Annotated in this window: 100 protein-coding genes (2 of these 100 running past the window's edge); 31 read left to right on the top strand and 69 right to left on the bottom strand. The window is 50.7% G+C overall.

Annotated elements, in window-relative coordinates; all coding sequences use genetic code 11:
• A protein-coding gene (locus BM412_RS07090) for an S-layer homology domain-containing protein (RefSeq protein ID WP_091215655.1) crosses the window boundary here: on the bottom strand, positions 1 to 526 show its 5' end (the start). The gene continues 6,002 nt to the left of window position 1, outside the view; only the first 526 of its 6,528 coding nucleotides appear in the window; its start codon is at positions 524 to 526; the stop codon falls past the left edge of the window.
• A gap of 37 nt (positions 527 to 563) precedes the next feature.
• Complete coding sequence (locus BM412_RS07085; RefSeq protein ID WP_177245693.1) at positions 564 to 1,730, bottom strand: HupE/UreJ family protein; 1,167 nt, start codon at positions 1,728 to 1,730, stop codon at positions 564 to 566.
• A 283-nt stretch (positions 1,731 to 2,013) separates the two neighbouring features.
• On the opposite strand from BM412_RS07085, the gene BM412_RS07080 reads away from it, so the two are divergent.
• The 4 genes from BM412_RS07080 to BM412_RS07065 all read left to right on the top strand — a co-directional run bounded on the left by BM412_RS07080 (position 2,014) and on the right by BM412_RS07065 (position 5,290).
• The gene (locus tag BM412_RS07080; RefSeq protein WP_091215650.1) at positions 2,014 to 3,951 is read left to right on the top strand and encodes a glycosyl hydrolase family 18 protein; all 1,938 of its coding nucleotides are present in this window, start codon (positions 2,014 to 2,016) and stop codon (positions 3,949 to 3,951) included.
• Positions 3,952 to 4,047: 96 nt separating this feature from the next.
• On the top strand, positions 4,048 to 4,395 hold the full coding sequence (ytxJ, locus tag BM412_RS07075; protein ID WP_091215648.1) for a bacillithiol system redox-active protein YtxJ: 348 nt from the start codon (positions 4,048 to 4,050) through the stop codon (positions 4,393 to 4,395).
• A 169-nt stretch (positions 4,396 to 4,564) separates the two neighbouring features.
• Positions 4,565 to 4,933 (top strand): DUF3992 domain-containing protein, encoded by a 369-nt coding sequence (locus BM412_RS07070; protein WP_091215645.1) that lies wholly within the window; start codon positions 4,565 to 4,567, stop codon positions 4,931 to 4,933.
• 27 nt (positions 4,934 to 4,960) lie between these two features.
• Positions 4,961 to 5,290, top strand: a complete 330-nt coding sequence (locus BM412_RS07065; RefSeq protein WP_091215643.1) for a DUF3992 domain-containing protein — start codon at positions 4,961 to 4,963, stop codon at positions 5,288 to 5,290.
• Positions 5,291 to 5,358: 68 nt separating this feature from the next.
• On the opposite strand, the gene BM412_RS32050 is transcribed toward BM412_RS07065, so the two are convergent.
• The 7 genes from BM412_RS32050 to BM412_RS07030 all read right to left on the bottom strand — a co-directional run bounded on the left by BM412_RS32050 (position 5,359) and on the right by BM412_RS07030 (position 12,543).
• Positions 5,359 to 5,517 carry a hypothetical protein gene (locus tag BM412_RS32050; RefSeq protein ID WP_177245692.1) on the bottom strand — a complete coding sequence of 53 codons (159 nt, stop codon included), beginning with the start codon at positions 5,515 to 5,517 and terminating at the stop codon, positions 5,359 to 5,361.
• A 471-nt stretch (positions 5,518 to 5,988) separates the two neighbouring features.
• Positions 5,989 to 7,050, bottom strand: coding sequence for a hypothetical protein (locus BM412_RS07055; protein ID WP_091215637.1), 1,062 nt, complete (start codon positions 7,048 to 7,050; stop codon positions 5,989 to 5,991).
• A 187-nt stretch (positions 7,051 to 7,237) separates the two neighbouring features.
• A complete protein-coding gene (gene speD, locus BM412_RS07050) occupies positions 7,238 to 8,050 on the bottom strand; it encodes an adenosylmethionine decarboxylase (RefSeq protein ID WP_091215634.1) in 813 nt (270 codons plus the stop codon).
• A 78-nt stretch (positions 8,051 to 8,128) separates the two neighbouring features.
• Complete coding sequence (locus BM412_RS07045) at positions 8,129 to 9,181, bottom strand: CHAP domain-containing protein (protein ID WP_256256168.1); 1,053 nt, start codon at positions 9,179 to 9,181, stop codon at positions 8,129 to 8,131.
• 58 nt (positions 9,182 to 9,239) lie between these two features.
• Complete coding sequence (locus tag BM412_RS07040) at positions 9,240 to 10,496, bottom strand: cytochrome P450 (RefSeq protein ID WP_091215627.1); 1,257 nt, start codon at positions 10,494 to 10,496, stop codon at positions 9,240 to 9,242.
• Between the two features lie 334 nt (positions 10,497 to 10,830).
• On the bottom strand, positions 10,831 to 11,709 hold the full coding sequence (locus tag BM412_RS07035) for an AraC family transcriptional regulator (protein ID WP_091215625.1): 879 nt from the start codon (positions 11,707 to 11,709) through the stop codon (positions 10,831 to 10,833).
• Between the two features lie 96 nt (positions 11,710 to 11,805).
• Positions 11,806 to 12,543 (bottom strand): 2-phosphosulfolactate phosphatase, encoded by a 738-nt coding sequence (locus BM412_RS07030; RefSeq protein WP_091215622.1) that lies wholly within the window; start codon positions 12,541 to 12,543, stop codon positions 11,806 to 11,808.
• A 132-nt stretch (positions 12,544 to 12,675) separates the two neighbouring features.
• Here BM412_RS07030 and BM412_RS07025 point away from each other — a divergent pair, with 132 nt between their 5' ends.
• A complete protein-coding gene (locus BM412_RS07025) occupies positions 12,676 to 12,939 on the top strand; it encodes a metal-sensitive transcriptional regulator (protein ID WP_091215621.1) in 264 nt (87 codons plus the stop codon).
• Here BM412_RS07025 and BM412_RS07020 read toward each other — a convergent pair.
• The 8 genes from BM412_RS07020 to BM412_RS06980 form a co-directional block, all read right to left on the bottom strand.
• The gene (locus tag BM412_RS07020) at positions 12,916 to 13,326 is read right to left on the bottom strand and encodes a hypothetical protein (RefSeq protein ID WP_091215618.1); all 411 of its coding nucleotides are present in this window, start codon (positions 13,324 to 13,326) and stop codon (positions 12,916 to 12,918) included. The two genes, BM412_RS07025 and BM412_RS07020, sit on opposite strands and share 24 nt — an antisense overlap.
• A gap of 116 nt (positions 13,327 to 13,442) precedes the next feature.
• A complete protein-coding gene (locus tag BM412_RS07015) occupies positions 13,443 to 14,618 on the bottom strand; it encodes a sugar ABC transporter permease (RefSeq protein WP_091215616.1) in 1,176 nt (391 codons plus the stop codon).
• Positions 14,619 to 14,629: 11 nt separating this feature from the next.
• Positions 14,630 to 16,150, bottom strand: a complete 1,521-nt coding sequence (locus tag BM412_RS07010) for a sugar ABC transporter ATP-binding protein (RefSeq protein WP_091215613.1) — start codon at positions 16,148 to 16,150, stop codon at positions 14,630 to 14,632.
• A 96-nt stretch (positions 16,151 to 16,246) separates the two neighbouring features.
• On the bottom strand, positions 16,247 to 17,344 hold the full coding sequence (locus tag BM412_RS07005) for a sugar ABC transporter substrate-binding protein (protein ID WP_091215611.1): 1,098 nt from the start codon (positions 17,342 to 17,344) through the stop codon (positions 16,247 to 16,249).
• A 187-nt stretch (positions 17,345 to 17,531) separates the two neighbouring features.
• Entirely contained in the window at positions 17,532 to 18,635 is a 1,104-nt protein-coding gene (gene xylF / locus BM412_RS07000; RefSeq protein ID WP_091215608.1) for a D-xylose ABC transporter substrate-binding protein, read from the bottom strand.
• 55 nt (positions 18,636 to 18,690) lie between these two features.
• Positions 18,691 to 20,289 carry a response regulator gene (locus BM412_RS06995; RefSeq protein WP_177245691.1) on the bottom strand — a complete coding sequence of 533 codons (1,599 nt, stop codon included), beginning with the start codon at positions 20,287 to 20,289 and terminating at the stop codon, positions 18,691 to 18,693.
• Complete coding sequence (locus BM412_RS31785; RefSeq protein WP_143111572.1) at positions 20,286 to 21,725, bottom strand: sensor histidine kinase; 1,440 nt, start codon at positions 21,723 to 21,725, stop codon at positions 20,286 to 20,288. Before BM412_RS31785 ends, BM412_RS06995 begins: the two co-directional genes overlap by 4 nt.
• Positions 21,722 to 22,705 (bottom strand): substrate-binding domain-containing protein, encoded by a 984-nt coding sequence (locus BM412_RS06980; RefSeq protein ID WP_091215603.1) that lies wholly within the window; start codon positions 22,703 to 22,705, stop codon positions 21,722 to 21,724. The genes BM412_RS31785 and BM412_RS06980 overlap by 4 nt, the downstream gene beginning before the upstream one ends.
• A gap of 196 nt (positions 22,706 to 22,901) precedes the next feature.
• On the opposite strand from BM412_RS06980, the gene BM412_RS06975 reads away from it, so the two are divergent.
• The 6 genes from BM412_RS06975 to BM412_RS06950 all read left to right on the top strand — a co-directional run bounded on the left by BM412_RS06975 (position 22,902) and on the right by BM412_RS06950 (position 25,869).
• A complete protein-coding gene (locus BM412_RS06975; protein ID WP_091215602.1) occupies positions 22,902 to 23,315 on the top strand; it encodes a VOC family protein in 414 nt (137 codons plus the stop codon).
• Between the two features lie 144 nt (positions 23,316 to 23,459).
• Positions 23,460 to 23,714 carry a hypothetical protein gene (locus BM412_RS06970; protein WP_091215599.1) on the top strand — a complete coding sequence of 85 codons (255 nt, stop codon included), beginning with the start codon at positions 23,460 to 23,462 and terminating at the stop codon, positions 23,712 to 23,714.
• 180 nt (positions 23,715 to 23,894) lie between these two features.
• Positions 23,895 to 24,221 carry a PadR family transcriptional regulator gene (locus BM412_RS06965; protein WP_091215596.1) on the top strand — a complete coding sequence of 109 codons (327 nt, stop codon included), beginning with the start codon at positions 23,895 to 23,897 and terminating at the stop codon, positions 24,219 to 24,221.
• 1 nt (position 24,222) lies between these two features.
• A complete protein-coding gene (locus BM412_RS06960) occupies positions 24,223 to 24,630 on the top strand; it encodes a permease prefix domain 1-containing protein (protein ID WP_091215595.1) in 408 nt (135 codons plus the stop codon).
• A gap of 12 nt (positions 24,631 to 24,642) precedes the next feature.
• Positions 24,643 to 25,275 (top strand): hypothetical protein, encoded by a 633-nt coding sequence (locus BM412_RS06955; protein WP_091215592.1) that lies wholly within the window; start codon positions 24,643 to 24,645, stop codon positions 25,273 to 25,275.
• Positions 25,276 to 25,347: 72 nt separating this feature from the next.
• Positions 25,348 to 25,869, top strand: coding sequence for a GNAT family N-acetyltransferase (locus BM412_RS06950; protein ID WP_256256162.1), 522 nt, complete (start codon positions 25,348 to 25,350; stop codon positions 25,867 to 25,869).
• Between the two features lie 724 nt (positions 25,870 to 26,593).
• On the opposite strand, the gene BM412_RS06945 is transcribed toward BM412_RS06950, so the two are convergent.
• The 4 genes from BM412_RS06945 to BM412_RS06930 form a co-directional block, all read right to left on the bottom strand.
• On the bottom strand, positions 26,594 to 27,829 hold the full coding sequence (locus BM412_RS06945; protein ID WP_091215586.1) for an aminopeptidase: 1,236 nt from the start codon (positions 27,827 to 27,829) through the stop codon (positions 26,594 to 26,596).
• A 236-nt stretch (positions 27,830 to 28,065) separates the two neighbouring features.
• Positions 28,066 to 29,784 (bottom strand): ABC transporter ATP-binding protein, encoded by a 1,719-nt coding sequence (locus BM412_RS06940; RefSeq protein ID WP_091215584.1) that lies wholly within the window; start codon positions 29,782 to 29,784, stop codon positions 28,066 to 28,068.
• 45 nt (positions 29,785 to 29,829) lie between these two features.
• A complete protein-coding gene (locus BM412_RS06935) occupies positions 29,830 to 30,843 on the bottom strand; it encodes a FecCD family ABC transporter permease (RefSeq protein ID WP_091215581.1) in 1,014 nt (337 codons plus the stop codon).
• Positions 30,843 to 31,955 (bottom strand): FecCD family ABC transporter permease, encoded by a 1,113-nt coding sequence (locus BM412_RS06930; RefSeq protein WP_256256161.1) that lies wholly within the window; start codon positions 31,953 to 31,955, stop codon positions 30,843 to 30,845. Before BM412_RS06930 ends, BM412_RS06935 begins: the two co-directional genes overlap by 1 nt.
• A gap of 117 nt (positions 31,956 to 32,072) precedes the next feature.
• Between BM412_RS06930 and BM412_RS06925 the strand changes: the two genes are divergently transcribed.
• Positions 32,073 to 33,974 carry a terpene cyclase/mutase family protein gene (locus tag BM412_RS06925; RefSeq protein WP_091215579.1) on the top strand — a complete coding sequence of 634 codons (1,902 nt, stop codon included), beginning with the start codon at positions 32,073 to 32,075 and terminating at the stop codon, positions 33,972 to 33,974.
• A 90-nt stretch (positions 33,975 to 34,064) separates the two neighbouring features.
• On the opposite strand, the gene araA is transcribed toward BM412_RS06925, so the two are convergent.
• Entirely contained in the window at positions 34,065 to 35,576 is a 1,512-nt protein-coding gene (gene araA, locus BM412_RS06920) for an L-arabinose isomerase (RefSeq protein ID WP_371264726.1), read from the bottom strand.
• 309 nt (positions 35,577 to 35,885) lie between these two features.
• Here araA and BM412_RS06915 point away from each other — a divergent pair, with 309 nt between their 5' ends.
• The gene (locus BM412_RS06915; RefSeq protein WP_091215574.1) at positions 35,886 to 36,209 is read left to right on the top strand and encodes a helix-turn-helix domain-containing protein; all 324 of its coding nucleotides are present in this window, start codon (positions 35,886 to 35,888) and stop codon (positions 36,207 to 36,209) included.
• Here BM412_RS06915 and BM412_RS06910 read toward each other — a convergent pair.
• The gene (locus BM412_RS06910; RefSeq protein WP_091215571.1) at positions 36,193 to 38,307 is read right to left on the bottom strand and encodes a sensor histidine kinase; all 2,115 of its coding nucleotides are present in this window, start codon (positions 38,305 to 38,307) and stop codon (positions 36,193 to 36,195) included. The genes BM412_RS06915 and BM412_RS06910 overlap by 17 nt on opposite strands.
• 80 nt (positions 38,308 to 38,387) lie before the next feature.
• On the opposite strand from BM412_RS06910, the gene BM412_RS06905 reads away from it, so the two are divergent.
• From BM412_RS06905 to BM412_RS06890, 4 genes are read left to right on the top strand one after another with little or no spacing between them, the layout of a single operon-like run.
• Positions 38,388 to 39,116: a response regulator transcription factor gene (locus BM412_RS06905; protein WP_091220257.1), complete on the top strand. Its 729-nt coding sequence runs from the start codon at positions 38,388 to 38,390 to the stop codon at positions 39,114 to 39,116.
• Positions 39,103 to 39,969, top strand: coding sequence for a class I SAM-dependent methyltransferase (locus BM412_RS06900; RefSeq protein WP_091215567.1), 867 nt, complete (start codon positions 39,103 to 39,105; stop codon positions 39,967 to 39,969). The genes BM412_RS06905 and BM412_RS06900 overlap by 14 nt, the downstream gene beginning before the upstream one ends.
• A gap of 1 nt (position 39,970) precedes the next feature.
• Positions 39,971 to 40,720 carry an RluA family pseudouridine synthase gene (locus BM412_RS06895; protein WP_091215564.1) on the top strand — a complete coding sequence of 250 codons (750 nt, stop codon included), beginning with the start codon at positions 39,971 to 39,973 and terminating at the stop codon, positions 40,718 to 40,720.
• Positions 40,721 to 40,725: 5 nt separating this feature from the next.
• Positions 40,726 to 42,078, top strand: a complete 1,353-nt coding sequence (locus tag BM412_RS06890) for a CapA family protein (RefSeq protein WP_256256160.1) — start codon at positions 40,726 to 40,728, stop codon at positions 42,076 to 42,078.
• Positions 42,079 to 42,309: 231 nt separating this feature from the next.
• Here the strand turns inward: BM412_RS06890 and BM412_RS06885 are convergent, their stop codons facing one another.
• Entirely contained in the window at positions 42,310 to 42,717 is a 408-nt protein-coding gene (locus BM412_RS06885) for a MarR family winged helix-turn-helix transcriptional regulator (RefSeq protein ID WP_091220254.1), read from the bottom strand.
• Positions 42,718 to 42,914: 197 nt separating this feature from the next.
• Between BM412_RS06885 and BM412_RS32045 the strand changes: the two genes are divergently transcribed.
• The gene (locus BM412_RS32045) at positions 42,915 to 43,082 is read left to right on the top strand and encodes a hypothetical protein (protein ID WP_177245690.1); all 168 of its coding nucleotides are present in this window, start codon (positions 42,915 to 42,917) and stop codon (positions 43,080 to 43,082) included.
• A 3-nt stretch (positions 43,083 to 43,085) separates the two neighbouring features.
• Here the strand turns inward: BM412_RS32045 and gyrA are convergent, their stop codons facing one another.
• The 16 genes from gyrA to leuC form a co-directional block, all read right to left on the bottom strand.
• Positions 43,086 to 45,527 (bottom strand): DNA gyrase subunit A, encoded by a 2,442-nt coding sequence (gene gyrA / locus BM412_RS06880; protein ID WP_091215562.1) that lies wholly within the window; start codon positions 45,525 to 45,527, stop codon positions 43,086 to 43,088.
• Positions 45,528 to 45,547: 20 nt separating this feature from the next.
• Positions 45,548 to 47,518, bottom strand: coding sequence for a DNA topoisomerase IV subunit B (parE, locus tag BM412_RS06875; protein WP_091215559.1), 1,971 nt, complete (start codon positions 47,516 to 47,518; stop codon positions 45,548 to 45,550).
• 78 nt (positions 47,519 to 47,596) lie between these two features.
• Positions 47,597 to 48,583, bottom strand: coding sequence for an ABC transporter permease (locus BM412_RS06870; protein ID WP_091215556.1), 987 nt, complete (start codon positions 48,581 to 48,583; stop codon positions 47,597 to 47,599).
• A complete protein-coding gene (locus BM412_RS06865) occupies positions 48,576 to 49,550 on the bottom strand; it encodes an ABC transporter ATP-binding protein (RefSeq protein WP_091215553.1) in 975 nt (324 codons plus the stop codon). Before BM412_RS06865 ends, BM412_RS06870 begins: the two co-directional genes overlap by 8 nt.
• A gap of 12 nt (positions 49,551 to 49,562) precedes the next feature.
• Complete coding sequence (locus tag BM412_RS06860; RefSeq protein WP_091215551.1) at positions 49,563 to 50,390, bottom strand: GDSL-type esterase/lipase family protein; 828 nt, start codon at positions 50,388 to 50,390, stop codon at positions 49,563 to 49,565.
• 199 nt (positions 50,391 to 50,589) lie between these two features.
• A complete protein-coding gene (purT, locus tag BM412_RS06855; protein ID WP_091215548.1) occupies positions 50,590 to 51,768 on the bottom strand; it encodes a formate-dependent phosphoribosylglycinamide formyltransferase in 1,179 nt (392 codons plus the stop codon).
• Positions 51,769 to 51,837: 69 nt separating this feature from the next.
• Positions 51,838 to 53,685 carry an ABC transporter ATP-binding protein gene (locus BM412_RS06850; RefSeq protein WP_256256158.1) on the bottom strand — a complete coding sequence of 616 codons (1,848 nt, stop codon included), beginning with the start codon at positions 53,683 to 53,685 and terminating at the stop codon, positions 51,838 to 51,840.
• Positions 53,682 to 55,460, bottom strand: coding sequence for an ABC transporter ATP-binding protein (locus tag BM412_RS06845; RefSeq protein ID WP_091215545.1), 1,779 nt, complete (start codon positions 55,458 to 55,460; stop codon positions 53,682 to 53,684). The genes BM412_RS06850 and BM412_RS06845 overlap by 4 nt, the downstream gene beginning before the upstream one ends.
• A gap of 309 nt (positions 55,461 to 55,769) precedes the next feature.
• Positions 55,770 to 59,447 carry a dynamin family protein gene (locus BM412_RS06840; RefSeq protein ID WP_091215542.1) on the bottom strand — a complete coding sequence of 1,226 codons (3,678 nt, stop codon included), beginning with the start codon at positions 59,445 to 59,447 and terminating at the stop codon, positions 55,770 to 55,772.
• A 48-nt stretch (positions 59,448 to 59,495) separates the two neighbouring features.
• Entirely contained in the window at positions 59,496 to 59,762 is a 267-nt protein-coding gene (locus tag BM412_RS06835) for an NAD/NADP transhydrogenase alpha subunit (RefSeq protein ID WP_091215539.1), read from the bottom strand.
• 43 nt (positions 59,763 to 59,805) lie between these two features.
• The gene (nth, locus tag BM412_RS06830; protein WP_091220252.1) at positions 59,806 to 60,453 is read right to left on the bottom strand and encodes an endonuclease III; all 648 of its coding nucleotides are present in this window, start codon (positions 60,451 to 60,453) and stop codon (positions 59,806 to 59,808) included.
• 187 nt (positions 60,454 to 60,640) lie between these two features.
• On the bottom strand, positions 60,641 to 63,349 hold the full coding sequence (locus tag BM412_RS06825) for an S-layer homology domain-containing protein (RefSeq protein ID WP_091215537.1): 2,709 nt from the start codon (positions 63,347 to 63,349) through the stop codon (positions 60,641 to 60,643).
• A gap of 17 nt (positions 63,350 to 63,366) precedes the next feature.
• On the bottom strand, positions 63,367 to 63,990 hold the full coding sequence (locus tag BM412_RS06820) for a GerMN domain-containing protein (protein ID WP_177245689.1): 624 nt from the start codon (positions 63,988 to 63,990) through the stop codon (positions 63,367 to 63,369).
• Positions 63,991 to 64,000: 10 nt separating this feature from the next.
• A complete protein-coding gene (locus BM412_RS06815; RefSeq protein ID WP_091215531.1) occupies positions 64,001 to 65,458 on the bottom strand; it encodes an N-acetylmuramoyl-L-alanine amidase in 1,458 nt (485 codons plus the stop codon).
• A gap of 920 nt (positions 65,459 to 66,378) precedes the next feature.
• Positions 66,379 to 66,972 (bottom strand): 3-isopropylmalate dehydratase small subunit, encoded by a 594-nt coding sequence (gene leuD / locus BM412_RS06810; RefSeq protein ID WP_091215530.1) that lies wholly within the window; start codon positions 66,970 to 66,972, stop codon positions 66,379 to 66,381.
• A gap of 75 nt (positions 66,973 to 67,047) precedes the next feature.
• Positions 67,048 to 68,469: a 3-isopropylmalate dehydratase large subunit gene (gene leuC / locus BM412_RS06805; RefSeq protein ID WP_091215527.1), complete on the bottom strand. Its 1,422-nt coding sequence runs from the start codon at positions 68,467 to 68,469 to the stop codon at positions 67,048 to 67,050.
• A 158-nt stretch (positions 68,470 to 68,627) separates the two neighbouring features.
• On the opposite strand from leuC, the gene BM412_RS06800 reads away from it, so the two are divergent.
• Positions 68,628 to 69,518, top strand: coding sequence for a LysR family transcriptional regulator (locus BM412_RS06800; protein ID WP_091215525.1), 891 nt, complete (start codon positions 68,628 to 68,630; stop codon positions 69,516 to 69,518).
• Here BM412_RS06800 and BM412_RS06795 read toward each other — a convergent pair.
• Positions 69,507 to 70,304, bottom strand: coding sequence for a carbon-nitrogen family hydrolase (locus BM412_RS06795; protein WP_091215519.1), 798 nt, complete (start codon positions 70,302 to 70,304; stop codon positions 69,507 to 69,509). The two genes, BM412_RS06800 and BM412_RS06795, sit on opposite strands and share 12 nt — an antisense overlap.
• Before the next feature lie 114 nt (positions 70,305 to 70,418).
• On the opposite strand from BM412_RS06795, the gene BM412_RS06790 reads away from it, so the two are divergent.
• The 8 genes from BM412_RS06790 (at position 70,419) to mtnB (ending at position 78,420) form a co-directional block, all read left to right on the top strand.
• The gene (locus BM412_RS06790; protein ID WP_091215516.1) at positions 70,419 to 70,865 is read left to right on the top strand and encodes a hypothetical protein; all 447 of its coding nucleotides are present in this window, start codon (positions 70,419 to 70,421) and stop codon (positions 70,863 to 70,865) included.
• A 120-nt stretch (positions 70,866 to 70,985) separates the two neighbouring features.
• A complete protein-coding gene (locus BM412_RS06785; RefSeq protein ID WP_091215514.1) occupies positions 70,986 to 72,176 on the top strand; it encodes a pyridoxal phosphate-dependent aminotransferase in 1,191 nt (396 codons plus the stop codon).
• A 380-nt stretch (positions 72,177 to 72,556) separates the two neighbouring features.
• Complete coding sequence (gene proB, locus BM412_RS06780; protein ID WP_091215511.1) at positions 72,557 to 73,672, top strand: glutamate 5-kinase; 1,116 nt, start codon at positions 72,557 to 72,559, stop codon at positions 73,670 to 73,672.
• A gap of 31 nt (positions 73,673 to 73,703) precedes the next feature.
• Positions 73,704 to 74,951 (top strand): glutamate-5-semialdehyde dehydrogenase, encoded by a 1,248-nt coding sequence (locus tag BM412_RS06775; protein WP_091215509.1) that lies wholly within the window; start codon positions 73,704 to 73,706, stop codon positions 74,949 to 74,951.
• Between the two features lie 19 nt (positions 74,952 to 74,970).
• Positions 74,971 to 75,852, top strand: a complete 882-nt coding sequence (gene proC, locus BM412_RS06770; protein ID WP_091215506.1) for a pyrroline-5-carboxylate reductase — start codon at positions 74,971 to 74,973, stop codon at positions 75,850 to 75,852.
• Positions 75,849 to 77,078, top strand: a complete 1,230-nt coding sequence (locus BM412_RS06765; RefSeq protein WP_091215504.1) for a 2,3-diketo-5-methylthiopentyl-1-phosphate enolase — start codon at positions 75,849 to 75,851, stop codon at positions 77,076 to 77,078. Before proC ends, BM412_RS06765 begins: the two co-directional genes overlap by 4 nt.
• A 5-nt stretch (positions 77,079 to 77,083) precedes the next feature.
• The gene (locus BM412_RS06760) at positions 77,084 to 77,767 is read left to right on the top strand and encodes a 2-hydroxy-3-keto-5-methylthiopentenyl-1-phosphate phosphatase (protein WP_256256352.1); all 684 of its coding nucleotides are present in this window, start codon (positions 77,084 to 77,086) and stop codon (positions 77,765 to 77,767) included.
• 2 nt (positions 77,768 to 77,769) lie between these two features.
• On the top strand, positions 77,770 to 78,420 hold the full coding sequence (gene mtnB / locus BM412_RS06755) for a methylthioribulose 1-phosphate dehydratase (protein WP_091215501.1): 651 nt from the start codon (positions 77,770 to 77,772) through the stop codon (positions 78,418 to 78,420).
• 50 nt (positions 78,421 to 78,470) lie between these two features.
• On the opposite strand, the gene BM412_RS06750 is transcribed toward mtnB, so the two are convergent.
• On the bottom strand, positions 78,471 to 79,802 hold the full coding sequence (locus tag BM412_RS06750) for a DUF2515 family protein (RefSeq protein ID WP_256256155.1): 1,332 nt from the start codon (positions 79,800 to 79,802) through the stop codon (positions 78,471 to 78,473).
• Between the two features lie 127 nt (positions 79,803 to 79,929).
• On the opposite strand from BM412_RS06750, the gene BM412_RS06745 reads away from it, so the two are divergent.
• A complete protein-coding gene (locus tag BM412_RS06745) occupies positions 79,930 to 80,598 on the top strand; it encodes an SOS response-associated peptidase (protein WP_091215496.1) in 669 nt (222 codons plus the stop codon).
• Positions 80,599 to 80,635: 37 nt separating this feature from the next.
• On the opposite strand, the gene BM412_RS06740 is transcribed toward BM412_RS06745, so the two are convergent.
• The 5 genes from BM412_RS06740 to BM412_RS06720 form a co-directional block, all read right to left on the bottom strand.
• Complete coding sequence (locus tag BM412_RS06740; RefSeq protein ID WP_091220249.1) at positions 80,636 to 80,923, bottom strand: stage VI sporulation protein F; 288 nt, start codon at positions 80,921 to 80,923, stop codon at positions 80,636 to 80,638.
• A 74-nt stretch (positions 80,924 to 80,997) separates the two neighbouring features.
• The gene (gene recG, locus BM412_RS06735) at positions 80,998 to 83,046 is read right to left on the bottom strand and encodes an ATP-dependent DNA helicase RecG (protein WP_091215492.1); all 2,049 of its coding nucleotides are present in this window, start codon (positions 83,044 to 83,046) and stop codon (positions 80,998 to 81,000) included.
• Between the two features lie 10 nt (positions 83,047 to 83,056).
• A complete protein-coding gene (locus tag BM412_RS06730) occupies positions 83,057 to 83,911 on the bottom strand; it encodes a DegV family protein (RefSeq protein WP_091215489.1) in 855 nt (284 codons plus the stop codon).
• An 11-nt stretch (positions 83,912 to 83,922) separates the two neighbouring features.
• Entirely contained in the window at positions 83,923 to 85,728 is a 1,806-nt protein-coding gene (locus BM412_RS06725) for a DAK2 domain-containing protein (protein ID WP_091220247.1), read from the bottom strand.
• A gap of 54 nt (positions 85,729 to 85,782) precedes the next feature.
• On the bottom strand, positions 85,783 to 86,142 hold the full coding sequence (locus BM412_RS06720) for an Asp23/Gls24 family envelope stress response protein (protein WP_090978269.1): 360 nt from the start codon (positions 86,140 to 86,142) through the stop codon (positions 85,783 to 85,785).
• A 222-nt stretch (positions 86,143 to 86,364) separates the two neighbouring features.
• Here BM412_RS06720 and rpmB point away from each other — a divergent pair, with 222 nt between their 5' ends.
• Complete coding sequence (rpmB, locus tag BM412_RS06715; RefSeq protein ID WP_091215486.1) at positions 86,365 to 86,553, top strand: 50S ribosomal protein L28; 189 nt, start codon at positions 86,365 to 86,367, stop codon at positions 86,551 to 86,553.
• A gap of 148 nt (positions 86,554 to 86,701) precedes the next feature.
• On the opposite strand, the gene spoVM is transcribed toward rpmB, so the two are convergent.
• The 14 genes from spoVM to BM412_RS06645 form a co-directional block, all read right to left on the bottom strand.
• Positions 86,702 to 86,782: a stage V sporulation protein SpoVM gene (gene spoVM / locus BM412_RS06710; RefSeq protein ID WP_010345573.1), complete on the bottom strand. Its 81-nt coding sequence runs from the start codon at positions 86,780 to 86,782 to the stop codon at positions 86,702 to 86,704.
• 232 nt (positions 86,783 to 87,014) lie between these two features.
• Positions 87,015 to 87,284 carry a hypothetical protein gene (locus tag BM412_RS06705; RefSeq protein WP_091215484.1) on the bottom strand — a complete coding sequence of 90 codons (270 nt, stop codon included), beginning with the start codon at positions 87,282 to 87,284 and terminating at the stop codon, positions 87,015 to 87,017.
• Between the two features lie 14 nt (positions 87,285 to 87,298).
• Complete coding sequence (rpe, locus tag BM412_RS06700) at positions 87,299 to 87,943, bottom strand: ribulose-phosphate 3-epimerase (RefSeq protein ID WP_091215481.1); 645 nt, start codon at positions 87,941 to 87,943, stop codon at positions 87,299 to 87,301.
• A 1-nt stretch (position 87,944) separates the two neighbouring features.
• Positions 87,945 to 88,898 (bottom strand): ribosome small subunit-dependent GTPase A, encoded by a 954-nt coding sequence (rsgA, locus tag BM412_RS06695; RefSeq protein ID WP_091215479.1) that lies wholly within the window; start codon positions 88,896 to 88,898, stop codon positions 87,945 to 87,947.
• The gene (pknB, locus tag BM412_RS06690) at positions 88,864 to 90,996 is read right to left on the bottom strand and encodes a Stk1 family PASTA domain-containing Ser/Thr kinase (RefSeq protein ID WP_091215476.1); all 2,133 of its coding nucleotides are present in this window, start codon (positions 90,994 to 90,996) and stop codon (positions 88,864 to 88,866) included. The genes rsgA and pknB overlap by 35 nt, the downstream gene beginning before the upstream one ends.
• Positions 90,997 to 91,001: 5 nt before the next feature.
• A complete protein-coding gene (locus BM412_RS06685; RefSeq protein WP_091215474.1) occupies positions 91,002 to 91,757 on the bottom strand; it encodes a Stp1/IreP family PP2C-type Ser/Thr phosphatase in 756 nt (251 codons plus the stop codon).
• A 6-nt stretch (positions 91,758 to 91,763) separates the two neighbouring features.
• Positions 91,764 to 92,810: a dual-specificity RNA methyltransferase RlmN gene (gene rlmN, locus BM412_RS06680; protein WP_091215471.1), complete on the bottom strand. Its 1,047-nt coding sequence runs from the start codon at positions 92,808 to 92,810 to the stop codon at positions 91,764 to 91,766.
• A gap of 135 nt (positions 92,811 to 92,945) precedes the next feature.
• Positions 92,946 to 94,439: a 16S rRNA (cytosine(967)-C(5))-methyltransferase RsmB gene (rsmB, locus tag BM412_RS06675; RefSeq protein ID WP_091215468.1), complete on the bottom strand. Its 1,494-nt coding sequence runs from the start codon at positions 94,437 to 94,439 to the stop codon at positions 92,946 to 92,948.
• Positions 94,436 to 95,380 carry a methionyl-tRNA formyltransferase gene (gene fmt / locus BM412_RS06670; protein ID WP_091215465.1) on the bottom strand — a complete coding sequence of 315 codons (945 nt, stop codon included), beginning with the start codon at positions 95,378 to 95,380 and terminating at the stop codon, positions 94,436 to 94,438. Before fmt ends, rsmB begins: the two co-directional genes overlap by 4 nt.
• Positions 95,381 to 95,869, bottom strand: coding sequence for a peptide deformylase (gene def / locus BM412_RS06665; RefSeq protein ID WP_091215464.1), 489 nt, complete (start codon positions 95,867 to 95,869; stop codon positions 95,381 to 95,383).
• A 29-nt stretch (positions 95,870 to 95,898) separates the two neighbouring features.
• Positions 95,899 to 98,436 (bottom strand): primosomal protein N', encoded by a 2,538-nt coding sequence (priA, locus tag BM412_RS06660; protein WP_091215461.1) that lies wholly within the window; start codon positions 98,434 to 98,436, stop codon positions 95,899 to 95,901.
• Positions 98,433 to 99,659, bottom strand: a complete 1,227-nt coding sequence (gene coaBC / locus BM412_RS06655; RefSeq protein WP_091215459.1) for a bifunctional phosphopantothenoylcysteine decarboxylase/phosphopantothenate--cysteine ligase CoaBC — start codon at positions 99,657 to 99,659, stop codon at positions 98,433 to 98,435. Before coaBC ends, priA begins: the two co-directional genes overlap by 4 nt.
• Before the next feature lie 455 nt (positions 99,660 to 100,114).
• Entirely contained in the window at positions 100,115 to 101,866 is a 1,752-nt protein-coding gene (locus tag BM412_RS06650; RefSeq protein WP_091220245.1) for a SulP family inorganic anion transporter, read from the bottom strand.
• A 170-nt stretch (positions 101,867 to 102,036) separates the two neighbouring features.
• A complete protein-coding gene (locus BM412_RS06645; RefSeq protein WP_091215456.1) occupies positions 102,037 to 102,363 on the bottom strand; it encodes an ArsR/SmtB family transcription factor in 327 nt (108 codons plus the stop codon).
• 200 nt (positions 102,364 to 102,563) lie between these two features.
• Between BM412_RS06645 and BM412_RS06640 the strand changes: the two genes are divergently transcribed.
• Entirely contained in the window at positions 102,564 to 103,193 is a 630-nt protein-coding gene (locus BM412_RS06640) for a hypothetical protein (protein ID WP_091215453.1), read from the top strand.
• Between the two features lie 197 nt (positions 103,194 to 103,390).
• On the opposite strand, the gene rpoZ is transcribed toward BM412_RS06640, so the two are convergent.
• The 8 genes from rpoZ to BM412_RS06600 form a co-directional block, all read right to left on the bottom strand.
• Positions 103,391 to 103,600, bottom strand: a complete 210-nt coding sequence (gene rpoZ / locus BM412_RS06635) for a DNA-directed RNA polymerase subunit omega (RefSeq protein ID WP_090978245.1) — start codon at positions 103,598 to 103,600, stop codon at positions 103,391 to 103,393.
• Positions 103,601 to 103,621: 21 nt separating this feature from the next.
• Complete coding sequence (gene gmk / locus BM412_RS06630; RefSeq protein WP_091215451.1) at positions 103,622 to 104,239, bottom strand: guanylate kinase; 618 nt, start codon at positions 104,237 to 104,239, stop codon at positions 103,622 to 103,624.
• Between the two features lie 14 nt (positions 104,240 to 104,253).
• On the bottom strand, positions 104,254 to 104,514 hold the full coding sequence (gene remA / locus BM412_RS06625; protein ID WP_020615370.1) for an extracellular matrix/biofilm regulator RemA: 261 nt from the start codon (positions 104,512 to 104,514) through the stop codon (positions 104,254 to 104,256).
• Between the two features lie 410 nt (positions 104,515 to 104,924).
• The gene (locus BM412_RS06620) at positions 104,925 to 106,775 is read right to left on the bottom strand and encodes a bifunctional homocysteine S-methyltransferase/methylenetetrahydrofolate reductase (protein WP_091215448.1); all 1,851 of its coding nucleotides are present in this window, start codon (positions 106,773 to 106,775) and stop codon (positions 104,925 to 104,927) included.
• Between the two features lie 25 nt (positions 106,776 to 106,800).
• Positions 106,801 to 107,631, bottom strand: a complete 831-nt coding sequence (dapF, locus tag BM412_RS06615; protein ID WP_091215445.1) for a diaminopimelate epimerase — start codon at positions 107,629 to 107,631, stop codon at positions 106,801 to 106,803.
• A gap of 1,204 nt (positions 107,632 to 108,835) precedes the next feature.
• Positions 108,836 to 109,537: a class I SAM-dependent methyltransferase gene (locus BM412_RS06610; RefSeq protein WP_091215442.1), complete on the bottom strand. Its 702-nt coding sequence runs from the start codon at positions 109,535 to 109,537 to the stop codon at positions 108,836 to 108,838.
• 63 nt (positions 109,538 to 109,600) lie between these two features.
• The gene (locus tag BM412_RS32765) at positions 109,601 to 110,620 is read right to left on the bottom strand and encodes a MerR family transcriptional regulator (RefSeq protein ID WP_177245688.1); all 1,020 of its coding nucleotides are present in this window, start codon (positions 110,618 to 110,620) and stop codon (positions 109,601 to 109,603) included.
• Positions 110,621 to 110,723: 103 nt separating this feature from the next.
• The gene (locus BM412_RS06600; protein WP_091215438.1) at positions 110,724 to 113,516 is read right to left on the bottom strand and encodes a calcium-translocating P-type ATPase, SERCA-type; all 2,793 of its coding nucleotides are present in this window, start codon (positions 113,514 to 113,516) and stop codon (positions 110,724 to 110,726) included.
• A gap of 159 nt (positions 113,517 to 113,675) precedes the next feature.
• On the opposite strand from BM412_RS06600, the gene BM412_RS06595 reads away from it, so the two are divergent.
• Positions 113,676 to 115,343, top strand: the 5' portion of a protein-coding gene (locus BM412_RS06595; RefSeq protein ID WP_091215435.1) for an Rqc2 family fibronectin-binding protein. 183 nt of this gene lie beyond the right edge of the window; only the first 1,668 of its 1,851 coding nucleotides appear in the window; it begins with the start codon at positions 113,676 to 113,678; its stop codon lies off the right edge, out of view.

Genomic DNA, 115,343 nt, shown 5'->3' with positions numbered 1-115,343 from the left:
CGAGCCCGGCAGCAATATCGGTTGCAGCCGTATACCCGGATTTCGATATTTCAACGCCTTGACTGTTTCTGATGGCAATCGTTCGGTCATTGGTATTATGAAAGCCTGCGAACAAGGTTCCGGCAACCTCCACGATTTGGCTGGCAGCAAGGCTCACTCCATATTTCGTGTTAAAATCAGCCAATGTTTTACCCGTATTATTGTACCAGAAGACCATGACTTGTTCGGGAGCGAGCGACTTCTCGCCAAAGGTAAACTGAATATCCGGTGTACTGGTCGGATATCGATACAAGAAGGTATAGTCGTTCAGACGCAGCGTTTTGTTGGAGTTATTGTACACCTCGAAAAATTCATAATCGTCCGCACCGCTCACATCAGGGTGAATCTCAGATACGAACAACTCTGGTACCGTGTTGGCATCAGCTGCTGCAGTAATGCCTGCCGAAGAGATGAGACTCGTTAACAGGCTTGCTAGTAGAAGGCTGGCGATCCATCTCTTGTATCGCTTGTACCTCTTGGTAATCATTAATAAACACTTCCTTCCGGTTGTAAGGGTCAACTTATTAGATGGTTACAAGGCGTTCAATCAGCCAGTACATGCCCATTATTCCGACAATGGAGGATGCACCGTATTTCCAGATTGGGCTTTGAGTGAGCTTAAACCGCCGACACAGCAACAGTAGAGGCACCACAATAGCCAGAACAGCAAGCTGTCCGATCTCGACTCCAAGATTGAAGGAGAACAGCGGAAGCGCGACATGGCCCGCTAAGGTGCCATGAAGAATTTCAGCGAACCCAAATCCATGAACCATGCCAAACATAACGGTTACGGCCATGCGTTTGTTGTCGTTGCTATTCTTTCGATACAGATTTTCAAAAGCTACAAATACGATGCTTAGCGCAATAAGAGGTTCGACAATTAGTGGCGACAGCGACGCTAAATCAAGCGCGGATAGAACAAGCGTAATGCTGTGTCCGACCGTAAACGCGGAGATTAGCTTCAGCATCGTCCATCCGCTGGTTCCGGCAGCTAAGATAAGTCCGACCAAAAACAGCAAATGGTCCGCGCCGGACCAGATATGCTCCATCCCCATCTTCGTATACTCGCTCAGCTGTGAAGTCCAGGACGATGAGGTTGTGATCAAGCTCGACTGATCATCTCTATCATCCGATGATTGTCCTTCTTTGCCGTTGTCTGCTCCGTGATAGCCTTCCATCTCCAGAATATTGTTTGAACTGTTGATGACTTGCACGATGGACTGCTGTCCCATTCGGATCGTTGCAAAGCTTCTATGGTCGGGATTGGATCCGTCATAGAAGTTATATTGAACCATGTACCGTTCAACTGGTTCCGCAAAGTCATAGGTGATGTCGATTTCGACCATGGGCATTTTTGCTTTTTCAGTTTGTTTTACCGCTGTTATTGCTCCGTTCCCGACTTTGCTGTTTCCGGTCACGATCAGCCGGTCATTCGCTAATGCGGTGAGTGTATCCTTTCCGTCAGTCAGTTCGTTTGCTGAAATTTGGCCATCCCCATTCTGATCGATGGTCGGAAGCGCTTCAAGCAGCTCTCGCTCCAGCAGAAACAGGTTATACTCCAATTTGTGATCCTTAATGGTAATATCCGAAAATCCCGTAGAACTGAAATGGGCCTGCGCGGTACCCCCAAACAAGGTGAAAAACATCCATAAGCTTGCCAACACAACTCCTGCCTGCACTCGTATTCTCACATGACTCTCCTTTCTATCTAACTCGAAGATCGTTATAGACAACTTTATTACTATAGAGTCCGAATGTAAGTTGAACATCATGGATAGATGAAGAAATTGTTGATCTTGCCCAAAAAATGAGAAGAACCCTCCCAGAAATTGAAGAGGGCTCTAGTTCATCCGAGAAATGGAAGACGTCGTCGATTCTGTTTTGTAAATATCGGAAAATGTCGTTTTCTTCGCAACCTCCACCACTGTTCTACGTCTAATAGAGTAGATTCAGAGAGGAGTGTTAAATTAGCAGATGGTTATTCGTAACAAATGGACGGTAATTATCGCGGCAGTACTGGTTATTCAAGCGATTTTGTCGACGATATCAACGACCAATAGTGATGCTGCTGTTGCATCCGCAGACAATACGACTAAATTTCGTGTCTACCACAACGATGCTGCCATGAAGGAATTTGCTGCCGAGAGCAGCGCTGTTGCTTACGCTAAGCAATTCACGTACACGCATGTGGAAAAAATCGCGAACCGGGAATGGGTTTGGGACAACCTTCCGAAGTATAAGGTGTACGAGAACGGTGTGAGTTCAAGCGGCCGGGAATTCCGTACGCTGACTGAAGCACAGCGTTTTGCAAGCAAAGTCCGTTTCGCGCAAATCCGAGACCTTGAGAAGCCAGGATTCATTCAAAGCAATTATCCAAATTTTCAAATGTATCAAGGTGACAAAACACTGGCAAACTGGTCGTTCGTGACTCTTGCCGATGCGAAGAAAGCAGCTAAAGCTTATGGAAACATCCATATTATTGAGCTGGCAACCAATCAGTGGGTATGGGATAACTTGACTGATGCACAGAAAGCCGCTCAGCGCAAAGCGTCGCTAACTTACAGCATTGTAACGGACAGCGTTCAAGACAGCGCTCCTGCTTACAGCTTTTTGTTAGATGCGATCCGCGCTTCGTTTAAAGTACCCGGGAGCAGCGTAGTTAACCGAGCAACGGGTCAAATTGTACATAGTAACATCCCAACGTTCACAGTCGTCCAGTCGGGCCCGGTTGTGGCCTCGTACCATAGCATTCAAAGCGCGATTCAATATGCCAAATCCTTGTCCGGTGCGTCTGTCGTGAAGAACGGACTGACTTGGTGGACGAATGTTCCGTATCTGGCGGTTTATCAAGGCGACCAGAAGCTGCGTTCGTTCCATACGCGTAAAGGCGCAATTGAGTTTGCCAATACGTACGCGGGTTCCACCGTTATGTCAACAGATCTCAGAGCAATCTGGAACAATAAGAAGTCGCTCCAGCTGCTGGGGTGGAACGGTACGTCCAGAACATCAACGGTGTTGGATCAAGTCGGCAAAACCCAGGGGCTGGATATCGATTCTCCATCCTGGTTTGAGCTGGCGAGTGCGGATGGCACCTTTACGGATACTTCGGATCCGGCACTCGTACAAACGATGAAGGCCTCCGGTATCAAGTTGACTCCGCTCGTAAGCAATCAATTCGATGCGGTGCTGACAAGCGCGTTTCTGCGGAATGAAACTGCGAAGAATTCGTTTATCACGAACCTCGTCAGCAAGCTTACGGCTCTTGATGTGGAAGGTGTGAATATTGATTTTGAAGGCATGGCCGGCAAAGATCGTGACTTGTACACCGCATTCGTTCGCTCGTTTACAAGCGCGGCGCACAAAGCCGGATTAACGGTTTCGGTCGATCTCCCAAGAGGCGACGTGAAATGGGATGCCAAAACCGCTTACGATCAGCGGGCACTCGCCGAAATCGTGGATATGATTATGATTATGGCCTATGACCAGCACTGGAAGGGAAGCGACGAAGCCGGCTCCGTTGCTGAACTGACTTGGGTTGAGGATGGCGTGAAGCAATTTCTGGCTTATGGCGTTCCACGCAGCAAGCTTATGCTCGGCATTCCTTTCTATGTGCGGGAATGGCGTATAGATGCGACGGGCAAGCTGGTGGACAATAAAGCTATCTTTATGAGCGAGCTGCCTCGCATCATTGCCGAACAAGGCGCTACTCGCACGTTTGACGCCACTGCCGGCCAATGGAAATACGAATATACAGGCCAAGACGGATACACGCATGTATTCTGGGCAGAGACAGCCGACACCGTGAAAGCTCGCGTCAACATTGCGAAGAAATACGATCTGGCCGGCGTTGCCGCTTGGCGCCTCGGTTATGAGCAGGCAGATCTGTGGACGATGCTGCTCCAAATGAAGTAGCGGCTGCCGGCCAAGTAGTACTTCGGTATCTCGTTATGGTATGATAGTAGAGTTATTGTTCGATCATTTACTTCATATCAGTTAGGAGACTGCTGTATGTCAAATTTAAAAGAAATTCAATCCATTGAAGAGTGGAATGAGGCGTTTGAAGCATCCGGCTCACGTCCATTGGTCGTTTTCAAACATAGCACGACATGTCCGGTAAGCGCGAACGCGTACACGGAGTTCACGAATTACTTGAAGAACAACGAGGCAGCTTCGGCTGATACCGACTTTGTTCTGGTCAAGGTTATTGAATCCCGTCCGGTGTCCAATCAAATTGCCGAAGATACTTCGGTCAAACATGAATCCCCGCAAGTGATTCTAATCAAGGATAAAGCGAAGTATTGGACGGCCTCGCATTGGTCCATCACGGAAGCACATATGACTGCGGTAATGAATTAATCAGCGAAGCCTCCTGATCGAAGCGTGAAGACGCTTTTGTCAGGAGGCTTTTTTTGTTATTTTACCGACTGTTAAAAACCATATATTAGAATTTACGATGGCAAATGTCCAAGCGAGCAGGCTGAAGCATGCATTAACTAGTTAGAAATATGGATCGGAGGTTCTAACTATGGCATGTGATAATTCGGTTACAGCCTTAACCTGCTGTACAAATAATGAATATGTGCAAGACAAAGTTTGTACGCCATGGAGCGGTACCGTCGTTGCAACCGATGTGTTACTCCTCGTCTATGTAAACAATATCAATCAAAACTTGGTGGGCACGGGTTATATCCAATACGATGTCGGCCCAGATGACATTGTAGTTGATGTGCTTAATAGCGCAGGCGCACCCATGGTTACCCCCATCACCCTTTCCCCTGGCATGAGTCTTGCTTTTACTTACCGCCGTTTCACTTCCATCCGATTAACATTACCCGGCGCGTCCGCTGGTACTTATCAAGGCGAATTCTGTATAACCACCCGTTATTCCATTTAGAGAATTCAACCAGAGGAGGGACATGTCATGTGCAATTCGGCACTTAGTTGTTGTTCGGACAAAGTCATGGTGCAAGATAAAGTGTGTACGAACTGGCAGTTTACGGCTGCCGGAACACAAACCGTTTATGCGGATAATTTAGCTCAAATTATTACGGGGACGGGTTATGTCAAAATCGAATCCAGTACGGGAGCGATCACGGTCACCTTTATCCGCAATGCGGCTACGATTCAAACCATTATCATACCGGCGGGCAGCAGCACGTCATTTACGGTCGGCCGCTTCGATACGATCAATTTAACGGCAATAGCGGCGGCGCAAGGTGAATTTTGCATAACCATTCGTTACAACCTCTAAACCAACTTCAGGCGGCCCCTAATTAATTAGAGAGTCGCCTTTTTCATTGCTTATGGATGATAACGGTATCAGCTTTGTAGGGTAAGCGTAGTGGATATGACATACTTCCCCTCGATATAGGTCGACTCGCTGCCTTGTGCAGGGACAAGAACGGCCGTTACCGATTGCCCGATGTAATTGACGGTGCTTCCAGGCGGGACGAGCATTTGCTTGGTGGTTAGCCCCACAATGTCGACCTCCAAGGCTTGCGTACTTTTTTCATTCGAAAAAATGCTTATTTGCGTTAATGTTTGCATGGAGTAGACGTCCAGTTCCCACAGTTGAAATTCGGACTGCTCCCCTTGAAGCAATATACTTCCGCAGCATTCCTTATCAAACGTGTATGTCTTTAGCTTCTTAGGCGGATCAGGGGGATCGGGCGGATGCATATAGGGTGGCTGTGGAAGTATGATGTTGTTTGTTGTTGGCCGGCAAAGCGGCGTTGGATGAGATCGGCAGAGGCGTCTATGTTTAGGCCCGCACTTCATCCGCGGTTCACATTTTTTTCTTGATAGGTTAGAGGGCCGCTTCCTTCGACATGATGTCTTTTTCAGCATACTCCCCCTCTTTCATAAACCTAAAAATGACGCTGCTTTCTGATATTAAATGCCTGCTCTCTGTGCATTGCCATTGTTTAACAGGATTTTATTTCCACAGTGTTATGTCAGCTCAAACATCGACCATACAACGCCTCTTGAAACACCGCTTCCGATATTAATGGAAATCGTCAACCCATCCGCATTATAAAACAGACCGACAACGTCGCCTGCATTCAGCGTGACATCGCCTGCCAACGTAATTTCTCCGTTCCCCAGCACCGCTCTTAAAGATAAAACTAAGACGACATTCACATTTAGTACGGGCAGCAGCCCGGTTACTAAATTGGTAGCCGTTGGCGAAGTGCGCTGTACGGCAAAATAGGGATTGATTCCGGCTCCGAGCGTTACCGAAACCGCGGCAGTCGTTGTGTAATTGATCGTAGCTTTAATGGCATATCTACCAGTAACTGGAACAGTGAAGTTGCCTGTTGTGGCATTGAATGCCACATTCCCATAGTACGGGCTCGCGACTGACCAGTTTGTTAATTGGGTTGTCGTAGCGATGGACAGCGTGGCCAAGAACGCAGAGAAACCGGTTGTCGCAAAATTCGGACCCGTCGGGCCCGTTGCCCCAGTCGCTCCTGTTGCTCCCGTAGCTCCCGTTGCTCCTGTCACACCCGCTGCTCCTGTTGCTCCCGTCGCCCCCGTCGCCCCCGTCGCCCCCGTCGCTCCCGTTACACCCGTCGCTCCCGTCGGCCCTGTCGCCCCCGTCGCCCCCGTTGCTCCCGTCTCCCCCGTCCCACCTGTCGCTCCCGTCGGCCCATTCGCCCCCGTTGCTCCCGTCGACCCCGTCGCACCTGTCGGCCCAGTCGCACCCGTCTCTCCAGTCGCACCCGTCTCTCCAGTCGCACCCGTCTCTCCAGTCTCCCCTGTCGCTCCTGTCGCCCCCGTCGCCCCTGTCGCCCCTGTCGGACCCGTCACTCCCGTCGCTCCCGTCGGCCCTGTTGCTCCCGTCGGCCCTGTTGCTCCCGTCGCTCCCGCCGGACAAATCGGGCAGCACTGTCCGCCTCCTCCCTTCGAGAGCCCGTCGCAGCTCAGCGCAGATGAGCCCGAACAAGAACAATGTCGGCGGAGCGAGCTCTCCAGGAAAACGTCGCCGAATTTCGAGTTACCATTTGGCATGACTTATGCCCCTCCGTTCCATCTGACCAACCAGTCTACTATCTCTGCAAATCCCAGCTTCACTATTACTAGTAGATGGTTATCGCTCTTCATCGCTTGTACTCAAGCCTGTAATTCATCAAATTTGGCGATTAACAGGGAATAAAAAAAGCCTGCCACCGAAGTGGCAAGCCTCATTAGGAGTTGCTTAAGCAAACACCATATTTTTTCCGTAGAATATTTCGTCCATTTCCCACTTTACGCTTTTCTCAATTTCCTGCTGCTCATCCTTGCTGAGTGTGTCCTTCGTGTACCCGAACAAGTAATTGTTCAGATCAAATTCCCGCAGCTTGCATTTCGTGTGAAAAATATTTTCCTGATACACGTTCACGTCAATCATCTGATACAAATCTTGAATTTCTTCCGGAATATAGCTCTGAATCGAGCTGATTTCGTGGTCAATAAACAGCTTGTGCCCGTAGATATCGCGCGTAAATCCCCTTACTCTGTAATCGATAATCATGATATCGGTATCAAAGGAGCGAATGAGATAGTTCAGCGCTTTAAGCGGCGAAATCTCACCGCAGGTGGAGACGTCGATATCTGCGCGGAACGTGCTGATGCCTTCGTCCGGATGGTATTCGGGGTACGTATGCACCGTGATATGGCTTGTGTTCAAATGCATGGCAACGCCGTTTGGAACCGGTCCCGGCGACTCCTCGAACGATTCATGTGTCGCCTGCTCGAGCGGACCTTCCGATACAAGCATCGTTACGCTTGCCCCTTGCGGCTCATAATCCTGCTGGGCAACATTCAGCACATGGGCGCCGATAATCTCGGCTACCGTTTTCAATATCGAGGTCAAACGATCCGCATTATATTGCTGGTCTATGTAAGCGATATACGATTCGCGTTCTTCTTTCGTTTTGGTAAAGCAAATATCGTACATATTGAAGCTTAACGACTTGGTCAAGTTGTTAAAGCCATGCAGCGTAATGCGCTGCTCCGATGTTAACGGCAATTGAACTCCCCCTAAGTGTAACGCCTCCGGCGCGAAAATAAACGACTGTATACTTAGAATGGGAAGTCCGGGCAGCTTCTATCCCGGAATCGGATTATTTTTCTTTTTTTGTAAGCCGAGCGGGTCATATTCACCTGCGTAATGATACACATACCGATTATCGATTCGGACATAACCAAGAATGCACACCGCTCGATCCCTTCGGAAAACACAAGAGTAATTCTGATTGTCCCGATTTCCTTCGGCCACAAGGATTTCATCGTCATCGCAAGCGAGTACAACACCGATATGATCATGCGCATGATCAGACAGCAGCTTCTCATAGATGACGATATCGCCGCGCTGAGGTGTGAAACCAACTTGCCTATCTCGATAGAAAAACTCATGCTCAGGCAGCTGCGACCATTCCAGCCATGCTCCGACACCTGCGAATCGACACACGCTATTCGGATAACGAATCGGAAGCAGAATGCCCGCCAGCCTGCAGCAATGATACACGAAAGCCGCACACCAGCTGCCTTTCAGCACACTATAGATATCAGCGTCAGGCCAGTATTGGCAAATCTCCCGATAGCTGCGATTACCGGGGATGCCGATAATAGCTTGCGAGGCAAGCTGTTCGGCAATGTCTGCAAGCAGCGCTCTTCTATCCGGATTACCGCCAATCGCTTGTACATCAGGTTTGATTTCTATTGCTATTTGCCCACTGGGAAGGTTCAGCTCGTTCAGTACGTGTTGAAGCCTGGGCAAATCCTCCCTCGAGACAAGACGAGCGGAATGTTGAAAATAGTGCTGCAGCACGACCGCATCCTTGACGATTTCGTCATAGGGTTCGTGGACATGTTCCCGATCGCTATGACGACATATGGCATGAATAATCGTATGCTGCTCTTCCGAACTAAACGAACCCATATCTCTAATTAGAGGCCGTACGGCTTCAGCGCTGTTGACGCCGGGAAAGTCTGCAATGCCTGTTTTGTAGTAATAGTAATGATGAAGCAAACCGGCAATTGACGCGAGCTCTTGATCATACCCTCTCTTTAACGCGAGGACTGACGTAAACGTAGATACGCCGTGCGAATAAGTGCCTGCTTCTTCCCTTAACGCCGCGCTATCTATGGACTTCAACATGGTATGAAGCATGATTCTAATACTTTCATGCCGAGCCGGCTGCGTACCGGATATCGCCTCAGCGTACATGCATCGTCCCCATGCCACGGAACAGAACATTATGGCGCCAATTCGGAGCCGCGTCTGCAAGCCGCATTTGCGGAAAATGTTTCAGCATCGCAGTCAGCGCGATTTCGCCTTCCAGTCGGGCAAGCGGTGCACCCAGGCAGAAGTGAGCTCCTGAAGCAAACGCCAGGTGGCGATTAGGCGTCCTGCCAATATCAAACTGATTCGGATGCGAGAATTGAGCGGGATCGCGGTTTGCGGCACCAAGCATCACTTGGACCACCTGTCCTTGCAGGATCGTCTGCCCGCCAAGCTCGTAATCGACAGATGCAAGGCGTGAAGTCATCTGTACCGGGCTTTCATATCGCAGTCCTTCTTCAACCGCAGAAGGAATTAAAGTGGGATTTTCTAGTAAACGCGCATATTGTTCCGGGTGGTTCAATAGCGCAAGCATGGTATTGCCAATCAGATTCACCGTCGTCTCATGACCGGCTACAAGCAGCAATACGCATGTAGCGATAAGCTCCTGCTCGGTCAGCGCATCTGTTTGTTCTTTAGCGGCCAGTAAATCGCTGATCATATCTTCACGCGGCGAAACTTTACGTTCCGCAATTAAGCTGCGGAAATAAGCTGTAATTTCGACGGCCGCTCGAACGGATTGTTCTGCAAATTCTGGCGTTTGGTCACCGCCGCCTTCAAGTATTCTTGCGAAGGTATGCGACCATTCCTTGAACATCTCGCGATCTTCCGGCGGTACGCCGAGCATCTCGGCAATGACGATAACCGGCAATGGAAATGCGAACGATTGTATGAGATCAGGCTGATCCTCTTCTGCCATCTGCTCCGCTAAATGCTCCGCAATGGAGCGGATATTCTGCTTCAGCCTCTCCATGGACCGCGGTGTGAAGGAATGACTGACAAGCCCGCGCAATCTTGTATGCGTCGGCGCATCTCGAAGAAGCATCCAATTGTCCAAGAGATTATTAACGGGCTCCCACGGCGTATTCTGCGACTGCGGCGGCTGCTCTTCCTGCTGATGCTGCGGCATCGCGTTTCGGTTCTCTCGGACGAACAGCGGATCCTTCAAGACGCGGTTAACGTCCTCATAACGGGAAACAACCCACATATTGTGCCATTCCAGATATCGAACCGGCTCTTGCTCGAGCAAATAGTTGTAGAACGAATAGGGATTATCATGAACCTGTACGTTATACGGTCCAAACCATGAAGCGATTTCCGAGATTTCAAAGGTACGCGATTGATTTTGCAACAGCTCCGCCTCCTAATTTTTTGCATGCACATAGTACGCGAGCCGGCTGCCAAAAGTTGCATCATTCGAAGCGACGAATGAAAACAAGAAAAAAGGATGGCTGTTAAGGCCATCCTTCAGTGTACTTTCCCGATGAGCGCTTGTTTTATCGCGTTCCAACTCTAACGGTTGTTAAATTGGTTATTGGGGCATGAATATATCTTTTTTAATTTCTAACGGTTGCCAGAGAGCTTATTTGAACATTTTCCACCGGGAATCTACCCACTTGCTTTAAATAACGGGAAACCGGACGTATGTGTTCACTCTCTGCTAAGCCCCGCCTTTCACCTTCAAGTTATAGTCTCTTACGCACCGGAATCCAAATTTCACTTCTATAGGTCGGAGATGTCGTATCCTTACTCTCGTTCCACAACAGCTCAGGGCCTTGTGCTTGTTCATAGCTCGATGACGGGAACCATTCGGAGTAAATCCGTCCCCAGACATTTTGCAGCGTATCCGGAAAAGGTCCTACCGCTTCGAAAACGGCCCATGTGCTTGGCGCCACTTCCAGCTTCTCCATATCCTCCGGACACTCAAGCGTTGTAGCAACGCCGAGATAATGGTCGAGCTCCCCTTTTTCCTCCATACGCTCTTCTGAGAAGTTCGTCGATGCGCTGAGCATGCCCTGTGGCGAGATGTTAGAGAGACTCTTCAGCTTCCGAATCTTCTCTTCGGTTAAGCTGCCCGCCATCGCCGCAATTTCCGGATTTACACCGTGGAAAATGATCGGAACCCTTTTCATTAACCCTACGATGCGGAAAGCCTCTTTATCTTCAATACGGAAGTTCATTTCATTTCCTCCTTTAATCGTTAATTGAAATGTCATTCTCGGAAAAGCCTTTAACGTTTGACCTTTGCTTCTTGCTTCCGTCGGAGTCAGGCCATGCAAGCCTTGGAATGCTCTGGTGAACGCATCCGGCGAGTTGTACCCATATTTCACGGCAATATCGATGATTTTCGTTTCATTGCTGCTTTGCAGCTCGAATGCCGCAAGTGTAAGGCGTCTGCGACGAATGTATTCGGATAACGATACGCCTGCCAAGAATGAGAACATTCGCTTAAAATGAAACTCAGAGCACATCGCCAACTTTGCGACTTCCTTGAAGTCAATCTCCTCCGTCAGATTGTCCTCTATATAGGCGATGGCGCCGTTCATATCTGCCAGTAAGTTCATGAGTTCCTCCCTCCTACCTCTCTAAATTAACAGAACGCCGATTGCGCAATCCGACTATTCGTGCACGATTATGCAGGATGTGTATCATCTATGGAATCAGTTCGATCGATTAACAAACGCACCATGATGATCAAGTACGGGGATGACCGAACTCGAATCAAGCCCCGATGCCAGCCGGACATCGTCTTCGTATCCGCTTGCGATCAACTCTTGGCCTGAGCTGCATGCCGCAACCATGGATGCGAGCTTGCTTCGGGATGCTTCGAATACAGCTGCCGCACTCCCGGCTTCAGGTGATAATTCGATTGGATGGAGCTGGCTCAGTATGGCGCCGGCTGCCAGCATATCTTCGAAACCGGGACGCAGACTCCCGTCGCTCCACCGCTCCCCCGATGCGATAACAGTGACAATGCCGCCTCTTCGCCGTATATATTGCGCCACTGCACTGGCATTACGCAGGCTTCCGGCAATGACTTCGCATTGGTTGTCCTTTGCGATAAAAGAGCATGTAGCCCCGTTAGGCGAAGGCAGCACAATTCGGCTGTTCTCTTCAAGAAGCGCAAGCTTCGCAGGGGATAATGATATCGGTTCGCCGCGTTTCCCCGCTAATAATGCGTTCATCTCGCGAGCGTATTCTGCAGCGGATGCATCCTTGAACGGATACGGAAAGACAATACCCTTGCGATTAAGAACGATATCTACACAAGTTGTAAACGAAAGAACATCAATGATGACAATAAGGTCCGAAACAGGTGCTAAAGCGCGCACCCCTTCGATTCCCCATTCGAATCGCGCCGTGTAGTTGGTTTGCTGATAAACCGCGGAGACGGACATGTTTTCCCCCCATGGACAACATACATTTTCCTAGACTTTACCATAAACCAACAGGCTATATTGAGAAAATAGATGAAATCAGCCATAATCAAACCTATATCCGCTCTAGGCGGCAATAGGAGCTGAATCCATATGACAACTTATGATGAGGATTTGAAGAAACGGCTGCGGAGAATGGAAGGCCAAATTCGCGGCGTCCTAAATATGATGGAGGAAGGACAGCATTGCAAGGACGTAGTGGCCCAAATCTCGGCTGTCCGAAGTGCCGCCGATAAAGCGATCGCGTATGTCGTCGCGAAGAACCTCGAGCAATGCATCAGAGAAGAGAATGCAACCGGCGGCGATACCGGCAAGCTTGTGGAAGAAGCGGTCTCACTGCTGATTAAGAGCAGATGATGGGCTGCCTCCTCCCGCAAAGCGGACTCGATAAATATCCAGCTTCGCCTTCGCCAGTCCGCTGCTGCAATCCACTGAAGTATGAATGCCGCCGTAATTGTTTTGCATAAAAGCATTAATCAATCGCAGGATGGCCTGCCCGTCTTCACAGCCAAAAGATGCCTCAAAGCTGGTCACGGCATACGATTCATCGACGATCCGCAGCTCATAGTCCGCTTGCCCTAGCTCATGATACAAATGATAGCGAAGACCGGCATGCAGAAATTCGGCCATATACATCCCCTTGCAGCCGCTGAGTTTCGTTGTATTCGTAATCCTTACGCTTACCTCGATCCCGCACGCTTTCGCATACGCTGACCATTTCTCGTTGATTTTGCGTAAATACATCTTCTCACCCTCGTATCCATGCTGGTCATCCCTCATGAATAGGATACCCGTCCACTCCCGGCAACAATAAAAAAACCGCCTGATCCACGATTATCGCGGAGCAAGCGGCACTCTGATTAAGATCTCTTCTTGCGCGTCATGACATCGAATATTACGGCAGCTGCCAGTACGGCGCCGCGAATCATGTATTGATACGAAATACCGACGCCGAGCAAATTCATCCCGCTTGACAGCGAAGCCATAACGATCGCTCCAATGATGGAGCCCGTTACTTTACCAACCCCGCCTGCTGCGGATACGCCGCCGACATAAGCTGCAGCGATCGCGTCAAGCTCGAACAGCGTTCCTGCCGTTGTCGTAGCCGATTGCAAGCGAGCCGTGAACAAAATACCGGACAGCGCCGACAGCATCCCCATGGAGCCGAATACGATATACGTAATCTTCTTTACGCTGATACCGCTCAGATGCGCGGCTTCCGGGTTGCTCCCTACCGCATAGATATGGCGGCCGAGCACGGTTTTGGAAGTCAGAATTTGATAAATAACAACGACGAGCAGCATGATGATAACCGTCCAGGAAAAGCCGTTGTAGCCTGCGATAATCCAAGTAATATAAGCGATAATGGCAGAAACGAACACAAGCTTCACCATAAAGATGTTCATGGAGGTCACTTCAAAATTGTATTTCAGTTTGTTCTTGCGTTTAGACACTTCCATCACGATATAGAGAAGGATGATACAAAGTCCGAAGATTAAGGAGAGCAGGTTTAGTCCGTTAATCTTCACGATAGACGGGATAAATCCATTGCCGATTGCATTGAAATGCTCATCTTTAATAATAATCGTCCCGGTATCCTCGGTTACGCGAAGCAGTGCTCCTCTGAAGATCAACATCCCCGCCAAGGAAGCAACGAACGACGGAATGCCGATTTGCGCTACCAGAAAGCCATTAAACAGACCAACCACAATTCCCAATACGAGAATGATGGGAATGGTCAGGTAGAACGGTACACCAAGCTCGGTTAAGAAAATCGCTGCGATCGCTCCCAGAAATCCGGCTGCGAATCCAACAGACAAATCAATGTGCCGAATGACGATAACAAGCGTCATCCCTACAGCCAATACTGCGATATATCCGGTTGCGTCGAGCAAATTGCTGATGTTCCGCGATGACATGAATAGACCGTCTGTCATGATGGAGAAGGTCAGCATGATGACGAACAAGGCGATATACATGCCATATTCGCGAATGTTAACTTTAATTAACGACTTTGCTTCGTTATAGAAATTCACAAGTCTTCCCCCTATTGCGTTGCAAAATGCATGATTTTTTCCTGATCGGCTTCTTCAATGGACAGCTCGCCGGTCATGCGGCCTTCTGCCATGATGTAGACACGGTCGCTCATTCCCAATATCTCGCCGAGCTCGGATGAAATCATAATGATGCTCATTCCCTCGCTGATCAGCTTGTTCATGATCGTATAGATTTCAAATTTCGCGCCGACATCGATGCCTCGGGTCGGCTCATCCAGAATGAGCAATTTCGGACCGACAAACAGCCATTTGCCGAGCGATACCTTCTGCTGATTTCCGCCGCTTAAGTTGCCGACGATCTGTTCAACGGATGGCGCTTTAATATTTAACGATTGCTTGTAGCTATTGGAGATGCTTACTTCTTCATTGCTGTTGATGAATCCCCGCGTTGAAATTTCATGAAGGTTAGCAGCCGTAATGTTGCTCTTAATGTCTTGAATCAGGAAGAGTCCGTCACCCTTGCGGTCTTCCGTTACATAAGCAATGCCTGCGGATATGGCGTCCTGCGGATGCTTGAATGCGCTGCGCTTACCGTCAAGGTACAGCTCGCCCTGCAATTTATACGACTTCGGGTTACCGAAAATGCTTTGTGCCAATTCCGTTCGTCCGGAGCCCATCAAGCCGGCTATGCCGACGATTTCTCCTTTTTTAACGTGCAAATGAACGTTCTTCACAACGCTTCGACCCAGCTTCGGATCATAGGCAGACCAATCGCGCAGCTCCAATATCGGCTCTCCGAATTGCTTGTCAGCCCGCTTCGGATAAATATCGTCGATCTCACGACCAACCATGTTCTTAATTATGATGCTTTCGGTAATTTCACCTTTGGACGCATCGAGCGTGCAAATCGTTTTCCCATCGCGCAGTACGGTAGCTTTGTCTGCGATTGCAATAACTTCTTTGAGCTTGTGTGAAATCATAATGCATGTAATGCCTTGATTCTTCAGTTCGCGAAGCAGCTGCAGAAGATTCTCGCTATCATCCTCATTCAGTGCAGCCGTAGGCTCATCGAGAATAAGCAGCTTCACTTCTTTGCTTAGTGCTTTGGCAATCTCAACAAGCTGCTGCTTCCCGACGCCAAGATCTTTGATTAGGACCTCAGGGTTGACGTTCAGCTTCACCTTCTTCAGCATTTCCGCGGCTCTGACGATCGTGCGATTCCAATCCACGAACGCGCCGTTCTTCACTTCATTGCCTGCAAAAATATTCTCATAGACCGTCAAATCCGGAAATAAAGCCAGTTCCTGATAGATGATGGCAATGCCTGCTTTCACGCTGTCGCTGATTTTCGAGAAACTCTGGACGCTGCCGTTATAGACGATATCGCCTTGATAAGTGCCATGAGGGTAAACACCGCTCAGCACCTTCATCAGTGTCGACTTGCCTGCACCGTTCTCTCCGATCAAGCAGTGGATCTCGCCTCTCTTGACCTTAAAGCTAACATTCGAAAGGGCTTTAACGCCTGTAAACTCCTTGGAAATCCCGTTCATTTCTAATATGAATTCACTCATGTCTGTCGCTCCTTACCCAAACCAGGCTTACAAGCAAGGAATAGTGATAGACGCTGCTATCACTATTCCGCGTTACCTACTGATTAGCGGCTGTGCTTACAGCCCTTGGAAATCGTCTGCTTTGTAGTACTCGGAATCGATCAGCTTTTCTTTTACATTTGCTTTGTCGACTACGATAACGTCTGTTTGTTTTGCCGGCACATCGATCTTGCCATTGTTGTACGAGCCGGTAGTTTCAGGTGTAGTGCCATCCAAGATGGAAATCGCCATCCCCATTGCGTCTTTAACCAAGCTGCGAACATCTTTGAAAACGGTCATCGATTGTTTACCGTCAATCACGTATTGAACGGAAGCTTGCTCCGCATCTTGACCTGTAACGACAAAGCTTGTAACCGCTTTATCGGAAGCGAATACATCGGCGATCGAACGAGCAGTTCCGTCATTTGGCGCCAAGATAGCGACATCGCCTTTCATGTCGGCAGCAGCCGCGGTCAAATGCGTTTGGGCTTTATTCTTAGCTTCGTTGGCATCCCAGTTCGTTGTAACTTGACCGATAATGCCGCTCAGTTGATCGCGGGAAAGTTCAGCTGTGTCCTTCAAGCCTTCAGCTTCGCTGGAGTTCGCTACTTTGAATGTACCGTCAGCGATCTTAGGCTGCAGCACTTCCCATGCGCCTTGGAAGAACAAGAATGCGTTGTTATCGGAAGCTGCGCCTGCGTACAAGTAAAGCGGCTGGCCGTTTCCTTTGGCATGATCAACCAGGTATTGTGCTTGCGCTTTACCTACAGCGATGCTGTCGAACGTAACGTAGTAGTCAACCGCATCCGTTTTGGTAATCAAACGGTCATACGAGATTACTTTAACGCCGGCATCCTTAGCTGCTTCTACTGCCGCTGCAGCTGCGTCGCCGTCTTGCGGACAAATGATAAGGACTTGGATTCCTTTATTGATCAGAGTCTCCACGTTCTCTTTCTCTTTCGCCGAAGAACCTTGGCTGAACAAAATTTCCGTCGAATAATCGGTGCCGTCAAGCGCTGCTTTAAAGCGCGTTTCATCCTGTACCCAACGCGGCTCATCTTTCGTCGGCAATACGATACCTACGCTTACCTTCTTGCTGTCGCCACACGCAGAGACGATTGCTGCGAACAACATAATGACCATTACTAATGCGATCGATTTAAAACCTTTTTTCATGATTTGTTTTCCCCTCTCAATATACTAAAGCGTTTACAAAACCAACTATAGCACCGGATATACAGCATGAAAGCGCTAACTTATAGCACTTTTTTCATACCGTCTGCACTATTTTGATTTTCACGTTCTGTGGACAAACAAAAGAAGCGGTAAACCAGCCCCTTCGCCGGTCTACCGCTTCTTCGCCTTACTCTGTCCGATAAATATCTGCCCGTTGATGGAATCCATCGGCAATAATTGTGGCATCCATGTTCAATCGATCGACGGCAATCGGTTCAAGCAAGATGGCCGGCACATCGATTTTCTTGTTGAATACGGTCTTGACCGTGCTCACCTTCTCGCCTATCGCCATTCGAACGGCCAGGTCTGCCGCAGCCTCCGCAAGCTTCGGAATCGGCTTATAGACCGTCATCGTTTGCGTCCCATCCACGATTCGCTGCGCGGCCGCCAGCTCGGCATCCATACCGGAGACAGGAATATGGCTTGCCATTTGCTGAGCGGCCAGCGCCGCGATGACTCCGCCTGCCGTTCCGTCATTGGCAGCGATAACGGCGTCGATCGCATTATGATTGGCTTTCAGCGCTTCTTCCATATTCGCTCTGGCGTTGGCAGGAATCCATTCTTTCGTGAATTGGTCATAGACGATGCGGATATCTCCTCGATCCACGAAAGGCTTGAGCACTTTCATCTGACCTTTCTTGAACATATGGGCATTGTTGTCCGTATCCGCCCCTTCAATCAGCACATAATTACCCTTTGGTACCTTTGACACGATGGCTCTGGCCTGAAGCTCGCCGGCCTTCTCATTATCGAAAGAAATATAGAGATCGACATCGGCATTTAAGATCAGCCGATCATACGATATCACTTTAATGCCCGCTTGATGGGCTTTGGCGACAATGGCTGCTCCGGCTTCGGCGTTATGAGGCACGACAACGAGAACATCAACACCGCGGGAGATCATATTCTCCGCTTGGGCGATCTGTTTAGCGTCATCGCCATTGGCCGCTTGGACATCCACCTCCGCTCCGAGCCCCTCAACGGCAGCTTTGAACAAATCCCGATCCTTCTTCCAGCGTTCTTCCTCTAATGTATCGAGGGACAAGCCAATGACCACTTGATGATCATCTCTTGCCTTGACTATCGATTGTTTATTGCCGACCTGTTGTTTGGGTTCATGCTTGGTCCCTGCCCGGACACCTGCATCGGCACCGGATCCGGCTCCGCCAAGTGAGCAAGCAGTCAGCAGCAATGTTACTCCCAACAAGCTAAGCAGCAGCTTCTCTTGCATTGGACTTCGTCGTTGTCGATGCCTCACGTTCAACCTCCTTTTCCGCAACTTTCCATTACAGCTGTTTCTTGTTCGTCGGACGAAGCAGCTGTTTTCGATAATCGGTCGGCGAGTGACCCACGATCTTCTTGAAGACGCGGCTGAAATAATTGGGATCATTATAGCCGATCTCAAACGTAATTTCTTTCAAACTCATTTCCGACTCCAACATCAATTGCTTGGCAGCCTCCATGCGGCACTCCGTCAAATAATCGATATAGTTCATGCCGAACTGTTCCTTAAACAGCTTGCTCACATAGAACGGATTCCTGTCCACGACTGCAGCCAACCGCTCCAATGACAAGTCCTCATGCGCATGATCCTTAATATAATGCTTCAGTTTCAAGAGCAAGCCCGTCTCCAACTCGCCATTGCTCCGTGCCGCGGCTTCCGCAATGCCCGCAATAAGCACTCGCGTTTCTGCGCGAAGCTGCACATAACTCGTCGTTTGGCCTTGGTAATATAGCTTTTGGACATCCACGCCCATCTCATGCAGCATCCGGCTGACGATGACGATGACTTCAAACACACGCTGCTGCGCGATGGCGACGCGCTCTCCCGCTCCTTCATACACATCAATCATTTGCCTGACCAGATCAGCCGCCGCATCAAAATGTCCCCGGCGAACCTCTTCAAGCACATTTTTCTCCAAATCCATCGTCAACCGGCTGATCGACTTACTGTCATGGCGAGGAAGATCCTCATATAAGCAAAACCGCGCCGGCAGCGACAGATCAACGGAAGCCAGCATCGACTCATGGTACGATTTGCGCAATTCCTTCAATTCACCGTATAAACCGCCAATTCCGGCAAAAGGCTCATATCCGCTGTGACGCAAGGCAGCCTGCACAAGCTTTCGGCCCATGATTACTGCATAGCTGCGATAGGACTGCTCGCCTTCCATGAAGAGAATAATCGGAATTTGATTGCCGGTAATTTTACCGATCCAGCAGTGAACGTTCCAATCGGCCAACTGCTTCACGATGACGGCATGAAGTCCTTCGAGCTCCTCGTGCCGGCCGTGTTCATGTCTCCCATCATGGGACGATTCCGAGAGCAGCAAATTGATGACGAAGCCGCCTTTGGTTACAGGCAGTCCCAATAAATCAATCATTTCGCTTAGATGCAAGGAAGGAGTATCGTCAAACAGCAGCTGGGAAACGATATCCGCCTCCACGATCGGAAGCATTCTGCGCAGACGCTCCGAATCCATCCGCCGATGCTCGGATTCCATCCGATTCGATCTTATTTCTTGGACGACTTTCCCGATCGTTTCTTGAATGACCGTCGTCTTGCTGGGCTTCAGCAAGTAGTCGCTCACTCCCATTTGCAGCGCTGATCTGGCGAACTCAAACGTATCGAACGCGGTCACAACGATGAATTTCACCGTATCGTTAAACGTCTTAATCCGTTCGATCGCTTGCAGCCCGTTAATGCCGGGCATCTTAATATCCATCGTAATCAGATCCGGCTTCAGGAGCTCCGCCGATTCGATCGCTTCTCGTCCATTGGAAGCCTGTCCGACAATTTCAACCTCCGTGAAGCTCGTTTCAATGATCCGCTGGAGCGCCATGCGCTCGATCGGCTCATCATCGACAATCAATATCCGTATCATAGCTTGGGCCTCCTCGGAAGCGTTAACGTAATGCATGTTCCTTCTCCGATCTTCGAGTCAATCTGAATAATATCTTCAACCCCATAGAACAGCTGCAGCCGGTGCAGCACGTTCCGAATGCCAATGCCGGTGGAATGACCCTTGTAAATGGAATTATCCGTGTCAGCCAGGAGCCGTTCAATCTGATCGGCGTCCATGCCTTGCCCCGTATCGGATACTTCGACCGTGACATGCTCCTCATGACTCTGCACGCGAAGCGTTAACGTGCCGCCATCTTCCGACGGTTCTATCGCATATATAAATACATTCTCCGCGAGCGGCTGCAGGATGAGAATCGGCACGTCGATATCCAGTCCCGCTTCATCAATCTCTCGCACGACTTTCAGACGATCCCCGAATCTCGCTTTCTGGATCGCCAAGTATTCCTCCAGTACCTCAACCTCGTCTCCGAGCGTCACTCTGCTGTCCATCCGACGCAAGTTGTAGCGAAGCATTCCGGCAACCGAGCTGATCAGCTCGCTTGTTTTGTCGGCGCCGGCCAAATATGCCTCCTTAGAGAGCATATTCAGCGTATTGAATAGAAAATGCGGATTGATCTGGCTCTGCAGGCTCTTCAGTTCGCTCTCCTTCAGCATCAGCTTATGCTTGTGCAGATCGTATTCCAGCTGGGCTTTACTCTGAATTTCATCAAACAAATTACCGATATTCAGACGCATCGTATCCAATGTTTTGGCCAGGAACGACATGTCATCATTGTTATTGATCTCAATGGGCTTGTGGAAATTTCCCCGCGACAGCTCCCTTGCCGACTGCGTCAGCTTAAGAATCGGCTGCGTTACGCTGTTTACGAACCGGAAGGAGAAAATAAGCAGCATTAACGATACGAGCGCGAGCGTCCAAAAGCCCATCTTGAGCAGATCATCGCTGCGTTTGATAATTTTGCGGTAGAAGGCATCATAGGTCTTCTGTTCGCCGCTGATCAGCGTCAAAGTCGCTTCCGAGATATATTTCGAAATATTGGATGCCTCGTCGAATTTCTTCGCTACCTCATCCTCATTGTTGTCCTTCTGAAACCGAACCGCCAACCCCATCGCTTCCGCCTGGCTCTCCAACATATGTTGAAAATTGTCAAGAAGCATGGCATTGTTCGCGTTGCGCAGCCAATTAAGCTCGGATTTGGTGTGCAGCAGTTTATTGCTATCGTCGAAATACTGCTGCAGGCTCTCCTGCGACAGTGAAATTCTATAATTATTGAGTGAAGTGAGCGCTTGCTGGCTTTGCTCCGAAGCTTGGTTCATCAACAGATAGCGCTGCAGAATCTCGTTATATTTCTCCACCGTCCGCTGATTGAATAAACTCATCGACAGCCAAATGACCGCCATGATGATCCAGATGAGAATGGACAGCAGCATCATTTTGTTACGGATCGTGTTCACTTCGCCCCACCTCCGTCCGCGGAAGCGGCAACAACACTAATCGGCGTAAAATAGCGCTTGTTCAGCGGAAGCTGCTCGCTGTCCAGCCAGCGCTTCATCAGATCGACGCTCATCTGCCCCATTTCCTCATAATGCTGGGACAGACCGGATTCGATTAGTCCATCTTGGATCAGTTTGACCGTTTGCGGAGAATTGTCGAACATAAACACATCATAACCATGCGTTCGCGAGCGGGAATCGCCGGCCTGAACGATGCTTTTCCCCGATTCGGTCGGAAGTCCGATGAACGCATTCACCTTCGGGTAATGATTCAGAATATCATTGGTTTGGGCATTAGCCTGCACATGCTCGTTATCCTTGGACGCATAGACCAGTTGGATCCCCTTGTATTGAGCAAGCACCTCTCGCAAACCCCTCTGCCGCAGCTTGTCCGTATCCGAGCTCTCCATGTTCGTAACGACCCCAATAATTCCCTGCCCGTTCAATGCTTGCGCAATATGTTTGCCCATGACGATACCTTCTTGATAATGATCCGAGCCGACATAGGTTTTACGCAAGCTTCCGGGCGCATCGGAATTGATCATCACGACCGGAATTCCCCGAAACGTCGCCTTATTAATGATCTGCACGAAATCAGGCCGATCCACGCCTTCAATAATGATGCCATCCACTTTGGAAGCGATTGCAATATCGACCTGCTTAATGAGCTCCTCGACATTCGAGCGGTATACCCCCCAGAAGTCAATCAGCATCCCATGGCTTGCGGCCGCCGAACGGGCGCCCTTCTGGATTTCATTCATCACGTAGCTGCCCTGCTCTTGCGAAATGATGACAATATGCGGGGAAGCCTGGTTGTCCGCGCTCTCCATGTTATCGGACGGATCCAGATCGTCATTACGATATAACATCAAATATAAAGTAATTGTCAACGCCACCAGGCAGATGCCCACAAAAAGGGTAAAGAAAATAGGTTTTTTCATATTTTCTCCTAAGCAATTAGCGATTTTCACGTAATTCTATCACGATTCATCTATTCTGCACAGTTCTCCGCCAAACGGCGATAATAAAGCGCAATTATGATCGGATACACTCATGTTTTCTAATCCCGCGGTAAATGATACAATATGGCAATGAAGACCAAAATTCTTCATCCAAACCACTGAAGGAGTGAACGGAATGTCAGTTGATGCATACCTGAATTTTCAAGGAAATACCCGCGAAGTCATTGAATTTTACGCGGAAGTCTTCAATACCGAAATTACGAATTTGACGACATTCGGCGAAATCCCGCCGCATCCTGATCATCCGCTGCCTCCGGGCATGGAGAATGGCATCATGCATGCCCGCATGCAAGTACTTGGGAGCAACCTCATGTTCTCGGATACATTCCCGGGTATGCCTCTAACTATGGGCAACAACATTACCCTTGCAATCGTATCGGACGATGCCGACGAACTTAGACGTATTTACGCGAAACTCAGCGAAGGCGGATCCAACAGCATGCCGCTTCAAGAAACGTTCTGGACGAAGCTCTACGGCATTACAACGGATAAATTCGGCATCACTTGGCAGTTCAACCAAGGACTGTAACTTCGATAATGGAACGGGACAAGCCTATTGATGGCTGTCCCGTTTTTTTTCTGTCATAAATTCGTGCATTCGTCTACCTGACATACACATAATCACCTCTTAGATAGATTCATATAGTGTACAAATAGGATGGGAGGATGCATGATGGGAAGATTGCGCAGCGGTAAGACGATTATCAACATCACCTACAACATTACGATCCACAACGATCATCGTCGATTCACCTGGATCCAGAAAGCTCAGAGCGGTGGGCAAATCAACAAGGACGTAGGATTTAACGCCAACCAAGGCGGACAGAATGCGGTCAATCGAAGCAAAAACATTCAAAAAGGGCCGCGGCCGGACAATGCGACGACCAGCGGACTGAGCGGTGTTTGGTTAAGTAAACTGGTGAAATAACAGCGATGCGGAGCGCCTATAGGGGCGCTTTTTTCTTTTTTAGGAGGGGCGGCTCATTATTACTTTGACACATAGAGTAATCTGTGATAAATTTACTCCATCAGATAGAACTATGTCAGATAGAGCACTATGTGGCAGAGTAAATCACAGATCTATTTATTTTGTACAGGAGGACCATACATGATTCGAAGTGATATCATTCGCGGACATCTCGATGCGATCATTTTGCGGCTGATTTATGAAGAAGACCGCTATGGCTACGAGATATCCAAAGAAATCAGTTTGCGGACCGGGGATCGTTTTCAAATCAAGGAAGCCACACTGTATGCGGTATTTCAAAGGCTGGAGCGTAAAGAGCTGATTGAATCGTACGTCGGCGACATCTCGCACGGCAGCAAGCGGCGTTATTACAAGATTACGAAGCTCGGCAAGGCTTACTTGAAGGAAACCGTTGAAGAATGGCATGAAATCAAAGAGATCGTTAATATTTTCATGGAGGGATTGTAGGATGAAGAAGATTAGTGCGCATGTTGAGGAATGGTTTCAAGATATACCGGACAGTGAACAGAAGCAATCGATGCAAGAGGAAATTACTCAGAATTTAGAGGAAAAGGTTTACGATTTGATACGCCGCGGCAAGTCCGAGGAAGATGCGATTAACAAAGCCATCGTGGAGTTCGGCGATATCTCCGATATTAAACTGGAATTCGGCGCAAGCAGTAAAGATCCCGTTTCGGCACGAAAGCAATATGGCTTGCATTTAGGTTTCTCGCTCTGGGGAAGCGGCTTGATCGTAGCCCTCATGCTGTTCATCAACATTTACTACACGCCGAACGCGATTTGGTTCGTATATCCTACATTTGCCGTCGCTTGGTGGCCGCTTGTAATGTTCTACAAGTGGCTCGGCTGGAAATAAGGAGGTCATGAGATGACAAGTCCCCGCGTCGCTTTTGCCGTGATGGGCAGTCTGATGAGCATCGCTTTTCTCATTCTTGTCAACCATCTGACATCGCCCGGCTATCTGTGGGTCATCCACCCCGCTTTCGCTATTATCCAATGGCCGATTGCGATGTACTATGCTGCTTCCGGAAGGCTCAAAGCCTACTCCGCCGTAACCAGCTTGCTGATCATTTTGTACCTCATCGTGGAGAATCTTTCGCAAAGTCCCGAGCATCCGTGGTTCTTGTATCCGGCTTTCGCCATTATTTGGTGGCCGATCATCATGTATGCCGGCCGCTTCGCCGGTACGCTTCGCATGGCACTGATCGGCAGCTTCTGCATCATTATTTCGTACGGCGCACTGAATTTGCTGCTGTCGCCTCAGTTTCCGTGGATCATCTTCCCTGCTTATGCTGCCCTTTGGTGGCCGATGTCCATTTACTTCAGCCGCAGCCGCAAATGGTTCGAGTATGCCCTCTGCGCATCGCTGCTTACCAGCTCCTTATTCATTGTATTGAATGCCGTTACGTCACCTGACCATATCTGGGCAGTCTATCCCATTTTCGCCGTTTTCTGGTGGCCGCTCAGCATGCATTACTACGCGAAACGCCCTCCTATTTGATCGCTTTAGGCGCATGATGCTACAATGGTATCAAAAACGTAAAACGGAGAATTGCATATGCCATCATACATCATGAAAAATAATCAAGCCAACGCACGTATTCTCGTATCCCAAGCCGTAGCAGCCGATGCCCCTGCCGTCATGGAGCTCCTTGTCGGTGCAGCTACCTGGCTGAAGAGTAAAGGCTCTACCCAGTGGAGTGCCCTGTTGAGCGGTGACGATCACCATAACGTAACCGGCCATATCGACAAAGGCGAGCTGTTCATGTTCAAGGATGGCGACGTACTTGCCGGCATCGTCCTGCTGATGCAAGTTCCCGGCGATTGGGATCATGGCTTATGGGGCAAGGATGGTCACGAATCGATCGTCTATCTGCACCGCTTGGCGATCAGCCGCGAATACGCTGGACAAGGCCTTGGAGCGGACATTGTTCGCTGGGCCGAGGAAGGCGTTTCGTTCCCAGGCAAAGATCGCATCCGACTCGACTGCATCGCAAACAACGCGAAGCTGAACGCCTTCTACAGCGGCCTCGGCTATACCTACAAAGGAACTTCGCCGAGCGGGTTCTGCTTGTACGAGAAATTTTATAGCTAATTAACAGGATAAAGCTGTCTCTAGGGTGCATACCACTTTTGAGGCAGCTTTTGTTTTGCTCTGCTCGCGGCAGGCTGGAATCGACTGGCGTTCCAGGATAGAACTAGCGCAAATCGGTCGATTCGATAAGCCGATTGCTAATCGTTGCAGTATAGATATCGTTTCACACTATCCGGTGTGTATAGGGTAAGAATGTTAAATTTCGGTCAAACTGAAACATTCTGGAGTAATACGCTGTCTTTCGCAGGACTAGCTTTTCTCGCGCGAACAAACATGGGAGCACCCTTTCCTCTACCAGCTAATGGCGGTATTCGAAATTCTAACGAATCGTACAGGTCTTATTTGCTCCAATAATCCCGATTTGGAAATCTAACGAATTCTACAGGTCTTATTTGCTCCAAAACCCCTGCATTTCTGCTCATTTCCGCTAAATAAGACCTCTGTGATTCGTTAGAATTTTGGAGATGCCCTTTTCTACGAAATAAGGCTTCTACGATTCGTTAGAGCGTCGAGGGCTGAGCTGAAGTTGATCAAGTTGACTGAGATAGTCGGCGAGGGGCTGAGGCATAGTCACTGGTCGAGCGACTGTAATGGTAGCGAGAAAAAGAACAGCAAAAAGGCGGCAAAAGGGATTTAACCCTATCGCCACCTTTCCAGTTCAAGATGCTCCCTTAATGACAACGAGCTATTACTCGGATGATTGTGCCTAACAGCAAACCGGCTGCTAGAATGCCCAGTTTCCGTCGCGGAACACCGGTTCCGTTGTGCCGTCTTGCAGAACACCGTCGATATCCAAATCCTCGGTGCCGATCATAAAATCAACATGCGTTAGGCTGTGGTTTAAGCCGCGTTCTGCAAGCTCTTCTTTGCTCATGGATAAACCGCCTTCTATGCAGAACGGGAATGCGAAGCCGATGGCCAAGTGGCAGGCTGCATTTTCATCGAACAACGTGTTGTAGAACGTCAGGTTCGTATCCGAAATCGGCGAACGGTAAGGAACGAGCGCAATTTCGCCCAGATAGTGCGAGCCATCATCCGTTTCAACCAATCCTTTAAGTGCGTCGTACCCTACCTCAGCTTGATACGAGGTAATACGTCCTTCCGTGAAGGTAATCGAGAAGTTGTCAATCAGATTGCCGTTGTAGCTAAGCGGCTTGCTGCTGACAACTGTTCCGTTCACGCTTGTACGCAGAGGCGATGTGAATACTTCCTCGGTTGGCATGTTCGGGATAAAGGTTGTCCCTTGACCGTTACGTGTCCCCGCGCTAACCCACAGATGACCCTCCGGAAGTCCGATTGTCACGTCGGTTCCCGCTGAACCGCGATAACGCAGCTCTTTGTATCTGCGCTCGTTGAGCCGGCCTGCCTTGGTCCGCAAATTGTCCGCATGCTCGCGCCAAGATTGAACCGGATCAGCCGCATCCACCCGCGTGGCTGCGAAGATCGCTTCCCATAGGGCATCGACGCGCTCTGCGGCAGGAAGTGCCGGGAATACCTTCTCCGCCCATTCCGGCGTAGGCACGGCCACAATCGACCAAGCTACTTCATTGCTCAGCGTAAACTTACGGAACGGCTGCAGCGCGGCTTGTTGGGATTTGGTTGCAAGTCCCACCCGCGAAGCATCGATTCCGTTTAACAAATCCGGATTCTCGGCAACGACCCACAAAAAAGCAGCGCCTTCTTCAGCCAAAGCCACTCGTCCCTTTGCATGCCATTCCGGATAATAAGAAAGCCCTTCTTCCGGCGATTTCTCCAGGCGCGTACGTGTAATGATCTCGTCCATCCAATCGACATGGACATAGCTTGCTCCTATTTCATAGGCATGTTTCGCCACTTCTCGGACGAACTCGGCTGCGGCGATTTGCGAAATAATACAGAGCTTCTGACCGGGCTGAACGTTAACTCCGACCTCTACGGCAAGTGCCGCGTATTGCTCCAGACGATGTTGGAATGATTTCATGTTATCGACTCCTTTATGTATGGCTGCTTGCTCCATCCTTGAACCCTACCCTAATACCGATTCCCATTATACCAGCGCGTGATTGACAGATGCAAAAAAACACCTGAACGGCCTCCCCATTGTCGGCAGCCATTCAAGTGTCCTATCTCGCTTTTTAAGTCGACTTTATGTCGTCATTATCATCGTCCTTTATGTCGTCATTATCATCGTCTTTTATCTCGTCTTTTTATCGTCTTTTATGTCATTTGAAATTGTGCATGATGCAGTCTGCTGTAATGGCCGCCGGCTTCAAGCAGCTCTTCATGTTTGCCTTGCTCCGATACGCCGTCTTCGGTAACGACGACGATACGGTCGGCATTCTTAATTGTTGCCAGACGGTGAGCGATAACAAGCGTCGTACGTCCTTGCGACAGCTCTGCAAGCGACTGCTGGATCGCGGACTCCGTCTCGGTATCAAGCGCTGAAGTGGCTTCATCCAGAATAAGAATTGGCGGGTTCTTGAGGAACATCCGCGCAATGGCAACACGCTGCTTCTGACCGCCGGACAGCTTCACGCCTCGCTCGCCCACGATGGTGTCCAACCCATCCGGTAAGGACAGGATGAACGATTCGAGTTGAGCTTGCTTCGCAGCTTGCATCAATTCGGCATCTGTCCCATCCATCTTGCCGTACTTGATGTTATCGCGAATCGTTCCCGAGAACAGGAATACATCCTGCTGGACGATGCCGATTCCTTTGCGCAGCGAGTTCAGCTTCATGTCGCGGATATCGCGTCCGTCGATCGTAATGCCTCCCGCATCAACGTCATAGAATCGCGGAAGCAAGCTGCATAATGTCGTCTTCCCGGCTCCTGAAGGACCAACGAATGCGACGGTCTCTCCTTCTTGGATGGTTAAGTTGATATGCTCGAGCACTTTCGATTCATTTTCATACCCGAAGCTAACATCTTTGAACTCAATATTGCCGCGCAGGTTCTCTACAACGACAGCGTTAGGACGATCCGCGACCTCCGGATCCGTTTCAAGCAGCTCAACATACCTTTTGAACCCTGCAAAACCTTTCGGGTAGCTCTCAATAACCTGATTGATTTTCTCAATCGGTCCGATAAACACGTTTGCCAGCAATAAGAACCCGACAAACTCACCGATGGTCAGCTCTTGCTGAATAACGAACCAAGTACCGCAAACCATTACAAACAACGTAACAAAACGTTTCAGCACATAACTAATCGAAATATTGGCCGCCATAATCTTATAAGACAGCAGCTTCGTCAGTCGGAAGCGAAGGTTGTTAACTTGGAATTGCTCCTTCTCGAATTCTTCGTTCGCGAAGGATTGAACGACACGCATACCGCCGACATTATCTTCGACACGCGCATTAAAGTCCGCAATGTCGGTGAACAGCTGATGGAACGCTTTCGTCATCTTCTTGCTGAAGAAGATTGCCAGCCATATCATGAGCGGCACAAGGACAAACGTCAGAAGAGCCAGCTTCCAGTTGATGAACATCATAAGCGTGAAGGCGCCAACCAGCGTCATCACGGCGATAAACAAATCTTCCGGCCCGTGATGAGCCATTTCGCCGATTTCCATTAAGTCATTGGTAAGCCTAGACATTAAGTGGCCAGTCTTATTGTTATCGAAGAATCGAAATGAGAGCTTCTGAATATGATCGAACAGCTTGCGGCGCATATCGGTTTCGATATTGATACCCAGCATATGCCCCCAGTAAGTAACGACGTAATTGAGCAGTGCGTTTAAAGCATAAATCGAAAGCAAAGCGATACATGCCCATGTGATAAGGCCCCAGTCCTTGCCCGGAAGCAGCTTATCCACGAATTGATTCACCGCAATGGGGAAGCCAAGCTCCAGGAAGCCGGCGAAGATCGCGCAGCAGAAATCCAGATAGAACAGCCCTTTATAGGGCCTGTAGTAAGTCATAAAGCGTTTAAGCATAGCTGATAACCCCCCCTTTTCAGTTGATGATGCTGTATAAAAATGTTATTTAGCCCGCGTGAGCAAATAGAGAAAATACGGCGCCCCGATAATGGCAACCACGATGCCCGTTGGCACATCGTACATGCGGGCAAGCGTATCCGAAATAATGAGCAGCAGCCCGCCGGTAATCGCCGAAGCCGGCAATAAGAACGTATGCTGCGGACCAACAAGTCTGCGCGCCAAATGAGGTCCGATCAACCCGACGAAAGCGATGCCGCCGCCAACCGCTACGCAGGAAGCGGCCAGCGCGACTGCGGCCCCGTAGAGATACAACCGTTCACGATTGAGCGCGGTACCAAGGCCGGAAGCCGTTTGATCGCCCAAATTCAACACGTCCAGCACGCGCGCCTTGTAATAGACAAAAGGCAGAAGCACGACGATCCAAGGCAATAACGCCAGGACGAAACGCCAATCCATCCCGAGCATGCTTCCCGCGAGCCATACCTGTACGAACTTAAATTGATCAGGATTGAGCTTCAGTGTCAATACGAGCATGAATGCTGAGATCCCCGCCGCTACCGCGATTCCGACAAGCAGCAGCCTGATCGTCGAAATGCCATGATGACGCCTATAGGAGAGACTGTAGATGAGCGTCGCTGTTGCTCCCGCCCCAATCATGGCAAGCAGAGGCAGCAGAAATATGTCATGGTTAATCGGTTTTACGGATATATACAGTATGACGATCAGTCCCGCTCCGGCGTTAATGCCGAGGATGCCGGGATCGGCGAGTGCATTTCGCGTAACCCCTTGCAGGATGCAGCCGGACACCGCGAAACCGGCGCCGATCAGCAGTGACATTACGATCCGAGGCAGACGGAACTGATACAAGATCAGCTCCTGATTGGCCGTTCCGGATCCGAATAGGGTATGTATTATATCGCTTGGCGATAGCCGCAGAGTGCCTGTACTCATACTCATAATGAATACAATACTAATGAGAGCGGCCATCCACCCCATAACCGTGAAAGCCCGCTTCTTCCGTGCCCGCTCTGCAGGAGTTGCCGTAAAGACAGTCATTACAGCTCCCTCCTTTCATTAATGGCTAAGTAGAGGAAGAAAGGAACGCCAATAACTGCGATAAGTGCGCCAAGCGGCGTTTCAGAGTACGGATTAAACAACCGTGCTCCGATGTCAGCGACGATGAGCAGCAGCGAGCCGAGAACGGCAGAGCATGGGATGATCCAGCGGTAATCAACGCCAACCAAATATCGCGCAATATGCGGAATAATGAGTCCAACGAATCCGACAGCCCCTACGACACTGACTGATGCTCCTGCCAGGATAAGAACCAGAATAGTTGCGATTAGCTTAATCAGTCCTGTACGTTGTCCGAGGCCGATCGCAATATCTTCACCGAGGCTTAACAGCGTGATCGAACGCGAAATCATGATCGCAACGACAATGCTGCCGAGCACCCAAGGCCAAATGATACGAATTTGCGCCCATTCTACGCCTGACATGCCGCCGGCAAGCCAGAATGCAAGCTCTCGACCTACCTGATAATGAATGGCGATCGCATCGCTGATGGCGAGCAGCAATGCGGTCACGGCAGCACCTGCAAGAACCAGACGCACCGGAGTCAGTCCGCCTTTGACAAACGCCCCTGTCCCAAACACAAGTCCTGCAGCCGCGGCCGCGCCGAAGAAGGAGAAGAACATGAGATTCACGAACGACATCCCGGGAAAGAACGCAAAGCATACAGCCAGCAGAACGCCAGCGCCAGCATTAATACCCAGCAAGCCCGAATCTGCCAGCGGGTTGCGCGTCATTCCCTGCATGATTGCACCGGCTGTGGCAAAAGCCGCACCTGTGAGCGCAGCAGCCAGCACGCGCGGAATACGAAGCTCCCGGATGATTTGATGCGGGGTCAAATCCGTATTAAAGTGAAAGAGCGCATCCCATACGGTCGATAAAGACGTATCTGCGGCACCTACACATATCGAGATTGCGGCTGTTAATCCAAGTGCAAGTGTACCGAAAATTAATATAAACAGGGCAGCAAGTGGCCGGGACTGTATGACCGGTTGCTGCGAGGGTGAAGAATGAACGTCCACTTCAAATAAACCACCTTTACACGATGACGAACTTATAGCCTGATTGCGGTCATTGAGAATTATTTTCATTTCCATAATAAAGAGTTCGGTGCCGATTGTCCATTTATTTGCGGAATGTTTCCTAGGAACGTGCAACATTTATGCGAAAAAAGTTCGCATTCTTTGAACAAGTCTTAGGGAGAGGTGACTCTCATGGACCAACGTGTGGATCGCGGGATTGCCGGATTGGTGCACCATTTGCTTCGAAAACAAAGCCATGATGGCAGCTGGCGGCTTCATTTTATCGATGGCGGAACGACCACAGACGCGGCTGCGGTCATGCTTCTGACTAGCAGCGGTATTCCGAAGCCATCGTTAGTCGCTTCCTTATGTGAGCGAATCATAGCCAAGCAAGATGCAGAGGGAGCTTGGCGCGTATATCCCGACGAAGAAGGCGGCAATCTTGCCGCGACGGCAGAGTGTTATTTTGCCTTGCAATTCGCCGGACTATCACCTTCTGATCCTCGTATGAAGCAGGCTCGCGATCGAATGGCCGAGCTCGGAGGGCTCTCCCGCATCAACAGTCTGTTGACTAAGTTTCTGCTCGCGGTCGTCGGACAATACGAATGGCCGCGCTGGTTCCCTGTTCCGCTCTCGCTTCTGCTGCTGCCGCCAAGTTCACCGCTTCACTTCTATCAATTCTCCGGTTATGCCCGTGTTCATATTGCCCCCATGATGCTGCTAGGATCTGTCAAGCCTGCATTCTCCTTACCTCACATCGAACCCTTCCGCTCCCATGATGGGAACATGTCGCTTCATCAGCTGGCGGAGCAGCAGAACAGCTGGCAGCAGCATATCCATATGCGGATCCCTTCCATCACCGGATTATCGCCTCTTGCTGCCTTAAACAAACAAGGAGCCGTTCGCGCGCAGCAATACATGCTCGATCGAATTGAACCGGACGGTACGCTGTACTGCTATGCCAGCGCGACCATTCTAATGATCCATGCGCTGCGCGCACTGGACTTTGACATCCGTCATCCTACTATTATGAACGCGGTTGCCGGGCTCGAATCACTGCTGCTTCGCGATAACGGGAAGCAGACCATGCAGAACACGACTTCAACCGTATGGGATACCGCATTAATCAGCCACACGCTTCAAGATGCCGGCGTAAGCCCGAATCATCCGAGCATACGATCCGCCGGAAATTACTTGTTGCAGCACCAGCATGCCAAGCTTGGCGACTGGAAGCTGAATGTGGAGCATCCGCTGCCCGGCGGTTGGGGCTTCTCCGAATCGAATACGATAAATCCGGATATCGATGACACCACAGCAGCTTTGCGCGCAATTGAAGGCCTCACACAAGATGCCCCCTACCGGCAAGCTCGTGAACTCGGTTTGCAATGGCTGCTGTCCATGCAAAATTCCGACGGCGGCTGGGCTGCATTCGAGCGTAACGTGAACAGTCGAATTGTCAGTTGGGTGCCGCTCGAAGGCGCGGAGGATGCAGCTACAGATCCATCGACGCCGGATTTGACCGGCAGAACGCTTGAGTATTTGGGCAAGCACACCGGTTTGACAACCAATCAACACCACTTCATGCGGCGAGCTGCAGATTGGCTTTATCGTGCACAGCAGGAGGACGGCTCATGGTACGGCCGCTGGGGCGTATGCTATATCTATGGCACTTGGGCCGCTCTCACCGGTTTGATCGCCGCCGGGGAGTCGCCTAACCATCCGCAGATTCGTAAAGCCATGGAATGGCTGCTGCGCATTCAACTCCCGGATGGCGGCTTTGGCGAATCCTGTCGCAGTGACCATGTGAAGCGATATGTCCCGCTCACATATTCGACGCTCTCACAAACCGCCTGGGCGCTCGATGCATTAGTCGCGGCTAACGACCAGCCTACACCTGCCATGGAACGAGCATGCGATTTCCTGCTGCGCGCCTTGGATTCGGATGACCCGCTCCCGAGGATGTATCCTACCGGGGCCGGTTTACCGGGTTATATCTATACGCGTTATGAGAGCTACCCGCTCATATGGCCGCTCCTCGCACTTGCGAATTACCGCAGTAAATTTGGTGGCAGTACGGCTTCTTCAATCACCTGACACCTGCCGCCGCGAGAAAAAGGGACTATTCCGCGCGCACGCAATCGTGCGAAGGAATAGTCCCTTTGCCAAGTAGTGAAATAAGTGCGATTAACGCTGCAAACGCCAGTACATATCATTCAAACGAAGCTCATTGCGGAACGCAAGCGGATTCGTCGAGTTATCGATGATGACGCATTCAATGCCTATCATCTCCGCCCAATCGACCAACTGCTCAGCCGTAACTTCATACGAGAAGACCGTGTGATGCGCACCGCCTGCACGGATCCACGCTTCTGCGGAATCTTTAAGCGATGGCTGCGGTTTCCATAATACGCGGGCAACCGGAAGATTGGGCATATCATGCGGCGTTGCGACTGCATCGACAATGTTCACGATGAGGCGGAATCGATTGCCGACATCGATAAGCGATGCATTCACGGCTTGGCCGCTGCGTCCGTTGAAGGTCATGCGGGCCGGGTCAGCTTTGCCGCCGATACCAAGCGGGTGAACCTCAAGACGAGGCTTGCCGTCAGCGATCGTCGGGCAAATTTCGAGCATATGCGCGCCAAGAATGAGTTCATTGCCCGGCTCAAGATGATACGTATAATCCTCCATAAAGGACGTCCCTTTATTCCCGGCAATCGTCTTCATCACGCGAGTCAGCGCTGCGGTCTTCCAGTCGCCTTCACCGCCGAAGCCATAACCGGCCTCCATCAATCGCTGTACGGCAAGCCCGGGAAGCTGCTTCATGCCGTGCAAATCCTCGAAAGTTGTCGTAAACGCAGTGAAGCCGCCTTCTTGCAGGAATGCTTTCATGCCAAGCTCAATGCGGGCCTGTTCCCGGATCGATTCCCATTTCTCGGCGTTCGAACGCGTTTCCGGCGTAATCTCATAAGCCGCTTCATACTCGTCAGTCAGCGCGTTCAACTGCTCTTCCGTCACTTGCGCGATATAGGCTGCCAAATCTCCGATGCCATAGCCGTTAATCGACCAGCCGAATTTGATTTGCGCTTCTACCTTGTCGCCTTCGGTTACCGCAACCTGGCGCATATTGTCGCCGAAGCGTGCCACTTTGAGCGAACGGCCCTCGGTGAAAGCAACCGATGTGCGCATCCAGCCGGCGATCCGACCACGCACCTCGGCATTCTCCCAATACCCTACAACTACCTTGCGGGCAATCCCCATGCGGGCACCGATGAATCCATATTCGCGGTCACCGTGAGCGGATTGATTTAAATTCATGAAATCCATATCGATGGAATCCCAAGGGATATCGCGGTTAAACTGGGTATGCAAGTGAAGCAGCGGCTTACGCAGCTCGGATAAGCCCGCGATCCACATCTTCGCAGGCGAGAACGTATGCATCCAAGTAATCAGACCCGCGCATCGCTCATCTGCATTGGCTGCCGCACACAAGCTATAAATTTCTTCGGGAGTCGTTAATACAGGTTTGAACACAACTTCATACGTAATCGCTTCGTCGCGATCCAAGCCCTCTGCAATAATGCGGGAATGATCGGCAACCTCAAGCAGCGTTTCCGGTCCATAAAGATGCTGACTGCCGGTAACAAACCAGAATTGATAAGGTTTAACCTGTATCACGTGAATACGCCTCCTCATGATCTTGAATGAAAATTAACTTGTACGAACATGATAGATATTTCAATCACTAATTTGATCCTCAACCAGACATTTACGCCTAATTCAAGCTGAATAATCGAGTATGTACAGCCAATAACTTGTACGTACAACCATCAACAACCTCATTGTACGCTCCCATAGAATTGTTTTCAATACTTAATTATGAATGTTTCTATACTTAATGCTTGACATTGATACACTTCGTATCATAAATTACTATTAGTGGGGCCGAAGTGTAGCTTTTTCACTAGAACTAGATGGAGATGATCGATTAAGGAGCCAGAAACTATGACGATGGGAGATCGCTTGAGAGAACTTCGACTTCGGAAGCACATATCGCAAGAAGAAGTCGCGAGGCAAATTGGCATTACCCGATCCGCTTACAGTCATTATGAAATTAACAACCGCCAGCCGGTCTACGAGACGTTAAAGAAGCTAGCCATTCTGTTTAACGTATCTCTGGACTACATAATCGGCGGAGAGGCTGCAAGACCGGAAACGCCTGTAACTCCAGAAGCGATCGAAATTATCCGTATTCTAAACGGCATGGATCAGGAACGCCGAAAGCAATCCATCGATCGAATGATGGCGGTTATCAGGCAAGCTGACTAACGCTTCGTAGGGTTGCAGGCAGCGCGAACCAGATCATTGTCCCTTTATCCAGGGTACTGACAGCACCGATTGTTCCGCCATGTGCTTCAACAATTTCTTTTGCAATCGCGAGCCCCAAGCCGCTGCCACCCTCGGCCGAGTTCCTGGAAATCTCTTTCTTGTAGAACCGGTCGAAAATAAAGGGCAAATGCTCTTCCTCAATTCCGCTGCCTGTATCGCTAACGGTTACGATCGTCCGGCTTGCCGTCTCATCGAAGAAAAAAGAAAGCGCTATCTCGCCCCCCTTCTCCGTATGTTTGATCGCATTGTAAATGACATTCGCAATGACTTGATCCATTCGCGGCAAATCCAGGCGCAGCATGATGCGGTTCTGTTGTTCCATTTCATGGGCATGTCCCTCCTGCTCGGAGTGCGCGCTGTGAAAATCGCATCTGAACCGCATACCGCTGCTGACGACGTCAATTTCGTAGAGATCATGCAGTTGTTGAATCCAGTGACTCAGCGGCACATCCGCAAAGTCAAACCTCGTCTGTCCGGCCTCCAGCTTCGTCAGCTCAAACAAATCGTGAATCAGCCGGTTTAGTCCGCCGACCTTCCCGAGCATCATGCGCAGGTAGCGCTGCTGCTGCTCCTCCGTTTTGACCACTCCATCTTGAAAAGCTTCCAAGTACCCTTGCAGCAATGTAATCGGCGTACGCAAATCATGCGAAATATTCGTCATCAGATGTCTTCGCGACGATTCCGATCGATGCAAGACGCGATTCGTCTGCTCCAGCGATTCATTCGCCTCACTGAGCTCCAACGTCCGCTCTTCGATCCGCTCCTCCAAATGCGCATTCAGCTCCCTCAGCTCACTGGAGACATGCTCAACTTGATACATGGCGCTCGAGAATCTTTTGGAAATAATAAAAGACTGCATCAGCATAAAGAAAAACAATCCCAGCGGTATTAGCTGTGCATATAGAAACCACTCATTGTAGAACAGCATGTCATTAAGTACCGTGACCACGAACACAGCGACACCTGTCAGTACAAATGCGGACCCGATTCGCTTGCGGATCTTTGCCGTAATCAAGACGATTAACGTATAAATACTGACAGCCACTACGAAGATTTGAAACAACGCGATTTGCTGCGTGTATACGATTGCAGGGGTGAACAGCACGAATCCGACCAAGAAGGTTCCGATCCCGATTACGAATGGGATGACTCGTTTGGAGGCATCCAACGGAAATAACCGATAGACGTACAAATACCCCGCTAATGCACTTAAAGAGAAAGCGATGTATTCGATTTTCATGCCTATCTCCCATGAGATCGGAAGCAGCTGCAAAATATAATTTTCACCGGTTACGCCTGCTCTTGCGGCAATGAATAAGCATAGCAAGCCAAAATGAATCGTAAATTGCTCCTGCCTGCGGAAAGCGTATAGCCCGATGTGATAGATCCCAATGATAAATAAGCTCCCCAGAATGAGCATTTCCTGGATAGAAGCTTTCATCTGGTTCGCCACCAGCTTGTCGCTGTTGCCCATCTTGAACGGGACCCAGATGCCCCCTTTGCGATGCTGGAAATTGGATACCTGCACGACAAAATCGACCTGTTGCTTGCCTTCTGCATGAAACGATACAATCCGCGGGAATTGTTTGGCTTCCGAAGAGCTCCTGCTGGTCCCGACCGTGCCTTGCTCGGCAAGCAGCTTGCCGTTGATCCAGAACTTATAGCTGCTGAAGATATTCGGTACGCGCACGGCCAAGACATGATCCGTCGGTTTGATGAGCACCGTTAATTTATAGGTAGCGAAACCTTGTCCGTTCTTAATCCCGCTAATTCCCGGATAACTGTTCCAGGAACGCGGCACCGTTACGTGCAAGCCGCTATATCGCATCGCAAGCTCAGGCGTCAGAAGCTGACCGCTGAAGAACGTCCATTCCCCTGTCAGCGGAAGCTCGCCATCGTTTTCAAATGACCAATTTCTAAGATCGAGCACGCCTTCTTTCGCAGCAGGTTTCTCCACGCCGCTTTGGGCACTGCAGCCCGTTAACAGGAGTATAGGGATCAGAATGAGGATAAAAGATCGGAATAATCGGCGAATCATGGCAGCCTCCCGGAAAATCGTTGATTGCTCACCCCTCCCTCCATTCGCTATAATAGCCTAGGAAGAGGGGGAAGATGGAGATGAATGGTAGCAAAATTCTTGTCGTTGACGATGAAGCCGATATTACCGAGCTGATTACTTTATATATGGAACGAGAAGGTTTTGAAGTACATACGACGGACAACGGTGAAGATGCCGTCCTGCTCGCGGCCGGCCTAAAGCCGGATATGATCCTGCTGGACATCTCACTCAAGAATCTGGACGGTTTCGAAGTGTGCAAGCACATCCGAGCCATTTCCAACGTTCCCATATTGTTCATAAGCTGTAAGAGCGATGATACTGACATTATACATGGACTTACGGTAGGCGGCGATGATTATATGACCAAGCCTTTCAGTCCAAGTCAGCTGGTCGCTCGCGTGAAAGCACATCTGCGCCGGCAATCTGTGATCGGTCAATATTCGATCGATCGCGCTGTAGGCGAAGTGCTGGAATTCGATGGTTTACGAATTGATCTGCCTGCGCGGACCGTTCATCTGGGCAGCAAAGAAGTCTTCCTATCGGCTAAGGAGTTCGAGCTTCTCGTTCGCCTGGCCAAAACACCGAACCGCGCTTTTGCACTCGATGATCTGTACACGATCGTTTGGGGACATGATAGTATGGGCGATACTCGCACATTGATGGTCCATGTCAGCAATTTGCGCAAGAAAATCGAGCCCGACCCTGCTAACCCGATCTATATCGTGACCGTTCGGGGAGTAGGCTACAAATTCAACGCCAAGGAAGGTTACACACATGTACAACGCTGATTTATGGAAAGATTACGAACTACTCGATACAGGCAACGGAGAAAAGCTTGAGCGCTGGGGCGGCTACGTGCTGCGCAGACCCGACCCTCAGGTTATTTGGCCGATCGCGAACGAATCCGGCTTGTGGAAAACCGCAGACGGTCACTACCACCGCAGCTCATCCGGCGGCGGCGAATGGGAATTCCGCACCAAAATGCCGGAACGCTGGTCCATCTCCTATGGCGAGCTGAAGTTTCATATTAAACCGACCAGCTTCAAACACACCGGTTTGTTCCCCGAGCAGGCTGTAAACTGGACCTGGATGATGGATAAGATCCGCAAAGCCGGCCGTCCCATCCGCGTGCTGAACTTATTTGCCTACACGGGCGGAGCTACGGTAGCCGCCGCTGCAGCCGGAGCCGAAGTATGCCATGTCGATGCCGCCAAAGGCATGGTGCAATGGGCGAAGGAAAATGCCGAGCTGTCCGGACTTAGCACGGCGCCAGTACGCTACATAACGGATGATGTATTCAAATTCGTGCAGCGCGAGCAGCGCCGCGGCAGCAAGTACGACGCTATCATCATGGATCCGCCTTCCTACGGACGCGGACCGAACGGCGAAACATGGAAGCTGGAACAAAATCTCTATCCGTTTCTTGAGTTCTGCACGACGATTCTTACGGAGAATCCTCTGTTCGTGCTGGTGAATTCGTATACGACAGGACTGTCGCCTACAGTTCTTCACAATATGCTGCATATGACGGTTGGCCGCAAACATAAGGGCTCCATCCACTGCGGCGAGATCGGCATCCCTATTTCCGCATCCGGGCTTACGCTGCCTTGCGGTATCTTGGGACGTTGGGAGGGTAAGTAAGATGGGGAACGACCCGATTGCAGCCCCGGCCCCGCTTCTGCCTGTGCTGTATGAGGACAACCATCTGCTTGCCGTCATTAAACCTCCGGGAATGCTTTCGCAAGCCGATGAAACCGGCGAAATGGATATGGTCACGCTGCTGAAGGACGATCTAAAGGCCCGCTATCAAAAACCGGGCAACGTATATGTCGGACTTGTGCATCGTTTGGATCGGCCTGTTGGCGGCGCCATGCTGTTCGCGAAGACGTCCAAAGCAGCTTCCCGACTGTCGGAGTCCGTTCGCAGCCGCTCGTTCGATAAGCTGTATGTAGCGGTTGTTCATGGCTCCCCTGCGGCAGCTGCGGGCCGATTGCGCCATTTCCTGCGCAAAGATGCAGGCAGAAACATCGTAACCGTTCATCAGAAGCAGGTTCCGGATGCGAAAGAAGCCATCCTCAATTATGCGGTAGTCGCCAAACAAGGCGGACTCTCGCTCATCGCGGTGAAGCTGCTGACAGGCCGCTCGCATCAGATCAGGGCTCAGATGGCCGAAATCGGATGCCCGCTCGTCTATGATCGCAAGTACGGCGCTCCCGCGGTTCAAGGCGAACAGGATATTGCGCTGTGGTCGACCTCCATCGGAGTAGCGCATCCCGTAACCAAGGAATGGCTTACAATTCACGCATTGCCGCCGAAGACGGAGCCGTGGAGCCGGTTTCGCGATGACGATTTCATCCGGGCGCGTTCAATCTTGCCGCTGGAAGGAATGTAGCGCTTATGCATAAACGTACACTACCGCTGCTCAGCCTACTCGTCTTCGCCATGCTTTTGCTAACCGGCTGCGGGAGCGGGCCGCACTTGGAGCCGGATCCCAACAACCAGCCGGAGACGGTTCAGGAGCCGGCTCCGGAGGTGAAGCCTCCACCATCTGAAGCCGAACCTGACCCAACACCAGAGAACGCTGGCGACGCTGCTAATCAATCGCCAAATGATGACGCTAATTTATCCCAACCTGATAATCAAGACGCTGAGAGCACGCCTCCAGCCCCTGAGAAGTCGGTTGACGCGCTGTGGGTTGCGGTTGGCGACATTATGATGCATATGCCGCAGCTTCCGGGTGCCTATAACGAGAAAACAAAGAAATATAACTTCGAGCATTTCTTTAAGCCAATGAAGCCGATTCTCGAGCAAGGAGATTGGACGTTGGCTAATCTGGAGACGCCGATTGCGGGCAAGTCGCTCGGTTATTCCGGTTACCCGCGTTTCAATGCGCCGACCGAGCTTGGAGACGCGCTCAAGTATGCCGGCTTTACAACCGTTACGACGGCTAACAATCATGCGCTGGACCGCGGTGCCAAGGGCATTGCGCTGACGCTGCAGAAACTGGATGAGCTTGGCTTCGAAACGAAAGGAACGGCACGCTCGCGGGCAGAAGCCGACCGAATCGTAATTGCCAAGCGCAAAGGGATCGCAATGGGACTCCTCGCCTACACGTACGGCACGAACGGCATTCCGCTGCCCAAGGACCAGCCTTACGCCGTCTCCTTGATCGATGAAGCGAAAATCATCGGCGACATTAAGAAGCTCCGCCAGGCCGGCTCTGATTTCATTACGGTCGTGCTGCACTTCGGCATTGAATATCAGACGCAGCCGAATGATGTGCAGAAGAAGCTGGCACGGAAGTTGATCGCAGCCGGTGCGGACATTATTGCCGGCTCTCACCCGCATGTTGTACAGCCCTACGAAATCGTTGAAGCGACTGAACCGGATGGCTCCGTCAGAAAAGGACTCATTATTTATTCCATGGGTAATTTCATTTCGAATCAACGCGGAGATTCGAAGGATTACGGTGTCGTTTACAAAGTAAACATTCACAAAGACGGTCCAACGGGCAAAACGTCGATTCAGAATGTGGAGGCGCTCCCTACTTGGGTGCACCGGGTAACCAGCAATGGCGTGACCAATTATAATGTTGTTCCTCTGCAGCAGGTTATTGCATCCAAGTCGCTTAAGGATCTCTCCGGAGCGGATTACTCGACACTCAAACAGATGTACAACCAGCTCATGAAACGGATCAAATCGATGTCAGGCAAGCCTTTTCAGGTGACAGGTGACAGGCTAAACAGATAGACTTTAAGAAGCGGCTGTACCGGCATGCAAGATCCGGTACAGCCATTTTTCTTTATGACCGTAGTTGGATAAGAAGTCCTACAGACATAAACTGACGAAGGGTAAAGAATGTTGCAATGTCAAAGAAACAAAAAGGCCCGCGCGAAGCAGCTCCTCATGGGAACAAGCTGATGCACCGGCCTTTTATTTATTTCAGATTTTGCTTGTTACTTTACGTATGTACAAGCTAACCTACGAGTTGGCTACCTTACCAAGCAGATAAACCAGCAGCTGTTGATTATGGGAAGAGATCCGGTCGAGCGCTTCGCTGATATAAGCATCGCGAATGGCAATACCGCGCGCAGCTTCTTCCTGCCCCTTCTCGGTCACGGTCACCCATACAATACGTCGATCGCTTTCATCTCGATTACGTACGACTAAGCCGCCGCGCTCCATGCGATCAAGCAGCGTCGTGATGGCAGCGGGTGTCGTCTCCAAATAACCGAGTAAATCCGAAGGTTTCATCGGCTGATGCTGCAGCAGCAGCTCCAACACGCTCAGTTGTCCCTCCGTTAATCCGGGAGCCAGTTCTTCCTCGAGATGCGACTTCCATTCCTTCGTCATCTTCATCCACAACCGGGCAAATTCCGCAGAAACGATGACCATCACCCGCCTTCTGTCCGATTTTATCTTATACCTTATTATACCATGCCGAAATGTCGAATATAAGGTTAATGCAGTTAATATTTTGTCTGACTAATCGCTACAATAGAGAACCATTTGACAGAATTAGACATACATTAGTGGTATAGGCTGTTGTACCGGCTCGAAATTAGGAATGGAGCGTGATCCGCACTATGGAGGAGCGCAAGCTCGAACTTGTACGTAAACTATCGCAGATCGGCATACAAAAAGACCCACAATGGGTTGACCGGCTTGATGAGCCTGCCCCATTGTGGGTCGTGCTTGAGCTTATTGTTGAAATGATGGAGCGAAGAGATTCTCCCCACCAGCCATTTGATTGAGCGTTACAAATCAGCGCGAACGAAGAAAGTTGTCAATACATCCTTCTTATCGACCGCTGTTACCGCGCGGCCAGTCGATTTCCGATCATCAATCGGCGCTTTCTCCGTCGAAACGATCTGATTCGTGCCGGCTGCCGATAACAGCACGAGATCACGCGCTTCCTTACAGTGAAGACCGCCGATGAGTCCAACGCCATTCGAGCGGACGCGAGCGCCTTCTTTAAACTCGAAGGTTGCTACGCCTTTGCCGCCTCGGCCTTGAATCGGATAATCAAGCAGCAAGGAACGTTTGCCGTAACCAAGCTCCGTTAGGACAAGCACTTCGCCTTCGTCCCCCGACACCCACTCCGCGGCGACAATTTCATCGCCTTCGCGAACGGTAATGCCTCGGACACCCGCAGCAACGCGGCCCATCGGATTCACTTCGCTCTCAGGGAAACGGATACTCATGCCGTTCTTCGAAATGAGCAGCAGCTCTTTACTGTTGTCGCTAAGCGACACGCGCAAGACATCATCACCGTCAGCCAGCTTTACAGCCGCGATGGCAGTGGAACGCGATGATTTGTATTCTTTCAGTTCCGTCCGTTTCACTTGTCCGCGTTTCGTGACGAAAACAAGCGTACGATCCGGTACTTCAAAATCCTTCACAGGAATAACGCTAATGATGCTGTCATCCTTCGGCATCGGCACTACGTTAACTACCGCTGTCCCGGTATCCTTCCACTTAAACTCCGGAATCTGATGGACAGGCAGCTGATAATACATGCCTTTGCGCGTGAAGAGAAGCAGCTGATCAATCGTATTCACATCAATCAACGTGCGAATAACGTCGCCTTCCTTGACGCCTGCGCTTCCCAGCTCGCCGCCGGAACGAGTGAATGACAGCTTAGAAGTCCGCTTGATATACCCGTCTTGGCTAAGCGTAACGAGTACATCCTCAGCAGCGACGATAACCTCAAGATTAACCTTGAGCTCTTCGACTTCGCCTTGAATGCCGGAGCGACGGTCGATGCCGAATTTCTCGCGAATTTCCAGCAGCTCTTCCTTGATGACAGAACGCAGCTTCTTCTCGCTTTCCAGAATCGAACGCAAATACGAAATCTTTTTCTGGATATCCTTCAATTCCTTCTCAATCGAAGTAATCTCCAGATTCGTCAGACGGTACAATTGGAGCGTCAGAATCGCATCTGCTTGGCGCTCGGTAAACGTAAACTTCGCCACCAAGTTTTGCTGTGCATCCTGCCGATTCTTCGACGCTTTGATCGTTGCGATGATTTCATCCAGCAAGTTAAGCGCCTTCGCCAAACCTTCCAGTACGTGAGCGCGGTCTTCCGCTTTCTCAAGCTCATACTTGGAACGTTCGGTTACCACTTCTCTCTGATGGGCGATGTACGCGGTCAGCATGTCCTTCAGACCAAGCTGCTTCGGCGTTTTGTTCACGATCGCAACCATGTTGAAATTGTACGCGACTTGAAGATCTGTTTTCTTCAGCAAATACGCCAGAATGCCCTGCGCATCCGCATCCTTCTTCAGCTCGATCACGATGCGAAGACCGTTACGTCCGCTTTCATCGCGAACCTCCGCGATGCCTTCGACCTTCTTCTCGATTCGAATGTTCTCCATCGCCGTGACAAGACGGGACTTCACGACCTGATACGGAATTTCCGTAATGACGATCTGCTGGCGTCCGCCCTTCATGTCTTCGATCATCGATTTGGAGCGGTGATAAATTCGACCCTTCCCGCTTTGATAAGCGTCGCGGATGCCGTCCTCGCCCATGATGAGTCCGCCAGTAGGGAAATCGGGACCTTTCACAATCTCCATCAGCTGTGCAAGCTCGATGTCCGGGTTCTCCATCATGGCATTGCAAGCATCGATCACTTCACGCAAGTTATGAGGGGGAATTTCCGTCGCGAAACCGGAGGAAATCCCGCTTACACCGTTAACGAGCAGGTTGGGATACCGCGAAGGCAGCACAACCGGCTCTTTCGTCGTATTATCGAAATTGTCTTTGAATAAGACCGTTCGTTTCTCAATATCGCGAAGCAGCTCCATCGCGATTGGCGATAGACGTGCCTCGGTATAACGCATCGCCGCTGCCGGGTCATCATCGATCGATCCCCAGTTTCCATGGCCGTCAATGAGCATATGCCCCATTTTCCATGGCTGCGCCATACGGACCATACCTTCATAAATGGAGGAATCACCGTGCGGATGATAATTACCCATTACATCGCCGACCGTCTTGGCCGATTTGCGATAGCCTTTGTCAGGCGTGTTGCCTGCATCATACATTGCGTACAAAATACGCCGTTGCACCGGTTTCAATCCGTCTCTTACATCGGGAATGGCGCGGTCCTGAATGATGTATTTGGAATAGCGCCCGAAGCGGTCACCCACGACCTCCTCAAGATACGCCGGCAAAAACTGTTCCAGGATACTCATGCCGAAACTCTCCTCAACTGTTATTCAACATATTCGGTAAAATCAACATTCTCAACGATCCAGCGTTTGCGCGGATCTACTTTGTCGCCCATGAGCGTGGAAACACGGCGTTCAGCCTTAGCTGCATCTTCAATTTGCACTTGAAGCAGCGTACGGGTCTCTGAATTCATCGTCGTTTCCCACAACTGCTCGGGATTCATCTCACCGAGTCCTTTATAACGCTGCAGCTCGAAGTTCTTGCCGAACTCCTTCAAGTAATTCTGTAGCTGCTCATCCGACCAAGCGTACCGAACGGTCTCCAGCTTGCCGGATTTGCGCGTTATCTTATAAAGCGGCGGCTGCGCGATGAAGACGCGGCCCAAATCGATCAATGGCTTCATATAGCGGTAGAAGAACGTGAGGAGCAGCACTTGAATGTGCGCGCCGTCCGTATCCGCATCCGTCATAATGATGATTTTGCTATAATTACACGATTCCGCGTCGAACTCAGGTCCAATGCCTGCGCCGATCGCCGCGATAACCGCCTTGTATTCGTCGTTTTTAAGAATATCGATCAGCTTTGCCTTCTCCGGATTCATCGGTTTCCCCTTGAGCGGAAGAATCGCTTGAAACTTGGAGTCACGGCCTTGCTTGGCGGAACCGCCCGCGGAGTCACCTTCTACGATAAACAGCTCCGTACGCGTAACATCCTTCGATTGTGCCGGTGTCAGCTTGCCGCCAAGGTTGGAGCTTTCGCTCTTCTTCTTGCCGCTGCGGATTTCGTCGCGCGCTTTGCGTGCCGCTTCGCGGGCTCTTGATGCCTGAACCGCTTTCTTCAGCAGCATTTGAGCAACTTGCGGATTTTCTTCGAGGAAAACCTGCATTTTGTCCGATACGATCGCATCAACTGCGCTTCTTGCCGAAGAGCTGCCGAGTTGATCCTTGGTTTGTCCGACAAATTCAACCTCGGACATCTTGATGTTGATAACCGCCATCATGCCTTCACGCAGGTCGTTGCCGTCAAGATTCTTGTCTTTCTCCTTGATTAAAGCGTTCTTGCGGGCATAGTCGTTCATTACACGCGTATATGCGGTTCTGAATCCGGTCTCATGGGTACCGCCGCCGCGGGTTGGGATGGAGTTTACGAACGATGCCATCGTCTCGGTATAGCCGTCGTTGTACTGCAGCGCCACCTCAACTTCGATTTCGTCACGCTCGCCCGCAAAATGAACGACGTCATGCAGCACGGTTTTGTCTTCGTTCAGAAATTGAACGAACTGACGCGCGCCGCCTTCATAGTGAAACTGGTCTTGTTTGCCGCTGCGGTCGTCCTTTACCGTTACCTTTAACCCGGAGTTTAGGAACGCAATCTCCTGCAGCCGCTCCGAAAGCGTATCGTAGTTAATTGAAATATTGCCGTGGAACACGCGTGTATCCGGCTTAAAGGTTACCTTCGTGCCTGTGCGATTCGTGTTGCCGGTTACGACAAGTCCCGTTACCGGTTCGCCGACATGCTCTTTGCCAGCGTTGTCGACCCAATATTCAAAGCGCTGCTTATGTATTTTACCGTCACGGTAAATTTCCACTTCCAGCCACTCCGACAATGCATTCGTTACAGAGGCGCCAACGCCGTGCAAACCGCCGGATTTCTTATATCCGCCGCCGCCGAACTTACCGCCCGCATGCAATATCGTAAAGACAACCTGTGGCGTGGGAATACCGGTCTTATGCATGCCGGTAGGAATACCGCGGCCATTGTCCTTTACTGTAATCGAACCGTCGTTGTGGATCGTTACGTCGATGGCAGAGCAGAACTTTGCCAGATGCTCGTCAACCGCATTGTCGACGATCTCCCAGACAAGGTGATGCAAGCCCGAAGTGCTCGTGCTGCCGATATACATCCCGGGCCGTTTCCGAACAGCGGTCAGCCCTTCCAGCACCTGGATGTCGTCTGCGCCATAGCTGTCGGCACCCAAATTCGCTTCGCCCGCAAGATTTAACTGCTCAGTCATAGGGTCCTCCTAATAAATTTAATTGCGCTTCATTGCATACTTTTTCCATTCAAGCCGATTCGCTCACTTCAAGCTATTCTAATTCATGATGTCCTGTTTCGTAAAGACACCGAATGAAACGATAAGTCCGATTGCCGACCAAATCGCGAGGATAATCAAGGAGAATGAAAGGGTCATGCCTTGAATTGGCGGCGGAGAGCCCGCTAAATAATCCGTTAGCTGCAAATTAACCGCGAATACATATTTAGCGCTTTCCCAAGAAGACGACATACTCGACAAGATCGTACCTGCGATGACAGCCGCCATCATCGTCACGATACTCGCCGCCGTGCTTCGAACAAGAACAGATACCATGAGCGACAGAATGGCCACGGTCATGGATGAGACCCAGATCAGTCCGCCCTCCATGAGCACAAACAACCACTGTGGAACGGCATGTACATAAGAGCTCTCAATGGTTGAGCCCTGAATTACAAATCCTGTAAATACAGGCATTTGCCAGCCGGAATACCCAAATACCGCGCCTGATATAAGATAACAGAGAATGGCGCTGACCACAACGGTTAATGAAACATAGAACGTTAAAGCAATGAGCTTGCTCAGTAAAATTTTCCATCGTCTTACAGGTCTGGTGAGAAGCATCTTGATCGTTCCCGTCGAACGTTCGCCGGAAACGAGGTCGGAGGCGATGGCAAGCACCAGCAGCGGATAAAACAGCGTTACGGCATTCGACATGAAGGTGCGAGTAAACGTTACACCGTTAGGTGAGTTAGGATTTACATCGTGATCCAAATAATACTGAAGCTGTTGAACGGCGATTCGGCGGTTACGCTTCCACTCTTCCGGAATGCGCTCGCTGGAGAGCATATTTTGATACTCATTGATCTGCTGTACGAGCTGATTGCGCCAATCCGCGAAATTTTTGCGGTTCGTCTCCGCTATTTTCATTTGGGCATAGGTAAAGATAGGAATGAGTACAAGCAGCACAAGGACGACGACATAGAAACGCTTCTTCTTCCATATCTTGAGCGTCTCATTCTGAATGAGCGGCAGCAGTCTATCCAATGCTCTCACCTTCCGTCATTTGCAAAAATAGTTCTTCCAGCGTTGGGGCGATCTTCTGAACCGAAACGACGCCGATACCGGCATGTACGGCTTTCTCAACGACAGCCGAAATGAGTTCCGCTCCCATTGAAGTAATGATGGCATCCTTCAGGCCCGCCAATATACTCTCATCGATTCGATGCTCGCCATCGCGAATTAAACGGATATTCCCCTCAGCATCAAGCAGCTTTCTTCCCGCTTCTACGTCATCGAACTGCCATACGACATAGCTCCCAGTCTGATTTACAAGCTCATCGACGGCGCCAACCGCAAGCACTTCACCGTGGCTGATAATGGCGACGCGATCGCACATCAGCTGAATTTCGCTTAGCAAATGGCTGGAAATAAACAAGCTCATTCCCTGATCCGCAAGCATGCGAACGAACTCGCGAAGCTCCTTGATCCCTTTCGGGTCAAGACCATTCGTCGGTTCATCCAGAATGAGCAGCTTCGGTCTGCCAAGCAGCGCCTGCGCGATGCCCAGACGCTGCCGCATGCCGAGCGAATACGTCTTCACTTTGTCGCGGATGCGCTGCTGCATGCCAACGATGGCAACAACCTCGGCAATCCGATCTTGACCAATGCCACGCTGCATACGGGCAAAATGCTCCAGGTTCTCCCAGCCGGTCATATACCCATATACCTCCGGGTTCTCCACGATACAGCCGATATGGCTGAGCGCCGTCTCCGGATCTCGTTGCACATCGCTGCCACAGATAAGAATCTCGCCCGAGGTTTGCTTGATCAGCCCCACAAGCATGCGAATCGTTGTCGTTTTCCCGGATCCGTTGGGACCGAGGAAGCCGAAGATTTCACCGCTTTTCACTTCAAAAGAGACGTTTTTAATAATCATTTTGCCGGCAATCCGCTTCTTCACGTCTTTAACGGAGAGGACGACTTCGGTTTCCGTAAGGGGATGTAAGCTCATTGGACAGCTCTCCTATTTCAGCGACTGCACGATACGTGCCGCAATTTGTGCGTAGCCTTCGTGATTGGGATGAAAATGATCGCTCGACAGATAAGTGTCAATCGACCGTTCAAACATATCGAATGAAGGCACCAAGGTCATGTTCGGATAGTCATGGAGAATCGAATAGGCTTCTTCGTTCCACTTCTGAACCTGCAAACTGCCGTCTCTAAGGTCCGTTATATTGTAAAAGGGGTTATAGAGGCCCGTGTACACAACTTGAGCATTAGGATTGATTTCGTGCAGCAGCTTGATCACCTTCGACAATCGGTCGATGCCTTTCGGCAGCTCTTTCTTCACTGTATCCAGACTTATATCGCCCGTTACCTCTCCGGCAGATTGTCCGTTCGCGATTTGGAACAAATCATTGCCTCCGATGGAGAAAACGATCAGATTCGCCTGCTGCAAAGAGTAGCGATACCCCTTATCCGTGCTGAGCAAATGCGCGAGTTGATCGGCCCTCAAACCGTTGACAGCCAAATTGTTGTTTAATTTGACGGGAATCAGCGGATATTTCTTCTTAAGCAGCGCGACCACTTGTTTGACATACCCATCGCCTGTCGCATCGCCTGTCCCCTTCGTCAAGGAATCGCCAATTGCGGTAATATTGATGGCTTTACTGCTTCCAAGGCTGCTTGACTCCGGCTGAGCCGGCTTCCCCTGCTCCCCTTTGTATGCATCTGCATGAGGATACAGCATGTCCTTCACCGCATAACCAAACCCGCCAATCAGCAGCAATGTCGAGATCAGCGCTGAAATCCCGATCGTTCTCCATAACACGCCGGAAGATGCACTACTCATGTTTCAACGCTCCTTTCACCTATATCGGATCCCTGAACGGGAAATCATTATTCTTTTTTAAGGTAATGCTTTCAGCGGAAATTTGCAAATTTCACCAATTATCGCACATACAAAAAAAGCCGGTATGCCCTCGCCGGCAGCCCCTGAAAGGAAGCTGCTGACGTAAGTTCCAGCATACTCGGCGAGTGTATCGCATGAATTATTGGTAGTTGATCGTTAGGGATTGTGCTGCTTGTTTTGCCAGCTCACGCGCTTTCGCGCAATCGTCAGCCGAGCTGAGCGCAACAGCCATACGGCGGCCCGGTTTCGTAACCGGTTTGCCGAACACACGCACCTGCGTATTCGGTACAGCCAGCGCTTGCTCAAGCCCGCCGATTTGGAATTGCTCCGAATCGCGGTCAGCTTTAAGCGTATAAGATGCTCCTGGCGTGAGGAGACGGATCGTTGGAATCGGGAAACCCAGAATCGCTCTTGCGTGAAGCGCAAATTCAGAAAGATCCTGCGTCACCATCGTAACCATACCCGTGTCATGCGGACGAGGTGAAACCTCACTGAACAACACGCCATCCTTCGTCAGGAACAGCTCGACGCCGTAGATGCCATAGCCGCCTAGCTCCTCGGTTACCGCACGCGCAATCGCTTCGGCTTCTTCGATTTGCTGTGCCGACATTTCATGCGGCTGCCAGGACTCGATGTAATCGCCGTCCTTCTGTACATGTCCGATCGGCGCGCAGAACGATGTGCCCGATGCCGAACGGACCGTTAACAGCGTAATCTCGGATTCGAAATGGATAAATCCTTCGACGATAACACGCGTTTTCTTCGCACGCCCGCCTTCCATGGCGTAGTTCCAGCAAGCTTCGGCATCCCCTTCTGTTTTGCAGACGCTTTGGCCTTTGCCGGAAGAACTCATGATCGGTTTAATGACGCATGGAGTACCCAATTCCGCAACAGCAGCTTTAAGCTCGTCCAGCGTATCCGCGAAACGGTACGGCGCAGTAGGCAAGCTCAGCGTTTCTGCCGCAAGACGGCGAATGCCCTCGCGGTCCATTGTCAGCAATGCAGCGCGAGCGGTAGGGATAACGCGGTAGCCTTCTTGTTCCAGCTCCACCAGAGCGGAAGTCGCAATCGCTTCGATCTCAGGAACGAGCAGGTCCGGCTTCTCCTTCTCAATCAGAGCGCGAAGAGCTGCGGGATCCAGCATATCGATGACATAGGAACGATGCGCAACCTGCATCGCCGGCGCGTTCTCATAGCGATCGACGGCAATCGTTTCTACGCCGAGGCGCTGAGCTTCAATGATAACTTCTTTGCCAAGCTCGCCGGAACCGAGCAGCATAATTTTACGAGCCGTAGATGAAAGCGGTGATCCATACATATAGAAAAAGAACCTCCTGGAAGAAATGTTTTCTTCCATTGTGGAGGTTCTTTGGCGAAAAATCAAGAATTATGCCGATAAAAAACGATACTGCGCTTCTATCAGACCATTATAAGTGCCTTTATGGCGAATTAGCTCGTCATGGCTGCCTTGCTCTACGATTTGACCATGATCCAATACGACGATGCGGTCTGCATTGCGAATGGTGGATAATCGATGCGCCACGATGAAGGAGGTCCGGCCTTTCAAGAGCTTCTTCAGCGCCTCTTGGATTTTGAGCTCGGTTTCCGTATCGATGCTCGCCGTTGCTTCATCCAGAATCAAGACGCGCGGATCAGCCAGCAAAGCTCTGGCGAACGATAGCAGCTGACGTTGTCCCATCGATAGGCTGTTGCCGCGCTCTTGCACTTCCGTGTCATACCCGTCCGGCAAACTCATAATGAAATCATGGGCATCGACTGCCGTAGCTGCTTTCACAATTTCATCGTCCGTCGCGTTCAATCGGCCGAAACGGATATTCTCGCGAATCGTGCCGGAGAAAATAAACGTATCCTGCAGCACGACCCCAACCTGCGAACGCAAGCTCTCAATGCTGACGTTGCGAATATCGATGCCATCGACGCGTACGGCGCCTTGCACCGGATCATAGAAGCGGCATAGCAAGTTCATAATGGTACTTTTGCCCGAGCCCGTATGACCGACCAAAGCGATCGTTTGTCCCGCCGTAACATCAAGAGAAATGCCGCGCAATGCCGGACGGCCTTTCTCGTATTCGAAGACGATGGAATCAAACGATACATCGCCGCGAATACGAGGCAGAGTAGCTGCATCCTCCTGCTCGCCTACTGTCGGCTTCTCATCGATAAACTCGAAGATCCGCTCAGAGGAAGCCATTGCGATCAGCAATTGCGCATACATTTGACCCAGCCGGTTAATCGGCTCCCAGAAGTTGCCCACGTAGTTGGCAAAACCAACGAGCACCCCTACCGTAATCGCGCCGACAGCAATCAGATGCGAGCCGTACCAGAACAGAATCAACGTACCGATTGCGGATGTAATTTCGATAATCGGCCCGAATGCCTGGTTAAGGGCAGAAGCTCTGTTCCATGCTTTAATGTTGGTGTTATTGATGTTCGTGAAGAAACTGAAATTGGCTTTCTCCTGCGTATATGCCTGTGTGACGCGCATCCCTTGAATACTTTCGTTCAAATGCGCGTTGATGCGCGACTGCTTCATCCGGACATCCTGCCATGCGAAACGAATCCGTTTACGCAGCGCCGTGGAAACTACGAACATGAGCGGTACCGTAATCATGATGGCAATGCCCAGTTTGAAGTTCCACGCCAGCAAAATGATGACAATCCCGACGAGCTGCACGCAATCCATCAATAAATTGACTACGCCGTTCGTGAACAAATCCTGCAGCGCATTGACGTCATTCGTAATGCGGACCAGAACGGAACCTGCCGGACGTTTATCGAAGAAACGAAAGGATAACTTCTGGATATGTTTAAAGAGATCCTCACGGAGATCATAGATGACTTGCTGACCGATGATATTCGTGTACTTAATGCGGTACGTGTTAGCTGCCCATTGAATAATATAAAGGGTTAGCATCATCCCCGCAAACATGTAAAGCTTGCTTAGACTCGGATCCCCGCCGTCTTTCGGCTGTATCGCTTCATCGATCGCCATGATGATAATAGCCGGTATAGCCAGTCGTGTTAGCGTTCCGAGCACCATCGTAATGATAACGACAGGCAATAATTGTTTCCGATAAGGTTTCATATACGAGAACAATCGGGTAATTTGAGACCAGTTGAACGGTTTCTCGATCGCATCGTCATCCTTGTAGATGAAACGCTCATGACTGCCTCGCGGCTGCCCTTTCTGCTGCTGCTGCTGCTCCTCACTCACTGTGCGACCCTTCTTTCTGCTGCTAATTCGGCTGTGGCTACGCTGGGACGGTCCGCATATTGGATGTTATACGTATCCTGATAAGGACCGGCCTCTTTTACTAATTGCTCGTGCTTACCGCGCTGCACGACATGGCCATTGTCGAAGACCAGAATTTCATCCGCATGGCGGAGCGAAGAAATCCGGTGCGCGATAATAAAGGTCGTTCTACCCGCCATCAGTTCGCTAAAGCCCGCTTGAATTTCATGCTCGGTTTCCATATCGACGGCGCTTGTAGCATCATCGAGAATGAGGATGCGCGGGTTCTTGATCAGTGCCCGTGCAATGGCAATCCGCTGCTTCTGGCCGCCGGATAGCCCCATGCCGCGTTCACCGACGATCGTGTCATAGCCTTCGGGAAGCTCCATAATGAAATCATGCGCCTTGGCCAGCTTCGCGGCTTCGATGATTTGTTCCATCGTAACGTCTTTAATCGCGTAGGCGATATTGTCGCGTATCGAACAGGAGAAGAGGAACGTCTCTTGGAATACGGTAGCGATTTGGGAGCGCAGGCTCTCGATCGAAAGGTTGCGAATATCTTCGCCGTCGAGCGTGATCTTGCCTGTCTTAATGTTGTAAGCACGCATGAGCAGTTGAATGACCGTAGATTTACCGGAACCGGTTCCGCCCAGCATCCCGATGACCATACCGGGTTTCGCATCAATATCCACATTCGTGAGCGCTGGAGCTTTATCCGCATAATTAAATGTCACATTATGAAATTGCACATGACCTTCAATCTTGCTTTCATCCAAAATCGTCGGAGATTCGACATCTTTCACGTGTACATACTCGTTCAGCAGCTCCAGCAACCGCTCACCGGAAGCTTTGGACTGCGTGTAGTTGTTAATCAGGAAGCCCATCGCCCACATCGGGTTGATGATGTACCATAGCATACTGAAGAAGGCAACCATTTCACCAAGCGTAATTGAACCTCGGATAACGAGTGTACCGCCGGCTACAAGCAGTATGACTGCACATACGCTTGCCAAGAGCTCCATGACGGGGAAGAAACGTCCCCACAAGCCGGATGCGGCAATTTGATTTTGTTTGTAAGCCGCGCTGCGCGTTGAGAATTTATCCATTTCGAACGATTCGCGGGCAAACGATTTAACGGTACGAACGCCTGTGATGTTCTCTTGAACCGCTGTAGTCAAATGGCTCATCGCTTGGCGCATTTCCCGAAATGCCGGATGAATCAGCTTCTCGAAGCGCAGTGCCACAAAAACGAGGACCGGCATTGTCACAAGCGTGATCAGCGTGAGCTGCCAGTGAATGGAGAACATCATCGCCGCTCCGAAGATAATCATAAGGAACATGTTGAAAATTTGCGCAAACCCGAATGCGATGAAGTTTCGAACCGCTTCCAAATCTGCGGTTAGCCGCGACATCAAGTCGCCGGTTTTTGCGGTGTCGTAATACTGGAACGACAGCGATTGCAATTTCGTGTAGCACGCATTCCGAAGTCTGAATGCGACACGGTTGCCCAGACGACCGCCGAAGAACCCGTGTAGAAACTGAAGACCACCTTTTAAGGTAACGACCCCTACGACAGCGAGCGATAATGCGGGCACCCACTCAAATGTTTTGGGAACGATGACTTTGTCGATCAGTACGCGAAGTAAATTTGGATAAACCAATCCGAGCGCCGTAGCGCAGATCAAAAAGGCGATCGAAGCAATCAAACTTTTGCGTTCGACCCAGTAAAACGGTTTAAGTTGCCTGAAGACGTCCAATGGGTAACCCACTCCCTGTTGCAATTTTATGAATCTTTATATGAATATGAATGAATATTAACAGCATGAGTTCCGTACGGCAAACAGAGTGCTGGGGCATATAGTTGACAATATTCGCTTCCTCTTCCATCTCGGGTAAAGTTTAGGGGGTATTCTCCGATATCGTCGTAAATCATTGCCAACATGCGCATATTGCTCCGTTTTTGCACATTTGCCCCTGTTTTTGCATGATTTCATTTTCACAAAATAAAGAAGCTTATCCGGCTCAAAACGAGCGCGGATAAGCTTCTTTTCTTGTTCGTTATGGAATTAAATAGCAGCTAATGCAGTATGAACACGGCGCAGCTCTTCCACGTCGGCATTGTCGGACAAGGAAGCAAGTTTCCCTTCGCTGAAGGCATCCAAATCCTTGCGGAGCGTATCCGCGCAAAGCATCATGGCTTGCTTCCACAGCTCCGTGTAACGGATGCTCCACGCTTCTTCGGCAGCTTGCAGCCAGCGCTGCATCGGCGCCGTCAGTTGCGTTTCCAGTTCGCTGCGCAGCGCCGCTTTCCCGTCGCCTTCGAAGAAATGGCGCGGCGACTTGAATTTGCTCCAGAGCAGCTTCGTATCGACTTCCTTCGCTTGCCAAGGGGACTGCGCCTCAGGGCTCTCCGGCATCACCGGTTTGAAATCCGATGCTTCGAAGCCTTGCAGTTGCGCACCGGCTTCCGCGGCAACCTCCGAGAATTTCTTCACGGCAAGTTTGCCCAGCATATTATCCAGACGCAGCGAAGTCGCTTCCAGCTCCTGCGCCAGCTCAATTTGGAGCAAACGCTGAAGCTCCAGCCACGACGTCCACATCGCTTTGCGCAGATCGCGTCCGTCGTCTTGCAGGGACGAAGGATTGAACGCGAAGTTATAATGGTCGCCGAAACGGAGCTGTACCCGCTGCAGCACGTAGAAGAGCAATTCTTTCAGTTCTTGCTGCAGCTTCGCATTCGCCTGCGGCTCGTTCAGTTCATCTACAAGGCTGCGCGCACGAGAGGTGTGAGCGATAATATCGGCTTTTGCCTGTTCACGGCTCAGCGCATCACCGGAAGCCGCTTCCAGCCAGTTCGCGATCGTGCTGCGTGCACGAGCAAGCTCCTGCTCCGCTGCCGTAACCGCGAGAGCACCCAGATCACCGCTGGTGAAGCTCAAGAAAGAGGCTTCAAACGCGCTGATGCCGGATTGCTCGATGAGCGCCTTATTGTTCATGCGTTTCCCGTCCAGCGCTTGAAGGCTGGAGACCGGGAACATACGCGGGAATCGGATGCCATGCTGCTGCAGGTTCCGTTCCACGTGCGCCAGCACGCCGTCTCGTTCCTCTTCATCCGCTGCCAGATCGGCCGCATTGACGATGAAGAACATTTTATCCAGCTCGAATTGATCCTTTACGCGGCCAAGCTGCAGCAGGAACTGCCGGTCGGCCTGCGAGAAGGCATGATTGTAATAGGTGACAAACAGGATCGCGTCCGCATTCTTAATATAGTTGAAGGCAACGCCTGTATGCCTTGCATTGACAGAGTCAGCCCCCGGCGTATCCACGAGCACGATGCCCTGCGCCGTCAGCGGATTGCTGTGATGCAGCTCGATTTCGCTGACAAAACAGGACCGCGACTCTTCTGCGACATACAGCTGGAATTCTTCGCCGCTTACCGCCAAACGCTGGCCCAAATGCGCTTCATGGGCTGCCCAGCCTTTGGCGGCGGCTTTCAAGAAGCTGTAATGCGGACGTCCGCCGGCATGCACGGCATCCGGCGTCAGTTTATGAATGGTTTGCAGCAGCGCATCGTCGCTTAGCGACTGTGCATCTTCACCCAATAAGTTAAGCGAGTAACGCAGATCGTCCAGCATGGCTTCGCGCGACTTCATCAGTACCGTAGCCGTACCGTGCGGATGCTCCGCGGTCGGCGGCACGATGCGGTTGACCGCAGCCGTCGTCGGGTTCGGCGACACCGGCAATACGGCCTCGCCGAGCAAGGCGTTGGCGAGCGAGGATTTCCCCGCGCTGAACGCTCCGAACAGCGCAATCGTGAACCGGCTGCTGCGCAGGCGCTCCGCCTTCTCGCGCATGCCGTGCACGGCCTGGGCGAGCGACGCATGCGGCGCCAGCAGAGCGGCGGCTTGGCTCAGCCGCTCCGCTGCTTGGCGCTGCGGCGCGAGCGCGTCTTGGGAAGCGCCGGGATGTGCCGGCGCTTCCGGGGTTGCGCCTGCGGCGGCTGGCGCGGCGGCGAGCGTGCCGGCTGCCGCAGGCGCGGCGGCGCCAGTGCCGGCGCTAGGCGCAGCCGGCACGGCGCCGGAGGCGCTGTGCGCCCCGCTGCCGAGCGCAGCCGGCTTCGGCAGCGCCGGGCGCGGCGGCGCCGGCGGCAGCAGCGCCGCGAGCCGCGCGAGATGCGCGGCCGCGCGCGCCTGCAGCGCGGCCAGCTGCGCGAGCGCGCCGGCTTGCCGCGCGAGCGCGCTTAGCCGTGCGCGCAGCGGCGCAGCGGCAGCTTCGCCGGCCGCTGCTGCGCGGTCGCCGAGCGCGTCGATGAGCGGCATCGCGCTCTTGCGGAACAGCCCCTTCACAGCCGCAGCAAGCTCGCGGCTGTAGGTCATCGTATACTCGTTCCCCATGACAGCCCCCGGGTTAACGAGTGAGATCAATAAGTCCGGCGTTAACAACCCGCCGAACGTTTCCTTCAACTGCTTCTCAAGCGCTTCGTCCCGCCAGCCCAAACGATCCGCGGTACGTCTCATCAGGTCAATGACGTGCCACTCGATTCCGGCCTGCACAAGATCGGCCAAATCGTTGAAGAAAGCTTGAAGCCGTCGCTCTTGTTCGGCCGCGGTTTTGGCTCCTGCAAACAGAAGTCCTGCTTTAAAACCGGTTTTACGGCTTTCCAGGAAAGTTTGCGCCAGATCGCGCGTTGCCGCAGGCGTAATATTCGCGTTGTCGAGGATGCTTTGCACATCGAGACGAGTTTTAACGCGCAGGCTCTCTCCTTCAGCCGCGTGAACACGCAGCTCCTCTTCAAGTCCCGCGATTTCCTCACGAACCCGCTCAGCTTCGCCTTCGCCGCCTGCTTCTTCCAGCAGCCGTTCGCGTTCGGGTTCCGCCTGCTCATCCATCGCTTTTCCGTGCATCCGAACGACATAACGGGCGGATGCATCTACGCTGCACAGCGCCAGCGGTCCCCGAATATCGGCAAGCGAGTCGAACAATCCTTCAAGTGCGGTCCATTCCGAATGCGGATGATTAGGTTCGCGCAACGACAAATAGACGATACCGCTCGGCTCCAAATGCCAGTTCCCGAACGCTTCGTCAACACTTTGTTTATAGGCCTCAAATGTAAGCTCGTTCTCGCGATGCTTATCAATTTGATTCACAATCAGATATAAAGGCTTGCCCCACTCCTTGAGTTGTTTGGCAAACGTGAAATTGATTTCGGACTGCACGTGATTGTAGTCCATGACATAAAAAACGACGTCTGCCAAATGAAGCGCCGATTCGGTCGCCATCCGGTGCGCGTCGTCAGTGGAATCAATGCCCGGCGTATCAAGCAGCACAGTGTGCGTACCCAGACGGGGGATCGGATAGGACAAGGAAATGGACAATACGGTTTCGCCGTCTTTGCAGTACTCATTGACTTCGTTAACAGGCACCTCTAGCGTTTGCTCTTGCCCGTTTACCAGCTTAATAATGGTCGCTTTCGCTTCCCCGTTCACAATACTGACGACATTCGCACTCGTCGGTATCGGACTTGACGGCAGCAACTGCGTGCCGCATAGCCGATTGACGAGAGTAGATTTCCCCGCTGAGAAATGTCCGCAGAAGGCTACGGTCAACTTCCCGTTCCCCAGCTTATCTCGCAGCTCAAGCAGCCGCGCTGCGTCTTGCGCATCCCCGGCGGCTGCCATGATCGGCGATATTTCTGCAAGCGAGGTGTCCAGCGAATGAGCAGCTTTTTCAATCGTTTGGCTCATTTCTCTCTCTCCCTGTTTCCTACTCATTCAAACGAACTAAATCGAATTTTATACCAATTGTACCGCAGGCACGCAAATCTCAAACACTTCGCCATGTTGAAGAATCGTGATGTTGCGCTCTTTCTCTTTCATGACGACACATTCGGGTTTAAGTCTCATACGTTCAATATATTGATCCGGAACGTCGCCTGCCCCGCTTACTGTCACGCCTTCAACAATAATTTCTTCGTTTTCTTGCGGAGGGGACTCCATGATTTGCTCATAGATATCAGAGAATAAAGCGAAATCTTTCGTGTATACGGAAATGCATTTCATGTGGGATCATCCTTATCCATTATGTTTTGGGTCAAACGTCTTATTACTTAGCCTTTCGGTTTAGAGCAGGTTTCATACGCTGTTTGCCTTCTTTGCATTCATCTAGCATTGGACAAACCGGACAATTCGGATTCTGAGCCTTGCAATGGTATCGTCCGAAGAAGATCAATCGATGATGGGTTTCGGTCCATAAGGCTCGCGGAACCAGCTTCATCAATTTCTTCTCGACTTCAAGCACGCTATCATCAGCCTTGGCAAAACCAAGCCGCTTGGATACACGCTCCACATGCGTATCCACAGCAATTGCCGGTACCCCAAACGCATTGGATACGACGACATTTGCTGTTTTTCGGCCTACGCCCGGCAATTTCGTCAGTTCCTCATGCTGATGCGGTATTTCTCCGCCATAGTCATCTAAGAGCATCCGGCATAACTTCTGGATAAACAGAGCCTTATTGCGAAAAAGCCCAATGCGCCTAATGTCGTGCTCCAACTCATCCAGCGGAACAGCCAAATAATCGGCAGGCGTCTGATACTTTTGGAACAAATCCGCCGTTACTTTGTTGACTGTTTCATCCGTGCATTGCGCAGACAACAGAACTGCGATCGTTAGCTCGAACGGATTGCGGTGATGGAGCTCGCAATGTGCGTCGGGGAACATCTCGCCGACCACACTCAAAAAATGATCCATTTTCTCTTTCGCCTTCAACCGATCTCTCACTCCTAATTGAACCATCGAATCAAAGTGTAGCGAATATTGTCGCATTAATCAACCGCAAATGAACCTTAAATGACCGAATTCGTGCAGGATTTCACAGAATTGCAAAATAAAAATGTCCCGGCCGAATTCACCGGGACATCCGTCATTCATGCTGTGTCTACACCTTCGCGATTTCTACCAATACGTTCTGGTAGAAATACAGCAGAATCGCATCGCCATCTTTCAATTGAGAGATCGCGATTTGCTGGTCGCCCTGGGTAACTTTCGTAGCCGACGTTACGGCATACGTGTTTAGCTCTGTAAGCGTAGCTCGCTTCACGGAAAGCTCGCCTGTAGCCGCGTTATATTTCCAGAACTTCTTGCTGATCCCGCTGTTTACCGTAACGACGACGCGGTCTTTAGCATCCTTCTTCACTTCGACGCGGTCGCCGACTTGAAGAACTGCAGACGAGCTGCCTGTTAGTCCGTTCTTCACTACGGTATAAGAATCGCCCAGCGTCACGCTGGTAACAACTCCGCTATTGTCAACGATCGCCAAGGAACTTGCGTTCACTGCAGTAAGCTTGCCGTATGTGACTTTTACGAGCTTGTACGCAACGGGAGTCAAGCCGACATATTGAACATTGCCGGTTTGGCCGGCTTTCAAATCAGCCAGTGTGATCTTGTCACCGCGTTCATTGTAAATATCCATCGCAGCCGCATTCAAATCCAGAATGGAACCATCCGATGTTTTCACCCTCAAACGTTTGCCAGCGACATCTGTTGAGAATACACTCGATTGCAGAGACGTGTGAACCTGCAAAGTGATCACTTTGTCTTGATTCGCATTCAACAAGCCGGTTACGGTATCGCCTGCTTTAACATCGGATACAGTAGAGGATGATTTACCGGCAATTTCAATACTATTCGGCAGCTCTAGCGGCAATGTGATAATGGCACCATTGCTTTGCGTAATCGAAACTTGGCTCGTATTAATAGCTGCCACTGTTCCGCTATATTTGTATACGAATTGTATGAGAACCGCTTTATTGTCCGTTACTCCGATGGTCAGCTTCCTGTTCTTAACCAGCAACGAACCGGCAGCACTCACGGCAACGGTGGATCCGTTTAGATCAATTCTTGTTTTGTCCGTTAAATACACCGACATCGGATTACCGTCTTTATCTTTAAAATCCAGAATCCGCGTGTCGCTTTCATAATTACGAACCGTTGCGCCAATCATCAGCGTTACATTACGATTCACTACTTTGATCGCAACAACTTGATCATTGGAATTGAGCGAGATATCCAGGATATCCCCTTTGACAAGGTCAGCAATGGTTGTACCCGTCAGACCATCGATGGTTACATCGACTAGAATAGATACAAACTTCGCTTCCAGGGCGCTTTGGGCAGTTCCGGCATTTTTCACATATTGAATCGTCTTCCCGTCACTGCTCGCGGAATAGAATTCGCCACGGATCAATTTGGCCGAAGTTTGTGTAATCGTGATTTTGGTCACCAGCGAATTTTTCACTTCGTATGAAATCGCATCGCCAACACGCAGCTGAGACAAGCCGCCGTCCAAAATCTGTCCTTGCCAAATGACATCCACTTGCGGAGAAACATTATATTTGTACTCGGTTCCGGTTACACTGTCTTTCACGGTTACGGCGGATGAAGCCGTATCAATCGCACTGATTGTACCTTGACCATTATTGTTAATCGGTGCGGATTGGACTTTAATGGAGAGCGCTTGTGGTTTCGTTCTGTATGTATCGCGCGTAATCTCCACTTCGCTGTCTTTCGCAAGTGCACTTGGTTTTATGACTGCTCCGGCTCCATCTGTCACGACAGTTGCACTGTTATACGTAATGGCTACCGGCTCGTCATTAATCCATACCCAAATCTTACTATCGTTTACGAGGACGCGATCTACTGTCCCTTTAAGCTTCTCAACTTGTTTAGCAGCATCCAGCTGCTCGACATAGAGAGCTTTGTTCCCGCTCGATATAACGAGAAGTTTCGTATTTGGTTCAAGATCTGCCACCTTCGACGGTTTCTCGGAATCGAAACGGTACACGTAAGTGTCAGGCGTCATCTCAATTGCAGATTCTTTGTCATTTTGATAGAGATGAACCGAAGTTGCATCTATGCTGGTCATGACTGCGGTTTGCTGGCCCGTGTAACTAACCGGGAATTGCGTCTCTGCTCTGCTGAAGATCGTAGCAATTGATGCGCGCGTAATGAATCCTTTCGGATCAAAACGATCTGCCGTAATTCCTTTAATCAACTGCAAGGATACGGCAGCATTCACATACCCCTTGTAATCGGATCCTACTTTACTTCCATCCGAGAAACTGATCGCATCATTGGCGAGCGCCTCGGCTTCCTTCTGCTTGCCGATCGCCTTCACAATCAGCTTCGTGATCCATTCACGCGTTGCTTTCTGCGTTCCCCAAGCCGATTTCGGGTTGGCCTCCGCCAGTTCGAATTCTTCCTTCTGATCCAGCAAGCCTGCTTGGAAAGCAAGAATGATATAAGGTTTAAAATAAGTGCTGACTTCGAACGTATCCGGGAAGACGATGGCATCATCCACTTTTACGTCTTGCTCTTTGCCGATAAAACGGATGGCAAGCGCGATCGCTTCTTGCTGCGACACATTATCGGACGGCTTGAATGCGCCATTCGTTCCTTTGACGATGCCCTGTGTCGCTAGCTTAGCAATATGCTTCTCTGCCCAGTGGCCGGCAGGAACATCGCTAAATCGCGATGGCGAAGCTGAATCCGCATACGCTAACGAACCGCCTACCGCAGAAAACCCTGTAAGTACTGAGAAAACCAACATCGATGAAACTACTTTGACCCATTTCTTCTGCTGCGGCATATTCTGAGAGCTCCTCCTTATGGTTTTGTAATGGGATGATCGATTTCTTCATGGCCCATTAAACTATCGACTGCTTCCCCATCAACCAATAGATCGATGGACGTAACGTCCTGCAATTGGAAATAGGTACGTGTCAGTGCTTGAATGGCAAGCATCTCACCCGGTGCGCCAAGTCTTGCTTCGTCAGGTAAATGAAGATCAAGGGTAACCGCCGCTCCTTCTTGTTTTGCGCTAAGCAGCTCGGCATGTTTCCATAAGGAAGCTTCGCCCTTTAATCCATCTTGCCGGAGTGCAGTAAACATCGCTTTTAACTTCTCCTGCGGATCGCCGTATTCGATGTCTGACTTCTGCTCGTGGAGCTCCATCATATCGTCATCCGTATAGAAAACAGATATCTGCTCTTTGACAAGTGCAGGTTCTTCCGGCTGTGTTGGCTCCGTTTGAGCGTTATTGGCTTCCTGATCTTGATCCTGATTCGGTATCTGGTCACTTGAAGTATTGTTCGTTCCTTCTGCCGGCTGTTCTTGAACTGCTCCGCCTTGCGTTAGCGCTTCTGTCCGATTGCCGCAAGCGCTAAGTGGTACGATAAGTGCGGCAGCAACGATTACCGATAATAATGAAGTAGTAATATGACGTTTCATCGGCATTCTCCTAGCTTAGTTTTAAATATTCTTTAATCCCCGCTACGATTTCCGCAGCAATCTTGTTCTGTTTCGCATCATTGAAGAGCACGGAGGAATCTCCGCTGTTCGAGAGATAACCAGCTTCAAGCAATACGGCCGGCATCGTCGTCTTCTTAATTACTCTGAAATCAGCTTGTCTTACGCCACGATCCTTGAAGCCTGTCCCGATAACCAAATACTTGTGCAAAATTTTCGCCAGCGCGATACTGTCCCCGCGTGAGTAATACGTCTCTGATCCGGTAACCGTTGCACTTTCCGTCTTATTCGCATGGAATGAGATAAACAGATCGGCTTTGAGATTGTTTGCAAAAGCAGCGCGATCATCAAGTTCCACGAATGTATCGTTGGAACGCGTCAGATATGGCTTGATCTTCGTTTCTTGATCAAGCAGCGCCTTGACCTTCAATGTAATGGCAAGGTTGTATTCCTTCTCCTGACGACCGTTTACACTGAGTGCTCCCGGATCTTTTGCCCCATGGCCTGCATCCAGTACAACTTTATACACCTTATCCCCCGGCGTTACCGGCGGAGTAACGGGCGGTGGACCGGTTTGCTCCAAGACATCAATTCGAATGGCATGATCTTCTTTGACCGTTTGTACATTTGTCGGTGCCAGCAGGTCAAGAACGATCCTAACCGTATCCGGCTTGTCCGAATAATAAGAATAACGTACTTTCTGAAGCGTCGGATGCGAATCGATTAAGATCTCGCCAAGCTTCGTAGCGCTGTTCAGCTGCGTGAACGCAGGTGTAAAAGCAGAATTAAAGTTCATATAAGGCAGATCGATGACAACGCGCTCAGGGTTATGCAGCACTTCTGTTTTGACCTCTTTGAAATCGCCTTCATAGGATAGGTAAATACTGCCTAAACCATTATACTCGATTGATTTGAGACTTGCAGAACTATCTGTTGGCGGCGGATCTACTACCGGGCCTTCTCCGTTACCGGGATCCGTTCCCGGGTCCGGTGTTTCAGTCGGCGGATCTACAACAGGCGGTGTCACTACGGTTTGCTGAAAGAGATGGACAGAACGGGATAGCTTGTCCCAATATACACTTAACCCGAATTGCTCGCTGACAAAACGCAGCGGTACCATCGTAGAGCCGTCTGTATTGAGAGCCGGCGCGTCAAGAGTGACTTCCCGGTCGTTTACAATGGCGTTCTTACCGCCGATTGTCAGTACCATGTTCGTTTCGCCATTGGAGATTGTTACAGTCGGCTTCTCCCATGCCACATCAAAACCAAGCCCTTCCGTCACCGTCCGGATTGGAACGAGTGTCGAATCGCCAACAATGCGGGGCTCTGCGGCACTTTGAAGCTGTTTTCCATTCAGATAAAGCTTTGGTGCTTCCGCTGCTCCCACGAGACTGGGGAACATAGAGATCAAGAGCGACAACAGCAACACAGCGGACACAAACTTCTTCATCTTTCACCTCTAAAACTATTTATTTCGCCCTGACAGCCAGCCTAATATCGACGCAAACTGTAGACAATGATTAGACGCAGTTTGTCAGAAAAAGTTGCGTATTCAGGAAATTTGTAACTATTGCTTATGAATTATGCTTATTGTGCATTTTACGCCTGAGTAGGGTGGTTTTTCGAGGTCTAGCGAAGTGTTAGAGCGCTTGCCGCTTAATGAGGAGTGAACAGTCTGGTTTGAGTTCTGTAAACGACACAATTTCCACTTTAGTAATGAAATTGCCTTCCTGCCTTTCTTGCTGGGCGAAATAAGCCGTTTTGACCACCGAGAGTCGGTATTTCCGACTCTCAATCTGTTTGGTCGGTGTTTTCACCACCGAGAGTCGGTTTTTCCGACTCTCACCATCAATCTGGCAGTGAATTCGAGGCTTAATCAGACTGAGAGTAGGATTTTTTCCGAATCTCAATCTGTTTTGTCGCCGTTTTCATCGCTGAAAGTTCGATTTCGGCACTCTCAGCGGTAAGATGGCTGTGAAATCGATCTTCTAACAGGCTGAGAGTTCAATATTCGAACTCTCAGCCTGTTAATTCGACGTTTTCACCGCTGAGAGTTCAATTTCGCCACTCTCAGCGGTACGTTGGCTGTGAAATCGATCTTCTATCAGACTAAGAGTTCAATATTCGAACTCTCAAACTGATATTTCGGCGTTTTCATCGCTGAAAGTTCGATTTCGCCACTCTCAGCGGTACGTTGGCTGTGAAATCGATCTTCTATCAGACTGAAAGTTCAGTATTCGAACTCTCAAACTGATATTTCGGAGTTTTCACCGCTGAGAGTTCGATTTCCTAACTTTCAAACTCCCGCCAGCAGCGAAATCAAGCGAGATACAAAAAAAAAGCTGCCCCATTGGGCAGCTTTTCTTTCAATTAAAATGCGACGCGGCTTGCTTCGTATGCGGAGATTTTATCTTCGTGCTGAAGCGTTAGGCCGATATCATCCAGGCCTTGAAGCAGGAATTGACGGCGGTGCTCATCGAGGTCGAAGTCGATATGCAGACCAGCATCATCAGTCAGTGTTTTATTTTCCAAGTCAACATTCAGCTTGTAGCCTTCTGTCTTCGTCGTGCGTTGGAACAAGTCTTCTACTTGCTCTTCGCTCAAACGAATTGGAAGAATGCCGTTCTTGAAGCAGTTGTTATAGAAGATATCCGCGAACGAAGGCGCGATAACCACTTTGAAGCCATAATCGAGAATCGCCCACGGCGCATGCTCACGGGAAGAGCCGCAGCCGAAGTTAGCACGGGAAATCAGCACTTCCGAACCTTGGTAACGAGGTTGGTTAAGGCTGAATGAATCAATGACGTTACCTTGCTCATCCCAGCGCCATTCGAAGAAGAGGAACTGGCCGAAACCGCTGCGCTCAATGCGCTTCAAAAATTGTTTAGGGATAATGGCATCTGTATCTACGTTTACACGATCTACCGGGGCAACAAGACCCGTTAGCTGTTTAAATTCTTCCATGATCGTTAACTCCTCTCGTCTCTCTTGCTACTGCAATCGAATCCCCATATGTTGGGCGATTCAATTGCTGTGTTACTAGTTCAATACTTCGGATTTGATTTTCCAGTCGCGAACGTCTGTGAATTTACCCATGATCGCAGCAGCTGCGGCCATTGCCGGGGAAACCAAGTGCGTACGTCCGCCGCGGCCTTGACGGCCTTCGAAGTTACGGTTGGATGTCGATGCGCAGCGTTGACCCGGTTGCAGAACGTCTGGGTTCATCGCCAGACACATGGAGCAGCCGGCGTCGCGCCATTCGAAGCCTGCTTCAATGAAGATCACATCAAGGCCTTCTTTCTCAGCCTGAATCTTAACGCGGCCCGAACCTGGAACGACAATCGCCGTAACGCGGTCGCTTACTTTATAGCCTTTGGCAATTTCAGCAGCGGCGCGCAAATCTTCAATCCGGCCATTCGTGCAAGAACCGATAAAGACGTAGTCGATGTCGATTTCACTCATCGGTGTACCAGGAGTAAGTCCCATATATTCAAGTGCTTTCTCAGCCGCTTTACGCTCGTTCTCAGTTGGAAGCTCAGCAGGTACCGGTACGTTCTTCGTAATGTCTGTACCCATACCCGGGCTTGTACCCCAGGTTACTTGCGGGATCAAGGAATCCACGTCGAACTCAAGAACCGTATCGAACTCGGCGCCTTCATCAGTCGCAAGCTCTTTCCATACTGCGATCGCACGATCAAACGCTTCGCCTTGCGGTGCGTATTCACGGCCGCGAAGGTAGTTGAACGTTGTGTCGTCCGGAGCGATCAAACCAGCGCGTGCGCCTGCTTCGATGGACATGTTACAAACCGTCATACGCTCTTCCATCGACAGGCTGCTGATCGCTTCGCCTGTGAATTCCATTACATAACCGGTACCGAAATCCGTACCGTATTTGGCAATGACGCCAAGAATCATATCTTTAGCAGTTACGCCTGGCTTACGGCTGCCTGTGAAACGGATCTCCATTGTTTTTGCTTTGGATTGCTGCAAGCACTGCGTTGCAAGAACATGCTCAACCTCGGAAGTACCGATACCGAAAGCAAGTGCTCCGAAAGCGCCGTGCGTGGATGTATGGCTGTCGCCGCAAACGATTGTTTTACCCGGATGCGTTAGGCCAAGCTCAGGTCCCATAACGTGAACTACACCTTGGTCGATACTGTCGAGGTCAAACAACGTTACGCCGAAATCTTTACAGTTTTGCGTCAGCGTATCAATTTGCTGCTTCGAAATCGGATCCGTAATGTTGAAACGATCTTTCGTAGGGACGTTGTGGTCCATCGTTGCGAAAGTAAGGTCCGGACGGCGTACTTTACGACCTGTCATACGAAGGCCTTCAAACGCTTGCGGAGAAGTTACCTCATGGACAAGCTGCAAATCGATATAGATTACGCTCGGTTTACCTGCATCCGAATGAATGACGTGATTATCCCAAATTTTCTCAAACATCGTTCTTTTCGTCATTATATTCACCTCATAAGTTCATTTGCTCGTAGCAATAATTCAATGAAGTCATCATAACATTTCTTTCTTCATTGATCTAAGATATAATATCTATAACAGCAATAGGTACGGCCTATGAAGTTAAAACATGTAAAAACTTGGTTCTGGAGTGGTCGATCATGGAATTTCGCCAACTGCAATACGTTATCCAAATTGCCAAAGAAAAGAATTTCTCGCGCGCAGCGGAGAAACTGCATATCGCACAGCCTTCCCTCAGCCAGCAGCTGTCTAAGCTGGAGAAGGAAATCGGTGTGCTCTTATTCCGCCGGACTACCAACTCCGTTGAGCTGACTCATGCAGGGGCTGTATTTGTAGATAAAGCGCAGAACATCTTAGACAATATCGAGCAATTGAAACAGGAGCTCGACGACCTTGCTCATATGCGCAAAGGAAAGCTCGTCGTAGGAAGTTTATCCATTACAGGCTCTCACGTGCTGCCGACCGTATTACCAATCTTCAATAAAAGGTATCCCGAAATCGAAGTTGTCCTTGTCGAAGATACACCGTCCAAGCTGGAGCAATTAACCGCAAGCGGCCAAACCGATCTCAGCTTACTTGCACTGCCGCTATTCGAGCCTTCCCTGGAGTGGGTTCCGATCATTGAAGAGGAAATCGTGCTCGCAGTTCCTCCTGATCACCCATTGGCCAAGCTGAATGAACCGATTCATATTGAAAGGCTCAGTGCCGAGCCTTTTATCGTACTCAAGAAAGGCCAAGGCTTCCGGCAAAATGTATTGGAGCTGTGCGAACAAGCGGGCTTCGAGCCGCGCATCGTATTTGAAAGCACGAATATCGAAACCATCCAATCCCTCGTCGCAGCAGGCATGGGAATTACTTTCGTGCCGCAGATGCTCGTCAGGGATAAAGGCGACGAACGAACACCTGTCTACTTGCCGATTTCCGCTCCTACGCCGATTCGTACGCTTGTCATAGCTAGCCGTAAAGGCCGCTATCTGTCGAGAGCGGCCGAGGCTTTTATCGAAACCATGAAATCTACATTAATAAAGTGACGGACGGCGGTCTTCGAATACCGGAATCTTGGCGCGGACGGCGTCTACGAGGTCCAAATCGATTTCCGCCCTCATGATGACTTCCTCTTCTCCCGCTTCCGCCACAATTTCGCCCCACGGATCAATGATCAAGGAATGGCCGAAGAACGTGCTCGTTCCGCTCGTGCCGCAGCGATTGCATGCAATCACATACATTTGATTCTCAATCGCTCTTGCCGTTAGCAGAGTCCGCCAATGATGCAGTCTGGGATTTGGCCACTGCGCCGGAACGAATAAGACTTTAGCGCCGCCAAGCGCAAGCTTGCGTGCCAGCTCCGGGAATCGAATATCGTAGCAAATCATCATTCCCGCATCGGAGCCGGCCACTTCCAGGGTACCGAGCTTCTCCCCTGCCAGCAAATGTTTCTCTTCATCCATAAGACGGAACAGATGAATTTTGGAATAATCCGATACCACTTCACCGTTCTCGTTGAACGCGTAAATCGTATTATAAACGCCGCCATCACGCTTCTCCGCAATGGAGCCCCCAATAATTTGAACCTGATGCTCACGGGCAAAAGCGGACAGCAACGCCTTTGTGCGCGCTCCGTCTTGATCCGCGATCTGTTCGATCTGCTCAAGCGCGTAACCGGTGTTCCACATCTCCGGGAACATGATCAGATCCGGTTTAACCGGCCCTTGAACCGCTTCTTGCAGCCTCTCCTCCAGCCTTGCAAAATTCGCCTCGGGATATCCCGCATCAACGTGCATTTGCACGATCGCAAGCTTTAATTTCCTCTCACTCATTCCATTGCCTCCTGAATTGCTCAGTTTTACCTAATCATATCGTCTCATGCTTCGCTGTCAAGATGGGCACTGTAAGGAGGAAACTATCCTGTATCGATTAAGGAGACTGCGTAAATGAGAAGATGGAGTACAAAAATTGTATCAGCCTTGGCACTGCTTTTGTTTCTGGTTCTTCCTGCTGTGGCCAGTGCCGGAGCACTGGATGACGGCGGTGCTATGCAGCGGCCAGTGCAGGCTTTCGATGTCGTTGCGGGCAAGGTTGTTAAGAGCGTCCCGAACAATGCCGAGTTTCAAGGCTACGCGAAGTCCTGGTTAAACTCCGTTACCGGCTTGTCGCCAAGACTGCAGGCCGAAGACAAATGCGGGTATGTGTTCCGTATTCCGCTTGATCAACCGACTGCTGTCAAAGCAGGAGCGCTGCAGGTGATGACGCAGGATGTTTTCCTGTTCTATTGTCCGAAGAAACCGCAGTTGCTGCTTATATTTGACGAGAACCGCAAGCCGTATTTGCTCCAATTCAAAGCGAATATCAAGCCTTTCCTTAAAGCGATGGATTTGTAGGAGGCTTGCACAGCCCTATAACATCGTTCACTCCACCTTGCCGCTTTAGGAACCGGGCGCTCGACACTCATTCCAACATTATGCTACATTTAGGCTTAGATTAACGGTGGAGTGATAACAATGGATGGAATAAAAACAGTTCAAATCAGTCCGGCAGACCGGATGACCGGTTTGCCGGCACAATTCTTTGCCGGACTAGTCCGCAAAGCGAATGCACAAGCAGCGAAAGGCCGCGATGTCATCAATTTGGGGCAGGGCAATCCCGATCAGCCTACACCGCCTCATATAGTAGCTGCACTTCAAGAGGCAGCTCCGAACCCGATGTATCATCGCTATCCGCCTTTCAGCGGATATCCTTTCCTCAAACAAGCGGTCGCGCAGCGGTATAAGGAAGATTATGGCGTGGACCTCGATCCGGAGAAAGAAGTCGCGATCTTGTTCGGCGGCAAAACAGGACTTATCGAAATAAGCCAATGTTTGCTGAATCCGGGCGATATTTGCCTCGTACCGGATCCCGGCTATCCGGATTATTGGTCCGGCGTTGCACTTGCGGGCGGCAAGATGGAGTATATGCCGCTGACGGCAGACAATGCTTTCCTTCCGGATTACAGCGCGGTATCTCCGGACGTTGCGGATAAAGCGAAGCTTATGTTCATCAACTACCCGAACAATCCGACCGGAGCAACAGCCGGTCCGGAGTTTTACAAGCAAACCGTTGAATTCGCGGCAAAGCATGGCATCGTTGTGGCGAGCGATTTTGCTTACGGGGCAATCGGTTTTGATGGAAAACAACCTGTAAGCTTCCTGCAAACACCCGGAGCCAAGGAAGTTGGCGTTGAATTCTATACGCTGTCGAAGACTTACAACATGGCCGGCTGGCGCGTCGGCTTTGCGCTCGGCAATCCCGAAATCATTTCATTGATCAATCTCATTCAAGATCACTACTACTGCAGTTTGTTCGGCGGCATTCAAGCTGCCGCGGCTGCTGCGCTGACAGGTCCGCAACAATGCGTAACGGATCTTGCTGCTGCCTATGAGAGCAGGCGTAACGCTTTGTTCGGCGCAATGGACGAGATTGGCTGGAAGGCTGCGAAGCCGAGCGGTTCTTTCTTCTGCTGGCTGCCGGTGCCTAAAGGCTATACCTCTTCTTCCTTCTCCGATCTGGTATTGGAGAAGGCTGATGTCGTACTTGCGCCGGGAGTAGGCTTCGGCACGCATGGTGAGAATTACGTGCGTCTGGGTCTGCTTGCCCCTGAAGAACGGCTGCAAGAAGCCATTCGCCGCATCGGTAAACTGGGTCTGTTCGAATAATCAAAAAATAATCTTCGCTTCGCCCATAAAGCCTGTCTTTATGGGCTTTTCTTTACTTTACAGTACGAGGCAGAACATGGTATGATTCTCTTTAATTAAAAACCATTAACGTCTTGATGGGGCCAAGTATGCACTCCGCAATGCGACCAGAGAGTAAATTCGTTCGCTGTGAGAATTTACCGTTATTGCTGCAGAAACCTTCCCCGGAACGGCCGGCGATGAGTCGGACAGCGACCTGCTGTTATCAGGTCTAAGAAAGCGGAACGGCATGCCAAACATAGCCGTTAATAAAGGTGGTACCGCGGAAGTTAAACTTTCGTCCTTTGTATATACAAGGATGAGAGTTTTTTTTATTTTCTAGGAAAGGTTTGGGGAGACATATGACAGATACCCTTGTAGTCAAAATCGGCAGCAGCTCCTTAACCTCCGATGAAGGCGGCATTAATCGGGAACGAATCGCCTTCTTTGCGCACGAGCTCGCTGCCCTCCATGAAGCAGGCTACCAAGTTCTGCTTGTCACCTCCGGTGCCATCGCCGCCGGATTCAAGAAAATCGGCTATCATACCCGTCCGAAGCTCGTCCATGAGAAACAAGCGGCCGCGGCCGTCGGTCAAGCCCTTCTCATGCAAGCGTATCAGGAAGCCTTCGCGTCGTATGGCGGTAATGGCGGAGTAGGCGTTGCCCAAATTTTGCTTACCCGGGCCGATTTCTCCAATCGCAAACGGATTCAGAATGCACTGATGACCATTGAAGAGCTGCTCCATCGGCGCATGCTCCCAATCGTGAACGAGAACGACACCGTGGCAACGGATGAATTGAAATTCAGCGAGAACGATACGTTATCCGCGCTTGTCGGCAATCTCGTGAAAGCGAAGCGGCTCATTATTTTGACCGATATGGATGGCCTTTATTCGGAAGATCCTCGTAAGAATCCGAATGCGGTTCGTTACGACCGAGTCGAGCAAATATCCGATGACATTCTGCGTGTCGCAGGCGGAGCAGGATCATCCGTCGGAACGGGCGGAATGCGCTCGAAGATTGAAGCAGCGCGTATTGCGATGCGCGGCGGTGTTCCGGTGTTCATCGGCCGTGTCGTAGAGCCCGGCGATTTGAATCTAGCCGTATCCGGTGTCGGCAAAGGGACGTATTTCGAAACGAGTCAACATAATCTGACGACAAAGAAACAATGGCTTGGCTTCCATTCCATGCCGCAAGGCCGTATCTTCGTTGATCATGGGGCCGAACGAGCCTTGCTCGAAGGCGGCAAAAGCTTGCTGCCTGCCGGCATTCGAACCATTGAAGGTGATTTTCATCCCGGCGATGTCGTCGAAGTGTTTAATGAACAGCAGCAATCGCTTGGCCGCGGTGTCGTCAACTACGCAGCTTGGCAGGTCCAAGCCGTTGCGGGCTTAAGTACGGAGGAAGTTCGCAGACGCGTTGAAGTAACTCGAATCGAAGTCATCCATCGTGATGAGTGGGTCACGCTAAGAGCATAAACGACAAGGACTTATGAGGGAGAGAGACCATATGAGCGAAGTGCGGAAGAAAGCGGCCCTTGCCAAACAGGCAGCGGGCATTATGAACCGATTGACGACGAATCAGAAGAATGAAGCCCTTCTCGAAATGGCGCATGCGCTCATCCGCCATCAAGATTCGATTATTGAGGCGAACCGGATCGACATCGAACGCGGACGCGCTAACGGCACGAGCGAATCCTTATTAGACCGGCTGACGCTTACATCGGCACGCGTGGAAGATATTGCTGAAGGACTTCGCCAGGTTGTGCGGCTGAGCGATCCAGTCGGTATTACGTTGGAAACATTCGAACGCCCTAACGGACTTCGCGTTGACAAAATCTCTGTACCGCTCGGCGTTATCGGGATGATCTATGAAGCTCGTCCCAATGTAACGGTCGATGCTGCCGGGTTATGCCTCAAGACGGGCAACTCGGTTGTCCTTCGCGGCGGCTCTGCCGCGCTGGAATCCAACCGCCGTATCGTCGAAGTGCTGCGCGGTGCGCTTGCCTCCACATCAATGCCTGCTGAAGCACTCCAATTGATTGAAGACCCATCACGCGCTTCCGTTGACGAGATGCTGAAGTTAAACGGCTTGCTTGACGTTGTGATCCCTCGCGGAGGAGCATCATTAATTCGAAATGTTGTTGAAAATGCGACCGTACCTGTCATTGAAACAGGTGCCGGCATTTGTCATACTTATTTGGACGACAGCGCACAGCCTGCTATGGCTTCGGATATCGCATTCAACGCCAAGGTGCAGCGCCCTTCCGTCTGTAATTCCATGGAGACGCTGCTTGTCCATGAAGCTTTCGCCGAACGTCATCTTCGTGAATTAGCCGACCGATTCCTTCAGGCTAATGTCGAGCTCCGCGGTTGTGAACGAACGCGCGCCATCATTCCTGAAGCTAACGAGGTTACCGTAACGGATTATGCAACGGAATATAATGATTACATTATGAATATCCATATCGTTTCCGGCATAGATGAAGCCATGCAGCATATTAGCAAATACGGCACGATGCATTCGGAATGTATCGTCACGGAGAATCAAGAGCGCGCGGATCAGTTCATGCAGCAGATCGATGCGGCTGCGGTATACCATAACGCCTCCACTCGTTTCACGGACGGTTTCGAATTCGGTTACGGCGCCGAAATCGGCATTAGTACGCAGAAGCTGCATGCCAGAGGACCAATGGGACTCCCTGCACTGACATCAACCAAATTCCGCATTTACGGCAGCGGACAAATTCGCGGATAGAACAGGAGGATTCACGATCATGACGATACTTTCATCTTCTAGTGTTTCAACTGCAATCGGATCGCTCAAAATGTGTTTTTACGGGGCAGGCTCCATTGCGGAAGCGATGGTTCGCGGACTGCTCGACCGCGGCTTGACCGAGCCGGGTCGAATCAGTATGATGAATCGGCAAAACGCGGCTCGGATGGAAGAGCTCGCGGCTCGATACGGCGTGAACACCTCCTCGCTGGACGCGGAGAAAGCCGTCATGCTGCAGGAAGCCGATATTGTATTTCTTATGATGAAACCGAAGGATGCTGCGGAAGCGATCTCTCAAGTGCGTGATCTCCTGCATCCCGGCCAATTGGTTATCTCCGTTATTGCCGGCATGACCATTCGCACATTGGAAACACTGCTGGGCAAGCCGATGCCGATTGTCCGTACAATGCCTAATACATCAAGCACAATCGGACTTGGCGCGACCGGAATCAGCTTCTCCGCTTCCGTCTCGGGCAATCAGCGCGACCTCGCCGAGACGATGTTTCAAGCGGTAGGCTTAACGGCAGTCGTGGAAGAAAAGCTGCTTGAAGTGGTTACAGGGTTATCAGGCAGTGGACCTGCCTATGTATATTATCTAATGGAAGCTATGATTGTTGCCGGCAGCGAACTTGGACTGACAGAAGAAGCCGCACGCGAACTGACCGTTCAAACCGTACTAGGAGCCGCACATATGGTGAAAGCTACTGGGGAGAACCCGGCTGATCTGCGCCGTAAAGTGACTTCGCCTAACGGCACAACGCAAGCTGCAATTGAGAAACTAGATGCAAACCATTTCTCGCAAGCCGTGATCAGTGCGATTGCGCGCGCTGCGGAACGTGCTGCGGAGATGGGTGCAGAGATTGAAAGGAAAGCGACATCATGAGTGAGCAAGCTGTATGTATAGCAACTTATCGTTGTTACGATCACAAAGCAGATTTTCATAAAAAAGCGCAGGGCATTGCCGTTGGCCTGACGGTCGGCAGCTGGACAGATCTGCCGGAAGCGCGTAAAGCCGAGATGGAGAAACATCTAGGCCGCGTTATTGCCGTGGACGTTCATGAAGGTTCCACGCCTGAAGAACGTTATGCCGACCTGCGCATCGCCTATCCGGATGTGAACTTCAGCCGTGACCTCCCTGCCCTTCTCGTTACGGTATTTGGAAAGCTGTCCATGGACGGCAAAATCAAGCTGCTCGATCTCGATTTCTCCAGCAGCTTTGTTTCAGCTTTTCCGGGACCGAAATTCGGAATCGACGGTGTCCGTAAGCTGTTAGGTGCGAATGAACGTCCGCTGTTAATGAGCATTTTCAAATCCGTTATCGGTCATGATTTGCCTAACCTGCGGGAGCAGTTCTATCAACAAGCGCTAGGCGGCGTAGACCTGATCAAGGACGACGAAATTCTGTTCGAGAACCCGCTCACCCCGCTTGAGAAACGGGTAGAAGCCTGCATGGAAGCTGCACGCCAAGCTGAACAAGTTACGGGGCAGAAACTGCTTTACGCCGTCAACTTGACCGGCCCCACTTCCAAGCTTGCTTCGCAAGCGAAAAAGGCGATTAATGCCGGCGCGAATGCGCTCCTGTTCAACGTGCTTGCCTATGGCTATGATGTCCTGCACGAGCTGAGCAGCGATCCGGAGATTTCGGTTCCCATAGCGGCTCACCCTGCAATGGCCGGCGCCTTATACCCTTCCGTACACTACGGCATCGCAGCGCCTTTGCTGCTTGGTAAGCTGATGAGACTTGCCGGTGCCGATCTTGTTCTCTTCCCTTCGCCTTACGGCTCTGTCGTCATGCCGCGAGAAGAGAATTTAGCCGTGCAAGCTGCTTTAATTGATCCTTCATTGCCGGTAGCGCCGAGCTTCCCAGTTCCATCGGCAGGCATTCATCCCGGACTTGTCCCGCTTATTCTGCGTGACTTCGGCACCGATGTCGTCGTCAATGCAGGCGGCGGCATCCACGGTCATCCGATGGGAACAGCCGCTGGCGGACATGCGTTCCGTATGGCGATTGAAGCCGCAAGAGCAGGCATTTCGCTGCCTGAAGCCGCAGCGAAGCCGGGTAACGAAGCGCTGCAAGCGGCGATCGACAGCTGGGGGTACAAAGAATAATGAGCATGAACAACATGACATCCAGAGCACCGCAGCGCGTTATTTTTTGCGACTTTGACGGCACGATTACCGAGAACGATAACATCGTTGCAATCATTAAACATTTCAATCCGCCCGGCTGGGAAGCGATCGTGAACGACATCGTCGGACAGCGCAAGACGATTCGTCAAGGTGTCGGCGAGCTGTTTCAATTGCTGCCCTCTTCGATGAAACGAGAAGTTGTCGACTATGCCATCTCGAATGCGACAATCCGCGCCGGTTTTGCCGATTTGCTGCAATATTGCAAAGATCATGATATTGAATTTTACGTTACGAGCGGCGGCATCGACTTCTTCGTCTACCCGCTTCTGGCGCAGTTTAACATCCCGGAGAATCACATTTACTGCAACGGCAGTGATTTCTCCGGCGAACAGATCGAGATCACATGGCCTCACCCCTGTGAAGGCGAATGTAAAACCGACTGCGGCATGTGCAAAACAACCATTATTCGCCGCTTCCCCAAAGGTCAGTACGAGCGCATTCTAATCGGCGACAGTGTGACGGATTTCGAAGGAGCAAAGCTTGCTGATGTGGTATTCGCACGCTCTCATTTAACGCAGAAATGCAAAGAGCTCGGACTTTCCTATCACGAGTTCAAGACGTTCCACGACGTCATCGATGTATTGAAATTGCAGGAGGCGACAACCTAACGATGTCATTTGCACAGATTGCATTAGAAGACAAGCAGCGCGTGCTTGCAGAGCTTACTGAAGTGAAGAGCCTTTTCGCTTCCCGCGGCTGGTTCCCGGGAACGAGCGGCAATCTTTCGATCCGAGTCGGCGACTACTCGCCGGAAGACTTTCATTTCGCCATTACGGCAAGCGGCAAGGATAAATCGCTGTCGACGCCGGAGGATTTTCTGTTCGTCGATCAAGCGGGTAAACCGAGTGAGCCCACTCGACTCAAGCCTTCGGCTGAAACATTGATCCATTGCGAAATCTACCGTCAAACGGGCTGCGGCGCTATCTTCCACATTCATTCCGTCTATAACAGTATCGTTTCCGAGCTATTCTGGGAGCGTAAAGCGATCCCGGTTGACGGCGTTGAGCTCATTAAAGCATTCAATATTTGGGAAGATGACGCCCATATTGATATCCCGATCGTGTCCAACTTTACGCATATACCAAGCATCGTACCGGAAGTTACGGAACGGCTTGATCCGCGTATCCCCGGCATTATGCTGCGAAAGCATGGTATTTACGCTTGGGGCGCAAACGCTTTTGAAGCGAAACGCCATCTGGAAGCGTTCGAGTTTCTGTTCGAATACGTGTACCGCTGGGAATTGCTGCACCGCAAAGGTTAATTGCGCGACATGCAAAAAGGCGATGGAGACAAGCTGTTTGCAGCTGATCTTTATCGCCTTTTATCTTGTACCGAGCTCGGCTTCAGCCGCTGCGCAGCCAATACGGCCAGCTCGATTTTGTTTATCGCGCGACAGTGCTCTTCCGAGATGACAAACACCTCCGGTATCAGCAGCTGTTCGAAGTAGCCTTCCACCTCGCTTGTTTCCTGAAACCAATCCTCTCGGCCGCCTATCTCTACCGGTACATCCTGCCAAGCAGCGCCAAGCTCCGGACTCGCTAATTTCTTCGCTCCCCGCTTCAGCTTGCAGCCGTCCAGCTTCTCCACATAACTTCTCGTCGATTGGGGGCGCAATTGCTTCGTAAACAGATGCGGGGCATAATCGGCTCTCGAGCCGGTATGATGCACGGCCCGCACAAACGCCAGTACTCCTCGATGCACCTCCGGAACGCCATAGAGAATGGCATATAATCGTTTCCCGAATTCAATCCGCTCCTCCAAGCTGCGGAAGTTCTCAAGCACCAGCCCCGCAAGCTTCATAGCTCCTTCGTTCGGCGCGCCATAAGGCATAAATACGGCATTGGTTTGGAGTGGCGTCTGCAAGAGGAAGGCAGGCTTACGAGTGACATGCTCCTTGAAATACGTGCTGCGGACAAGGGGAACTTCAATGACATGCTGCTCATTGACAATAAGGGCGGTGGTTAACATGGCTGCATCCTTTCGACGCCAGAACTGAGACCAAACCGGACGCATAAATCCAGACACGCCAAAGGCAGGCAACAACGAGAAGAGCTCACGGCCTTCCTTCCGCGAAGCCTCATACAGCAACAGCTGCGGATATGCATCTTGAAAAATCATTGCATTCGCCCGTTCCAGCATCAGAAATGTCTGCTTGCGATAAGCGCGATCAAGCAGCCGCGGCAGCAGCTCCCCTTGCAAATCGGTCATATTCCAGCCGCCATTGCGGGAAACCAGATGGGCCAGCAATGCCCAGTGCAGCTCCGGACAGCGAAAATATACCGCGCGATACGCCTCCGTGCGCGTTACGTTGTTCTGATTGGCAATCTCCGTTTCATGGCGAATCCGATGAATGATTGCCCTTTCCTGCTCGTTATATATCTCGGATAAAGCCTCAACAGGTGATTCCGTACGCTGCTCACCAAGTGACTTCCAACCTGCTCGCAGCTCGCGGACGAATTCTTGCTTGAGCTCCATTGGAATCGCGTGCTGAGCCAGCTTCGAGGACGCTCGTTTCGCCCGTCGCTTCGCCGCTACATAAGCAACGATACGTGCAGGCAATCTTCGGAGTACAAGTATGATGCGCTTCATTACAGAAGGGTCATTGCTGCCTTGATGCTCCATGCGCTTCGCCACTCCTTTCATTCTGGGGCGACATCCGTTTCTTCTTGTCCACGGGTATACAAATTAGTATGGGCTTCTCTACAATCAATTAGCCGCCCGTAGTATACTGAAGAGAATAGGACGAATACGTGCAGGAGGTCTGCAGACGATGTGTGGACGATATACCATTACAGTATCTTTGGAAGAGCTAATGTTACGTTATTGGATTTCTTCCACGAATGTGCCTTATCATCAGCCCAAATATAATGTTGCCCCAGGTCAAATGGTATTCGCCATCGTTAGTGACGGAACGCAGAACCGGCTCGGTGAGCTTAAATGGGGACTTGTCCCTTCCTGGGCCGACAGCCCGAAGGTCGGTAACAAAATGCTCAACGCCCGCTCCGAAACGGTCTGGGAGAAGCCTGCCTTCAAGCAGCTCATACGCCGCAAACGCTGCATCATTCCGGCTGATGGTTTCTACGAATGGCGTCAGGATGAGAAGGACAAGCAGCCGATGCGCATCGTGAAGCGCGACCGCAAGCTCTTTAGCATGGCGGGGCTATATGATACTTGGGTTTCCCCGGATGGGATTAAGCTGAGCACCTGTACGATTCTCACGACTTCGCCTAATGAACTGATGGCCCCAATCCATAATCGGATGCCGGTGATCCTCCATGAAGAGCATGAAGCGATGTGGCTTAACCGTTCGATGCAAGACCAACAACAGCTTCATGCACTGCTTACCCCTTATCCGTCAGAACTTCTGGAAGCATATCCGGTAGGCAAAACGGTCGGCAGTGTGGCGAATAACGATGCATCGTGCATCGCGCCTATCTGAACGCATCTGATGACAAAAAAAACCGCCGATCCAAGGATCAGCGGAACATCGCCCATAATTTGATAAGGTGGAGTGTGTTTGAAGGATCGATTTTCTGACCAAGTATGAATGCAATTAATTGCTCTTCCTGCTGCTCCGTAAGCGACTCTTGTAAGATGCCTGATGACGTCTTGACGAGTTTCTTTACTTTCGTGCGATCCTGTAAATCATATTTGGTCACACCATTTAACAGCATCTTCATACGATCCTTCACGACCGGATTCTTCATTTTCAACTTCACGCGCTCGACCAGCTCGGGCCGAATACCATATTTCGTGTAGCTCATCTTATGGCTAGCACCTCCGTCCGGCTTCTTAAAGCCATTCGTTGTACTATATGCCAAGACAGCCGCTTTCAAAACTAGTCCAAGAGTTCCCCTTGAAAAAGTTGCTCTTTCTTGAGCAAATCACGCAGTCTCGCAAAGGCCGCTGCCGTCCAGAAATCCGGCTTCGCCGTCATGTCAGCCGCATCATCCCGAGCTTCCTCAAGCACCGCAAAGTCGGCCGCCATATCGGCCAGTTTAAAGTCCGGTACGCCGCTTTGCTTCGTGCCGAAGAAGTCCCCAGGCCCTCTCAGCTCCAAATCCCGTCTCGATACCTCGAAGCCATCATCCGTCTCCGTCATGATTTTCATCCGTTCCCGACCGATTTCCGACTTCGGATCGGCTATCAAGACACAGTAGGACTGGTGTCCGCCGCGTCCTACTCGCCCGCGCAGCTGATGCAGCTGCGATAAGCCAAACCGCTCCGCATCCATAATGACCATCAATGTTGCGTTCGGCACGTCGACCCCGACTTCTACGACAGTGGTAGCTACGAGTACATGCACTTCATTCTCGCTGAATGCGCGCATGACTTCATCTTTGTCCGAGGTCGTTAGTCGTCCGTGCAGCAGTCCAATTCGCAAATCCGGAAAAGCTTGCTGAATTTGAATATGCAGGTCGATTGCATTCTGCACATCCAGCTTCTCCGATTCCTCGATGAGCGGGCATATAAAATAACACTGGCGCCCTGCCTCCACCTCTCGCCGAATGAAGCCAAGCACCCGGTCCAACATATTGTGTTTCACCCAATTGGTCTGAATCGGCTTACGGCCTTGCGGACGTTCACGCAACGTAGACACGTCAAGGTCGCCGAATGCCGTAATGGCTAGCGTTCTTGGAATCGGTGTCGCCGTCATTGTGAGCACATCCGGATTCATCCCTTTGCGGCGCAGTACGCTCCGCTGGTTAACGCCAAATCGGTGCTGTTCATCCGTTACAACTAAACCGAGACTGCGGAAGTTCACGCCTTCCTGAATAATGGCCTGCGTGCCAACGATGACATCAATAAGACCCATTTGCAGCCCTGCCAGCACATCGCGTCGTTTCTTCTCCGTCAAACTGCCTGTCAATAAGGCTACCTGCAGCCCAACGCCGCCCAGCAGCTTCTGTAAGGAGCGGTAGTGCTGCTCCGCTAATATCTCCGTCGGCACCATCAGCGCCCCCTGGTGGCCCGCTTTGTAAGCGGCAAACAGCGCAATAGCCGCTACGACGGTTTTCCCGGAACCAACATCGCCCTGCAACAGCCGGTTCATACAGGAAGGGTGACGCATATCGATCAATATTTCGTTGACAACCTTCTTCTGCGAATCCGTCAGCTCGAAGGGCAGCGTACGCACGAAAACCCGAATCGATTCCGCATCAACCACATGCGCGACGCCATCCATTCGTTTACGGTTAATCGTACGGTAGGCTTGCAGCTTTAATTGAAACAAGAACAGCTCCTCATAAACGAGTCGCCGCCGGGCGGCTTGCCCTTGCGCAATATCCGCAGGCTGGTGAATCTGTTTCACGGCATCGCGGCGCAGCATAAGGCCATGCTTGTCCATCAATTCAACCGGCAGAATCTCTTCCACCATCGGCCCGTATTGAAGCAGCGCCTGCGTCATGATTTTGCGTATCCACGGCTGCGTCACGCTGCCTCCAACGGAGTAGACGGATTGGAGTGTCCCTGAGCGAGAAGCGCCTTTATCAGGGAACTCGGACTCCGACACGGTAATTTGCAGCCGCTGCTGCTCCCACTTGCCCGTCAGCACGATATCCCTTCCGGGAATCAGCTGCTCCTGCAGAAAATGCCGATTAAACCATACCGCCGTTACTAATATGCCGTCGATCACTATTTTACAGGTTAAGCGAGTCTTAGAGCGGCCAAGCCGCTGCAGAAGCGGATTGCCCATAATCTTGCCCTCTACGGTCGCTTTTTCCCCATCCTTCGTTTCCCCTAAGCTCCGAATCCGATAGTCTTCATATCGAAACGGAAAATAATCCAGCAAATCCGCGATCGTATGAACGCCAAAGGCGTGAAGCTCTAATTCCTTCTGAGCACTCACGCCTTTCATTTGCCGGACCGTTATTTGATCCAGCTTCATCCCCATTACCTCACACCCGCGTAATAAATAATGCAGCGGCACCCGGACCGGCGTGTGTTCCGATAACAGAGCCGATCTCTGTTTGCCGGATGCTGCGTATGTTCAGCTGTCCTTGAGCAAGAGCTGCAAGCTCAAGCGCCAGCTCATTCTTATGTGTCCACCCAACTGTCATTTCAATCGGATCATTGCCAAAGTCGCTCTTGAACAAATCGATAATGCGCTGCATCGCTTTCTTCGTCCCGCGCACTTTATCAACCGCCATTACTTCGCCTTCGCTGTCGATCGTCAAGATTGGCTTGATGTTGAGAATCGAACCGAACAAAGCCGCTGCCTTGCCGATTCGACCACCTTTCTGCAAATACTCAAGCGTATCCAGCAAGAAATACATCTTGCGGTCCTTGATCATGTTCTCTACTTTGGTAACGATGGCTTCTTTGGTTTCACCCGCAGCTGCCATCTCAGCCGCTTTAACAGCTAACATACCGCAGCCGTAGGATGCCGATTTGGAATCGATCACCGTAATATCGCCCGGCACATCAAGTAAGGTTGAGCCCAGAACCGCCGATTGATAAGTGCCGCTTAGCGCAGAGGACAGATGAATGGAAATAATGGATGTATCGCTACCTGTACCAAGCACACGTTCGTACGTTTCCATAAACTCTACCGGTGAGGGCTGTGAAGTGGTTGGCAGCATATCCGCTTTGGCCAATCGCTCATAGAATTGATTGTTCGTAATGGTGACTGAATCGAGATACGTGTCCTCGCCGAAAAGCACCTTTAGCGGTACCATTTCGATATTATGCTGCTCACGAACACGCTTTGGAATATCCGCCGTACTGTCCGTTATGATCTTGATCGCACCCATTCCAGCACCCCCTATTCCACTGCAAATAGATATGGATAAAGCGGTTGTCCGCCTTCGTGTACTTCAAGCTCTGCATGCGCAAAGGTGTCGGTTGCCCATTGTACGAATTCCGCAGTTACCGCCGCATCTGCTTGTTCGCCTGTGAGAATCGTAACCAGCTCACCGCCGTCTTCAAGCATTCTGGCGAGCAGCTCCCGGCAAGTTTCCTGCAAGCTCGGGGAAGCCGTCACAATGGCCTTCTCCATGATGCCGATATAATCGCCTTCATGAATCGTAATGCCGTCGATCGAAGTATTCCGTACCGCATTCGTTACTTGGCCCGAACGTACCTGCTTCGCAGCTTCGCCCATCGCTTCCGTATTCTCTTCAGCAGTACCGTCTTCCTTAAAGGCCAGGACAGCTGCCAGACCCTGCGGGATATTCTTCGTTTGTATAACGGTTACATTTCGCTCGCATAGCTCTGCAGCTTGCTGCGCAGCCAAGATGATGTTGCCGTTATTCGGCAGTAAATAGATATGCTCGGCCGACAGCGATTCGATCGCATTGACGAAATCCTCCGTCGATGGGTTCATCGATTGTCCGCCGGACAGCACGACATCCACATTGTTATCCATGAAGATCGATGCAATGCCTTCGCCCATAGCGACTGCAATGATGCCGAACGCTGCCCACTCATGGGCCGATTCCGCCGTGATCGACGCAGCCGGCGTGCCTGTGAGCACTTCCGAAACCGCAAGACCGAGCGCAGCTTCCTCTACAATCGCCGTTTCCTTCAATGGATCCTCGTGGATCGCAGGTACTGTTGTGCTGCTGTTTAGATGAGCGGCTTCTTCATGAAGAAGCTCACGATGCTGCTCACGCATATTAAGAATATGAATTTCAGTTAGCTCTCCGTAGGGCAGCGCGTAGTTCAGCACATCCCCCGGTTTGCGCGTATGAACATGAACTTTAATGATTTCATCGTCCGCAATGACAAGAATCGAATCCCCGTCCCTGCTTAGCATGCCTTTGAACAAAGCTTCATCGAAGCGAAGTGCATTGCGTGCTGCGAGCTTTCGATTAATGAAAAATTCCATATCGTATAAAAATTCAATATTCTCGGTTTCCAAGCGCGATTGCGCGCTGGACAGCACTTGGTTGGGACGTGGAACCGATGGAGCCGGTACAGCCTTCATTGCTGGGAACAGCTCAGGTGATGCTGCCTCCGAACCGATAGGACTGTCATCCGCAGAGCCCAAGTTTTCGGTTAATGCCTGTAGGAAACCTTCATAAATACATACAAGTCCCTGACCGCCGGAATCCACTACACCCACTTGTTTAAGTACCGGCAGTAAATCAGGCGTACGTGCAAGCGATTCATTTGATTTGGTAACAACCTCGCGCATCATCTCTGTCATATCTGTTGTGCGCTTAGCGATCGACACCGCATGTTTAGCCGTATCTTTCGCAACGGTTAGAATCGTCCCTTCAACCGGCTTGACGACAGCCTTGTAAGCCATGTCGACACCGTTCTGAAGTGCTGCAGCAAACTGCACCGGATCGATCTGATCCGAGTTGACGATACTTTTGGCGAACCCCCGGAATAACTGTGACAAAATAACGCCGGAATTCCCGCGCGCGCCCATCAGCAATCCTTTAGAAAGCGCTTCCGCAACTTTGCCTATTGCTGGGGAGGATTTGCTCTGCAGCTCGCGTTTTCCTGACGTCATCGTTAAATTCATATTCGTCCCGGTATCACCGTCCGGAACCGGGAACACATTCAGCGCATTGATGCGCTCAACATTTCTTTGCAATCTTTCCGCTCCGCTCAGTACCATACCCGTAAAGTCTGAGCCGTTAATAAAGCGTTTAATCAAACGTATTACCCCTTCCTACCGAGATACCCGTACGCCTTGGACAAAAATATTGATGACGTCTACCTTGACGCCGATGACCTCATTCATCACATATTTCACTTTCGACTGAATATTATGTGCGACCTCGGAAATTTTTGTGCCGTAGCTAACGATGATGTACAAATCAATGTGTAAGTAGTCGTTCTCTCGGTGGACTTCAACACCGCGCGATAAATTATCTCGACCAAGCAGCTCGGCAATGCCGTCTTTCAGCTGCTTTCTTGAAGCCATACCTACCAGTCCATAACAATCCAGTGCCGCTGAGCCGGCAAGAACGGAGATAACATGGTCGGTTATGAAAACATTGCCTAAATCCGAATTAATCTGCAGGGGCATGGAAAACCACTCCTTCACCGTTATTATTATGGACTAAATAACATTGTACTATAAATAATGACGATTTTGAAGCCCAATGCCCATTTTACGACCATTTTCTGCATTTTAAGCGCTTTATATACCTCAGATAAGGAAACTTCAAATGCTTGATGAATGTGATTTGTTATGTTATTATATTGGAGTCTGTTTATTTGCAGTGAATCTTCAAGGGAGGTGTATTCCATGTCTCGCAAATGTTTCATTACGGGCAAAGGTCCAGGGGTAGGCAATCATGTTTCGCACGCTAACAACAAAACTCGCCGCACTTGGGGCGTTAACGTTCAAAAAGTTAGAATTCTTGTTGACGGTAAACCAAAACGCGTTTATGTCAGCACTCGTGCTCTGAAAGCCGGCAAAGTGACTCGTGTATAACGGCATTAAGCCATGGACAAAAAGCACCTGATTCAATCAGGTGCTTTTTTGCATGTCTAGGCACAGGAGGGACCAAATGCTGTGCTCTGTGCTCAGGATGCTGCATGTCGAACCGTTCCTTAGGCGACTTCTGCCTGCATGACAGCCGCTAGTTCTTTTGGAACGTATTCAGAATCGCCTTCACGAAGCCACCCAAAAACTTCGGCAGCTTGATCGTGTAAAATTTCATGCTCCACCCCTCCTAAGAGTTTTGCGTCAGCAAAACCGTTCATAAGCATAAGCTCTAGTTTTGCGTGTGCGTGTGCGTGAGCAAAACGTTCTTCGTATGCTGAATAAACATCCGTAACGGTCCTCTCAGCCTTCATCAGACAAATAAAAAAGGCTACAAGAACGTTCGTTCATGTAACCATCCTATGCGATCTATGATTGTCCTATTCCAAACAAGGGGTCATCCGCCTGACCTAGGTAGTAGTCATTGGATGCGCCCTAGCGTAAAGCACAACGGCAATCACAATGGTAAAGAACAGAAAGAATAGCAACGACATCACACCAAATACGATTCGCGACCGCAATGATGTAAACCGCTTAAAATAGAAGATTGCAATAACCAGTGCAAGAATGGAGAACAGAAAATTGACGCCGGTTTTTACATTTGGAAATATCGCCAGCATCAGTCCGCAGCCCAGACTAAACAGCGTGCATAGCAGACCTTTCTTTAACCAATCGGGCATCTTTAGTCGTCCTCCTAACGCAGTGCTGAAATAGCAGCTGCGCGATCCTGTTCAGTGAATACGGCATTGCCGGCAACGAACACATCAGCACCCGCTTCTCTGACAAGCTTCGCAGTCGTTGCATTAATACCGCCATCGACCTGGATGAGCATATCTCCAAGACCGCGTGATTCAAGCAGCCCGCGCAGCTGGCGGATCTTCTGCAGTGATTGAGGAATGAACTGCTGTCCCCCGAAGCCCGGGTTTACGGTCATAATTAACACCATATCCAGATCGTCCAGCACGTTCTCCAACACGTTAATCGGCGTGGCCGGATTCAGCGCAACGCCGACAGGCAATCCGGCTTCTTTGATTTGGTGAATAACACGGTGCAAATGAACGCATGCCTCGGCGTGTACCGTAATACGATCAGCTCCTGCTGCCACATAAGACGAAATGTGCAGTTCCGGACGCTCGATCATCAGATGCACGTCAAAAACAAGCTTAGTGGCTGGACGAACAGCGCTAATGACAAGGGGTCCAAAGGTCAGTGTCGGGACGAAATGGCCGTCCATGACATCAATATGAATCCAATCCGCTCCGGCACGCTCCACGTCTTTGATTTCGTCTGCAAGTGTCGCAAAATTAGCCGACAATATCGATGGTGCTATGATAGACATTTCAGTACCTCCGCTTTTTCTCTTTCATTTCCTCCATGAACAGCACGTAATTGCTATGGCGGCTGGGCGCGATTTCCCCGCGCTCCAGCGCTTCCAGCACCGCGCATTCCGGTTCATGGATATGTGTGCAGCCTCGGAATTTGCATCCTGAAGAAAGCTCGCGCATCTCCCTGAAACAAGTACCTAATTCTTCGATGCCAAGCTCGGCAAAATCAAGCTGACTAAAGCCCGGTGTATCAGCAACATAACCGCCGCCAATATCGACAAGCTCTACATGACGGGTGGTATGTTTACCGCGGCCAAGTCGGTTGCTGATCGCGTTTGTCTCGAGCGTGAGACCGGGTACGAGCGCATTGAGCAGCGAAGACTTCCCAACACCCGATTGACCGGCGAACACCGCCAGATGGCCTTGCAGGCGCTCTGACAGTGCCGGAGTTCCCTCGCCTTGCCTTGAGCTCGTCACCAGCACCTCGTAGCCGATCGGCTGATAAATGCGAAGCACGTCGCTCATGGCAGTACGTGCTTCTTCTGAATCCTCGCCGTCCTCAGCGAGATCCTGCTTGCTAAGGCAGAGTACCGCTTGGATGCCGGCATGCTCAATATGAACAAGAAACTTATCAAGAAGCTGCAAGTTCAGCGCCGGCTCCGTCACCGAGAAGACCAGTACGGCAAGATCAATATTCACAACAGGCGGCCGAATCAGCTCCGAGCTGCGCGGCAGAATTCGGTTTACGGCTCCCTCGCCGTTCTCCGTCTCTTCATATTCGACAACATCACCAACGAGCGGTGATTCGCCGCGTTTCTTGAAGATGCCGCGGGCTCTGCACTGGATCGGCTCTACATCGGAGGCGGCATCGATCGGCCTTACATAATAATAGCCGCTCAACGCCTTGACGATCCTTCCTGTCAAATCGGTCTTGTTATTGGACGGTCTCGTTTGTGGTCGTATTGCCATCAGTCGGATTCTCCTCAGTTTGCGCCGGCTGATCTGCCGGCGGCGTTTCAGTGCCTGGGACCGTTTCCGGCGCCCCGGTTTCACCTGATTTTACATCTTCATACGTTTTGGAGAAGGTGTCGGTAAATTGATTGTCTCGGTAAATGGTAACCATCGCTTCCGTGTTCGGATCAAGCACGACCTTAACCGGGAAGGACTGGGTATCTTTAATTTTCCGTTTACCCCACTCAATATTCTCACCGCGGGCATCGGTATACGTAATGCGAATTTCGCTCGTCTTGCCGGCCACCGCCGGTGAAATGACGATATTGAACGTATATTCGATCGCTTCCTCCGGCAATCCGGAGCTAACCGTGAGTGTGATATCGGCTCCCTCGGATACAGGTGCCTCGGGATCGAAAGGATACTGTGCGATAACGGTTCCTTTCTCTTTGTAGCTTGGTTCACGCACGATATCGGCCTCGTTAATTTTAAGACCTTTGGACTTGATAAGCGCAATTGCATCTTTCTCCGACTTATCGATCAGTTTCGGCATAGGGAACGTTTCTTTCCCTTGGCTGACCGTTAGGTTGAATTTCACCGTCTTCGGATCAAATTCGGCGCCTACCTCAGGGCTCTGTTCCAAAACAGTACCAGGCGTCTCATCGCTGAAGATTTCATCCTTGGAAATACTGTCTTGGGCTACGCCCAGCGCAACCAGCGCCGCGACCGTATCTTCATAGGACTTGCCCGTGTAGCTGCTGGCAGTCGCCAGCTTCGGCCCTTTACTAACGTACAGCTTTATGAATGAGCCTACCTTCACCCGTTGATTCGGTTTCGATTGCTCATAGACGATGTCCTTCTCAACCCCTTCTTTATCGGTATAAATCGAGGGCTCTTCCACTTTAAGACCGGCACCTTCAAGCGTGGTTCGGGCTTCCGTTTCCGTCATATTGACCACATACGGCACATCTACTTCTTCAATATCGAACCAGCTTAAAACGGTCATGGCCCCCCAATAAACAAGAGCAATGATAATCAACGTTGAAGCCACCGTCACGACAGGCTTGACCCATCTGCGTTTGCGAGGCTCCTCTTCAAGACCGCTTGAATTCCAACGATCCTGATCTGACTGATCGGCTGATATTTTCGCTTTCTCAATCGGCGCGCCATTCTGCTCGGTTCTTACACTCGATATCGTGTCGGTCATCTTATCGGCAATGCTGCCGCGAATGGCGGGCATGACACGGGTCTCGTCAAAATCCGAATTCGCGAATGTAACCTTCGGCTCTTTCAATCGCTCCGGCTGCAAGCAAGTTTCCAGATCGAGGAGCATCTCCTTGGCGGATGCATAGCGTTCAGCCGGATTCTTCCGCATCGCGCGCAAAATGACATTCTCTACACTTTGCGGTATGTACGGGTTCATTGTTCTTGGCTCGGCGAACGTTTCTTGCAAATGCTTCAGCGCTACGCTGATCGGGCTCTCACCTAAGAAAGGCAGCTTCCCCGTCACCATTTGGTACAGTACGATTCCAAGCGAATACAAGTCGGACTTCTCGCCGGTTACGACACCCTTCGCATGTTCCGGTGAGAAATAATGAACGGAGCCCACCACAGAACCGGTTTGGGTAATTGTCGAAGAGGTTACCGCGCGTGCAATGCCGAAATCGGTTACTTTCACGCGGCCATTCTTGCCGATGAGTATATTATGTGGTTTGATATCACGATGAATGATTTGATTATAATGCGCGTGTTCAAGTGCATCGCAAATTTGAATGGCTATACGAACGGCTTCCTCCGTTTGCAAAGGTGCGCGTTCTTTTATAATCTCATTAAGATTGTTGCCTTCGACATACTCCATCACGATATAATGCGTATCATCTTCTTGTCCGACATCATAGATGCTTACGACATTGGAATGCGACAAAGAAGCTGCCGATTGCGCCTCGCGTCTGAAGCGACGAATAAACTCCTCATCATGCACGAACTGCTGACGCAGCACTTTAACCGCAACATTGCGATTGAGCAGGATATCATGGGCTTTATAAACAAGCGCCATGCCGCCTCCGCCGATGCGCGTAATAATTTCATATCTTCCGCCTAATTCATGTCCTATCATGTCGATCACCCCTCGAGCTCTGTGTCTTCGGCATGATGCAGCAGCACTACTGTAATATTGTCGTCTCCGCCGGCTTCCAGTGCCAGCTGAACGAGCCGATCTGCTTTTTGATCCAAATTGAGATCATCCTGCCCTAATGTCTCGATGATTGCCGAAGTACTCGCCATAGTCGTCAGACCATCGCTGCATAACATAAGCAAATCACCGGCTCGCCAGGACGTGCAAATGATATCTACTTCAACCTCTTCATCTGTGCCGAGTGCACGCGTAATGACATTCCTTCTCGGATGGACCGCCGCTTCCTCAAGCGTGATCTGACCCGATTTCACCAGTTCTTGAACAAGCGTATGATCTTCAGTCAGCTGAGTCAGTACGCCTTCTCTCCATTTGTAAACCCGGCTGTCCCCGATATGACCGATGACTCCGTTATCGTCTTGTATAAGTGCGGCAACTACTGTAGTTCCCATATTATGAAATTGCTCGTTATTGGACGCCATGTCAAAAACAACTTCGTTCGCTTGCAGAATAGCCTGGCTCATCAGCAGCTTACGCTCTTCCAAAGACAGCGCAGCAGAAACGCCCTGGAGCGCCTCCCGGAAGGTATCTACCGCCAATTGGCTTGCCACTTCACCTGCTTTGTGACCGCCCATGCCATCGGCAACTATGGCCACGGTCAGGCCGAACTCATAAGAGTCCGACCAAGCCGTGTCTTCATTAATGGATCGAATACGCCCAACATCGCTCCGATAAGCGATTTTCACAACTCATCACCCCGCCGTAGACTCCATATGTTTAGCACGTAGTTGTCCGCAAGCTGCTGCAATGTCATGACCTTGTTCTCTGCGGATGGTGGCATTGATATTGTTCTTCTCCAATATGCGGTGGAACTCGAAAATCTGCTCGCGCGGGGTCCGCACATAGTCGCGCTCCGGTACGTGATTGACCGGAATCAAATTCACGTGGCAAAGCATGCCTTTCAGAACGTCCGCCAGCTCTTGAGCATGTTCGCTTTGGTCATTCACGCTGCCTATCAAAGCATACTCAAATGTGATTCGGCGGCCGGTCTTAGCGATATAGTAGCGGCAAGCTTCCATCACTTCTTCGAACGGGAAGCGGCGGTTAACCGGCATCAGCTTCGAACGGAGCTTATCGTTAGGCGCATGAATGGAAATCGCCAAATTGATCTGCGTATTCTCTTCGGCGAATTTGTACATGCTTGGCACGATGCCGCTTGTCGAAACCGTAATGTGACGCTGGCCGATATTCAGCCCTTTCTCGTGAATCATGTTGCGAAGGAACGTCATAGTCGCATCATAGTTCTCGAACGGCTCGCCGGAACCCATGATGACGATGCTCGATACGCGTTCTTTCGTCGCGTCAAGCATTTGCTGAGCCACGACTACCTGCGCCACGATTTCACCGGCGGTTAGGTTGCGTTTCAGACCGCCAAGCGTCGAAGCACAGAACGTGCAGCCGATCCGGCAGCCGACTTGCGTCGTCACGCAGATGCTGTTTCCATAGTTATGACGCATAATAACCGTTTCGATCGCATGATTGTCATGCAGACCGAATAGGAACTTCACCGTACCGTCCTTCGATTCGAATTTCGTAATCTCGGTTAACGTGACGAATGCAAATTGCTCCTCCAGCTTCTGGCGGAGACCCTTCGAGAGGTTGCTCATCTCTTCAAAGCTCTTCACTCGTTTCGCATAAAGCCACTCAAACAGCTGCGTGCCGCGGAAAGCGGGCTCGCCATTCTCTTTCATCCAGTCTTGCAATTGTTCTAACGTATAGTCGTAGATGAACGGTTTCATCGATTTTACACCTGTTTCTTTTATCAAAATATGTGCTGAGCCCTCTTGATAAGAGTGCCCCTGATTATTTTACCACAAACGCCCATAACAGGCCACTTGATGCTGTCATGGGCGTTTTTTACGGTTTGTAAAGGTTTATTGAACCCGCTTCAAACGAGCAATGAAAAACCCGTCGCTGCCAAACTGCTGCGGCAGCAGCTGAACCATGCCACTGAAGCTTTCATCTATTACATGACCTTCTTTAAGCGGCTGCAGAATGCGGGAAGACCAATCAGCATCGAGTTGATACGCAGGCTGATTCGCGAGAAACTTCTCGATTTGCCCTTCATTCTCTTCCCGTTCTATCGTGCACGTACTGTACACGAGCGTACCGCCCGGCTTTACGAGCTTGGCCGCTACCTGAAGCAGTTCCGTCTGCAATTCAGCTATCGCCTGAACATCCGCTTCGCTCTTCGTCCATTTGATTTCCGGCTTGCGTCTGATGACACCGAAGCCGGAGCATGGCGCATCCAGCAATACCAGATCGAAGCTTTGCGGCTCGAAGCGTGAAGCAAGCTCCAAAGCATCACCGGTAATCGCTTCTACCGCGTTCAGTCCGAGGCGCGCGGCTTGCTCTTCAATGAGCTGCTTCTTGTGCGGATGAACGTCGTTCGCGAATACGTGTCCGCGATCCTCCATCAGCTCCGCCAGATGCGTCGTCTTGCCTCCGGGGGCTGCGCAGCAATCCAGTACCTTCATACCCGGCGCCGGCGCGCACACTTCAGCAACAAGCATCGAGCTCTCGTCTTGGAGTGTCCAGAGTCCGGACTGATACCCCTCTGACTGAGCAAGGTTTCCGCCGCCGTTAACGATGACCGCCGCATCAGAGAGCTTCGATGCAACAGCGTCGTACCCATTGTCCGTGAGAAGGCCGATTGCTTTGTCACGAGATAAGCGCAATGGGTTCACGCGCAAGCTGCTGTGAGGCGGTTCATTGCCGGATGCGCAAATTTGCTCCGCTACAGTCTCGCCATAGCTGTCGATCCAGCGTTTGACGAGCCAATCCGGGTACGAATGCGTAATGCCGATCCGTTTGACCGGATTCGCATTTTCAATCGGCTCTTTCAGCTCGGGCAAGCTGCGCTCCAAATTACGGAGCACGCCATTGACCATGCCCGAAATCCCGCTATGGCCGCGCCGCTTCGCAATGGTCACCGCTTCGTTCACGGCAGCATGCGCCGGTATCCGATCAAGCAGCAGCAATTGGTATGCGCTCATGCGAAGCAATACGAGCACCCAAGGTGTCAGCTTGTTGAATCCTTTCGTTACAAGGATGTTCAGCCTGTCATCGAGCAGACGCTGATGCTGTATGGTGCCGTATACCAGCTCCGTTGCCAGCCCGGCATCTTGCCGCGACAGCTGTGCGTCCTGAAGCGCACGATTGAGCTGCAAGTTGCTGTACGCTCCGGCTTCTGCCACCTTCACAAGCGTATCAAGCGCAACCTCGCGCGCCGTCTTACGTCTTGGCTGCTGCTGTTGTTTCTGCTGTTTCACACCGTTAGCTGCACCGTTTGGTTTCTTGCCGTTCCGTCCTTGCCCGGTTGCGACGCCTCCGGACCCTTTACCGCGATTGTTCGGTCCGCTGCTCATGCTTCGCCACCGCCGAACAAGGTGCCTGCTTCAAGCCTTGCACCTTTCAGCCATTCCACGGCATCCATTGCTTTCTTCCCGGCAGGTTGAATATTCGTCAATAGCAGTGATCCTTTGCCTGTTTGGACAAGGATACCCATATCGGACAGGTTCGTAACCGTTCCTGGCGCTGCTGTATCATGGCTGCGATCGACTGCTCGGCAGCCCCACACCTTGAACGGCTCTCCATTCCACATCGTAAAACCGCCTGCCATCGGGGAAAGTCCGCGAACCTGATTATAAATCTGGCCTGCCTCTCGGCTCCAGTCGATCCGTTCATCCTCACGCGACAGATTTGGCGCATATGTAGCTTCATCATGATTTTGTACGATCCGGTTCGCCGTACCGGCTTCGATAGCCGGCAATGTTTCGGCCAGCAGCTTCGCACCGGCTTCCGTTAATTTCTCAAACAGCGTGCCTGAAGTATCATCTTCCGCAATCGGAACCTCAACAACGCTGATCATGTCGCCGGTATCCAATCCTTCTGCCATATACATAATGGTCACGCCGGTCACGCGCTCGCCATTGATAATGGAGCGCTGGATCGGAGCGCCGCCGCGGTAACGCGGCAGCAAGGAGCCGTGAACATTAATGCAGCCGAGTCGCGGTACTTCCAGCACGGCTTTCGGTAAAATCTGTCCGTATGCCGCAGTAACGATAAGATCCGGCTGCAGCTCGGCAATTTTCTGCACGGTATCGGATCCGCGCAGGCGTTCCGGCTGTGCGACAGGCAGGCCGCGAAGAAGAGCCGCTTCCTTAACCGGAGGCGGCGTCAGCGTTTTTTTGCGACCTTTCGGGCGATCAGGCTGTGTGACCACCAGCTCTACGGTATGTCCTGCGGCAAGAATAGCCTCTAAAGATGGAACGGCAAACTCAGGCGTTCCCATAAATACGATTCGCATCTATTCACTCTCATTTCGGGGAGGACGGCTCGCCGTATCGTAGATCGAAACCGCGATATCCGTAAACAATACGCCATTCAAATGGTCGACCTCATGCTGAAAAGCGCGCGCCAAAAAATCGGTCGCTTCCATCTCAAACGTTATGCCGTTGCGATCCTGCCCTCTTAGTTTAATGCGCTGTGCGCGGTTAACGTCACCGCTGATTTTGGCAATGCTAAGGCAGCCCTCTGGTCCAAGCTGTTCGCCTTCAGACTCGATGATCTCCGGGTTGACCATTTCAATTAAGCCGTGATCATCCCCAACATCAACAACGATCACGCGTTTGGAGATGCCTACCTGCGGCGCAGCCAGACCTACCCCGTCCGCGTCGTACATCGTCTCCGCCATATCGCGAAGCAATTTATGCAAATTCGCATTAAATTTGGTCACCGCTGCCGCGCGCTCGCGCAATACCGGATCCGGATCTTGAACAATCAGTCGAATAGCCAATCTTATGACCTCCTATTATAAAATTGTACTTATAATATCACTTGCGGATCTACATCAACGCTGATCTGTACCGGCGGTTGACCCTGAGGTCCCGATATCATGCTGATCGCCTGCTTCAACAGGTCGATGGCCCCAACGTTTCCACGATATTTTATCATACATTGAAAACGATAGCGATCTTTCATACGCGGAATGGGAGATGCCACCGGCCCCAAAATATCAATAAAACGGCTGCCGTCGCTATCGATCCAGCCTTTCACGCCGGACTCATAGGCCAGCTGTCGCAGTGTGGATGCGAGTTTATCGCCTGCCGTAATGAGAAGGGTCAGCTGTTCATCCGATAAGGTCACGACAATTAGCCTGCAAAATGGCGGATACGACATGAAGCGACGATGCTTCAGCTCCTCCTGCACGAATGCGGCATAATCATGATGTTGGGCAGAAACGATCGCATAATGCTCCGGATTGTACGTCTGCACGATAACTTCGCCAAGCAGTTCATGCCGCCCGGCACGGCCCGCAACCTGCGTCAGCAGCTGGAACGTTTTCTCCGCGGCGCGGAAATCAGGCAAGTGCAGCGATGTATCTGCGGCAATTACGCCTACTAAAGTAACGTATGGAAAATCAAGCCCCTTGGCTACCATTTGAGTGCCGAGCAGCACATCTGCTTTGCGCTCGCCAAACATGGTCAGCCATTTCTCATGGGAGCCTTTCTCGGTCGTCGTATCCACATCCATCCGAATGACGCGAATGCCGGGAAACAGCTTGGCCAGTTCCTCTTCCACCCGCTGCGTACCCGTTCCGAAGAAACGTATATGCTCGCTTTCGCAAGTCGGGCATTTCTCAGGCGCCTGTTCGGCATGACCGCAATAGTGACAGCGCATCACGCGCGACTTCTGATGGAAGGTGAGCGAAATGTCGCAATGCGGGCATTGCGCCGTATAACCGCATGAGCGGCACATAACAAAGGTCGAGTAGCCTCTGCGGTTGAGAAGCAGCACCGACTGTTCGCCTTTCTCCAAGCGATCGAGCAGCGCCTCATGGAGCTGCCGGCTGAACATGGAGCGGTTCCCTGCTTTGAGTTCGTCTCGCATATCAATCAGATGAACCTTGGGCATCGGGCGATTGCCGACCCGGTGAGGCATAGGCAGAAGTGCAGCTCCGCCTGATGACTTAGCGCTATCATCTGATGTGGAGGATGCTGAAGTCGCTGTTAATATTCTTGAAGCGGCTGCGAAGCTTTCCAATGAAGGGGTTGCAGATCCCAATACAACCGCAGCACCATGCTGCCTGGCACGTCTTACCGCAACATCCCGCGCATGATACTTCGGACTTTCCTCTTGCTTATAGGAAGACTCATGTTCTTCGTCAATAATAATTAAGCCTACTCGCTGGAACGGAGCGAATACGGCCGATCTCGCACCGACCGCAACTTGTGCGCGGCCTTCGCGAATTTTCCGCCATTCATCGTAACGCTCCCCGTTAGATAGGCGGCTATGTAAGACGGCAACCGAATCGCCGAAACGTCCTTTGAAGCGCTCCACCATTTGCGGTGTGAGGGCGATTTCCGGAACGAGCACGATCGCCTGCCGTTCGTATTGCAAGCAGCGCTCGATCGTTTGCAAATACACTTCTGTTTTGCCGCTGCCCGTAACACCATGGAGCAGAAATACGCGTGACGCCTCCGCATCCAGCGCTTCCGCGATTTCTTCATAAACGGCCTGCTGGCCTTCCGTTAACGGAAGCGGCTCAGTACGTTTGAAATTCCGTCCTGCGTACGGATCGCGCTGCGTTTCGACTTCCCGCAGTGTAATCAAGCCTTTATCTGCAACTGCGCGAATGGTGCCGGATGTCGTCGACAGCGTCTCCACCAGCGCTGACATCGTAATCGGTTCAGGGTTCTCCAGCATGTAGCGAAGCACCTCTTGCTGTTTGGCAGCACGGGCAGAGTAATTCGCTAACGCTTCTTGAGCCAATGCTTCATTATCCGGTGGATATACCGTCAGCACTTTACGAACGGACAACCGATCCTTAATTGAAACCTGCTCCGTCAAAATCCCCAGTTTAATCGCCTGCTTGATCGCGGCTGCGTCATCCGGGAAACGTTCCTGCAGCGCTGCCATGCGAACCGGTCCGCCGCCGGCACGAATAAACGCAAGCCATGGAGCATCGCCTTCACCCGCATGAAGCCAAGAATACTCCTGTTCTTCCTCTGAGATCGTCACGACGGAGTCGGCTTTCCCTTTGAGCGCTGCAGGAATCATCACTTGAAGTGCGGTGGTAAGCGCGCAGAAATACTTCTCGCTAATCCATTGTGCCAGCTCTACTAAGTCAGGTGATAAAGGCGGGACGTGGTCTAATAGCTCGGCAATCGGCTTCAGCTTGCTTACGTCGACATCCGCATAATCGGCGAGTCCAATTACGAAACCTTGCAATACACGTCCTCCGAACGGGACACCTACTCGGCTGCCAATCTCCACCCAACCAATCAGACCGGCGGGTATCGTATAGTCAAAAGGCCGATCCGTCGCGCGGCTCGGCACATCTACGATGACTTTGGCAATCATTCGGCGGCCCCCTTGGCCGCTGCAGCTTTGGCTTGCATCCGCTGTGTAATGATGCTCATCAAGCGGTCGGCCACTTCACGTTTGCGAAGCATCGGCATCGCTTCCACAAGCCCTTCCTCACCGAACAGCTGCACGATATTCGTATCCACGTTGAAGCCTGCGCCTTCTTGCGATACATCGTTTGCAACGATCAGATCGCAATGCTTGCGAACCAGCTTATCCATCGCGTAATGCGCCACTTGTTCGGTCTCGGCTGCAAAGCCAACCAGAAATTGATGTTTCTTCTTCTCGCCGAGCGTCTTTAGGATGTCCGTCGTCCGCTCCAGCTCGATGACGAGCTTCTCATCGCTTTTCTTGATTTTGTGATTCGCCCGTGCAACCGGCCGATAATCTGCGACTGCCGCCGCTTTAATGACCAAATCAGCGGAATCATATCGCTCCAGCACTGCCTGCAGCATGTGCTCCGCCGATTCAATGTGGACGATGTTCACGCCTTGTATGGGCTCTGCGCTTGTACGAGCTGCGATGAGCGTGACGTTCGCTCCACGATTCGCTGCGGCTTCCGCAAGAGCAAAGCCCATTTTCCCGGAGGAGTCATTGGTCAAGAAGCGTACCGGATCCAGACGTTCCACGGTTCCGCCGGCCGTAACGATGACTTCCTTGCCAGCTAAATCTTGGCTCTGCTCGAACCACTGCTTAACCGCGTGTACGATATCTTCCGGCTCCGCGAGACGGCCTTTGCCTACATAGCCGCATGCAAGTAAACCGGTTCCCGGCTCCACGAAGCGTGCTCCGCGTTCCGCGAGCAGCGCCATATTATGTGCGACAGCAGGATGATCGTACATATGGACGTTCATAGCGGGAGCGATAAGAATCGGCGCTGTCGTTGCCAGAAGCGTCGTGCTCAGCATGTCATCGCCGATGCCATGCGCCATTTTCGCTAATATGTTGGCTGTAGCCGGCGCGATCACGACCAAATCCGCACTGTCCGCCACGTTGATATGCGCGACGACCGATGGATCGAATTCGTCAAAGGTATCCGTATATACGGTATGCCGCGACAAGGTTTGAAGCGTAAGCGGCGCAATGAACTTCGTTGCCGATTCCGTCATGATGACTCGCACATTCGCACCCGCTTGCACCAATCTGCTGCACACGGTCGCCGCTTTATAGGCCGCGATTCCGCCGGAGATGCCAAGTACAATTGTTTTCCCTTTCAGCACCTATGATCACTCCTCTTACGCTGTAGCATCATGGATTGATAAATCCTGAAATGCGAATCAACCCGATGAAAGCCTAGTGTTTATACGGTTTTTATGATGGAAAAGTCTAATTGATGTGAAATTGACGATAAACTTTTGAAACATGCTATTTACCATCATAACCACATAGAAAAATAATGCAATCGCCCAAAACATATTGCTTTCGATAACTAGCACTTCTTGACCCAGAATGAGTAAGAAAAATTGGATCAAAATGTTTTAGTGTATACATAATGTTACCATACCTTCACAGTCCGACAAAACAACTCCAATAGATTACATCGTAGTATCGCTATATGGTAACCGAGCAGCCTATCGTTCGTGTTTCTGTTTTCGCACGAGCAACAGATTAACAGGAAATGGGAATAAAAATAGACCGGCACTATAATAGCGTCGGTCTTTTAGGAGTCCCCTGATCAATTCATCTGCACTTCGATCTGCGTAGGTACATCCGATGGATCTGCATTCGATAAGGCAGTACATTCACGGAAAGCGAAATGTTTACAGCCCAGGCATTTGTTAGTATTGAGCTGGGTTAGCGCATAATCGATCGCATCGCCTGTATGTTCAAACCTATGATCGTTCCCAATACGATCAATCAATCCTGTTTTTCTCAGCAACTCCAAGGGCTGCGACTGGATTCCCGATATCAAAATGATGCCGCCGCTCTTCTCAGAATGCTTCAATAGGGCCGTGAGATGCGACTCTCCTGTTGTATCCATGAATGGCATCTTACCCATACGTAGCAATACAATTTTAGAATGTAATCGGATGGCATCCATAACTGATTTCTCAAACATACTTGCAGTCCCAAAAAATAAGGAGCCGTCAATCGAGAGTATGCTGATTTGCGGGCAGTCGTGTTCTGCTGTCACCATGTAAGCTTTTACCTTTTCATGGTTAATCGTTGGATCGGGCAGTACTTTTGTAACGGTCAACATCTCGCTCATCTGTTTGACAAATAAAATAATTGCCAATACAAGTCCCACTTCGACTGCAGTTGTCAGGTTTGTAAACACGGTCAAAGAGAATGTGATTAACAATACGATAGAGTCGGCAGTTCTTGTTCTTAGAATCTGAATGAACTTCTTGCGCTCACTCATGTTCCAAGCTACCAGCATCAGGATGGGAGCCATGCTTGCAAGAGGGATACGTGATGCATAGGGAGCAAGCAGGATAAGAACAAAAAAAACGACGATGCCATGTATGACCCCCGACATCGGTGACATTGCGCCGCTCTTAATATTTGTCGCAGTACGTGCAATCGCTCCAGTGACCGGTATCCCGCCGAACAAGGGTGTCACCATATTGGCTATTCCTTGGCCAATCAGTTCACGATTGCTGTTATGGCGGCTGCCCGTCATCCCATCAGCCACTACGGCAGATAACAGAGATTCAATGCCCCCTAGAAGTGCAATGATAATAGCAGGTCTAATGAGTGTTTCGATCTGAGCCCATGTAATTTCAGGGAAGTGAAAATGAGGTAATGCACTAGGTATGGCGCCATAGGTGGATCCGATTGTAGCGACGCTTCCGTTGAAGAACAGGGCAGCCACGACACTGGAAATGATAAGCCCAACTAAAGAACTCGGCACTTTAGGTAATAATTTCGGAGCTGCGATCATGACGATCAAGCCTACTCCTGCAGTCAAGAGGCTATAGATGTTTAAAGTCGATAAGTGTGTAATAATTTCCCTCATATTGGGCAAGAAATTTTCATGTTTTTCAATATCTTTGAGACCTAAGAAGCTTGCGATCTGCCCGCTGAAGATAATTACCGCAATTCCAGCAGTAAATCCGATTGTAACGGGACGGGGGATGAATTTGATTAATTTTCCAAAATTCAATACCCCCATCACAACAAGAATAATACCTGCGAGAAAACCGGCGATCAAAAGATTTTCGTAGCCGTACTGCATGACGATTGCAAACAGGATGGGGATAAAAGCACCTGTCGGTCCGCCAATTTGGAATTTGGAGCCGCCAAATAAAGAAATTAAAATACCGGCAACAATAGTCGTATAGATCCCATATTCGGGTTTAACACCGGAAGCAATAGCAAATGCCATTCCTAACGGAATGGCGATAACCCCTACAATCAGCCCGGAGACGAGATCTTTACTGAACGCGGATGAATGATACCCTTCAAATCTTCCCGTCCATTTTATCCGAGTCACCTTCTTTTTGAATATTTGATTATTTGAATATATAGAGAATGATACTCCTGGATTTAAAAGGTGTCAACACGAAAGAACGGGATTTCATTCCCGAGGAACCCTCTCCAAATATAAAAAAAGGCCATCCATAGTTTTCACCTAGATACCCTAATTCTTTTTCTTTATGACTCTTTCCGAATGTCTTCCAGAAGCGAAATCGCATCGACGAGATGATTATCGAAGATTTGTCTTGCTACGGATAATAAGTCTTTGATTAAGGGATCTCGTAATGAATAAATGACTGTTGTTCCTTCTTTTAAGCCGTATACGACATTTTTATTTCGAAGTACCGCCAGCTGTTGAGATACTGCTGAACCTTCAGACCCTAATATACTTTGTAGCTCATTTACGTTTCTGTCGCCTTCGCATAGAACTTCAAGAATTCGAATTCGCATCGGATGAGCGAGAGCCTTGAAAAACTCGGCTTTGAATTGTTGGATCTGGTTCATGGCATTTGCCCCTTAATCATTAAGCTTCTGAAGATATGATTATAATAGCACACTTCCGCAAACGTTTAAAATGAAGCTTGTCTACTGATGAATCGAAGTACTTTCGATTCAATTGTTATCCGCATCGATATGACGTATAATGTCTAATATATTCAAATATTTGAATATTCAAATTCACGAGATTCAGGAGGTGGAATTGAATGCCTAACTTCACGATAAACGACAACCTTAATTTACGACTGGATCCTGAGAGTGAGAAGAAGCCTAAGCGCGAGCAGATCAGTAAACAAATGGTACTTGATATGGGCCTTCACTTTCTGCATAAAATTGGCACTGAGCAAATTTGTCGAGTGTGTATTGATGCCGGTGGCTCCTGCTGCGGTAGCTGCCGGCATCTCGCTGATGGAATCGGATGTCAACTCCGCAACACAAGCTGTACGGCTTGGTTGTGCGGATTTCTAAAATATGTACTGTTTGAGATCGATCTCTTACAGAATTGGAATGATTTTTGGAAACAAATTCCTGGACAGGATTACAGGGAAGACTTCACGCCCGATAAGTTATTGATCCGAAATAAACTAGCTGCTCCTAACTTTCGAATGCTCGGTCAAGCATTAGCTGCTGATTTGCAGGAGCTAGAGCAATCGCAAATATCAGTAGGGTATATCATTACACTAAGAGAAAAAATCGATAAGAACATGGACCGTATAGCTTACTATAAACATGATCCTCAGAAACGAGCCGCAACAATATGCAACATACAGGTCTTGTCGGCTCCCTTTCACCGTTTCCATAAAGCAAGTGCTGAGTACCGAGAACAGCATTCCTGATTTTAACCCCGGCCGTATGCTATGCACTATCATGGCGCAACTAGTGGTAAAATAATCATAAAGGCCACGTCCCTAATGAAGAGGCGTGGCCTTTATTGATGTGATGATGTTATATTGATACGAAACTCTTGCTGCAAACTGAAGACAACTGGCTTTAACTCCCGCAAGGGTTGTTATCGTTGTGCTTCATGAATTTCTTAGTCTTTCTTGTTCAGCGTGCTCTCTACCACGAGAATATCTTGGTAGATTTCTTCGAGGGCAATACCCACGTACTTATGGGATCTTGGGGAACGAATTTCTGTTTTGCTTCCGTCACGAAGCATTCTTGCACGACGCGATGCCGCGACAACCAAGGAATACTTGCTGTCGACCTTCTTCATCATTTCATCAATAGATGGATATAACAACGTTCCTTCACCTCACTCATGCTAGGCTTTCTCGGAAGCTTCCTTCACTTCCTCAAGCTCTGCGATAAATCGGTCACGCCGGCAATGCTCTGCTACGATGATGCTCTGTATGCGATGACACGCAGCGTCAATCTGATCATTCACGACTGCATAATCGTAATAATGAATAAGATTCATTTCTTCCACCGCCACGGTCATGCGATGGTCAATAATATCGGCATTCTCTGTTCCGCGTCCGGTAATGCGCTGTTTAAGCACATCAAGAGAAGGCGGCACCAAGAAAATAAAGACACCTTGCGGAAACTTCTCTTTTACTTTTAACGCGCCTTGCACTTCAATTTCAAGAATGATATCTTTGCCCGAAGCTAGCGTACGCTCAACAAAATCACGCGGCGTGCCGTAGTAATTACCGACATATTCCGCATACTCCAGAAGCGCATCCTTCGCGATCATATCTTGGAACTGTTCTCTCGATTTAAAAAAATAATTAATGCCGTCGATCTCACCTTGACGGGGTGAGCGCGTGGTTGCCGAAACGGAATAAATAAGGTCACTCTGCTTATGCCGAAGTTCGGAACAAACCGTTCCCTTGCCGACGCCCGATGGGCCGGATAATACAATTAACAATCCTCTGTTCATAATACTCCCCGTCACTATTCGTCGTGATCGTCATCCTTAGTCGACAACCGATGAGCAACCGTCTCCGGTTGTACGGCCGAAAGAATAACGTGATCGCTGTCCGTAATAATAACAGCGCGTGTGCGGCGTCCATATGTAGCATCAATAAGCATATGACGGTCGCGAGCTTCTTGGATAATCCGTTTAATCGGCGCCGATTCCGGGCTTACAATCGAGATGATTCGATTGGCGGAAACGATATTTCCGAAACCGATATTAATGAGCTTAATGGCCATTTCTGTTCCCCTCCGGTATCTCCCGTGCATGATCATGCAATTAAACACGATGTATAGATAAGCGCAAGAATGATGGAGTCGAATCTTCTGCCGGAACCTAAAAGTGTGATGACAGAATATTGCATTATTCTTGACGAAAAATGTCCGGAGCATACGTTCGGCCAGCCGATTGCTTACAAGTGTTGAAGCGATAGTCAGGTCCCCTATTCTATCGCATCCGAAGCGGCATGGCAAGTGCATCCAAGGACTATTCTAATTCATTTTTACAATACGAACAAGTGTTATTGCATAAACACAAGAAGAAACGGCTGGCGCCGTCCCAAACGACGCAGCAAGTTTCTTCTTGGAGTCCATTCAGCGCCGTTTCTGATCCGTAGGGATCCGGTCTGAAATATGGAGAAAAAACGGGCTTAACCCGTTTTTCCGCTCGTTTTTCTCCAGACATAATCTGTCAGCTGCACCGTCATCTCATAGAACATAAACGGCGTGATCAGATAAATGCCCTTGAAGTATTCCAATGCGGTATCCAGTAATTCCTCCGCGATTCGAACACCTTCCGCTCGTCCTTCCTCGCCTTCCAATCCCGCCATCCGTCTGCGAACATCATCGGATAGCTGAATACCGGGTACCTCATTATGCAAATATTCCGCGTTACGTCCGCTTGCCAGCGGCATGATGCCGATGAAGATAGGGACCGACAAATGCTTCGTTGCTTCCGCGATGCGGACGATCAGCTCGTTATCATAAACCGGCTGCGTCATGATGTAATCTGCACCGGAATCGATTTTCTTCTCCAGACGGGCAATCGCCTTGTCCAAATATTTGACGTTCGGATTGAAGGCTGCGCCTGTGATGAAGTTTGCTTTCTGCTTGAGCGCTTTGCCCGAGAATGCGATACCTTCATTCAGCTGCTTTATCATACGGATCATTTCGAAGGAAGTGAGATCGTACACGGAGCTGGAATCGGGCAAATCACCGAAACGAGCCGGGTCGCCGGTCACGGCCAGGACATGATCGATGCCAAGAGCATCAAGCCCCATCATATGGGACTGCGTTCCGATCAAGTTGCGATCGCGGCAAGCGATATGCACAAGCGGACGAATGCCGACTTGATGCTGAACGAGCGATGCCAATGCAATGTTGCTCATCCGTGTAACTGCCAGCGAGTTGTCTGCCATCGTCACGGCATCCGCTTTGATTTCCTTGAGCGCTCTCGCGCCATCCATAAACTTCTGAATGTTGAGATCCCTCGGCGGATCAAGCTCTACGATTACGGTATGGCGTTCTTTCACCAAATCCACAATCGTTGGTTCCGAAACAGACTGCTCCGATTGCAAGGTGATACGTTCCCGCTGTACCGGCAGTTGCTGGGCCTCCGGCTGCACCGTTTGCGGAGTGTATCCTTCCAGCGACTTGGCAATGGCCGCGATATGCTCCGGCGTTGTACCACAGCAGCCGCCGATAATCCGAGCACCTCGGTCCGCGAATTTACGGGCCGATTGCGCAAAATATTCCGGCGTCGCCGAGAACATGTACTTGCCATCCACATAATCCGGAATACCCGCATTCGGAAAAACGGAGAGCGGCAAGACGATGTCGCCGACGATCGAATCGATTGCGCGCATAATGCCGTTCGGGCCGCTTCTGCAATTGAAGCCTACCACGTCTGCGCCTTCTTGCTTCAAGTTGTTGAACGCGATGGCCAGCGGATGACCGTCTTGGGTAACCGCTTCTTTCTCCACCGCAAATTGGGTGATGACCGGAACGTCCGAGAGTTTGCGAGCGATTCGCAGCGCCAGCAATGCTTCCTCGAGATCGTAGAACGTCTCAAGCAAAATGCCATCAACGCCGGCATTCAGAAGCGCATCCATTTGCTGATGAAACAGCTGTTCCAGCTGCGTTGTCGCGATGTTCTTGCGTTTACCTGCACGGATAGAACCGACAGCTCCGACTACATAGGCATCGTTGCCCACTGCGTCTCTGGCAATCTGAACACCCGCGCGATTGATCGCCTCGACTTCATGATCCAGTCCATAATGCGAGAGGCTTGCCAGATTCGCCGAGAACGTATTCGTCTCGATGACACGAGCTCCCGCTTCATAATAACGACGGTGCACATCTGCGATGACCTCTGGACGCAAGACATTAAATTCTTCGTATGAAACGCCGACAGGGAACCCCATCCCGTAGAGATAGGTTCCCATCGCGCCGTCCCCGGTCAAGATGCGCGCTTGTAGCGCTTCCCGTAAATCCGGTTTCATTTTCAAAACTCCTTCATTCAAATCCTTAAACTGTACCGCGGAAAACTTCTGCTGCCGGGCCAGTCATGTAGACATGATTGTTTTCTTCGTTCCACTCGATCAACAGGTCTCCGCCTTTAAGCGATACCGTTGCCGTACGATCTGTGTATCCGTTCAACACGGATGCGACCACTGTCGCGCAAGCTCCGGTTCCACATGCGAGAGTAGGTCCCGCGCCGCGTTCCCATACCCGCATATCGGTGAAGTCTTTGGAGCGAACCGTTACGAACTCGACATTGATTTTGCGCGGGAACATCGGATGAACTTCAAGCTTCGGCCCCCATGCTGCCAGGTCAAAATTCACGGCATCGTCCACATAAATGACGCAATGCGGGTTGCCCATCGATACCGCAGTGAATTTGAACTCGCGTCCATCTACTTCGATCGATTGATTAATGACCGGGTTGGCATCAATAGTAGTCGGTACTTTCAAGCCTTCAAGGATCGGTTGTCCCATGTTAACCCGCACCAGCACGGCTTTGCCGTTCTCGACTGTCAGCTGCACCTCTTGAACACCTGCACCAAGCGTTTCAATGGTCAACGTTTCTTTATCTGTTAAACCGTTATCATACACATATTTCGCTACGCAGCGAATGGCATTGCCGCATTGCTCTGCTTCGGAGCCGTCGGAGTTCATGATGCGCATCCGAAAATCAGCTTGCTCTGATGGTAAAATATAAACAAGTCCGTCGGCACCAATGCCGAAAAAGCGATTGCAAAGCTGTAATGCGAGCTCGGCTGCGTTATCCGGTAATTTCGTTTCTCCTTCGACAACAATAAAGTCATTGCCCAGTCCATGCATCTTCGTGAAATTCATCTACTCGCACTCCCTTTTGTCCGATCGAAATCAAATAAAATCAATAATTTACTCCATTATAATTTATTTAGTGTACCTTAATCTTTGCATTATTGCATCACTTTGTTGTACTAACATCCCCCTAAATCCCCCTTGGAAAGGGGGACCCCGAGGACTCCCGCCCTCTGGACACCCGGAAATTAATAACGTCTGTGCAGCAGAGAAGCGCTCCCGGGGACATACGTGCTATCCTCGCTTTCGTCCCATTCGGGACACGCCTTTACTTCCGGCGCTTACTATCCACCTGGTGTCCCTACGGGACCATCGTAACGTAATCCGCCTTAGAGACGCATCAGATCCCATATGTGCTCGGGTCGCTTTCGTCCTATTCGGGACACGCCTTACTTTTGGCGCTCGGAACGGCGTAGAGCACAGAATTGGATCGCCAGCGGCCGTCTGCGCCGACCAGGCAATCTAAGGCCGTCGGTTATTCTGGTGGCTTTTGGTTGGATTGCCGACTTGGCCTCTACGTGGCCTGGCGGCAATCCTATGGGCCGCCTGTTTCCTGGCGGAGAAGTTGGTTGGGGTGGCTTGCCTGGCGCTCTGCGCAGCCTGGCAATCTTGGTCTAGCGGGCTGCCTGCGGCACAAATGAAGAAGGAGTCGCTAGAATAGCGACTCCTGGATTATTAAAAACCTACGTTTGTTATGATGCCGGTTAATTAGCTTCGGGCACGGCACAAGAGCAAACCTTATTATGTAGTGTACTTCCGCGATGATCACATACTATGCCACATACCAATTCTAACGGTTGTGACAGTGCTTATTTACCAGCAATTCACTCTTTTTATCAGCTAACGGTTGCCAGAGAGCTTATTTAAACGTTTTCCACTGGGAATCGCCTGATGTATCGCAAATAACGCCTGTCACAACCGTTAGATTTTCAAAAAGGCTTAATTTGATATATTAGCCACGCTGGCAACCGTTAAAGTTTTGATCGATCATGAGGCATGGACAAAAAATGGCTGTCGAGACTTTCTCGGATAATCTTGAAGTCGCTGGTTTGCGACTTCCTTGTTCAACACTAAGTATACCGACGCAAAGTAGTTCACATCATTAGCCCAAACCAATACGACCCTAAACCAATACGAACTCTATTGCACCACCGCACCACTAACCTCACTGCAACGCCACCCACAACTAATCCGATACGCTCTTCGCTCTCACCTAATCGAACCTCTTCCACCACACGCCGGTCCATTCTTCGACCGTTGGGCTGTTGTTGGCTTGTACCTGTTCACTAAGCCATTCGCCGAAGAAGAAGTTGGTGATAGAGACGGCATCGGCTACGGAGTTGAATCTAAAATCGGTTCGTATGGCTTCGTGCTCGAAGCCATATTCGTTTACGAGAGCCGCATAGTAGGCTGTCAAGAAGTCCGGCGGATTCGGGACCGAAGAGCCGGTTCCGAAGTTTTCGAAGATGATACAGGTTCCTCCGGGTTTCAATACTCTGCGGATTTCATCCAGAATCACGGATAGATTCCCGCTCCAGCCCTCCACATTGCTGCTAGCGGCATAACAGATGGTCCAGCCTGCCGTTACCAGGTCGACACTATCATCCTGTAAAGGTAACTGATCATGCTGAGCAACCGCGGTCTGCCAATTCGTTAAACCAAGGGCTGAGAGCTTACTTGACGCCACTTCGAGCATTGCGCCGGAGGCATCGGTTGCGGTAACGGATGCGACAATCGGCGCAAGCATCGTCGTTAATCGGCCTGTCCCGGCACCGATATCGAGTACCGCCGCCTCGGATAGATGGGGCACGATTCGATGGATAGTTTGCAGCAGATTGCGATGGACATCCTCAAACGAAATAAGCTGGTCATAACGTTCCGCTTCGCTTTGATAAATATGGTCATGGTCAGGCATGCGTTTCCCTCCTAAATTAGCTTTCGACGCAAGCTTAAGGGCTGACGCGGGGTGAAGGTCAACTCAATGTTTTCGTACCGCATAGACGACGTGTATCCACGGATTCACTGCTTGGGATACGGTGATAAAGTCACGGTTTCTAAACCATTCAAGCAGCTCCTGCCGATTCGTTGGATGTTTCGTAGTGTCCGGCGGCATTGATCTTGAACTCCATTCTCCCTCATACATGAGACCCGCAATACAAATTCTGCCGCCCGGCGCCAGCACCCGATCCATTTGATCAAGCGCAAGCAGCTGCTGCTGTCCATTCAGATGATGCAGCGCGAAGGCCGACACCACAAGCGTGAACTGTTTGTCCATAAAAGGAAGGGCCAGTGCATTCCCCAGCTTAGCAGTCATCGCCGGAAACCTCTCCCTGCATTTAGCCAGCATTTCTTTGGACTGATCCAAGGCCGACATCGCTGCTCCAAGAGCTAACAGCCTGCCCGCCAGATTGCCTGTGCCTGTTCCGATATCAAGCCCCTGCTCGCCTGACTTAGGCGACACCCACTGTACAATGAAATCAAGCGCCGTCTCATATTCGGCTTGGGATAAAGCGGATCCCGTCGAGAGCATCGCCTCAGAGCGATCGAAGACAGCTGCCAGCCGATCGAAGTCCCATGTGTCCATCCATGTAGATTGACTGTGCTGAATCCCCTTCAGCTCCCCTGTCAATTGATATAGATCTTCCACATCCAGCTGCTGCTTCTTCTCGCACCTTGCGATTAGCTCGTCCAGCATGCCAATCGCATATTTCCACTCCACCCACTTGGCGGTAAGCGCCATTCGCTGTAATTCGAGATAGTGATGCACGGTAGCCGAATCCCCTTGATCCAGCTTTGTCATTAATGCTTTTATCTGTTCGATACTTAGCCCCAGCTCGCGCAAGGAAGATATCGTTTGCAATCGCCAGGCTTCGCTTTCCGAGTAATAGCGGTATCCGTTCTCTTGTCCGCGTTCCGGTTTCAGAAGCCCTTTCGATTCATATAATCGAATGGCTCGTGGTGTGACGTTCAACCTTTTCGCCAAGTCCTTGATTTTCATGCTCCGCCTCCTACACCCAGTATAAACCATAACCTTAGGTGAAGGTTAACCGTACACAATAAAGAAACCGGGAGCGCAAAGCTGCCGGTTTCCATCTCATCACTTATCTGGTTACTGATTTTGGCCCGCTAAGCGGCCAATTTGATTTTTTCTTCTTCTCGGTTGTGCCGAGTACGCTGCCGATTCCCATCATGAAGGTCGGAATGCCCGCTGCCACAAGGACGAGGCACCAATCGCGGAAACCGAGCGGAACGGTCTTGAAGATCGGCTGCAGAGCTTCGATGTAGAGCACGCCGAGCATCAGCAGAACGGACGACAGCACCGCGAACAGCAAGTATTTATTTTGCAAAATATTACGGTGGAAGATCGAACGAGAGCTGCGGCAGTCAAAGACATGAATCAGCTGCGCCATAACGAGCGTGGCAAAAGCTACCGTTTGCGCATGGATGAGATTAGTCGGACTGTTAGGCGCTGTTCGGAGCGTGATCCAGAAGGCTGCCAGCGTACAAACCCCGATCAGAATGCCTCGGCTGATGATTTTCCAGCCCAATCGCCTTGCAAAAATATTCTCTTTCGCCGAACGCGGCTTCTGCTGCATAAGATCCTTCTCGGCTTGGTCGACACCGAGCGCCATCGCAGGTAACCCGTCTGTAACTAAGTTGACCCAGAGGATCTGGATCGGCACGAGCGGAAGCGGAAGTCCGGCCATCATGGCCAAGAACATCGTCAAAATCTCGCCTACGTTGGAAGCCAGCAAATAGCGGATAAATTTGCGGATATTCTCATAGATGCCGCGGCCTTCCTCGATCGCTGCCACGATGCTGCTGAAATTATCATCGCTGAGCACAAGCGACGATGCTTCTTTGGATACATCAGTGCCGGTGATGCCCATCGCTATTCCGATATCAGCGGCTTTAATGGCAGGTGCGTCATTAACGCCGTCACCTGTCATGGCAACGACATGGCCCTTGCGCTGCAGCGCTTTGACAATACGAAGCTTATGCTCCGGAGACACTCTCGCATAGACATAAATGTTGTCGATGAGACGATCCAATTGCTCTTCGCTCATCCCGTTCAATTGCTGCCCGCTGATCGCGATGCCGCCTCTTGGCATGATGCCAAGCTGTCCGGCAATCGCTTCTGCAGTGAGCTGATGATCGCCTGTGATCATGACAGTCTTAATTCCGGCCCGGCGGCAGTTCGCAATCGATTCACGAACTTCACGGCGCGGCGGATCAATCATACCGGAGAGACCTACGAAGATCAGCTGATTCTCTACGTCGGCCTCGTCTTCGGCTGCATCATGAGACCGCAAATCCCGGTAGGCGAAACCTAAGACGCGCAATGCCGCTTGCGCCATGTCCTCACTGGCGTTGTTAACCTTCTGCTTCAATGTTGCCGTGAAAGGAACGACTTTGCCGTCCCATAGAATATACGCACATTGCTCCATCAGCACATCAGGCGCCCCTTTGGTGCATACAAGGCGGCCGCCTTGGTGACTGACGAGCACGGACATCCGTTTCCGTTCCGAATCAAACGGAAATTCTTTTACCCGTTGATACAATCCTTCGAGCGACTTCATCGTGACGCCGAGCTTCGATGCAAGGACAGTCAATGCTCCTTCTGTCGGATCTCCTTTCAGTACCCATTCATCCTGAACGAATGTCGTCTTGGACTTCTTGCGTTTCGCATCCTGCTCCTCATCGATGCGAGTAACAGATGCGTTGTTGCACAGAGCCGCGATTTGCAGCAGCCTGCGCAGCGGTTGATGCTGCTTGAGATCGACTGCTTTGCCGCCTTCGAAGCAAGAACCTGTCGGTTCATAGCCCTCTCCGGTAACATCCATGCCCTGACCGCCGATCCATAGCTTCGTCACGGTCATTTTGTTCTGCGTAAGCGTTCCTGTCTTGTCCGAACAAATAACCGAAGCGCAGCCGAGGGTTTCCACGGAAGGCAGCTTACGAACGATGGCCCGGCGTTTAATCATGCGCTGAACGCCAAGGGCGAGCGCGATGGTCACGATTGCCGGCAAGCCTTCCGGAATCGCGGCAACGGCCAAGCTGACTCCCGCGAGGAACATCTCATAGGCAGGTTGTCCGTGCAATATCCCTGCAACAACGACCATAACGGTCAACGCCAGAGCGACGACGATGAGAATTTTGCCGAGCTGTTCCAGACGATGCTGAAGCGGTGTTTCCATGGTCTCTGTCTGCTGGATGAGATTTGCGATTTTGCCCATCTCGGTGTTCATTCCGGTACGAATGACAATCCCTTTTGCCGTGCCCCGGGTAACCATCGTTCCCATAAATCCGATGTTGCGCATATCCCCGAGCGGAAGCTCATCTGCCTGAATCACAACGCAGTGCTTGTTGACCGGGACGGACTCGCCTGTCAGTGCAGATTCCTCCGCATAACAGCTGTTCGCCTCGATGAAGCGAATGTCGGCCGGAATTCGATCTCCGCTCTCAAGCTCGACCAAGTCCCCTGGCACCAACTCGCTTGCAGGAACAACTACGGACTCGCCTCCACGCAGCGTCTTCGCCAGCGGCGCGGATAATGCCTTTAGTGCGCGGAGCGATTTTTCTGCCCGGAATTCCTGCACGAACCCCAATATCGCGTTGATGACAATAATGGCCACAATCGTAATTGCATCCAAGTATTCGCCAAGCAAACCGGATATTAATGTCGCCCCCATGAGCACAAGCACCATAAAATCTTTGAACTGACCGAGGAACAGCATAATCGGAGGAACCTTCTTCCCCTCCGTCAGCTCATTTCGACCGACTTCACGCAAACGATCTGCTGCTGCACTTGGTGTAAGCCCGGTATCCAAAGAAGCTTGAAGCGCCTCAGCGAGTTCGCTTGTTTCCATCTGGTGCCACTTACCTTGTTCCATGCCCCGCCCTCCTCCTGTTACTTGCCGCCTGACGGACAGCCTATATGGCCTAAATGTATTCGGACAAACTGCAAAATATCCCAGCTTGGGACTTAAGTTTTTGTCTCGAATATGGCATGATAGTGAAATGAAACAGAAACAAAGGGGATAAAGAGCATCATGGCCTTAGATGGAATCGTTACACGCGCCGTCACGCATGACCTGCAAACCTTAATCGGTGCGCGCATTTATAAAATACATCAGCCCACTTCACATGACCTGGTCTTACAAATACGAGGGAACGGTGCACAGGGCAAGCTGCTCCTGTCGGCCAACCCAACCTATCCGCGTGTCCACTGGACTGAACAGACGTATATCAATCCGCTGGAAGCGCCGATGTTCTGTATGCTGCTTCGCAAATATTGCGAGGGCGGTGTCATTGAAGCGGTACGTCAAGTCGGCAATGAGCGAATCATCCACTTCGATATCCGTCAGCGGGACGAGCTCGGCGATATGTTCTATAAACGAATCGTGATCGAACTGATGGGGCGCCACAGTAATATTATTTTGGTGGATGTGGCTTCGGAGACGATTCATGACGGTATTCATCATGTTACGCCCGCGATCAGCAGCTTCCGCGTCATTATGCCCGGCACTGCCTATGTAGCGCCGCCTGAACAGGGGAAGGATGACCCGCTGTCCGTTCACAATGTCGAGCATTTCACGCAATCGCTGGTTAATGCGGCTGATACGCTGCTTAACCCGCCGGTTCCGGACGAGGATAGCATCCACTTCGGTACAGCACCAAAGCCGCTTCCGCCTAGCTCCCTCACTGCGGATAAGCTGCTGGTCGCGGCGTTTAGCGGGATCAGCCCATTGCTTGCCAAAGAGCTGGTCTATCGTGCGTCAAACAGCAGCATGGAACGTGTTTATGAGCCTATCGAAGAGGTGAACCTTACAGCGCAACTGCTCTGGCCGGCATTCCGCGATATGATGCAGCAATTCACGGAGCATAAGTACGAGCCGCAGCTTGTCACGATGTCGGGCAACGGCAAAGCTTCTTTCTCCGTCACCGATCTCTCCCATGTAACCGGTGAGAAGACGGAATATCCATCCGTTAGCGCCTTGCTGGAAGCCTTCTACGGCGATAAAGCGCTGCGCGATACGGTGAAGCAGCGTGTTTCGGATCTGATTCGTTTCCTCCAGAATGAGAGAAACAAGAATGAGAAGAAACTGGAGAAGCTGGAAGAAACGCTTCGAGAAGCGAGCGACGCCGATCATTTGCGCATTCTCGGTGAGCTGCTGACGACAAACCTGCATACTTTGAAGCGCGGAGACAGTTCCTTGGAAACGGTCAATTATTACGACGAAGAGCAGCCGACGATCACCATTGCGCTTGATCCTCAGCTTACGCCTTCTCAGAATGCGCAGCGGTACTTCAAGAAATATACGAAGTATCGAAACAGTCTCACAATCGTTGCCGAGCAGATGCAGCGAACGCGCGAGGAGATTCAATATTTGGTTTCGCTGCTTCAACAGCTTGAGAGCGCATCGTTGTCGGATATAGACGAAATTCGCGACGAGCTCGCCGAACAAGGCTATATGCGCGCTCGCGAGAAGCGCGGTGCGAAGAAGAAGAAACCGAAGCAGCCTGCTCTGCTATGTTATACGTCATCTGAAGGCGTGGCCATCTATGTGGGCAAGAACAACACGCAGAATGATTTCTTAACGAATAAGACCGCGGCTCCGAATGACACCTGGCTGCACACCAAAGATATTCCCGGCTCCCATGTGGTCATTCGCGGCACGGCTTTCAATGATCAAACCTTGGAAGAAGCCGCGATGCTC

The organism is Paenibacillus sp. BC26, assembly GCF_900116125.1.
Classification (GTDB): domain Bacteria; phylum Bacillota; class Bacilli; order Paenibacillales; family Paenibacillaceae; genus Paenibacillus_Z; species Paenibacillus_Z lignilyticus.
The sequence above is the reverse complement of the archived record's forward strand: the minus strand, read 5'-3'. Positions and strand labels throughout refer to the sequence as shown.

Coding starts and splice junctions, on each gene's coding strand:
- BM412_RS07080 (WP_091215650.1), top strand. CDS start 2,014: ATGGTTATTCGTAACAAATGGACGGTAATTATCGCGGCAGTACTGGTT.
- ytxJ (WP_091215648.1), top strand. CDS start 4,048: ATGTCAAATTTAAAAGAAATTCAATCCATTGAAGAGTGGAATGAGGCG.
- BM412_RS07070 (WP_091215645.1), top strand. CDS start 4,565: ATGGCATGTGATAATTCGGTTACAGCCTTAACCTGCTGTACAAATAAT.
- BM412_RS07065 (WP_091215643.1), top strand. CDS start 4,961: ATGTGCAATTCGGCACTTAGTTGTTGTTCGGACAAAGTCATGGTGCAA.
- BM412_RS07055 (WP_091215637.1), bottom strand. CDS start 7,050: ATGCCAAATGGTAACTCGAAATTCGGCGACGTTTTCCTGGAGAGCTCG.
- BM412_RS07045 (WP_256256168.1), bottom strand. CDS start 9,181: ATGTTGAAGTCCATAGATAGCGCGGCGTTAAGGGAAGAAGCAGGCACT.
- BM412_RS07035 (WP_091215625.1), bottom strand. CDS start 11,709: ATGAACTTACTGGCAGATATGAACGGCGCCATCGCCTATATAGAGGAC.
- BM412_RS07030 (WP_091215622.1), bottom strand. CDS start 12,543: ATGTCCGTCTCCGCGGTTTATCAGCAAACCAACTACACGGCGCGATTC.
- BM412_RS07025 (WP_091215621.1), top strand. CDS start 12,676: ATGACAACTTATGATGAGGATTTGAAGAAACGGCTGCGGAGAATGGAA.
- BM412_RS07020 (WP_091215618.1), bottom strand. CDS start 13,326: ATGTATTTACGCAAAATCAACGAGAAATGGTCAGCGTATGCGAAAGCG.
- BM412_RS07010 (WP_091215613.1), bottom strand. CDS start 16,150: ATGAGTGAATTCATATTAGAAATGAACGGGATTTCCAAGGAGTTTACA.
- BM412_RS07005 (WP_091215611.1), bottom strand. CDS start 17,344: ATGAAAAAAGGTTTTAAATCGATCGCATTAGTAATGGTCATTATGTTG.
- xylF (WP_091215608.1), bottom strand. CDS start 18,635: ATGCAAGAGAAGCTGCTGCTTAGCTTGTTGGGAGTAACATTGCTGCTG.
- BM412_RS06995 (WP_177245691.1), bottom strand. CDS start 20,289: ATGATACGGATATTGATTGTCGATGATGAGCCGATCGAGCGCATGGCG.
- BM412_RS06980 (WP_091215603.1), bottom strand. CDS start 22,705: ATGAAAAAACCTATTTTCTTTACCCTTTTTGTGGGCATCTGCCTGGTG.
- BM412_RS06975 (WP_091215602.1), top strand. CDS start 22,902: ATGTCAGTTGATGCATACCTGAATTTTCAAGGAAATACCCGCGAAGTC.
- BM412_RS06970 (WP_091215599.1), top strand. CDS start 23,460: ATGGGAAGATTGCGCAGCGGTAAGACGATTATCAACATCACCTACAAC.
- BM412_RS06965 (WP_091215596.1), top strand. CDS start 23,895: ATGATTCGAAGTGATATCATTCGCGGACATCTCGATGCGATCATTTTG.
- BM412_RS06960 (WP_091215595.1), top strand. CDS start 24,223: ATGAAGAAGATTAGTGCGCATGTTGAGGAATGGTTTCAAGATATACCG.
- BM412_RS06955 (WP_091215592.1), top strand. CDS start 24,643: ATGACAAGTCCCCGCGTCGCTTTTGCCGTGATGGGCAGTCTGATGAGC.
- BM412_RS06950 (WP_256256162.1), top strand. CDS start 25,348: ATGAAAAATAATCAAGCCAACGCACGTATTCTCGTATCCCAAGCCGTA.
- BM412_RS06945 (WP_091215586.1), bottom strand. CDS start 27,829: ATGAAATCATTCCAACATCGTCTGGAGCAATACGCGGCACTTGCCGTA.
- BM412_RS06940 (WP_091215584.1), bottom strand. CDS start 29,784: ATGCTTAAACGCTTTATGACTTACTACAGGCCCTATAAAGGGCTGTTC.
- BM412_RS06935 (WP_091215581.1), bottom strand. CDS start 30,843: ATGACTGTCTTTACGGCAACTCCTGCAGAGCGGGCACGGAAGAAGCGG.
- BM412_RS06930 (WP_256256161.1), bottom strand. CDS start 31,955: ATGGAAATGAAAATAATTCTCAATGACCGCAATCAGGCTATAAGTTCG.
- BM412_RS06925 (WP_091215579.1), top strand. CDS start 32,073: ATGGACCAACGTGTGGATCGCGGGATTGCCGGATTGGTGCACCATTTG.
- araA (WP_371264726.1), bottom strand. CDS start 35,576: ATGAGGAGGCGTATTCACGTGATACAGGTTAAACCTTATCAATTCTGG.
- BM412_RS06915 (WP_091215574.1), top strand. CDS start 35,886: ATGACGATGGGAGATCGCTTGAGAGAACTTCGACTTCGGAAGCACATA.
- BM412_RS06910 (WP_091215571.1), bottom strand. CDS start 38,307: ATGATTCGCCGATTATTCCGATCTTTTATCCTCATTCTGATCCCTATA.
- BM412_RS06905 (WP_091220257.1), top strand. CDS start 38,388: ATGAATGGTAGCAAAATTCTTGTCGTTGACGATGAAGCCGATATTACC.
- BM412_RS06900 (WP_091215567.1), top strand. CDS start 39,103: ATGTACAACGCTGATTTATGGAAAGATTACGAACTACTCGATACAGGC.
- BM412_RS06895 (WP_091215564.1), top strand. CDS start 39,971: ATGGGGAACGACCCGATTGCAGCCCCGGCCCCGCTTCTGCCTGTGCTG.
- BM412_RS06890 (WP_256256160.1), top strand. CDS start 40,726: ATGCATAAACGTACACTACCGCTGCTCAGCCTACTCGTCTTCGCCATG.
- BM412_RS32045 (WP_177245690.1), top strand. CDS start 42,915: ATGGAGGAGCGCAAGCTCGAACTTGTACGTAAACTATCGCAGATCGGC.
- gyrA (WP_091215562.1), bottom strand. CDS start 45,527: ATGAGTATCCTGGAACAGTTTTTGCCGGCGTATCTTGAGGAGGTCGTG.
- parE (WP_091215559.1), bottom strand. CDS start 47,518: ATGACTGAGCAGTTAAATCTTGCGGGCGAAGCGAATTTGGGTGCCGAC.
- BM412_RS06865 (WP_091215553.1), bottom strand. CDS start 49,550: ATGAGCTTACATCCCCTTACGGAAACCGAAGTCGTCCTCTCCGTTAAA.
- BM412_RS06860 (WP_091215551.1), bottom strand. CDS start 50,390: ATGAGTAGTGCATCTTCCGGCGTGTTATGGAGAACGATCGGGATTTCA.
- purT (WP_091215548.1), bottom strand. CDS start 51,768: ATGTATGGATCACCGCTTTCATCTACGGCTCGTAAAATTATGCTGCTC.
- BM412_RS06840 (WP_091215542.1), bottom strand. CDS start 59,447: ATGAGCCAAACGATTGAAAAAGCTGCTCATTCGCTGGACACCTCGCTT.
- BM412_RS06835 (WP_091215539.1), bottom strand. CDS start 59,762: ATGAAATGCATTTCCGTATACACGAAAGATTTCGCTTTATTCTCTGAT.
- nth (WP_091220252.1), bottom strand. CDS start 60,453: ATGGATCATTTTTTGAGTGTGGTCGGCGAGATGTTCCCCGACGCACAT.
- BM412_RS06825 (WP_091215537.1), bottom strand. CDS start 63,349: ATGCCGCAGCAGAAGAAATGGGTCAAAGTAGTTTCATCGATGTTGGTT.
- BM412_RS06820 (WP_177245689.1), bottom strand. CDS start 63,990: ATGAAACGTCATATTACTACTTCATTATTATCGGTAATCGTTGCTGCC.
- BM412_RS06815 (WP_091215531.1), bottom strand. CDS start 65,458: ATGAAGAAGTTTGTGTCCGCTGTGTTGCTGTTGTCGCTCTTGATCTCT.
- leuD (WP_091215530.1), bottom strand. CDS start 66,972: ATGGAAGAATTTAAACAGCTAACGGGTCTTGTTGCCCCGGTAGATCGT.
- leuC (WP_091215527.1), bottom strand. CDS start 68,469: ATGACGAAAAGAACGATGTTTGAGAAAATTTGGGATAATCACGTCATT.
- BM412_RS06800 (WP_091215525.1), top strand. CDS start 68,628: ATGGAATTTCGCCAACTGCAATACGTTATCCAAATTGCCAAAGAAAAG.
- BM412_RS06795 (WP_091215519.1), bottom strand. CDS start 70,304: ATGAGTGAGAGGAAATTAAAGCTTGCGATCGTGCAAATGCACGTTGAT.
- BM412_RS06790 (WP_091215516.1), top strand. CDS start 70,419: ATGAGAAGATGGAGTACAAAAATTGTATCAGCCTTGGCACTGCTTTTG.
- BM412_RS06785 (WP_091215514.1), top strand. CDS start 70,986: ATGGATGGAATAAAAACAGTTCAAATCAGTCCGGCAGACCGGATGACC.
- proB (WP_091215511.1), top strand. CDS start 72,557: ATGACAGATACCCTTGTAGTCAAAATCGGCAGCAGCTCCTTAACCTCC.
- BM412_RS06775 (WP_091215509.1), top strand. CDS start 73,704: ATGAGCGAAGTGCGGAAGAAAGCGGCCCTTGCCAAACAGGCAGCGGGC.
- proC (WP_091215506.1), top strand. CDS start 74,971: ATGACGATACTTTCATCTTCTAGTGTTTCAACTGCAATCGGATCGCTC.
- BM412_RS06765 (WP_091215504.1), top strand. CDS start 75,849: ATGAGTGAGCAAGCTGTATGTATAGCAACTTATCGTTGTTACGATCAC.
- BM412_RS06760 (WP_256256352.1), top strand. CDS start 77,084: ATGAACAACATGACATCCAGAGCACCGCAGCGCGTTATTTTTTGCGAC.
- mtnB (WP_091215501.1), top strand. CDS start 77,770: ATGTCATTTGCACAGATTGCATTAGAAGACAAGCAGCGCGTGCTTGCA.
- BM412_RS06750 (WP_256256155.1), bottom strand. CDS start 79,802: ATGAAAGGAGTGGCGAAGCGCATGGAGCATCAAGGCAGCAATGACCCT.
- BM412_RS06745 (WP_091215496.1), top strand. CDS start 79,930: ATGTGTGGACGATATACCATTACAGTATCTTTGGAAGAGCTAATGTTA.
- BM412_RS06740 (WP_091220249.1), bottom strand. CDS start 80,923: ATGAGCTACACGAAATATGGTATTCGGCCCGAGCTGGTCGAGCGCGTG.
- recG (WP_091215492.1), bottom strand. CDS start 83,046: ATGAAGCTGGATCAAATAACGGTCCGGCAAATGAAAGGCGTGAGTGCT.
- BM412_RS06730 (WP_091215489.1), bottom strand. CDS start 83,911: ATGGGTGCGATCAAGATCATAACGGACAGTACGGCGGATATTCCAAAG.
- BM412_RS06725 (WP_091220247.1), bottom strand. CDS start 85,728: ATGGTACTGAGCGGAGCGGAAAGATTGCAAAGAAATGTTGAGCGCATC.
- BM412_RS06720 (WP_090978269.1), bottom strand. CDS start 86,142: ATGCCCCTGCAGATTAATTCGGATTTAGGCAATGTTTTCATAACCGAC.
- rpmB (WP_091215486.1), top strand. CDS start 86,365: ATGTCTCGCAAATGTTTCATTACGGGCAAAGGTCCAGGGGTAGGCAAT.
- spoVM (WP_010345573.1), bottom strand. CDS start 86,782: ATGAAATTTTACACGATCAAGCTGCCGAAGTTTTTGGGTGGCTTCGTG.
- BM412_RS06705 (WP_091215484.1), bottom strand. CDS start 87,284: ATGCCCGATTGGTTAAAGAAAGGTCTGCTATGCACGCTGTTTAGTCTG.
- rpe (WP_091215481.1), bottom strand. CDS start 87,943: ATGTCTATCATAGCACCATCGATATTGTCGGCTAATTTTGCGACACTT.
- rsgA (WP_091215479.1), bottom strand. CDS start 88,898: ATGGCAATACGACCACAAACGAGACCGTCCAATAACAAGACCGATTTG.
- pknB (WP_091215476.1), bottom strand. CDS start 90,996: ATGATAGGACATGAATTAGGCGGAAGATATGAAATTATTACGCGCATC.
- rlmN (WP_091215471.1), bottom strand. CDS start 92,810: ATGAAACCGTTCATCTACGACTATACGTTAGAACAATTGCAAGACTGG.
- rsmB (WP_091215468.1), bottom strand. CDS start 94,439: ATGAGCAGCGGACCGAACAATCGCGGTAAAGGGTCCGGAGGCGTCGCA.
- fmt (WP_091215465.1), bottom strand. CDS start 95,380: ATGCGAATCGTATTTATGGGAACGCCTGAGTTTGCCGTTCCATCTTTA.
- priA (WP_091215461.1), bottom strand. CDS start 98,436: ATGATTGCCAAAGTCATCGTAGATGTGCCGAGCCGCGCGACGGATCGG.
- BM412_RS06645 (WP_091215456.1), bottom strand. CDS start 102,363: ATGAACCAGATCCAACAATTCAAAGCCGAGTTTTTCAAGGCTCTCGCT.
- BM412_RS06640 (WP_091215453.1), top strand. CDS start 102,564: ATGCCTAACTTCACGATAAACGACAACCTTAATTTACGACTGGATCCT.
- gmk (WP_091215451.1), bottom strand. CDS start 104,239: ATGAACAGAGGATTGTTAATTGTATTATCCGGCCCATCGGGCGTCGGC.
- remA (WP_020615370.1), bottom strand. CDS start 104,514: ATGGCCATTAAGCTCATTAATATCGGTTTCGGAAATATCGTTTCCGCC.
- BM412_RS06620 (WP_091215448.1), bottom strand. CDS start 106,775: ATGAAACCGGATTTACGGGAAGCGCTACAAGCGCGCATCTTGACCGGG.
- dapF (WP_091215445.1), bottom strand. CDS start 107,631: ATGAATTTCACGAAGATGCATGGACTGGGCAATGACTTTATTGTTGTC.
- BM412_RS06610 (WP_091215442.1), bottom strand. CDS start 109,537: ATGCCTGACCATGACCATATTTATCAAAGCGAAGCGGAACGTTATGAC.
- BM412_RS32765 (WP_177245688.1), bottom strand. CDS start 110,620: ATGAAAATCAAGGACTTGGCGAAAAGGTTGAACGTCACACCACGAGCC.
- BM412_RS06600 (WP_091215438.1), bottom strand. CDS start 113,516: ATGGAACAAGGTAAGTGGCACCAGATGGAAACAAGCGAACTCGCTGAG.